At 42.0% G+C, this 115,343-nt stretch carries 92 protein-coding genes, 1 tRNA gene and 3 pseudogenes; 40 read left to right on the top strand and 56 right to left on the bottom strand.

Annotated elements, in window-relative coordinates:
- Positions 1-293 precede the first annotated feature (293 nt).
- Positions 294-788 carry a YqiA/YcfP family alpha/beta fold hydrolase gene (locus tag RJ01_RS06530; protein ID WP_034170441.1) on the top strand — a complete coding sequence of 165 codons (495 nt, stop codon included), beginning with the start codon at positions 294-296 and terminating at the stop codon, positions 786-788.
- A 39-nt stretch (positions 789-827) separates the two neighbouring features.
- On the opposite strand, the gene RJ01_RS06525 is transcribed toward RJ01_RS06530, so the two are convergent.
- A complete protein-coding gene (locus RJ01_RS06525) occupies positions 828-1,370 on the bottom strand; it encodes an adenine phosphoribosyltransferase (protein ID WP_034170440.1) in 543 nt (180 codons plus the stop codon).
- Positions 1,371-1,846: 476 nt separating this feature from the next.
- Here RJ01_RS06525 and rubA point away from each other — a divergent pair, with 476 nt between their 5' ends.
- The 6 genes from rubA to RJ01_RS06500 all read left to right on the top strand — a co-directional run bounded on the left by rubA (position 1,847) and on the right by RJ01_RS06500 (position 5,960).
- Positions 1,847-2,011 carry a rubredoxin RubA gene (gene rubA, locus RJ01_RS06520; RefSeq protein WP_034170439.1) on the top strand — a complete coding sequence of 55 codons (165 nt, stop codon included), beginning with the start codon at positions 1,847-1,849 and terminating at the stop codon, positions 2,009-2,011.
- An 88-nt stretch (positions 2,012-2,099) separates the two neighbouring features.
- A complete protein-coding gene (gene rubB, locus RJ01_RS06515) occupies positions 2,100-3,278 on the top strand; it encodes a rubredoxin reductase RubB (protein ID WP_034170438.1) in 1,179 nt (392 codons plus the stop codon).
- A gap of 57 nt (positions 3,279-3,335) precedes the next feature.
- Positions 3,336-4,274: an esterase EstB gene (gene estB, locus RJ01_RS06510; protein WP_034170437.1), complete on the top strand. Its 939-nt coding sequence runs from the start codon at positions 3,336-3,338 to the stop codon at positions 4,272-4,274.
- A 13-nt stretch (positions 4,275-4,287) separates the two neighbouring features.
- Positions 4,288-5,196, top strand: a complete 909-nt coding sequence (oxyR, locus tag RJ01_RS06505; protein WP_005234587.1) for a LysR family transcriptional regulator OxyR — start codon at positions 4,288-4,290, stop codon at positions 5,194-5,196.
- Between the two features lie 243 nt (positions 5,197-5,439).
- Entirely contained in the window at positions 5,440-5,598 is a 159-nt protein-coding gene (locus tag RJ01_RS16475; protein ID WP_201773386.1) for a hypothetical protein, read from the top strand.
- Positions 5,598-5,960: a response regulator transcription factor gene (locus RJ01_RS06500; RefSeq protein WP_201773385.1), complete on the top strand. Its 363-nt coding sequence runs from the start codon at positions 5,598-5,600 to the stop codon at positions 5,958-5,960. Before RJ01_RS16475 ends, RJ01_RS06500 begins: the two co-directional genes overlap by 1 nt.
- A gap of 114 nt (positions 5,961-6,074) precedes the next feature.
- Here the strand turns inward: RJ01_RS06500 and ppk1 are convergent, their stop codons facing one another.
- Positions 6,075-8,156, bottom strand: coding sequence for a polyphosphate kinase 1 (gene ppk1 / locus RJ01_RS06495; protein WP_034170436.1), 2,082 nt, complete (start codon positions 8,154-8,156; stop codon positions 6,075-6,077).
- A 111-nt stretch (positions 8,157-8,267) separates the two neighbouring features.
- Complete coding sequence (mtgA, locus tag RJ01_RS06490; protein ID WP_005234581.1) at positions 8,268-8,942, bottom strand: monofunctional biosynthetic peptidoglycan transglycosylase; 675 nt, start codon at positions 8,940-8,942, stop codon at positions 8,268-8,270.
- Positions 8,943-9,019: 77 nt separating this feature from the next.
- Between mtgA and RJ01_RS06485 the strand changes: the two genes are divergently transcribed.
- The gene (locus tag RJ01_RS06485) at positions 9,020-9,850 is read left to right on the top strand and encodes a rhomboid family intramembrane serine protease (RefSeq protein WP_034170435.1); all 831 of its coding nucleotides are present in this window, start codon (positions 9,020-9,022) and stop codon (positions 9,848-9,850) included.
- A gap of 3 nt (positions 9,851-9,853) precedes the next feature.
- Here the strand turns inward: RJ01_RS06485 and RJ01_RS06480 are convergent, their stop codons facing one another.
- Positions 9,854-12,349, bottom strand: a complete 2,496-nt coding sequence (locus RJ01_RS06480; protein WP_034170434.1) for an ABC transporter permease — start codon at positions 12,347-12,349, stop codon at positions 9,854-9,856.
- 1 nt (position 12,350) lies between these two features.
- Positions 12,351-13,076: an ABC transporter ATP-binding protein gene (locus RJ01_RS06475; RefSeq protein ID WP_034170433.1), complete on the bottom strand. Its 726-nt coding sequence runs from the start codon at positions 13,074-13,076 to the stop codon at positions 12,351-12,353.
- Between the two features lie 11 nt (positions 13,077-13,087).
- Between RJ01_RS06475 and RJ01_RS06470 the strand changes: the two genes are divergently transcribed.
- Complete coding sequence (locus RJ01_RS06470) at positions 13,088-13,717, top strand: arylesterase (protein WP_034170453.1); 630 nt, start codon at positions 13,088-13,090, stop codon at positions 13,715-13,717.
- Between the two features lie 34 nt (positions 13,718-13,751).
- On the opposite strand, the gene RJ01_RS06465 is transcribed toward RJ01_RS06470, so the two are convergent.
- Positions 13,752-14,366 carry a carbonic anhydrase gene (locus RJ01_RS06465; protein ID WP_004783034.1) on the bottom strand — a complete coding sequence of 205 codons (615 nt, stop codon included), beginning with the start codon at positions 14,364-14,366 and terminating at the stop codon, positions 13,752-13,754.
- Positions 14,367-14,675: 309 nt separating this feature from the next.
- Here RJ01_RS06465 and RJ01_RS06460 point away from each other — a divergent pair, with 309 nt between their 5' ends.
- Entirely contained in the window at positions 14,676-15,713 is a 1,038-nt protein-coding gene (locus RJ01_RS06460; protein ID WP_034170432.1) for an alpha/beta fold hydrolase, read from the top strand.
- A 14-nt stretch (positions 15,714-15,727) separates the two neighbouring features.
- Positions 15,728-16,735, top strand: a complete 1,008-nt coding sequence (locus tag RJ01_RS06455) for a hypothetical protein (RefSeq protein WP_034170431.1) — start codon at positions 15,728-15,730, stop codon at positions 16,733-16,735.
- Between the two features lie 38 nt (positions 16,736-16,773).
- Here the strand turns inward: RJ01_RS06455 and RJ01_RS06450 are convergent, their stop codons facing one another.
- Both RJ01_RS06450 and nfuA read right to left on the bottom strand, forming a co-directional pair.
- Positions 16,774-18,843 (bottom strand): TonB-dependent receptor domain-containing protein, encoded by a 2,070-nt coding sequence (locus tag RJ01_RS06450; RefSeq protein WP_034170430.1) that lies wholly within the window; start codon positions 18,841-18,843, stop codon positions 16,774-16,776.
- A 177-nt stretch (positions 18,844-19,020) separates the two neighbouring features.
- Positions 19,021-19,659, bottom strand: a complete 639-nt coding sequence (gene nfuA, locus RJ01_RS06445; protein WP_034170429.1) for a Fe-S biogenesis protein NfuA — start codon at positions 19,657-19,659, stop codon at positions 19,021-19,023.
- 158 nt (positions 19,660-19,817) lie between these two features.
- On the opposite strand from nfuA, the gene RJ01_RS06440 reads away from it, so the two are divergent.
- The 3 genes from RJ01_RS06440 (at position 19,818) to RJ01_RS06430 (ending at position 23,202) form a co-directional block, all read left to right on the top strand.
- Complete coding sequence (locus RJ01_RS06440) at positions 19,818-20,435, top strand: rhomboid family intramembrane serine protease (RefSeq protein WP_034170428.1); 618 nt, start codon at positions 19,818-19,820, stop codon at positions 20,433-20,435.
- Between the two features lie 113 nt (positions 20,436-20,548).
- Positions 20,549-21,493 carry an ABC transporter substrate-binding protein gene (locus tag RJ01_RS06435; RefSeq protein WP_034170427.1) on the top strand — a complete coding sequence of 315 codons (945 nt, stop codon included), beginning with the start codon at positions 20,549-20,551 and terminating at the stop codon, positions 21,491-21,493.
- 167 nt (positions 21,494-21,660) lie between these two features.
- The gene (locus RJ01_RS06430) at positions 21,661-23,202 is read left to right on the top strand and encodes a hypothetical protein (protein WP_034170426.1); all 1,542 of its coding nucleotides are present in this window, start codon (positions 21,661-21,663) and stop codon (positions 23,200-23,202) included.
- Positions 23,203-23,650: 448 nt separating this feature from the next.
- Here the strand turns inward: RJ01_RS06430 and RJ01_RS06425 are convergent, their stop codons facing one another.
- Entirely contained in the window at positions 23,651-25,270 is a 1,620-nt protein-coding gene (locus RJ01_RS06425; RefSeq protein WP_034170425.1) for an inorganic phosphate transporter, read from the bottom strand.
- Between the two features lie 516 nt (positions 25,271-25,786).
- On the opposite strand from RJ01_RS06425, the gene metH reads away from it, so the two are divergent.
- Positions 25,787-29,473, top strand: a complete 3,687-nt coding sequence (gene metH, locus RJ01_RS06420; protein ID WP_034170424.1) for a methionine synthase — start codon at positions 25,787-25,789, stop codon at positions 29,471-29,473.
- A gap of 71 nt (positions 29,474-29,544) precedes the next feature.
- Here the strand turns inward: metH and RJ01_RS06415 are convergent, their stop codons facing one another.
- Both RJ01_RS06415 and RJ01_RS06410 read right to left on the bottom strand, forming a co-directional pair.
- Positions 29,545-30,540 (bottom strand): AbiH family protein, encoded by a 996-nt coding sequence (locus RJ01_RS06415; RefSeq protein ID WP_034170423.1) that lies wholly within the window; start codon positions 30,538-30,540, stop codon positions 29,545-29,547.
- A 310-nt stretch (positions 30,541-30,850) separates the two neighbouring features.
- Positions 30,851-31,156, bottom strand: a pseudogene (locus RJ01_RS06410) (endonuclease domain-containing protein); the annotation flags it as partial.
- Positions 31,157-31,419: 263 nt separating this feature from the next.
- Here RJ01_RS06410 and dhaK point away from each other — a divergent pair.
- The gene (dhaK, locus tag RJ01_RS15785) at positions 31,420-33,150 is read left to right on the top strand and encodes a dihydroxyacetone kinase subunit DhaK (protein WP_162835332.1); all 1,731 of its coding nucleotides are present in this window, start codon (positions 31,420-31,422) and stop codon (positions 33,148-33,150) included.
- Between the two features lie 109 nt (positions 33,151-33,259).
- Here dhaK and RJ01_RS06400 read toward each other — a convergent pair whose 3' ends face one another.
- The 3 genes from RJ01_RS06400 to RJ01_RS06390 all read right to left on the bottom strand — a co-directional run bounded on the left by RJ01_RS06400 (position 33,260) and on the right by RJ01_RS06390 (position 36,303).
- The gene (locus RJ01_RS06400; protein WP_034170451.1) at positions 33,260-34,534 is read right to left on the bottom strand and encodes a glutaminase; all 1,275 of its coding nucleotides are present in this window, start codon (positions 34,532-34,534) and stop codon (positions 33,260-33,262) included.
- 267 nt (positions 34,535-34,801) lie between these two features.
- Positions 34,802-35,608, bottom strand: a complete 807-nt coding sequence (locus RJ01_RS06395; protein WP_034170422.1) for an SDR family oxidoreductase — start codon at positions 35,606-35,608, stop codon at positions 34,802-34,804.
- Positions 35,608-36,303: a hypothetical protein gene (locus tag RJ01_RS06390; RefSeq protein ID WP_034170421.1), complete on the bottom strand. Its 696-nt coding sequence runs from the start codon at positions 36,301-36,303 to the stop codon at positions 35,608-35,610. The genes RJ01_RS06395 and RJ01_RS06390 overlap by 1 nt, the downstream gene beginning before the upstream one ends.
- Before the next feature lie 175 nt (positions 36,304-36,478).
- Between RJ01_RS06390 and RJ01_RS06385 the strand changes: the two genes are divergently transcribed.
- Complete coding sequence (locus RJ01_RS06385; protein ID WP_034170420.1) at positions 36,479-39,373, top strand: valine--tRNA ligase; 2,895 nt, start codon at positions 36,479-36,481, stop codon at positions 39,371-39,373.
- 28 nt (positions 39,374-39,401) lie between these two features.
- On the opposite strand, the gene RJ01_RS06380 is transcribed toward RJ01_RS06385, so the two are convergent.
- The 5 genes and pseudogenes from RJ01_RS06380 to RJ01_RS06360 all read right to left on the bottom strand — a co-directional run bounded on the left by RJ01_RS06380 (position 39,402) and on the right by RJ01_RS06360 (position 43,364).
- Entirely contained in the window at positions 39,402-40,037 is a 636-nt protein-coding gene (locus tag RJ01_RS06380; protein ID WP_052209077.1) for an alpha-ketoglutarate-dependent dioxygenase AlkB, read from the bottom strand.
- The gene (locus tag RJ01_RS06375; protein WP_034170419.1) at positions 40,030-40,941 is read right to left on the bottom strand and encodes a hypothetical protein; all 912 of its coding nucleotides are present in this window, start codon (positions 40,939-40,941) and stop codon (positions 40,030-40,032) included. Before RJ01_RS06375 ends, RJ01_RS06380 begins: the two co-directional genes overlap by 8 nt.
- An 89-nt stretch (positions 40,942-41,030) precedes the next feature.
- Positions 41,031-41,231, bottom strand: a pseudogene (locus tag RJ01_RS06370) (endonuclease domain-containing protein); the annotation flags it as partial.
- A 259-nt stretch (positions 41,232-41,490) separates the two neighbouring features.
- Positions 41,491-42,534 carry a hypothetical protein gene (locus RJ01_RS06365; RefSeq protein ID WP_034170448.1) on the bottom strand — a complete coding sequence of 348 codons (1,044 nt, stop codon included), beginning with the start codon at positions 42,532-42,534 and terminating at the stop codon, positions 41,491-41,493.
- Between the two features lie 143 nt (positions 42,535-42,677).
- Complete coding sequence (locus RJ01_RS06360) at positions 42,678-43,364, bottom strand: carbonic anhydrase (protein WP_034170418.1); 687 nt, start codon at positions 43,362-43,364, stop codon at positions 42,678-42,680.
- Between the two features lie 478 nt (positions 43,365-43,842).
- On the opposite strand from RJ01_RS06360, the gene RJ01_RS06355 reads away from it, so the two are divergent.
- Positions 43,843-44,520: a DUF421 domain-containing protein gene (locus RJ01_RS06355; protein ID WP_034170417.1), complete on the top strand. Its 678-nt coding sequence runs from the start codon at positions 43,843-43,845 to the stop codon at positions 44,518-44,520.
- 1 nt (position 44,521) lies between these two features.
- Here RJ01_RS06355 and RJ01_RS06350 read toward each other — a convergent pair.
- The 3 genes and pseudogenes from RJ01_RS06350 to RJ01_RS06340 form a co-directional block, all read right to left on the bottom strand.
- Positions 44,522-45,223, bottom strand: a pseudogene (locus RJ01_RS06350) (HAD family hydrolase).
- A 137-nt stretch (positions 45,224-45,360) separates the two neighbouring features.
- Positions 45,361-46,488 (bottom strand): porin, encoded by a 1,128-nt coding sequence (locus tag RJ01_RS06345; RefSeq protein ID WP_034170416.1) that lies wholly within the window; start codon positions 46,486-46,488, stop codon positions 45,361-45,363.
- A gap of 136 nt (positions 46,489-46,624) precedes the next feature.
- Positions 46,625-47,866: an MFS transporter gene (locus tag RJ01_RS06340; protein ID WP_034170415.1), complete on the bottom strand. Its 1,242-nt coding sequence runs from the start codon at positions 47,864-47,866 to the stop codon at positions 46,625-46,627.
- A 133-nt stretch (positions 47,867-47,999) separates the two neighbouring features.
- On the opposite strand from RJ01_RS06340, the gene RJ01_RS06335 reads away from it, so the two are divergent.
- The 5 genes from RJ01_RS06335 to putP all read left to right on the top strand — a co-directional run bounded on the left by RJ01_RS06335 (position 48,000) and on the right by putP (position 52,773).
- Positions 48,000-48,629, top strand: coding sequence for a 1-acyl-sn-glycerol-3-phosphate acyltransferase (locus RJ01_RS06335; RefSeq protein WP_034170414.1), 630 nt, complete (start codon positions 48,000-48,002; stop codon positions 48,627-48,629).
- 62 nt (positions 48,630-48,691) lie between these two features.
- Positions 48,692-49,609, top strand: a complete 918-nt coding sequence (locus tag RJ01_RS06330; protein WP_034170413.1) for a patatin-like phospholipase family protein — start codon at positions 48,692-48,694, stop codon at positions 49,607-49,609.
- Positions 49,610-49,710: 101 nt separating this feature from the next.
- A complete protein-coding gene (locus RJ01_RS06325; RefSeq protein ID WP_004783073.1) occupies positions 49,711-50,193 on the top strand; it encodes an NfeD family protein in 483 nt (160 codons plus the stop codon).
- Positions 50,194-50,196: 3 nt separating this feature from the next.
- Positions 50,197-51,048: an SPFH domain-containing protein gene (locus RJ01_RS06320; protein ID WP_005234507.1), complete on the top strand. Its 852-nt coding sequence runs from the start codon at positions 50,197-50,199 to the stop codon at positions 51,046-51,048.
- A 213-nt stretch (positions 51,049-51,261) separates the two neighbouring features.
- On the top strand, positions 51,262-52,773 hold the full coding sequence (gene putP / locus RJ01_RS06315; RefSeq protein WP_034170412.1) for a sodium/proline symporter PutP: 1,512 nt from the start codon (positions 51,262-51,264) through the stop codon (positions 52,771-52,773).
- Between the two features lie 82 nt (positions 52,774-52,855).
- Here putP and RJ01_RS06310 read toward each other — a convergent pair whose 3' ends face one another.
- Positions 52,856-53,764: a polyprenyl synthetase family protein gene (locus RJ01_RS06310; protein ID WP_034170411.1), complete on the bottom strand. Its 909-nt coding sequence runs from the start codon at positions 53,762-53,764 to the stop codon at positions 52,856-52,858.
- A 224-nt stretch (positions 53,765-53,988) separates the two neighbouring features.
- Positions 53,989-55,179, bottom strand: coding sequence for a 2-methylaconitate cis-trans isomerase PrpF (prpF, locus tag RJ01_RS06305; RefSeq protein ID WP_034170410.1), 1,191 nt, complete (start codon positions 55,177-55,179; stop codon positions 53,989-53,991).
- A gap of 332 nt (positions 55,180-55,511) precedes the next feature.
- Here prpF and RJ01_RS06300 point away from each other — a divergent pair, with 332 nt between their 5' ends.
- The 4 genes from RJ01_RS06300 to RJ01_RS06285 all read left to right on the top strand — a co-directional run bounded on the left by RJ01_RS06300 (position 55,512) and on the right by RJ01_RS06285 (position 60,337).
- A complete protein-coding gene (locus tag RJ01_RS06300) occupies positions 55,512-56,864 on the top strand; it encodes an amino acid permease (RefSeq protein ID WP_034170409.1) in 1,353 nt (450 codons plus the stop codon).
- A gap of 91 nt (positions 56,865-56,955) precedes the next feature.
- Positions 56,956-57,031 (top strand) — tRNA-Arg (locus RJ01_RS06295).
- Positions 57,032-57,368: 337 nt separating this feature from the next.
- On the top strand, positions 57,369-58,799 hold the full coding sequence (locus tag RJ01_RS06290) for an outer membrane protein transport protein (protein ID WP_034170408.1): 1,431 nt from the start codon (positions 57,369-57,371) through the stop codon (positions 58,797-58,799).
- A 320-nt stretch (positions 58,800-59,119) separates the two neighbouring features.
- Positions 59,120-60,337, top strand: a complete 1,218-nt coding sequence (locus RJ01_RS06285) for an OmpP1/FadL family transporter (protein ID WP_034170407.1) — start codon at positions 59,120-59,122, stop codon at positions 60,335-60,337.
- Between the two features lie 69 nt (positions 60,338-60,406).
- On the opposite strand, the gene thrH is transcribed toward RJ01_RS06285, so the two are convergent.
- Positions 60,407-61,024, bottom strand: coding sequence for a bifunctional phosphoserine phosphatase/homoserine phosphotransferase ThrH (gene thrH, locus RJ01_RS06280; RefSeq protein ID WP_034170406.1), 618 nt, complete (start codon positions 61,022-61,024; stop codon positions 60,407-60,409).
- 209 nt (positions 61,025-61,233) lie between these two features.
- Between thrH and RJ01_RS06275 the strand changes: the two genes are divergently transcribed.
- Together RJ01_RS06275 and RJ01_RS06270 are read left to right on the top strand one after the other, a co-directional pair.
- The gene (locus tag RJ01_RS06275) at positions 61,234-61,968 is read left to right on the top strand and encodes a phosphoadenylyl-sulfate reductase (protein WP_034170405.1); all 735 of its coding nucleotides are present in this window, start codon (positions 61,234-61,236) and stop codon (positions 61,966-61,968) included.
- Positions 61,969-62,140: 172 nt separating this feature from the next.
- Positions 62,141-63,523: a wax ester/triacylglycerol synthase family O-acyltransferase gene (locus tag RJ01_RS06270; protein ID WP_005234485.1), complete on the top strand. Its 1,383-nt coding sequence runs from the start codon at positions 62,141-62,143 to the stop codon at positions 63,521-63,523.
- A 157-nt stretch (positions 63,524-63,680) separates the two neighbouring features.
- Here RJ01_RS06270 and RJ01_RS16310 read toward each other — a convergent pair whose 3' ends face one another.
- The 6 genes from RJ01_RS16310 to RJ01_RS06245 form a co-directional block, all read right to left on the bottom strand.
- Positions 63,681-63,854 (bottom strand): PA1571 family protein, encoded by a 174-nt coding sequence (locus tag RJ01_RS16310; protein WP_004783090.1) that lies wholly within the window; start codon positions 63,852-63,854, stop codon positions 63,681-63,683.
- 132 nt (positions 63,855-63,986) lie between these two features.
- A complete protein-coding gene (gene rng / locus RJ01_RS06265) occupies positions 63,987-65,441 on the bottom strand; it encodes a ribonuclease G (RefSeq protein WP_005234484.1) in 1,455 nt (484 codons plus the stop codon).
- Positions 65,442-65,480: 39 nt separating this feature from the next.
- Positions 65,481-66,047, bottom strand: a complete 567-nt coding sequence (locus tag RJ01_RS06260; protein ID WP_034170447.1) for a Maf family nucleotide pyrophosphatase — start codon at positions 66,045-66,047, stop codon at positions 65,481-65,483.
- Positions 66,035-66,526 carry a rod shape-determining protein MreD gene (gene mreD / locus RJ01_RS06255; protein ID WP_005234482.1) on the bottom strand — a complete coding sequence of 164 codons (492 nt, stop codon included), beginning with the start codon at positions 66,524-66,526 and terminating at the stop codon, positions 66,035-66,037. The genes RJ01_RS06260 and mreD overlap by 13 nt, the downstream gene beginning before the upstream one ends.
- A complete protein-coding gene (gene mreC / locus RJ01_RS06250) occupies positions 66,513-67,370 on the bottom strand; it encodes a rod shape-determining protein MreC (protein ID WP_034170404.1) in 858 nt (285 codons plus the stop codon). Before mreC ends, mreD begins: the two co-directional genes overlap by 14 nt.
- A gap of 16 nt (positions 67,371-67,386) precedes the next feature.
- Positions 67,387-68,433 carry a rod shape-determining protein gene (locus RJ01_RS06245; RefSeq protein WP_005234480.1) on the bottom strand — a complete coding sequence of 349 codons (1,047 nt, stop codon included), beginning with the start codon at positions 68,431-68,433 and terminating at the stop codon, positions 67,387-67,389.
- 133 nt (positions 68,434-68,566) lie between these two features.
- Between RJ01_RS06245 and gatC the strand changes: the two genes are divergently transcribed.
- The 5 genes from gatC (at position 68,567) to yddG (ending at position 74,612) form a co-directional block, all read left to right on the top strand.
- Positions 68,567-68,881, top strand: a complete 315-nt coding sequence (gene gatC, locus RJ01_RS06240; protein WP_005234479.1) for an Asp-tRNA(Asn)/Glu-tRNA(Gln) amidotransferase subunit GatC — start codon at positions 68,567-68,569, stop codon at positions 68,879-68,881.
- Between the two features lie 52 nt (positions 68,882-68,933).
- Entirely contained in the window at positions 68,934-70,412 is a 1,479-nt protein-coding gene (gatA, locus tag RJ01_RS06235; RefSeq protein WP_004783101.1) for an Asp-tRNA(Asn)/Glu-tRNA(Gln) amidotransferase subunit GatA, read from the top strand.
- On the top strand, positions 70,412-71,887 hold the full coding sequence (gatB, locus tag RJ01_RS06230) for an Asp-tRNA(Asn)/Glu-tRNA(Gln) amidotransferase subunit GatB (RefSeq protein WP_034170403.1): 1,476 nt from the start codon (positions 70,412-70,414) through the stop codon (positions 71,885-71,887). Before gatA ends, gatB begins: the two co-directional genes overlap by 1 nt.
- 60 nt (positions 71,888-71,947) lie before the next feature.
- Entirely contained in the window at positions 71,948-73,261 is a 1,314-nt protein-coding gene (locus RJ01_RS16285; RefSeq protein ID WP_034170402.1) for a HEPN domain-containing protein, read from the top strand.
- A 415-nt stretch (positions 73,262-73,676) separates the two neighbouring features.
- Positions 73,677-74,612 (top strand): aromatic amino acid DMT transporter YddG, encoded by a 936-nt coding sequence (gene yddG, locus RJ01_RS06220; protein WP_034170401.1) that lies wholly within the window; start codon positions 73,677-73,679, stop codon positions 74,610-74,612.
- 42 nt (positions 74,613-74,654) lie between these two features.
- Here yddG and RJ01_RS06215 read toward each other — a convergent pair whose 3' ends face one another.
- The 5 genes from RJ01_RS06215 to sbmA form a co-directional block, all read right to left on the bottom strand.
- Entirely contained in the window at positions 74,655-75,149 is a 495-nt protein-coding gene (locus RJ01_RS06215) for a hypothetical protein (RefSeq protein WP_034170400.1), read from the bottom strand.
- 154 nt (positions 75,150-75,303) lie between these two features.
- Positions 75,304-77,352: a M13 family metallopeptidase gene (locus RJ01_RS06210; RefSeq protein ID WP_034170399.1), complete on the bottom strand. Its 2,049-nt coding sequence runs from the start codon at positions 77,350-77,352 to the stop codon at positions 75,304-75,306.
- A 193-nt stretch (positions 77,353-77,545) separates the two neighbouring features.
- Positions 77,546-79,585: a M13 family metallopeptidase gene (locus RJ01_RS06205; RefSeq protein WP_052209075.1), complete on the bottom strand. Its 2,040-nt coding sequence runs from the start codon at positions 79,583-79,585 to the stop codon at positions 77,546-77,548.
- A gap of 412 nt (positions 79,586-79,997) precedes the next feature.
- Positions 79,998-80,981 (bottom strand): hypothetical protein, encoded by a 984-nt coding sequence (locus tag RJ01_RS06200; RefSeq protein WP_005234463.1) that lies wholly within the window; start codon positions 80,979-80,981, stop codon positions 79,998-80,000.
- Positions 80,982-81,598: 617 nt separating this feature from the next.
- Complete coding sequence (sbmA, locus tag RJ01_RS06195) at positions 81,599-82,792, bottom strand: peptide antibiotic transporter SbmA (protein WP_034170398.1); 1,194 nt, start codon at positions 82,790-82,792, stop codon at positions 81,599-81,601.
- A 514-nt stretch (positions 82,793-83,306) separates the two neighbouring features.
- On the opposite strand from sbmA, the gene RJ01_RS06190 reads away from it, so the two are divergent.
- From RJ01_RS06190 to RJ01_RS06180, 3 genes are all read left to right on the top strand, one after another.
- Complete coding sequence (locus RJ01_RS06190; protein ID WP_004783113.1) at positions 83,307-83,501, top strand: hypothetical protein; 195 nt, start codon at positions 83,307-83,309, stop codon at positions 83,499-83,501.
- Between the two features lie 568 nt (positions 83,502-84,069).
- A complete protein-coding gene (gene otsB / locus RJ01_RS06185) occupies positions 84,070-84,912 on the top strand; it encodes a trehalose-phosphatase (RefSeq protein WP_034170397.1) in 843 nt (280 codons plus the stop codon).
- Positions 84,905-86,338: a trehalose-6-phosphate synthase gene (locus RJ01_RS06180; protein ID WP_034170396.1), complete on the top strand. Its 1,434-nt coding sequence runs from the start codon at positions 84,905-84,907 to the stop codon at positions 86,336-86,338. The genes otsB and RJ01_RS06180 overlap by 8 nt, the downstream gene beginning before the upstream one ends.
- A gap of 30 nt (positions 86,339-86,368) precedes the next feature.
- Here the strand turns inward: RJ01_RS06180 and RJ01_RS06175 are convergent, their stop codons facing one another.
- The 7 genes from RJ01_RS06175 to katE all read right to left on the bottom strand — a co-directional run bounded on the left by RJ01_RS06175 (position 86,369) and on the right by katE (position 93,333).
- On the bottom strand, positions 86,369-87,616 hold the full coding sequence (locus RJ01_RS06175; protein ID WP_034170395.1) for an MFS transporter: 1,248 nt from the start codon (positions 87,614-87,616) through the stop codon (positions 86,369-86,371).
- 204 nt (positions 87,617-87,820) lie between these two features.
- Positions 87,821-88,534, bottom strand: coding sequence for a glycosyltransferase family 2 protein (locus tag RJ01_RS06170; RefSeq protein WP_034170394.1), 714 nt, complete (start codon positions 88,532-88,534; stop codon positions 87,821-87,823).
- The gene (locus RJ01_RS06165; RefSeq protein ID WP_034170393.1) at positions 88,531-89,145 is read right to left on the bottom strand and encodes a class I SAM-dependent methyltransferase; all 615 of its coding nucleotides are present in this window, start codon (positions 89,143-89,145) and stop codon (positions 88,531-88,533) included. The genes RJ01_RS06170 and RJ01_RS06165 overlap by 4 nt, the downstream gene beginning before the upstream one ends.
- Positions 89,135-89,920: a PIG-L deacetylase family protein gene (locus tag RJ01_RS06160; protein ID WP_034170392.1), complete on the bottom strand. Its 786-nt coding sequence runs from the start codon at positions 89,918-89,920 to the stop codon at positions 89,135-89,137. Before RJ01_RS06160 ends, RJ01_RS06165 begins: the two co-directional genes overlap by 11 nt.
- Positions 89,908-90,891 (bottom strand): acyl-CoA dehydrogenase, encoded by a 984-nt coding sequence (locus RJ01_RS06155; RefSeq protein WP_034170391.1) that lies wholly within the window; start codon positions 90,889-90,891, stop codon positions 89,908-89,910. Before RJ01_RS06155 ends, RJ01_RS06160 begins: the two co-directional genes overlap by 13 nt.
- 51 nt (positions 90,892-90,942) lie before the next feature.
- Positions 90,943-91,152, bottom strand: a complete 210-nt coding sequence (locus RJ01_RS06150; RefSeq protein WP_034170390.1) for a hypothetical protein — start codon at positions 91,150-91,152, stop codon at positions 90,943-90,945.
- Between the two features lie 57 nt (positions 91,153-91,209).
- Positions 91,210-93,333: a catalase HPII gene (gene katE / locus RJ01_RS06145; protein WP_034170389.1), complete on the bottom strand. Its 2,124-nt coding sequence runs from the start codon at positions 93,331-93,333 to the stop codon at positions 91,210-91,212.
- A gap of 666 nt (positions 93,334-93,999) precedes the next feature.
- Here katE and RJ01_RS06140 point away from each other — a divergent pair.
- The 3 genes from RJ01_RS06140 (at position 94,000) to RJ01_RS06130 (ending at position 99,291) form a co-directional block, all read left to right on the top strand.
- Positions 94,000-94,497, top strand: a complete 498-nt coding sequence (locus tag RJ01_RS06140; protein ID WP_004783133.1) for a Dps family protein — start codon at positions 94,000-94,002, stop codon at positions 94,495-94,497.
- 504 nt (positions 94,498-95,001) lie between these two features.
- Entirely contained in the window at positions 95,002-96,588 is a 1,587-nt protein-coding gene (locus RJ01_RS06135) for a sensor domain-containing diguanylate cyclase (RefSeq protein WP_034170388.1), read from the top strand.
- A gap of 150 nt (positions 96,589-96,738) precedes the next feature.
- Positions 96,739-99,291, top strand: coding sequence for an EAL domain-containing protein (locus RJ01_RS06130; protein ID WP_034170387.1), 2,553 nt, complete (start codon positions 96,739-96,741; stop codon positions 99,289-99,291).
- On the opposite strand, the gene RJ01_RS06125 is transcribed toward RJ01_RS06130, so the two are convergent.
- The 13 genes from RJ01_RS06125 to RJ01_RS06065 form a co-directional block, all read right to left on the bottom strand.
- Entirely contained in the window at positions 99,281-99,922 is a 642-nt protein-coding gene (locus RJ01_RS06125; RefSeq protein WP_005234447.1) for an ATP-binding cassette domain-containing protein, read from the bottom strand. The genes RJ01_RS06130 and RJ01_RS06125 overlap by 11 nt on opposite strands.
- Before the next feature lies 1 nt (position 99,923).
- Positions 99,924-100,607 carry a molybdate ABC transporter permease subunit gene (gene modB / locus RJ01_RS06120; RefSeq protein WP_034170386.1) on the bottom strand — a complete coding sequence of 228 codons (684 nt, stop codon included), beginning with the start codon at positions 100,605-100,607 and terminating at the stop codon, positions 99,924-99,926.
- 26 nt (positions 100,608-100,633) lie between these two features.
- Positions 100,634-101,395, bottom strand: a complete 762-nt coding sequence (modA, locus tag RJ01_RS06115; protein ID WP_034170385.1) for a molybdate ABC transporter substrate-binding protein — start codon at positions 101,393-101,395, stop codon at positions 100,634-100,636.
- Between the two features lie 14 nt (positions 101,396-101,409).
- Positions 101,410-102,639 carry a molybdopterin molybdotransferase MoeA gene (locus tag RJ01_RS06110; protein ID WP_034170384.1) on the bottom strand — a complete coding sequence of 410 codons (1,230 nt, stop codon included), beginning with the start codon at positions 102,637-102,639 and terminating at the stop codon, positions 101,410-101,412.
- A complete protein-coding gene (moaCB, locus tag RJ01_RS06105; protein WP_034170383.1) occupies positions 102,639-103,562 on the bottom strand; it encodes a bifunctional molybdenum cofactor biosynthesis protein MoaC/MoaB in 924 nt (307 codons plus the stop codon). The genes RJ01_RS06110 and moaCB overlap by 1 nt, the downstream gene beginning before the upstream one ends.
- 49 nt (positions 103,563-103,611) lie before the next feature.
- Positions 103,612-104,160, bottom strand: a complete 549-nt coding sequence (locus tag RJ01_RS06100; protein ID WP_034170382.1) for a molybdenum cofactor biosynthesis protein MoaE — start codon at positions 104,158-104,160, stop codon at positions 103,612-103,614.
- A 1-nt stretch (position 104,161) separates the two neighbouring features.
- A complete protein-coding gene (locus tag RJ01_RS06095) occupies positions 104,162-104,413 on the bottom strand; it encodes a MoaD/ThiS family protein (protein ID WP_034170381.1) in 252 nt (83 codons plus the stop codon).
- 1 nt (position 104,414) lies between these two features.
- Complete coding sequence (gene moaA, locus RJ01_RS06090; protein WP_034170380.1) at positions 104,415-105,467, bottom strand: GTP 3',8-cyclase MoaA; 1,053 nt, start codon at positions 105,465-105,467, stop codon at positions 104,415-104,417.
- Positions 105,468-105,602: 135 nt separating this feature from the next.
- On the bottom strand, positions 105,603-106,241 hold the full coding sequence (locus RJ01_RS06085; protein WP_034170379.1) for a molybdenum cofactor guanylyltransferase: 639 nt from the start codon (positions 106,239-106,241) through the stop codon (positions 105,603-105,605).
- Entirely contained in the window at positions 106,238-109,018 is a 2,781-nt protein-coding gene (locus RJ01_RS06080; protein WP_034170378.1) for a nitrate reductase, read from the bottom strand. Before RJ01_RS06080 ends, RJ01_RS06085 begins: the two co-directional genes overlap by 4 nt.
- Before the next feature lie 185 nt (positions 109,019-109,203).
- Entirely contained in the window at positions 109,204-110,814 is a 1,611-nt protein-coding gene (gene nirD / locus RJ01_RS06075; protein WP_034170377.1) for a nitrite reductase small subunit NirD, read from the bottom strand.
- A gap of 24 nt (positions 110,815-110,838) precedes the next feature.
- The gene (nirB, locus tag RJ01_RS06070; protein WP_034170376.1) at positions 110,839-113,385 is read right to left on the bottom strand and encodes a nitrite reductase large subunit NirB; all 2,547 of its coding nucleotides are present in this window, start codon (positions 113,383-113,385) and stop codon (positions 110,839-110,841) included.
- A 40-nt stretch (positions 113,386-113,425) separates the two neighbouring features.
- A complete protein-coding gene (locus RJ01_RS06065; RefSeq protein WP_005234426.1) occupies positions 113,426-114,766 on the bottom strand; it encodes an MFS transporter in 1,341 nt (446 codons plus the stop codon).
- Positions 114,767-115,343: the final 577 nt, after the last annotated feature.

Here is a 115,343-nt window from a genome sequence, read left to right as displayed (position 1 = left end):
TTTTCTTGAGAAAAATTTCTGGATATATGAAATTCTTAAAGGCAAAAGATTTGCATTATTTTCAGTTTCGAATTTTATGATTGGTTTTTTAAAAATATTGCCAAACTTTTATTAGATGAAAGTCCAAGATCCCAACCTTCTGCACAAATTATGCCTTTATATCCAGTATCAGCTTAGACCAATAGCTAACTGCTTCCTCAAAATAGACGTTTTACAATAATGACCATATTAGAAGGTGGTGTTTTAACACCCTGACCACGACTTTGCCATGTCCGATAAAAATGAGTAAAAATATGTCTAAAATATTGTTTTTTCATGGCTTGGATTCGTCAAAACAGTCCACGAAATTTCATGCAATTGATTCAATGCATAAATATTGTATAGATGTGGATTATCGCAATCTGAGCTACCAGTCGGTAGCCGATTTCTACCACGAAATGGTTGAAACCATTAAACCGGATATTCTGGTCGGACACAGTCTGGGCGGTTATTGGGCGCTAAAAATGTCACAAGCTCATCAGATCCCTTGTGTGATCGCGAATCCTAGCTTGCTACCGAATTTCCGCGATGATTATCCTGCGATTTGTGACAGTGATTTGCAGCATGATATTCCGCAAATGGCCTATCTGGAATTAGGTGATGAAATTCTGGATATGCATGCAACACAGGCACAGCTTGAAGACTATATGCAAATTCATGTCATTGAAGGTGGTCATCATCGTCTGGAATATCCCGAACAGATTAACGACCTGATTCAGGAAATTGAATATCATTTTATCCGGCAATAAAAACGCCCCAATAGTTGGGGCTTTTTTGATCATCCAGACTTAAGCAACTGCAGCTTCAGGCTGAGATTTATCGTCAAGTACTGACCAGATGTCCAAGCCTAATTCACCGTGTAAATCTGGCAGATCAAGGAAGATGCTCGCACCTAGAACCTGATGCTGACATTTTTCAGCCAACTCATGTACTGCTTTTAATGTACCGCCAGTTGCCAGAACATCATCCACAATAATCACTTTTTGTCCTTGAACTTCTGCAGACATTTCCAGACGGTCCAGACCATATTCAAGGCTATAACCTACACCTACCACTGGAGGCGGCAATTTACCTGCTTTACGAACCAGTAATAAGCCTTTGCCCGTAAGCTGCGCCAACAGGCTTGCCAGCACAAAACCACGTGCTTCCACTGCCACAAAGCTGTCTACTTCAGCTAGCTTTTCTTCAGGAATGCTGGCAATCAAAGCCTCAGTTAATGGCCCCAGATTATTCATGAATAATGGAGTCAAATCGAAGAAACAAATGCCTGGTTTTGGAAAATTCTGGACAGTACGAATGTGAGACCACAGAGTAGTAGACAAATTGCTCATGGGAGATCTTTAAACAAGGAAGGGAATAGCTGAATTTTAAACTAAATTAACAATGTGTAACAACAACGACTGTGCAATAATAAAGCAAAAAACAATAATAAGCAATTGATTTACATAACTAAATTTATTTTAAAAATATTTAATAAAGACTTTGCTGAGTCTAAGTTATCTGATTTTAATCATATTTTCTGCCCGACTTTGGTCTACAACTTAAAATCTAAGCCAGAAGAGTGTTTATAAAACTAAAAATACAACTCTTTGCCTAACCTTAAATATATTTCTAGTAATGAAATATCTAGAGACTGACCTTTCTGCTGTTAATTTCACTGATTAAACTTTTATTCGCTTTACTTTATGAATAGAACTGCGTAAAAATTTAGCCAAATATGTTTACTATTAAAAGTCATATTCTTTAGGGTCTTGCCATTTGTGGATTTTAAGCTGACAGCTACAGTTGGTCAGTTTTGGAGAGTTATATGAAAAAATATCAATGCATCGTTTGTGGATGGATTTATGACGAGGCAGAAGGTTGGCCTGAGGACGGAATCGTTCCTGGAACCAAATGGGAAGATATTCCTGATGACTGGACTTGTCCGGATTGTGGTGTTTCTAAAGTCGATTTTGAAATGATTGAAATCTAATCATGTTCTTTTAAAGACCATATTGAATGGTCTTTTTTATGTCCTTTATACCTGAAAAAAACTAATTTAAAAAAGCATGGAGAATCGTATGCATCCTATCGTCATCATTGGTTCGGGCATGGCGGGTTATGCTGTTGCACGTGAGTTTCGCAAACTCAACCCAGACCATGAACTTTTCATGATTTGTGCTGATGATGCGACTAATTATGCAAAACCTACGCTTTCTAATGCTTTAGCAGGAAACAAAGCACCAGAACATATCCCTTTGGGTGATGCAGAAAAAATGTCAACGCAGCTGAAAATGTGCATCGAAAAAAACACTTGGGTCAAAGCGATTCATCCTGAACAGCATCAGCTCACTTTAGAAAAAGACGGTCAGGAAAGCTCACAGGATTATTCTAAATTGGTGCTGGCTGTGGGTGCTAATCCAGTACGCCTGGCCATTGCTGGTGATGCGAGCGACGATATTCATATGGTGAATAACCTGACTGACTATAAAGCTTTCCGTCATAATCTGGCAGCCCGTGAAGATAAACGTGTGGTGATTCTAGGCGCAGGCCTGATCGGCTGTGAATTTGCCAATGACTTGCAGCATACTAATCATCAGGTCACCGTGATTGATCTAGCACCCCAGCCTTTAGGTCGCTTATTACCAGCTCATGTCGCAGATGCTTTCCAGCAAAATCTTGAAGAGACGGGCATTCATTTTGTACTGGGGACAACAGTCGAAAAAGTCTCTAAAGTTGAAAATGGTGATTATCTGGTCACACTTGCCAATGGCCAGTCGGTAGTTGCTGATGTGGTGCTGTCTGCTGTGGGCTTACAGCCGAATATTTCTGTCGCAAAAGAAGCCGATATTCACATTAGTCGCGGGATTCTGACAAATACAAAACTAGAAACCAATCAACCGGACATTTATGCAGTAGGCGACTGTGCGGAAGTAAATGGAATGCTTTTGCCCTATGTGATGCCAATCATGCAGCAGGCCCGAGCCCTATCTAAAACATTGAATGGTGAACATACAGCAGTCCACTATCCAGCGATGCCTGTAGCGGTCAAAACCCCAGCTGCGCCATTGACTGTCCTTCCTGCTCCGGTTGATGTCGAAGTAACTTGGGAAAATGAAGAGTTTGATGACGGTATGCTGGCCAAAGCCTTTGATGCCAGCGGTACTTTACGTGGTTTTGTCCTGCTTGGTGCCACTGCTGCCAAACAACGCCTGGCATTGACCAAGCAGGTTCCTGACTTGATTCCAGCTACAGTTTAGATGTTTAATACAAAGGACATTTTTTAAGCGAAATGTCCTTTAATCAGGAAATATATCATGCATAGTGCCCTGCAGTTCAATCATTCTCCGTATACCGCTTTCATGCGTGAAACCAAGGTCGATCTTGGCAATGGCATCGAATTGCACGTGGAAGTCGGAGGAAATCCTGAACACCCGACTATTCTGCTAATTATGGGGCTTGGGGCACAGATGCTGTACTGGCCGGACTTCTTCTGTAAATCCCTCATTGATCAGGGCTATCATCTGGTGCGTTTTGACAACCGGGATATTGGTTTATCTTCCAAGATTCACCATAAAGAGCCTCGCTTAAACACTTTAAAAATGATGAGCCGTTTTGTACTGGGTTTAGGCAATCAGGGCGCGCCTTATACACTGTATGATATGGCAGATGATGTACATCTTCTGATTGAAAAAATGGGACTGGGTCAGGTCTATGTGCTCGGTGCCTCTATGGGCGGCATGATTGCCCAGATTCTGGCCGCACGTTATCCTGATAAAGTTAAAAAAATGGGCTTACTGTTTACCAGTAATAACCAGCCACTGTTACCCCCGCCTTTTCCAAAGCAACTCTTTAGTTTAATTGACAAACCCGCTTCCACAGATGAAGATGGCATTGTTGATCATAGCTTGAAACTGTTTAACATTATTGGCTCGCCGGGTTATGTGAATCATCTGGAAGCGATTCAGACCGCCCGTAAGCTATATAAGCGAAGTTACCATCCAGCGGGTGTACTTCAACAGTTTTTAGCAATATTATGTACGGGTTCATTGCTGCAACTGGACAAGCAAATCCAACAAGAGACCCTGGTGGTTCATGGTGCTCGTGACAGATTGCTGCCTCCTAGTCATGGTAAGGCTGTTGCAAAAGCAATTTCAGGGGCTAAATTTGAATTAATTGATGGAATGGGGCATGATATCCCTCCGCATTTTATTCCATATCTTAGCGAATTATTTGCTGATCATTTTAAATCATAAACATTAGGACACTATGGCTGCATTACCATCCCTAAGACAGCTGTCATACCTCGTAACACTGTCTGAGACGCTGCATTTTACAGAAGCTGCTCGCCGCTCATTCGTTACCCAGTCAACTTTGTCTGGCGGCATTATGGAGCTGGAGCGTTTACTCGGTGGCGTTCTTGTTGAACGCGATCGCCAGAATGTACGTTTAACGCCGCTTGGTGAACAAGTGGTTGCACGTGCCCGTGTTCTACTGGCTGATGCTCAGGACTTAATGCGTTTAAGTCGTGAAATGAGTGAACCATTAACCGGTGATCTGCATCTTGGCGTTATTCCAACCATTGCCCCTTTCATCCTGTCGCAATTTCTGGATGAAGTGCATCAGCAGCTACCGAAAATCCAGCTACATTTACATGAAGCTCAAAGTGAGAAAATTGTAGAGAAACTGGAGCATGGTAATCTGGATATGGTAGTGCTAGCGCTGCCTTTCGATACCCGTAGCCTGAAAGTTGCTGAAATTGCCAAAGAGAATCTGTATCTGGTACATCACAAATCTGACCAGAATGCGGCTCAAGCCAAATCTCTGGAAGATCTGGATCTGTCTCGCCTGATGCTGCTTGAAGAAGGTCACTGCTTGCGTGATCATGCATTAAGTGCCTGTCCGATTGGTGAGCGCAAAAATGATCATCGCCTGAAAGCAAGTTCATTACCGACGTTGATCGAAATGGTGTCTGCTGATCTTGGTTTTACCCTGTTGCCAGAAATTGCACTGCATACCAATATGATCAAAGCCAATCCGGATCTGCGTATTAATCCAATCAATGCTGCACCAAGCCGTACTCTGGCGCTGGTCACTCGTAAGAGCACACCGCTACAAAGCGAATTCGATGTGTTATTACAAATTTTGCAAAAAATCACTGCCCACGATGCAGCTTAATTAAGTCCTAATAAAAAAGGAGCACTTAGATTGCTCCTTTTTTCTTGCCTGCGTCTTCTGATACAGTAAATTTTTATACATTTAGTCAATTAAAATGATCCAAAAACTAATCTTTAAACTTTAACTATTTATAATATATAAAAATTAAATCCATATTTCTTGGGATTGGCAGTTAGAATAATTTAAGCCAAAATACATATGTATATTAATTACTCTCAGGATAAGATTTCTTTGGTCTCATTTTTGCCCGCACCCGTATTATTGGTGCAACCTTATCCACCACCGCTCTCTTCCAATCTTGATCTTGCATTGCTACAGCTCGGTTATCAACCGGATATGCTGTCTCCTATACCGATCATCTGTCTGCTCAATCCCATATTGAACAGTATCTTCCCAATCTAGTGCTATATGAGATTCATGAGAAAGCCCAACTCAATCATCTGTATACGATTCAAACCCGGATCCAGATTCCTCATCTGATTGCAGTTTTAGCTGATGATTCACCTGAAATGATTAATTTATTCTTGTCATCTGGCGTGGAGCGATATCTGATTGCATCGCATCCTGTTTCAAAAATAGTAGCAAGCCTGAAAATCATCCTACGAGGTGGTGCCAATTTACATCTTGAATTAGCCCGTTATTTAGTGAGTCAGGAAACAACGATACATCTTTTAAATCAGACTGAAGTACAAATTTTAAAGTATTTCAGCCAAGACCTGACTTTGGCCGAAATTCAAAACAGATTAAGTCTGCACGATTACTAGATTTATGCTGCTATTCGTAAAATTTATCAAAAACTCGCGAATCCATTTATCCATTCTCAAAATTAACAAAATATAAAAAAGGCTGGATTATCAGCCTTTTTAGTTTGCATAGAGTTATTTAAAGGTTTCCAGCAAGGTACGCTGTGCATTATGCGGTTGTTCACCTTCTGCAACTTGGGCACGCACCCAGGTTCCATCTCCTTGTAACAACCAGGCCTGCTGATTGTCTTTCAGGTAATTTAATAAACCTTGCTGGTAAATGCGTTTCTTCAATGTTTCATCTTCAATCGGGAAACAGGCTTCTACACGATTAAACAGGTTACGATCCATCCAGTCCGCGCTTGAGCAATAAATGCGGGAATTGCCATTATTGCTAAAATAAAACACGCGTGTATGTTCAAGGAAACGGCCGACGATTGAACGTACCCGGATACTCTCTGAAAGTCCCGGCAAGCCTGGACGTAGACAGCAAATCGAGCGGATAATTAGGTCAATCTGTACGCCCGCTTGTGAAGCCTCATAAAGTTTATTGATTAGTTGCAGCTCAGTTAAAGCATTCACCTTCACGATAATCTGAGCTTTCTTGCCCGCTTTGGCATTGGTAATTTCATTATCAATATAGTTGATGAGCTGGGCATGCAAGGTAAATGGAGCATGGAGCAGCTTTTTCAGCTTGGCCATTTTCCCCATTCCCGTCAATTCCTGGAAGATACGATGCACATCTTCACACAGATCTTTGTCTGTGGTTAACAAGCCATAATCGGTATAAATCCGTGCATTGCCCGCATGATAATTTCCGGTTCCTAAATGCACATAACGCACCAACTTGTTATTTTCTCGGCGTACCACCAGAATCATTTTGGCATGGGTTTTATAGCCAACAATGCCATAGACCACGACAGCCCCCGCCTCTTGCAGTACGTTGGCAACTGCAATATTGGATTCTTCATCAAAACGTGCACGTAGCTCGATGACTGCAGTCACTTCCTTACCGTTACGGGCCGCTTCTGCCAGCACCTGCACGATCTCGGAATCTGGACCACTGCGGTACAGTGTCTGCTTGATCGCCAGCACCTGAGGGTCTCGTGCCGCTTCACGTAACAGCGTAATCACTGGAGCAAAAGATTCAAATGGATGATGTAGCAAAATATCCTGCTTCTGCATGGCACTGAAAACATTTTCAGATTTTTTTAGTACTTTAGGCAGAATTGGCGTATGTGAATCATAACGTAAATGTGGACGTTTGAAGTTGGACAGTAATCGCGCCAGATTAACTGGTCCTGCGACTTTATAGAGCTGGTCTTCATCCAGATCAAATTCTTCCAACAAATATTCATAAATATGCTGCGGACAATTTTCAGTCACTTCCAGACGGACTGCACGACCAAAACGGCGCGAACTTAGCTCGCCTTTTAAGGCTTTGGCCAGGTCTTCAACATCTTCATTTAAGGCCAGATCGGCATTCCGGGTAACACGGAATTGGTAACATCCCGTCGCGGTCATGCCCGGGAACAGGTCAGACACATGTTCATGAATGATGGCGGATAACATCACATGATGTTCTTTACCATCAGTCAGTTCATCCGGTAAACGCACCACACGCGGCAATGAACGTGGCGCAGGAACAACCGCAAGATCAATCTGACGGCCAAAGGCATCTTTCCCTTCTAGCGTCACAATAAAGTTTAAAGATTTGTTGACCAATCGTGGGAATGGATGTGCCGGATCAAGGCTAATGGGCGTTAAAACTGGCGCAACCTGCTCCTGAAAATATTTTTTCACCCAGGTCGATTGTGCCGGTGTTAGCTCTCCACGACGCAGAAAACAGATATCTTCCTCACGCAGTTTCGGCAAAATCTCTTCATTTAAAATACGGTACTGACGTTCAATGGCGGCATGCGCAGTTTCGGCAATCTGTTCTAATACTTGTTTTGGCGTCAAACCATCCGGACTGCGACTTTCATTGCCCAAATCCAGTTGTTCCATGACGCCAGCCACACGAATTTCAAAAAACTCATCCAGATTACGTGAAAAAATCAAAAGAAAGTTCATGCGTTCCAGCAAAGGATGCAGAGGATCGACCGCCTGTTCCAGCACTCGCAAATGGAAATCCAGAATAGACAGTTCACGATTAATGTAACGATCATTATAAGTATATTCGGTTGGTGCCGAAGTCGTACTGGCTGCCGTATTCATATCAAACCTACGCTATTTTCAAGTCTTACTTATTGCTTTTAGTATGCTTCAAATTAATGACATTTTCATAAAAAAAGCCCAAATATTTGGGCTTTATCTTGATATTTTTATTTAAGGGATTTCAGCATAGCGCATATAACGCTGAATCATACGTTTACGTGCTTTTAGGGCTGATGCATTACGATGATCTTCAAAATATTTTGGATTGGTGAGAATCGCTGCCAGGAAGATGGCCTGATCACGCGTCAGGCTCTCTGCAGTCTTACCGAAATAATGTTTGGCTGCAGCTTCTGCCCCGTAGATATTGTCTCCAAACTCAATCGAGTTAAGATACACTTCCAGAATACGCTCTTTAGACCACATACGTTCCATCATCCAGGTCGCAACAGCTTCCTGACCTTTACGCAGGAATGAACGCTTGTTGACGAGGAACAGGTTTTTAGCCAGCTGCTGGGAAATGGTTGACCCACCGGCTACGACACGGCCTTCATTCTTGTTACGGCTGAGCGCAGTCTGAATACCATCCCAGTCAAAGCCATGATGGTGCATGAATTTTCCATCTTCTGCAGTCACTACCGCCCGTTTCAGATTGGTACTGATTTCATCATAAGGGCGCCACTGATGTTGAATGGGCTTGGAGGACTCAGTCCAATAATCAATCCGCATCATCATGGTGGTATTCACCGGATTGGTTCGCCACCAGGCTAAACTTGCAAAAATCCACAGTTGAACAAGTAAAATCACACTGACAATCACGAGAAGGGTGCGGGTCAGAAAGGCTTTCATGTCAGCGCGTTACTCCTGAAAATTCAATTTTTCGTGTTAAGCTTATTCGAAATATACAATCACAGCAAAAAAATAGCATGCCTGAAAATTCTCCCCCAACAACACATCGCAAACTTGAAATGCAGCTCTGGTGGATGACCGCACTCTTGATCTGCATCAATGTCGGCCTGTTTGGCTGGCAGGTTCTGAATGGTATGGATATCACACAGCCCAGTTCTCCAGATGCCATTCGCTGGGGAGCAGATTATGCACCTTTAACGTATTTAGCGGAACCCATACGCCTGTTTAGTAGCATGTTTTTTCATTTTGGCTTAATTCACCTGATGTTAAATATGTGGGCACTGTATATTTTTGGTAGTGTCGCTGAACAAATTTTTGGCCGGGTCTATTTTACAGGTCTTTATATTTGTGCCGGCCTGATGGGCAGTTTACTCAGTGGTTATATGAGCATCCAGGACAGCTATGCCTTAATCGAAGGCGGTGTAGCCAATCCTGGCTTATTGCCGGGTGTTAGTGCGGGTGCTTCGGGTGCAGTCATGGGTCTCGGTGCCTCACTGACTGTTCTGTCTTTACTGCCGATGTTGCCCCGTCAGCCTTTTATTCTGGATAAAAAGACACTGGTAATGATCATGGGCCTTAACCTGGCGATTGGCTTTATGATTAGCGGAATTAACAATGCCGCACATATTGGCGGCATGATCATGGGGGCCGGACTAACAGCGCTCTGGTATCTCGGTCAGAAAATGCAGCGTGGCCGTTTGGTCAGTCTGGTTGCCTTACTGCTCGGCGTCGCTGCCTGTGTCGTGCTGTATCAATATAATCTGGCCCTGCTTGAACCGATCCGCCCACTCTGGCAGGAAATTTTACAAATGCTACAACAGCAGTTGGCGGATCAGCCCGCAAGATAAATCTTATTGATTCATCTCACGCAGGCTTTGCAAGGGCGGAATCTCGGAAAGATAACTCAGACGATAACGCCCGATCAGGGTACACAAAACTGTCATAAACACAGGCAGGATAATCCAGATTTCCCAATGGGGCTGAATGATCAGATCCATCTTATAGCTGGCAATGGCGCTGATCACTTCTGCAAACAGACATGAAACAATCCCTGCGAACAGTCCGATAAAACCGATTTCCAGACTCATCATGGTTTTCAGCTTCTGTTTGGAACTACCAAAAGACCGGAGCAAAGCCACTTCACGTTTACGTTCATCCATAAGCAGGTTTAAGCAGGCCATCAGTACCAGAAAACCGGATACGCTGACCAGCACAGCCAGAATGGTAATGATCTGCACCAGTACATTCACAATCCGTTTGATTTCTTCCAGAATCAGGCTGACATCAATAAATACCGTATTGGAAAACTGCTGAACCAGATTCACCAGTTTATCTTTATCTATTTCCGGTACATAGAAGCTGCCCAGATAACTGCCAGCATTAGCATCCATGGTATTTGGTGCAAAGATAAAGAAGAAGTTTGGACTAAAACTTTCCCACTCTACCGTTCTGAGATTCACCACTTTGGCATCAAGTATGCCTTCAGGCAAGCTAAAACTGAGCTTATCCCCCAGTTTGATGCCCAGCTCTTGTGCAGTATTGGCTTCGACCGAAACTTCACCCGGCTGTTTCAATCCTGCCTCCCCCTGCACAATGACATTATCCTGAGGATAGCGGTCCGATTGAGTCAGATTCAGTTCACGTCTTAAGGTATTACTCTGCTTGACCAGTTCAGCAGCAAAAGGATGATCATTTTTCGCCACCAGACGCCCGCGAATATTGGGATACAAGGGTGTACTTTTCCAGCCATTCTGTTCTAACTGAGCTTTTAAGTCAGGCATGTCAAAAGGCGGCAGACCATAGACAAACTGGTTGGGTGTCCCTTCCGGCAACTGTTGCTGCCAGCGATCAAGCAGGTCGGTACGTAGCACAGCCAGCACACTGATCAAGCTGAGTCCAAGAGCTAAAGCAGTAATTTGTAAAGCGGTCTGATACGGTGTCCGCACATAGGCAGACAGGTTGGATTTCAGATTACGCAGCAGTTTTAAGATACTCCAGACCGTAAAATACAGTACGGCACAAAGCAGGATAATGGCCCCAATCACCCAAGCTGTCAGCACGATATTTTCCGTTAAAATCACACTAAAAATAATCAGACTTAAGGTTCCGGTCAGTAACATCCACAACATCGAATGGACGGATTTTTCCTGTTGACGAATGACCCGAATCGGAGGGGTATTCAAGAGCTGAAACAGACTTGGCATGACAAAGCCCAATAACACCACAGCACTGGTCAGCATGGCAATTGGCAATGGTCCCAGCAGCATGGCCGTAGCAGAAAACTCAAGCTGCAAGTTTGGAATCAGCTGTAGCATAAGTTGCAATAAGCCATAACCCAATGCTACACCTATTACGCTACCAATCAGCATGGCGATTAAAAGCACTAAACCTAGCAAAGCCAGATAAACCGCTAGAATCTGATTTTTGGTCGCGCCAATACAGCGCATCAGGGCAATATGATCCTGATTCTGCTGCACATAACGCTGCGCAGTTAAAGCAATGGCAATCCCGCATAACAAAATGGTGAGAATATTGGCCAGTTGCAAAAAAGTATCCAGATTGGCAATTGGTTTCATTAAACGGGTATTGCCTTCGCTGGCATTACGTAAGCGCAGACTGCCCTGCTGTTCCAGTTCTTGTTCCTCAACCCCAGCATCTGCTTCATCTGAAGTTCCATTTTCAGATTTTATCTTCTGCTTGAACCAGGTTTCATATTGCCGGGTATCGGCTGGATTACCCGCCATTAATAAACGGTAATCAATCCGGCTACCGACCTGAATCGCATTGGTGCGCGCCACTTCTGACTGAGCAATAATTACAGTCGGCGAAAAGCCAGAAAAACCGAGCTCCTGATTCGAATCCTGCTCGATTTTTGCAGTAACCTTAAATTTGGCATCGGCGATATTCAGTTCATCACCCAGTTTGACCTTCAGCAGATCCATGGCCCGTGAACTCAGCCAGATTTTCCCCGCTTGGATTTTATCTGCTGCAGGCTGAACCCGTAGCTCTCCTCGTAAAGGAAAAGCCTGATCAATAGCCTTAACATTGACCATGACAAACTGATCATTGGTATAAGCCATCGTACTGAAAAATGTGACTTCAGATTGCTGTAAATCGAGCTGCCTGGCCTGATCACGCCATTCCTGAGCTAGCGGCTCATTATCAGAAAGTACCAAATCTCCCGCCAGCATTTCAGCTGCCTGTAAAGCAACGGCGTTCTGAATCTGTTCATTACTGAACTTTAGTGCCGTTGTGGCACTAATCGCTAAGGTCAGCGCGATGATTAGCAGATAAATCCCTGTCGTATTAAAACTTTGTCTGAGTAAAGGACGAAAAAGATGCTGCATATCAGCCTCCACTCGCATGTTCAATCAGCTGACCATTGACCAGTTCAAAATGACGCTGGCATTGTTGGGCCAGATCAGGATCATGGGTAACCAGAACCAGCGTGGTGCCTAATTCGCGATTTAACTGAAAGAGCAGCTGTTCAATTTCCTGAGCGGTTTCCCCATCCAGATTACCTGTCGGTTCATCAGCAAATATGATTTTGGGTTCACTGACCAATGCGCGGGCAATAGCGACACGTTGCTGCTCCCCACCCGACAGTACTTTTGGTGTTTGCTGAGCCTGACGGTCTAATCCGACCTTTTGTAGCAATGCCAGCGCCTTTTGTTCGGCATCACTATATTTAAAATCTAGCTGTAAACGTAAAGGCAGCATGACATTTTCAAGCGCAGTAAGATGAGGTAAAAGCTGGAAAGACTGAAATACAAAGCCAATATTTTTTAGCCGGACTAAAGCACGCTGTTCTTCATTTAAGTTCGATACCAGCTCTCCACAAACCGTTAACTGCCCGGAACTAGCCTGATCCAAAGTGGCCAAAATGCCCAGTAAAGTCGACTTTCCTGAACCGGAACGCCCAGTAATGGCGACCTGTTCTCCAGTCAAAATTTCCAGCGAAAGATCTTCAAAAATAGTCAGTTGTTTTTGTGAAAGTTGTATCTTTTGTGTCAATTTCTGGGCAGAAATAATCGCTTGTGGCATGATGGTCGAATCGTTGCTGCTTTGAATCATACGTGTCCTATATGAAAGATCTAAATCAGAAAAATCGTGTATTGCCTTGCCTGGTATTCTTTGGACTATGCCTGATTCCTTTTAGTCTGTCGGCAAAGACCATTATGATTGTGGGTGACAGTATAAGTGCTGGTTATGGCATGCAACCACAGCAAGGTTGGGTACATTTATTACAAAAGCGTTTGGACCAACACTATCCGAAACAGCATAAATTGGTCAATGCAAGTGTGAGCGGTGAAACCACCAGTGGTGCCTTGGCAAGGCTGCCGAAACTGCTACAGACGCACCGTCCAGATATTGTGGTGATTGAGCTTGGCGGGAATGATGGCCTGCGTGGGCAGCCACCCCAAATGATTCAAAAGAATTTAGCAGCTCTGGTACAACAAAGTCAGAAAGCCAAGGCGAATGTGGTTGTTTTTGGAATGAAAATGCCACCAAATTATGGCCAGGCATATAGTAAGGCTTTTGAAAATAACTATAAGGTGGTCAGTCAGCAGTATAAGGTCAAACTACTACCCTTCTTTATGCAAGGCGTCGCTGGCAATAAAAGTCTGATGCAACAGGATCAGATTCATCCCAACACCAAAGCCCAGACTATTTTATTAAATAATGCTTATCCTTATATTAAAGGCGCCCTCTAAGGCGCCTTTAACTGAATCAAATCTTAAAATTTTCTTAGAAGTCAAAGAAAGTTACTTCACCGGTTTCAAGTGAATATTCTGCACCAATCACCTGTAACTTACCTTTAGCAATCAGGCTTTCTAGAACTGCAGAACCATGACGTAATTGATTTACTGAAGCAAATACATTGGAACGGACTGCATGTTTAGATAGTTTATTCAGGTCATCTTTCAGTTCAGTCTGCATTAGAATTTCAACTGATGGACGTACACGGTTCACGATTGACATCAGATTTGCAGATGGCGGCGTTGCTGGATTGGTTAATGCTTCAATTGTTGAATGAATAGCGCCACAATGTGTATGACCCAAGACAATTACAATCGGACAGCCAAAACTTTCTGCTGCGAATTCGACACTGCCGACTTGAGACGGTGCAACAATATTACCTGCTACCCGAATGACAAACAGATCACCTAGCCCTTGGTCAAAGACCATTTCTGCGGGTACACGTGAATCTGAACATCCTAAAACAATAGCAAATGGTTCCTGACTTTCTGCCATCTCAGCACGTTGCTGATGCGATAATAATTTTAAATGCTGCGTTTCACCATTGACAAAGCGCTGGTTACCCTTTTTAAGACGATCTATAGCTTCCTGAGCTGTGAGCATTCTTTTTTACCATCGATGTTTTTAGTGGGAATATCTTACTGCTAGATTTTTTGAATGTCACTTGCAAAAAAAATTAGCTGTAAAATTTTTAGCGCTTTGATGATTTCTTGTTCTGATAATTTTTCTGTGAAGTTCATCACGTTTTTTGGGCAGTTTTTCTGCTCAAGCTAATAATTAACAGATGTACAATATTAAGGAATGCTTTAAAATAAGTGAAAGATTACGATTTGATTCATCTATAAATTGCAAATCGATAACACGGAAGTATTTTGAGCGTTTTTGCTCAGTTTTTTTCAGGGGACAGTGCTAATGAAGAAAATAATAAAATTGCGCTCAAAAATTATCTATTCCACTTTAGTCGCTCTGGGTCTTAGCCTATCTAGCCTGAGCCATAGCCAATATCTGTTTACACCGCCGAAAGCCAAGTCTGCCGAAGTTTTACAGCTGTATCTGAGCCAGCAACGCATCCAGGCGGGTCTACAATCTAAAACTCTAAAAGTCGGTGATGTGACCTGGAGTTATAGCGAAGGCGGTGCAAAAAACAAACCCTCGATTATCCTGATTCATGGTCTGGCAGGCACACGCGACAACTGGAATCGTGTCGCCCAGTTTTTGACCCCGTATTATCATGTCATCATTCCAGATTTGCCGAGCAATGGCGATACCCGGGTTCCAGCAGATTTTGATTTGTCTGTACCCAATGTCACTTCGCAATTACGTACCTTTGTCGAAACCCTGAAGATTGAAAAAAATCTGCATGTCGCTGGCCATTCTCTAGGCGGCTCAATTGCGACAGTCTATGCGTCACAATACCCTTTCGATACCCAAAGCCTGTTTCTAGTGAATAGTGCCGGCATCTATAAAATGGGAAATACGCCTTATACCAAAGACCCGCATGCACTCAAAGACCTGATTGTCAGTAAACCTGGTGATCTGGAAGATGTCTCCAAACAGCTAATGCAGAATCCGCCAGCGATGCCTTATCAGCTTAGACATGCACAAGAAAAATTGCTGATTTCGCGTTCTGAGCAAACCAGCAAATCGATTGATCAGGTAGTAATGCTTAACCGACTGTATACGCCTGATACCTTTGCCCGTCTGACCCGTACAGTGGAAGCGCCTACCTTAATTCTATGGGGAAAACAGGACCGGATTATTAATGTCGAAGTGGTGAAAGAGTTATATTCTTTATTAAAACGTGCTGAAACTCCGGTGATTTTAAATAATGTTGGTCATATGCCGATTCTGGAAGCAGAAAAACAGGTCGCCCAACATTATTTGCCTTTCCTGGCCAAGACACAGACCCTAAAAAATCCACTAGCTGATAAACTCATTCCTTTTAATTAAGTTTCAGAGAAGTTATGCAGAAACATCCGATGATTGAGCAGTTGATTGATGCTCAACTTGATTTTCTTGATCAGGTATTTTCTCAATCTGAAACCATTCAAAGCGAGTTTCACGAGTTTTATCTCTGGTTGCGCAAGCAGACGCTTAAAGATCTGTGGAGCTGTGAACTGATCAATCAGCTAATACAAAAGCAGATTCTGGATACTGCTGCCAGTTCTTTTCTGATTGAGCAGATTGCCGAACATATCCGGTTCGCACTGGTTCATCCAGCCAATGATACGACCAAAATTGCAGATGTCATTCCGGTACTGACCATTGATAAAATTGCACAATATGTGGCCAGCAAAAGTGGTCATCGTCAGCGCCTGATCAAAGCGGTGGTGAATAATCCTGCTTTTTCAGCCATGATTACGCAACTGATCCAGCATTCGATTCAGGATTATCTGGATAATTCTGTGATTGCCAAGAGTGTTCCGGGCGTTTCCCGCTTCATGAAAATGGGAAAATCTGTTCTGGAAAATGTTACGGATTCCAGTCTGGACAATACAGTTGCCCGTTATTTGCAAAAAAATATTTTAAAACTTAGCCAAATGAGTGAGCATGTGCTGAACCAGCACTTTGATGATGACAAGCTATACCATTTTCAGGCCAATCTTTGGCATAAGATCAAAGACATGCCGCTGTCCGTGCTCAAGAACTATATTGAAACCCAGGATCTGAACCAGACGGTGAGTTTGGGGCACGAAATCTGGGATCATATGCGCCAGACGGAATATATACAGCAGCAACTGCATGACGGGATTTATACCTGGTATGTACGCAATCAGGAACATACATTTGATCAGTTATTACGAGATCTGAATATTGATGAATCGTTGATTCAATATGAGCTGAATGAATTGCTAACACCGATAATTCAGCAGATGATTCATCAGGGCTATTTGCGTGAACGTGCCCGTGCCTATCTAGAAAAATTCTATTATGCTGAAAATACCTTAAAAATTTTAAAGATTGAAGACTAAAAAAAGCCGCTCGAGAGTGGCTTTTTCATATCTATGAATTAGAATTTGATATTCATACCCACGGTGTATCTACGACCATCAAGTACAATGTCATAATCGCCATTGGTAATTTCTTTATTGGCAATGTTATAAATACCAGCAGTCAAACTTAAGTTATCTGTCGCTTTAAAGACTGCACCGGCATCAAAAGTACCATATCCCGGTGTCCCATTATCCATAGAAGTACGGCTTAAATAATCACTGGTTTTGCCACGGTAATTATAGTCCAGCCAGGTCGTCCAGGTATCTGAAACATCATAATTCAGACCGACATTCAGCATATGTTTTGGCATTTTATTCAAAGGCTGGCCTTTAAATTCGCCACTTTTTTGCTCAGTTTTTGTATAAGTATAACTTGTACTCGCGTGAAGATTATCCAGTACATCATAGTCTAATGTGAATTCAGCACCTTTCATTTCTGCATCGGAAACGTTTTTCATTTGGCTAACAAATCGATATGGCTTGCCATTTGCCGAACATTTCCATTCTTCTACAGGAGAACTATTTGTTGTTCCTGGCGTGTCACATAAACGATCTTCAACAATTTTATCTTTAAAATCAGATTTAAAGACCATTAAACTGCTTGTTAAGCCAAGTTCAGGAGCCGAATAGTTAAATCCGAATTCATAGCTCGTGCTTTTTTCTGGAGACAAATCAGGGTTACCAATGATGACAGCACTGCCTTTTCCTGTTCTGCTACCAAAACCTTCTGAAATTTGGCTAATCGTTGGTTGCTTATAGCCTGTACTTACACCACCTTTCAAAGTTATAGCATCTGTTAAATGATAAACACCATAGACACGCGGTGTAATTTCACCACCAAAGTATTCATCTTTATTGTAGCGGGCGCCCACAGTTAAAGCGAAATCATCGGTAATGCTCCACTCATTTTCTGCATATAAAGCAAATAACCAACGGTCGAGTGAAGTGACCCCAGTAATATCGGCTAGACCATTTGTGGTATCAGTGATTTTTTCTTTTTGATATTGACCACCCACTGTTAATGCATGGTTACCCAAAAAGAATGAGCCTTGTGTATTAAAGACTTTTAATTCTTCATTTTTTTCGTCAGCAACGGCACCACTATAAACTTTTTTAGTTGTTTCATCTTGATAGTATGAATCAAGGGTAAAATTATCGTAACGTGCTTTATGCGTTAAGGTATATAGATTTTTCTCATTTTCATTGATAGAGGCTTGAGTGGCAACATCCACACTTTTACCCAGTGTTGTGGTGTACTGCTGCCCTGTAAAATCATATCTCAAACCAATATCGTTATGTTCATCGACATTCCAAACCAGTTCAGTACCGAGCTTTCTAACTTTCTTCTCAGACTCACTTGAACCAGATTTTTGCCCTTCTCCACCGACAAAGTCACTTTCGTCATTCCCCTGAAAGTTACCATCTATACTTAAAGATAATTTATCTTGAATTAATGGGCCTGTGACATACATGCTGACGCCATAACTATCATTTGCATAATCATTATCAGACTTCGTATATTCAGGAGAAATACTTCCATGCCAATTACTAGCAGACGCTTTTTTAGTAATAATGTTAATTACCCCCCCCATAGCATCTGAACCATAAAGTGATGACATTGGACCACGTACGACTTCGATCCGTTCAATCATGTCAATTGGTGGTAAATATGCACCAATTTTCCCACCATCTGTACCATTACCATTCACTGCTCTACCGGCACTAATTGGTCTGCCATCAACAAGGTATTTCGTGTAGGTTGCACCCATACCTCGGATTGTAATCTCTTTATTATTGCCACCGCCTTGTACAGAAACACCTGGCATATTTTTTACAGCATCAATTACATCTGTATATGATTTTTTTTGTAATTCTTCAGCGGTAATGACTGAAATAGAAGCAGGTGCATCTGCAATATTTTGTTCAAAACCGCCCGCTGTGGTTACCACAATGGTCTGCAATTTAGTAGCTTCAGTCTGTAATGCTGCTTTTTGTTCTTCAGTTACCTGGTCTTGTGCTTGTACTGAAACAGCTAATGCTGAAAGCACTGCAAAGGCCAAAGTCGATTTCATAAACGGCTTACTCATATTCGAAGGTGCCCCAAAAGTTGATTTATGAAGAAATATTGCTGGAATTGTGACGCATTGTAACAAAAGTAATTACAAATACAATCACTATTGATAATTATTATCACTATCAAATACAAATAAAAAAATACCCCGATCATTCGAGGTATTTCTTACAAGCTAAATTTTATTAGAGACTTATTTGAAATAAGCACCTTCAGCTTGGGTATGGTCAGTCTGGTCAACGACACGTGCCAACTCAGGAATGTGCTGTTTCAAGGTTGTTTCAACGCCTTGTTTTAAAGTCACATCAATTGCTGAACAGCCTTGGCAACCACCACCAAATTTAAGAATCGCAGTTAAGCCATGCTCAGGATCTTCAACCACTTCAACCAGTGCACAGTTACCACCATGACCTGCCAGACCCGGGTTGATCTCTGACTGAAGCACGTATGTAATACGTTCTTCTACAGAGGCATCAGGACCCACACGTGGCACTTTAGAATTTGGTGCACGGAAAGTCAGCTGACCACCAAAACGGTCTTTATTGTAGTCAATAACTGCATCTAGCAAGTATGGAATTGACGGAGAGTCTATATAGGCCGGAAAATCTGGATATTCCTGCTTATAGTCTGTAGGTACAACCTCATCAGGTGCACTATAAGCCATGCAACATTCAGCGCGCGGTGTACCCGGATTTTCTACAAACACACGTACGCCAATACCTGGTGTATCCTGTTTGTCCAATAGATCCTTTAAATACTCTTGTGCTGTCGGTGTAATCAAAAGATTTGGAATTTCTTCTGCAACCGGAGTGTTGCTGTTCTCAGTCGACATAACAATAATTTCCTCAAGCTGAAGCTGCTATTTTAACTGAAGATGCGGGGTAATTATAAAAATTCAACCAAAATTGTCGGATTTATTATAAAAGTCGCACTTTAGATTTGTTTTAATGGCATGATTATTGTCAAATAGATAGAACCAGAATTACTTATATGCTTGATTTACCTTTTAATCATACCGTCACTATTATTCTGATCACCTGTATTGTTTCTTTTATTGCTTTTTCAAAAGAAAAGGTAATGAATCGTCTGATTTTCTGGCCGCCTGCCATGCAACGTGGTCAATATGACCGTTTCATTACCCATGGTTTTATCCATGCAGATGGCACGCATTTATTGTTCAATATGATCACGCTATTCTTTTTCGGCAGCATTATTGAAAGTTTTTATCGCCAGTATTTATATGATCTGGGCTTTATTCTGTTTTATCTTGGTGGTCTGGTTGCAGCGATTTTGCCAAGTTATCTGAAACATAAAAATGATGCGCGCTGGGCCAGCTTGGGTGCTTCCGGTGCAGTATCCGCGGTTCTGTTCGCTTATATTCTGTTTGAACCATGGAAGCTGATTTTCGTGTTCTTTATTCCAGTCCCTGCGATTATTTTTGCTGTTTTATATGTGGCCTATAGTATCTGGTCGGGCAAGCGCGGCAACAGCAATATCAATCACAGTGCCCATCTATGGGGTGCGGCTTATGGTGTGGTGATGACGATTATTCTGGAACCACGACTTATTTCGCATTTCCTGAATAAACTGACTCAAATCCCCTTCTAAAGTTTTGAATAATTAAGGGATAGCCATTATCCCTTTTTTAATTACTCACATATGAAAATGATTTTCATTTCTATAAATTATGCTAATCTTGTCGCGAATTTAGAGGAATAAACATGAAATTTAAGACTTTAGCACTTGTCACAATATTAGGACTGACAACTTCTTTTACAGTTTCTGCACAGGTCACTTTCGACTATAAAGACCAAAATATTCAACTTAAAAAAGCTCCGAAAAAGATTGCAGTATATGACCTATCTGCACTGGATACCTTGAATGCACTAGGGCTTGAAGCTCAGCTGGTGCCTGCAGCAAGCTTTGCAGGCAATTTAAGCAAATACCAGCAGGGCAAATTCACCAAAGCTGGTTCACTGTTCGAACCGGATCTCAATGTACTAAAAACTGCTAAACCTGACCTGATTATTGTCGGTGGCCGTTCGGCTTCTAAAGCAGAGGCTGTTAAAGGTATTGCTCCGACTTTAGATCTTTCTCCAGATACTAGCCAATATATTGCCGATCTGACGGAACGTGCCCATGTCTTGGCACGTGCATTTGGTAAAGAGAACATTGCTACTGAAAAGCTTAGTAAAATCGCAACGCTGCAGCAACAACTGAAAAAGCAGACTGAAGGCAAAACTGCACTGATGCTGTTTGCAGTCGGTGAAAATTTTATGCCACATGCAGAAAATGACCGTTTTGGCTTTGTTTATGAATTAGCAGGTTTTAAACCGGTATTGGACCCCTCTGAACAGTCAAATGCACCCCGTCCAGAAGTAGACTCTCCGGAAGCATTGAAAGCAGCGGAGAAAAATGTTCAGCGTATTACAACAGCCGTTGAGAAGAATCCGGATTACATCATTGTCCTGGATCGTGGTGCAGTGAATACCCAGAAATACACCGCTCAGGATAATATTCAGAAACACCCTGCCCTAAAAAATGCCAAAGCCTTGGCAGAGAAAAAAGTGATCTATGTGAATGCTGATGCTTGGTACATCACTGGTGCGGGTTTGGACAATACCGCTTTCATGTTGGAAGGACTGATCAAAGGCACAGCGAATTAATTTTTAATCCATTACTAAAAAGGAAGTTTCGAGCTTCCTTTTTCCTTGAAACATCTCGTAATAAATTAACGCTCAAGACTGGAATTTAATGCCAACCCAAGAAGCAACTTAGCAGCGATAATGTATACATCTGTATATTAATTGCTGTAAGTCGCGAGATATTTTGCATGTCCACTTCCCTAGACGGTCTTCAATTTCCCATTTCTGCTTCACAACAAAAACCAAGCACATCGAAAATCGGCCGTAACATTATTTCTGAAGCCTTAGGCGCAGTCGATCCTGTACATGCTACTGCAGCACAACAGGAAAAGAACTGGCGTAAGCAATATCCACTACACTTTAAACATCTGGTTGAAGGTGGATTAGGCTCTGCGGGTGCAGCATTGAGTATTGCCAAGCAAGGTCTGGAAACCGCACATGCTAGCTTTGAGTTTTATCGTGATGGCCAGAAGCATCTACTAAAAGATGTGATGTCTCTGCCTGCGCAGAACCTGAATACTTTCCAGCTGAAAGGCCAGTCTGAAAAAGCTCCAGAATGGTATGTGCCTTACCATGGCAAAAAGCTGCAAGGACAAGCATTACTGGATCAAATCCAGTCTTGGGAAGATCGTGGTATCGTCGAACCTAGTCATGCCAATGCGCTACGTGAATGTATTGCCCATCCGGAATGGTTTGACCTATCCGATCGTACCACTGTTCTATTTGGTGCCGCTTCTGAAGCAGGTCCACTGACCTGGTTGTCGAAATGGAAAGCCAATATCGTCGCAATTGACCTGCCGAATACCCGTGTCTGGGGCAAAATTCTGGATACAGTAAGTCAAGGCAACGCCACTTTATATGCACCATCAGTTGAAGCGCTTACTGCTGATACTTCACTGGAAGTTTTAAAAGAAAAACTAGGGGCTAACCTGCTCACCCAGATTCCTGAAATTGCCCAATGGCTGATTCAGTTCAAACAGGATCTGGATCTCGCGGCAATTGCTTATCTGGACGGTGAAAAGCACGTCCGTGTTTCTATGGCGATGGATGCCATTATGAAATATGTTAGCGAGCAGAAAGCCAATACCAGCCTGATGTATATGTGTACCCCGACCGATGTGTATGCAGTTCCAGAAGAAGTGGTTCAGGCTTCACAAAGCAAATACCAGCAGTTGTCGAAACTGGAAAGTACGTTAACCAAAGGCATTTCACTGATTTCACGGAAGCATTTCTTCCAGAAGAATGAGCAGGATCTGTTTAAGGTTGGTGATAAGTCTTACGGTGTTTGCGACTGCCTAGTGGTTGAGCAAGGTCCAAACTATGCACTGGCTAAGCGCATCCAGCAATGGCGTGCAATATTGGCTCGTGCCAACGGGCAGCAAGTGAGCATCAATATCGCCCCTTCAACCACAACTTACTCTGTGACCAAGAACCCACTGCTGAAAGCTGCGTTTAATGGTGCCAGCCTGTTTGATGTAGAAGCGTTTGCACCTGAAACCACTAATGCGATTATGGCAGCCCTGTGGATTCATGACTTACGCAACTCTGAGTCTGTTGCAAATCCTGATGTACAACTCAATCACCCACTTGAATTGATGATGTCAGGCGCGAATCATGGCGGTTTATGGCGTGTGGCTTATCTGGCACGTACTGCTCTACCATTTGCCGCGCTTTATGGTTTTGCAACGGATAAACTGCCGAAGGGATTGTTGGGTAAGTTGAAGAAGTAATTTTTTCTGAAATAAAGATGAAATCAATTTTATTGGTCAGGCGACATGGATGTCGCCGTTAGGCTGTCTTGCGTATCTTTCACAAGCAGTGCTTGTAAAGATACTCAGGAAGTATCATCAGCCTAACAAAAGATTTTTGTTACCTTGCGAAGTGCACTTCTCATCTTTCAAAAGTAAGACTAAGAAATACTCATTTTTTACATTTAGTTGAAATTAGCTATTAATCTCTCTATTGAAAGTACTTTTAGCCTTCTGATTACCCTCACCCCCTTGCGCAGCAATGCTACTCATCCCATAGGGAGAGGGAACATCCCTTATATTTCTAAAAGCCATGAGATAATAAGAAGTCTCTCATTTTCAGAAAGAAAATCGCTATTTCTTAAGGCTAAAACTTTTATAGCACCCATAAAAAAACGCTGCCTAAGCAGCGTTTTTTACATCGAATTTCTTAGAACACTTTCAATAGAATCCAGTACAAACCACCTGATAAACAGATCGTTGCTGGCAAGGTGAATACCCAAGCAGACAGAATCGATTTCACCATTTTGAAGTTCAAGCCAGACTTATTTGCCACCATGGTACCTGCAACCGCAGAGTTCAGAACGTGAGTGGTAGAAACCGGCATGCCAAAGCCATCAGCAGCCGCAATTGTAGACATGGCTACCAGCTCCGCAGACATCCCCTGACCATAAGTCATGTGCTCTTTACCAATACGCTCACCTACAGTCACTACAATACGTTTCCAGCCTACCATGGTACCTAGACCAAGTGCTAAAGCAACTGCTACTTTTACCCAAGTCGGGATGTATTGCAGGAATGAATCCAGGTTATCACGATATTCGTCAACTGTTTTTTCCTGTGCAGCAGTCATCGCAGGTAAAGCTTCTGCTTTATCCAGACGTTTAAACGCTGTGGTGCTTAAGTACATGTCATTACGGAATTCTGAAACTTGCGCCTCAGGCACATCTTTAATGTTCGTGTATGAACCGACTTTATCACCCAAGTGATCCGTTAAGCTTGCCAATGCTGGTACAACTTCAGCATTTAACTCTTTAGTTTGAATGTATGTGGTAATGATGGCACGAGCCTTCTCATCCGGAATATCTTCATGCTGCGGATAAATCGCATCAGCCGTTTGCGCAGACAACTGGCCAAAAGACTGGATATGAGCTGCATCCAGATTTTTGTTCAGTGAATATGCCAAAGGTACACAGCCGATCAGGATCAGCATGATCAGACCCATACCTTTTTGACCATCGTTTGAACCGTGCGCGAAGCTTACACCTGTACAGGTAAAGATCAGAATGGCACGAATCAGCGGTGGCGGTGGCTTGTTCCCTTCAGGTGGCTTGAACAGTTCAAGCTGCTTTCTGAAGATCTTTTTCACCAGCAGAAATAGCACTCCAGCAAAAGCAAAACCGATCAAAGGTGAGAACAGCAATGCTTTACCAACTTTCAGCACCTGCTCCATATCCACACCAGAAGCACCACCACCTGAATTTAGCAGGTAGTTCATGATGCCTACACCCAGAATCGAACCGATCAGGGTATGTGAACTGGAAGCAGGAATGCCAAGAAACCAGGTGCCCAGATTCCAGAGAATCGCAGCGATCAGCATGGCAAAGACCATGGCAAAACCGGCACCTGTGCCGACATTCATGATCAGTTCGACAGGCAATAATGCAATGATTCCGTATGCAACAGCACCACTGGCCACCATTACCCCAAGGAAATTACAGAAACCTGCCCACATGACTGCAACCGGTGCAGACAATGCATTGGTATAAATCACGGTCGCAACCGCATTGGCCGTGTCGTGGAAACCGTTAACGAATTCAAAGCCCAGCGCAATGAATAACGCCGTGCCTAAAAGAATCATTGAATACAGACCGATCGGTGGGACATGAGCTAAATCTGAAGTCAATTGGAAGCCGATATAGATCAGCGTGGAGATAATTAGAGTCAGAAACACCGGCATAAAAAATTTCGGTGTTGGCACATGAACATTGGCCGGCTTATCAGAAGGCGACTGTTGTGCTGAACCTAAGGGAGTTTGATTAGAATTCATGCAAGCAGGAATAGAGGATTCAAGAATCCCCATATTGTTCAGTTAAATTGTGACAATTATATGACAAAGTGCTGTCATATAAACCAGTTTTTTAGACTTTCTCGTTGCCGTTTATCCTGTAACCACATGCTCTAAATTTTAAAAATATACAAATATAATCAATTATTTATTAGAAATAAAACGCTTGAATCGCCCAGCTTTATTCATGTTTTGCAATATATCTGATCATTCCTACCCGGCTGTCATATTTCCGAGCCTGTCATATTTGATTAAAGATTAGCTTTGTTATATGACACTCTGATGAAAGCTGCTTACATTTTATTTTCCAGTCGCACGCTTTTATCAAGAACTTTAATTTCCAGATTTCCATCTGTTTTCAACTTTCTATACCGGCTTGAGTTTCTTTATCAAATTTTCATATCAAGCATATCCAGCATTCTGTATAAGCGTTACAGAAAACTGCGCACTAATCTGTTAAGATTATTGCCGTTTTTGATGCTTACTGAGAAAGTTTGAATGTCCACACTTGCCACCCTAAAAGAACTTCTTGCCAAGAGAATTTTAATTATCGATGGTGCGATGGGTACCATGATCCAACGCCATAAATTGGAAGAAGCCGATTATCGTGGTGAGCGTTTTGCTGATTGGGCATACGACCTTAAAGGCAATAACGACTTACTTGTGCTGACTCAGCCACAGATTATTCAAGGCATTCATGAAGCATATCTTGAAGCTGGTGCCGATATTATTGAAACCAATACCTTTAATGGTACTCGTGTTTCAATGTCTGATTATCACATGGAAGATCTGGTTCCTGAGATCAACCGTGAAGCAGCGCGTCTGGCTAAAGAAGCCTGTGCAAAATACTCAACCCCGGAAAAACCACGTTTTGTGGCAGGTGTGATTGGGCCGACATCACGAACCACTTCTATTTCTCCAAATGTAAATGACCCTGCCTTCCGTAATATCACTTTTGACGAATTGAAAGTGAATTACATCGAATCAACCAAGGCCTTGATTGAGGGTGGTGTCGATATCATCCTGATCGAGACTGTGTTCGATACTTTAAATGCCAAAGCTGCGATCTTTGCAGTGAAGGAAGTGTTTGAAGAACTGGGCACTGAATTGCCAATCATGATTTCAGGTACGATTACCGATGCATCTGGCCGTACATTAACGGGTCAAACTGCGGAAGCGTTCTGGAACTCGATGCGTCATGCAGAACCGATTTCAATTGGTTTCAACTGTGCCCTAGGTGCAGATGCCATGCGTCCACATGTCAAAACTGTATCTGACGTTGCTGATACTTTTGTTTCTGCGCATCCAAATGCCGGCTTGCCAAATGCGTTCGGTGGTTATGATGAAACTCCGGAAGAGACCGCAGCATTGATTAAAGAATTTGCGGAAAGTGGTCTGATCAATATTACTGGTGGTTGTTGTGGCACGACACCTGATCATATCCGCGCAATTGCCCAAGCCGTTGAAGGGATTGCGCCGCGTCAGGTTCCTGAAATTGAACCAGCGTGCCGTTTAAGTGGTTTGGAACCATTTAACATTACCAAAGATTCATTATTTGTGAACGTCGGTGAACGTACCAACGTAACCGGTTCGAAAAAATTCCTGCGTCTGATCAAAGAAGAAAACTTTGCTGAAGCGCTAGATGTTGCCCGTCAACAGGTTGAAGCCGGTGCACAGATCATCGACATCAACATGGATGAAGGCATGCTCGATTCAGAAGGTGCGATGGTGCACTTCCTGAATCTGGTGGCATCTGAACCTGATATTTCTCGTGTGCCAATCATGATTGACTCCTCTAAATGGGAAATCATTGAAGCTGGTCTGAAATGCGTCCAAGGTAAAGCGGTTGTTAACTCGATTTCCCTGAAAGAAGGTCATGACGAGTTTGTAGAACGTGCCCGCCTCTGCCGTCAGTACGGTGCTGCGGTGATCGTGATGGCATTTGATGAAAATGGTCAGGCTGATACTGCGGAACGCAAAAAAGAAATCTGTAAGCGTTCTTATGACGTGCTGGTGAATGAGGTTGGCTTCCCGTCTGAAGATATCATCTTTGACCCGAACGTGTTTGCGGTAGCAACCGGTATCGAAGAACATAACAACTACGCAGTTGATTTTATCGAAGCGACTGGCTGGATCAAACAGAACCTGCCAAATGCGATGATCTCTGGTGGTATCTCAAACGTATCCTTCTCCTTCCGTGGGAATGAGCCGGTACGTGAAGCGATCCATGCGGTATTCCTGTACTACGGTATCCAGCAAGGCTTAACCATGGGTATCGTGAATGCTGGTCAGCTGGCAATTTACGATGACATCGACAAAGAACTGAAAGCAGCCGTTGAAGATGTAATCCTAAACCGTAACCAAGGTGAAAGCGGCAACGAAGCCACTGAAAAATTACTTGAAATTGCTGAGAAATACCGTGGTCAAGGTGGCGCGCAAAAAGCTGAAGAAAACCTTGAATGGCGTAATGAACCGGTTGAAAAGCGTCTTGAATATGCATTGGTTAAAGGTATTACCACTTATATCGACCAAGATACTGAAGAAGCTCGTCTGAAAGCCGTTCGTCCCCTCGATGTGATCGAAGGCCCATTAATGGCCGGTATGAACGTGGTCGGTGACCTGTTCGGTGCCGGTAAAATGTTCCTGCCACAGGTAGTGAAATCTGCACGTGTGATGAAACAGGCCGTGGCTTGGTTGAACCCGTACATCGAAGCAGAAAAAACCCAAGGCGAAGCCAAAGGTAAAATCCTGATGGCGACCGTAAAAGGTGACGTACATGACATCGGTAAGAACATCGTTGGCGTGGTACTGGGCTGTAACGGTTATGACGTGGTCGATCTTGGTGTCATGGTGCCATGTGAAAAAATTCTACAAACTGCGATTGATGAAAAAGTTGACATCATTGGTTTGTCTGGCCTGATCACCCCTTCACTAGACGAGATGGTGTTTGTTGCCAAAGAAATGCAGCGTAAAGGCTTTAACATTCCATTGATGATTGGTGGCGCGACGACTTCTAAAGCACATACTGCTGTGAAAATTGCCCCTCAATACCAGAATGATGGCGTGTACTACACAGCTGATGCATCTCGTGCTGTAGGTGTGGCAACTCAACTGCTATCTGCAGAAATGAAGCCAAAACTGGCAGCAGACTATACAGCGGATTATGAAAAAATCCGTACCCGTCTTGCCAACAAACAGCCAAAAGCTGCGAAGCTGTCTTATGCTGAATCGGTTGAAAATGGTTTTAAAATTGACTTCGACAAGAATGCACCATTTAAACCGAACTTCATTGGTTCACAGACGTTCATCAATTATCCTTTAGAAACTTTGGTGGAATACTTTGACTGGACACCGTTCTTCATTTCTTGGAGTCTTGCGGGCAAATTCCCGAAAATCCTTGAAGATGAAGTCGTTGGTGAAGCAGCACGTGACCTGTATGCACAAGCGCAAGCGATGTTGAAAGATATTATCGACAATAAACGTTTCGATGCGCGTGCAACGTTCAGCATCTACCCTGCAAATCGTACCGGTTCAGATACGGTTGCTGTGACTGATGAAGCTGGCAATGTAACGCATACCTTCGAGCACTTACGTCAGCAGTCTGACAAAGTCACTGGTAAAACGAATTACTCTTTGGCTGACTTTATTGCACCGAAAGATGTAGCTCAGGATTACCTTGGCGGCTTTACCGTTTCGATCTTCGGTGCGGAAGAGCTGTCTCAGGAATATAAAGCCAAAGGTGATGACTATAATGCGATTATGGTTCAAGCCTTAGGTGACCGTTTTGCCGAAGCTTTTGCTGAGCATCTGCACCAGCGGATCCGTAAAGAGTTCTGGGGCTATCAGGCTGACGAAACTCTGGACAATGATGAATTGATCAAAGAGAAGTATGTCGGCATCCGTCCTGCACCGGGCTATCCTGCTTGTCCTGAACATTCTGAAAAAGCACCATTGTTCGACTGGTTAGGTACGACTGAGAAGATGGGGACTTACCTGACTTCTAGCTTTGCAATGTGGCCACCTTCATCAGTGAGCGGTTTCTATTATGCAAACCCTGAAACTGAATACTTTAACGTGGGTAAAATCTCTGGCGATCAGTTGGAAGATTATGCGAAGCGTAAAGGTTGGACGTTGGATGAAGCGAAGCGTTGGTTAGCGCCAAATCTGGATGATTCGGTGGTTTAAGAAACCTCTAATTTAGAGTAGAAAAAAATCCCCTCAAATGAGGGGATTTTTTATATCTAAGACTATAATAATTATGATGCTATTGATTGTTCATTTTTTGTTAACTGGAAAATTTCAGCATTAATTTTTATATACAGATTCTGACCAAATTTTTCTTTATCTTCCTCATTTAAATCGGACATATCTAAAAAAAGTTTTTTTACTGCTCTTTGTACCCTTAGGACTTTATGACCTAATCTTCTATTCTGTTCCTCAGTTCTAAAGAATATAATCACTTTAATCCCACGTCTCAAATTAGTCGCTATTAGTTGCCACCAATATTTATCAGTCTCCCCCAAAGAACAGCCAAAAATACAGATCAAATCTGCATGATTAATTAATTGTTCACTTTTTTTATCCACGTTATGTCGTAGACTTGAGTTAGATTCTATTTTTATTAGTGCCTCAATAAAGTCAGTGTCATTATAAAATTTCGTATTACCAACTTGGCTTAGATCATTAACACCTAGAATTGTTCTTTCATTAGTAAAACCATGAATATGAAGCAACTCCTTTAAATAATATTTTGAATAGCCATCAGTTTCTATAGGAGTATTAAAATTATGTTTTTCAATAATTTTTTTAACGGATTTCGTATAGTTAAAATTTATAATATTTATTTTTTTATCTTCTACTCTCCACTTTTTTTTATATGTAAAAAATTCATTAATATCTGCTTCTGTAAGAAATAGCTCAGGATAACAAAGATTCTTTAAAAAAATATCCAGTCGTAAGCTAGAAAAATCATACGTTGCAGACTCTTCATCCAAGTAATCACAAAGGTTATTTACTATATCATCATAGACCTCATCAAAATCTGAGACACTCTGAAATTCAGTTGTATACTTTCCTAAAGCAAGTTCTAAATCAGACCAGTTGACTACATTATCAAAAATATTTGATTTAAGCTTTTCAACCAATGTACTTTTAGACTCTTTTTTAAGATAATTTTCATAAAAATCATTATATCGGGTCTTCATCCCTAGATTTATATCAAAACCATTTCCTAGCAAATATACAATATTCACAGTAGCCCCAACTTTATGTAAAAATTAAAATTATGCTTATATTTAGATGAGCAAATTCCATTAAGATTATTATAAATTTTACCCTAAAAGATATCTTTATATAAACCATTTAACGTCATATTGGAAAAACCATATTGAGCGCTTGAATCCCTCCTAGCCTCCCTTTAAAAAGGGAGGAACAACACAAATCCAGAACTATCATAAAATTCGTGTGAAGTCCACCTTTGCAAAAGGGGGGGATTTAGGGGGATTCTTTAGAGAGCTCTTTCAAACAATGTCGATAAATCACTTCCATAACATCATCAATCTACCCCATCACCTGCCCATTATCAAACTTCAAAACCTTTAACCCAAGCTGAGCCAAAGCTTCATCACGAATTTGATCGGCTTCTAAACCCTCATCCGTAAAGTGCTGACTACCATCACATTCAATGACCAGGTTGGCAGCGGGACAGTAAAAATCCACAATGTAATTTAAAATTGGCTTCTGCCTATAAAACTGCAAACCTAAAATTTGCTTATTCCGAAGTCGTGACCATAATAACTTTTCAGCATCTGTCAGGTTGTTGCGTAAATCACGCGAGGCTTGCTTTAAGTTTTTATTGTAGGGTTTCATTTTTATTCTCTTTTATTTTTAATCTCCCCTCGCCCTTCTTTTTCAAAGAGGGGGACTCCACAGAAACAAATAAATTACGTGACAGCCCCTCCCTTTGAAAAAGGGAGGTTGGGAGGGATTTAATTTATCAAATATGCGCCCCTTTTCTAACCCATCAATCCCAAACTATTCATTTTTACACTTTTAAGTCTGCAAAATTCATCACTTTCATGAATAATAAACCAATAAATTTATCTCCCAAATCAATGACTCTTGGTGTTCCAATGAAGAAACTCATGAACGGTGCTGAAAACATAGTTGTCGAAATGTGCAAAGGCTTTGTCCTGGCACATCCAGAACTGGCATTTAATGAATCTTATAAAATCATTTCTCGAAAAGAAAAACACCAAAATGTCGCCCTGATCAGTGGTGGTGGTAGCGGTCATGAACCTGCTCATGCCGGTTTTGTCGGTCAAGGCATGCTGGACGCTGCCGTATGTGGTGACGTGTTCGCCTCACCTTCACAAATTCAGGTTTATAAAGCCTTGCAGCAAGTTGCGACTGACAAAGGCGTCCTGATGATTATCAAAAACTATTCTGGCGATATGATGAATTTCCAGAATGGCGCAGCCTTAGCAACTGAAGATGGCATCAAGGTTGATTACGTAAGAGTCGCAGATGACATCGCAGTAAAAGATAGCCTATATACAGTTGGTCGTCGCGGTGTTGCTGGTACAATCTTCGTGCATAAGATTGCCGGTGCTGCTGCCTCTAAAGGTTATGAGCTGGCACGTGTTAAAGAACTGGCACAAAAAGCGGCAGACAATGTAATGAGCCTTGGTTTTGCCTTTACCTCTTGTACCGTTCCAGCCAAAGGCACTCCAACATTTACTTTGGTTGATGATGAGATGGAGTACGGTGTTGGCATCCATGGTGAACCGGGGATCCGTCGTGAAAAAATCCTGCCGTCTAAAGAACTGGCGCAACGTATTGTCGATGACCTATTTCTGGATCGTCCTGACCTAACTGAAGTGGCTGTTCTGGTAAATGGCTTTGGCACAACGCCACTGCAAGAATTGTATGTGTTCAATAACGATGTATGTGAACATCTGGCTAGCAAAGGCATCAAAATCTATCGTACCTTTGTCGGCAACTACATGACCAGTATCGACATGGCCGGTGCATCAGTTTCCCTACTAGCTGTGGATGATGAACTAAAAACTTATCTGGATGCAGAAGCCAATACACCTGCTTTTAAAATGGATGGTTCACCTGTACTGCCATTTGAGTTTGCAGCCAAAGGTCAAACGGCTACCCGTACAGTGAATACAGATGTTGAAACACATCCTGAACATGCTGTGATTGCCAATGAACAGTTCACTATCGAGAACATGCGCTATGTTGTGGATGTGATGAGTGCCTGCATCATTAAAAATGAAGTGCCTTTCTGTGAACTGGATGCCCATGCAGGTGACGGTGACTTTGGTATGAGTGTTGCCAAAGGCTTTAAACAACTCAAACGCCAGTGGCATGAACTGGTTCAGGCTGAACAGATGGATGATTTCCTGCTGAATTGCTCCATGATCATCATGGAACATTGTGGTGGCGCTTCAGGTCCAATCTGGGGTTCTGCTTTCCGTGCAGCTAGCAAATCTATTAAAGGCAAAACTACATTAACAGTGGCTGACTTTGCCGACATGCTACAAGCTGCGGTAAAAGGTATTCAAACGACTGGTGAACGTTCATTTGGCCGTGGTGCCGTTGTAGGTGACAAAACCCTGATTGATGCTTTGGTGCCATGTGCAGATTCTTGGTCTGCCAATACTGACAAGACTTTTAAAGAAAACTTTGTTCTAGGTGCTCAAGCTGCAGTTCACGGTGCGGAATCAACTAAGGAAATCGTGGCGCGTATGGGCCGTGCCGGGACTGTGGGTGATCGTAGTCTGGGTTATCCGGATGCTGGTGCGCATGGTTTAGGTGTGATCTTTACTGATATTGCTGAGCATATTAAATAATTAAAAATCCCTCCTAACCTCCCTTTAGAAAAGAGAGGAACCACGCGAATTTAATATTGTTATTTGATCCATATGAAGTCCCCCTTTGTAAAAGGGGGACTTCATTCCTTTATTTAAATCTCTCCAAAAACTTCTCCAACTCCTCCGTCACCACCACCCTTTTTCTACCCTTTAATTGATCTTTATCCAGCAAACCTTCTGAGTCTACAACCAGCACTTTATGTCCATCCTGTTTTAAACGATCGACACCTTCAAACAGCATTCGTGCACCCACATCATGTATCAAAGTGAGATTGGTCAAATCGAGAATAATGGTGCTTTTACCTTCTGGTTCATCCTGCAAGATCCGTAGCAGCATTTCAGACTCGGTAAACTGCAATACGCCACGCAGTTCATAAACCACGACGTTATTCTTTTTCCCCACCGTATAACGGCTTTGCAGAATGGTCTGTGCTGACGGCGTACCTTCCATAAGGTGCAATCCCATATCGTGCGACAGATTTTCAAAGATTCTGACACCACGTACACTGTTACCATGCTCATCAATTTTTGGGGAAAAGACCGCAATCCCAACTTGCCCTGGCAATACTCCAATAATGCCACCTGCCACGCCACTCTTGGCCGGAATACCGACTGTGGTCAGCCAGTCACCTGCAGCATCGTACATACCGCAGGTCAGCATGACACTAAGTAATTGCCGGACTAAAGCCCGATCCAGCATACGTTTTCCTGTGTTGGGATGCACACCACCATTAGCCAAGATACTGGTGATCACTGCCAGATCTTTGACGGTAACCTTAATCGCACACTGCTTGATATAGCCATGCACGATTTCTTTGGGATCTTCATCGAGCACACCGACAGTACGTAACATGTAGCCAATAGACATATTCCGAAAAGCCGTTTTAATCTCAGAGTTATAGACCTGCTCATCAAAGGACAATTCACGTCCAGCCAATCCACTGAGAAAACGGCGTAACTGTTCAGCACGTGATACCGTTTTCTTGGCAGGAATCAAAGAATGTGTGGTAATCGCACCAGAATTAATCATAGGGTTTTTAGGGATATTGCGTTCTTTTTCCAACGAAATCTGATTGAAAGCCTCACCTGACGGTTCTACGCCGACTTTTTCAAGTACCTTTGCCAGTCCAATTTCTTTAATGGCTAGCGCATAAGCAAAAGGCTTGGAAAGCGACTGCATGGTAAATTCAACATCATCATCTCCAGCAGAATAGATGGTTCCATCTACGGTCGATAGCGCAAGTCCGAGCTTGTCAGGATTAACCGACGCGAGTTCAGGAATGTAATCTGCCAATTCGCCTTTTTTATTGTCATGGCAAGCAGAAAGCACATGATTCAAATAATCCGGTACCGGCGTTTTCATGGCAAATGCTCCCATCTCAATCTTTTATATCATTTTTATTAAAACTGAATACTGAAGGCGGTTTTGCTACTTTTATGCAGTTTTATGTTGTGAAAATGGGATATGGGCAAAAGAGATAGAAAAAATAGAAGACTTAACTAGACTAAATTAAGGAATCTTAAAATAGATAAATCATAAAGATGAGCACATTATTTTCAGATTACAGGTCTATTTCTATGAGGCAATAAACCTGTAACCGATGACAACCAGCTTGATCTTGCAAGCAGATTATTTTACTTTAGTTTTGCGAATCATCTTATACAACACTTTTGGTGATAGACGTGAAACTAAAACACCCAGTTTTTCTTTAGAGCCACCCACCACGATATATTCTTCACCACGTTTCAATGCTTCTACAGTCTGACGGGCAAAATCGGCCGGTTCCAGCCCATTTTCAATCACTTCATCTTGCTTGGCCTGAGGTTTACCTTCCCCATTTAAGGCATTAAAAGACACATTGGTTTTAATAAAGCCCGGGAAAATCACGGATACCTGAATACCCTGATCTGCCATTTCAGCGCGCAGGCTGTTCGCCCACATATGAATTGCACCTTTGGCTGCTGAATAAGACGCCCGATATTGAGTTCCAAGTAGACCGGCTACACTAGAAATAAAGGCAATCCGGCCAGATTTCTGTTTTAAAAACGTCGGTAAAACCGTTTTGGTCAAAAACACCTGAGAGAAATAATCGACTTCCATAATGGCGCGTTCAGTCTGCATAGTGGTTTCCTGAATCAGGGCACGCTGACTGAGTCCGGCATTATTGATCAGCCAGTCGATACGTCCCTTTTCACTCAGTACCTGTTCATAAGCCGTACGTACCTGACTTTCATCAGTAATATCAGCCACGATTGCGATGTGCTGATCAGGATTCACCAGTCCTGAACGAACTTTTTCCAGTTCTTCCAAACGTCGTGCGGTCAATACTATCTGCGCACCTTGGGCAGCACATTCTTCAGCCAGTGCCTTACCAATTCCTGAAGATGCTCCGGTAATCCAGACGACTTTTCCCTGTAAATTTTCTAGTTTTGCCATTAAATCCTGTCACCCTCTTTATATGAATGTGTTCTTGGCTGCATTTCATCTTCCAGAAATGCCAGCAACTGCTCAAAATAATAACTCATGGTATCCGCATCATAGAGGCTACCAAGTTTATCAAAACGTTTATAACCCAGTTGTGTGGTCAGGCGAATCACACCATTCAATGTTTTATCCACCACCACATTAAATTTGAGCATCTTTTTCGGTTCACGCACCAGATGCGTCACACCCTGATCCACCACCTGAATAAAAGCTTTCAATGCCGGTGATACATACTGATTATTGCCACCTTTCATTTGTTCTACGCAGCCTAGCAGTTCCGTGATCAGCATGCGTTCTACAGGATAACGAACAAAATATCCATCCTCATTTTCATGGGTCATCTTGTACAGATAGTTCACCATGGGAATTAGCCGGTCATTACCAAAAAACGAAACCGACCACGGCATATATTTGCGAGTCGTTTCTAAAATCTGTTGAATGACTTTTTCAGATTCCTGATCTGGGGAGCTAGAGAGCTGCACCACACGACCAAAAATCTGGTCAATAATTTCACAGGCAATATCGGCCAGATTTTCACCGAGCAGTTTGGCCAGGCTTTCCTGCTCGCCGGCGTTAAATCGGGAATGTAGGTCTTTAAAGCGTTGATGGGTATCGGGGTGAATCTTGAGAGAAATGCTATAGCTCATCTTGTTATCCTTTTTTTAATCATCTGCGATGAGTCGCGTTTTTATCAACCTATCATACGTTGAGTTCAGGCAGCTGCCAATTGGCGAAAGTTTGCTTTTGGTTAAGCTGCCGCATGCCTTGATTTTTTTGCTACAATAGATGCAATTTTTTATCCACTTTTGATCTGTTTAGACTATGACTGATTCAGCGCAAAATATTGCTACGACCTACGATCCGACCGAGATCGAGAAAAAATGGTACCAAACCTGGGAAGAGCGCGGTTACTTCAAGCCGTCTCAAAAAGGTGAATCATTCTGTATCATGATTCCGCCGCCAAACGTCACTGGTAGCTTGCATATGGGTCATGGTTTTAACAATGCCATCATGGATGCCTTGACTCGTTATAATCGTATGTCAGGCAAAAATACCTTATGGCAGCCAGGTACTGACCATGCGGGTATTGCAACCCAGATGGTTGTTGAGCGTCAGTTAGGTGCTCAAGGCGTAAGCCGTCATGATCTGGGCCGTGAAAAGTTCATCGAAAAAGTTTGGGAATGGAAAGAACAGTCTGGCGGTAACATTACCCGTCAAATCCGTCGTCTGGGATCTTCAGTAGACTGGTCACGTGAACGCTTTACCATGGATGAAGGTTTATCCAATGCCGTTAAAGAAGTGTTCGTGAAACTGCATGAAGAAGGCCTGATTTACCGCGGTAAACGTCTGGTGAACTGGGATCCTAAATTGCAAACTGCCCTGTCCGACCTTGAGGTAGAATCTGATAAAGAAGAACAAAGCTCATTGTGGCACTTCAAATATTTCTTTGAAGATAAATCGCTTCGCACTCAAGATGGCAAAGACCATATTGTCGTTGCCACCACTCGTCCAGAAACATTACTCGGTGATACTGCGGTTGCGGTCAACCCTGAAGATGAGCGTTATGCACATCTTGTCGGCAAAAATATTGTATTGCCAATTACTGGCCGTACAGTTGCCATCGTTGCTGACGAATATGTTGAAAAAGAATTCGGTACAGGCTGTGTGAAAATTACGCCTGCGCACGACTTCAATGACTATGAAGTGGGTAAACGCTGTGGTCTGGCACTGATCAACATCTTCAACAAAAATGCCGAAGTTCTGGCTGAGTTTGAATATATCGAAAAAGCCGGTGAGCAGATTTCTAAAACTATTCCTGCACCTGCAGACTATATCGGTTTAGAACGTTTTGAAGCACGTAAAAAACTGGTTGAGCAAGCGGAAGCTGAAGGCTGGTTAGATCAGATCCAACCATACACCCTGAAACCACCGCGCGGTGACCGTTCAGGCGTGATCGTTGAGCCATTACTGACTGACCAATGGTATGTAAAAATTGCTCCACTGGCTGAACCTGCGATTGAAGCGGTTAAAGATGGTCGCATCAAATTCGTTCCTGAACAGTACAGCAATATGTACATGGCATGGATGAACAACATCCAAGACTGGTGTATCTCGCGTCAATTGTGGTGGGGTCACCGTATCCCTGCTTGGTACGATGCTGAAGGCAACGTATATGTTGGTCGTGACGAAGCTGAAGTTCGTGCGAAAAACAACCTCCCTGCCGATGTTCAATTGAACCAAGACGAAGATGTACTCGATACCTGGTTCTCTTCTGGTTTGTGGACATTTTCAACTTTAGGTTGGACTGGCGACGAAGCGAAAGACAAAGACAACTATTTCTTGAATACTTTCCACCCGACTGATGTATTGGTCACTGGTTTTGACATCATCTTCTTCTGGGTTGCCCGGATGATCATGCTGACCATGCACTTCATGAAAAATGAAGATGGCACACCACAAGTACCATTCAAAACTGTGTATGTACACGGTCTGGTACGTGATGGCGAAGGTCAGAAGATGTCTAAGTCTAAGGGTAACGTACTTGACCCATTAGACCTGATTGACGGTGTCGATCTTGAGACTCTGGTACAAAAACGTACTTATGGTTTGATGAATCCTAAACAAGCTGCGAAGATTGAGAAATCAACTCGTAAAGAATTCCCAGAAGGTATTCAGGCTTACGGTACGGATGCGGTTCGTTTCACTTTCTGTGCGCTTGCCAACACTGGCCGTGATATCAAATTCGACATGAAACGTGTTGAAGGTTACCGTAACTTCGCCAACAAAATCTGGAACGGTACCCGTTTCGTGATGATGAACGTCGAAGGTCAAACTGTTGGTCAAACTGCACGTCCTGATCTGTGGGAATTGCCTGAACAATGGATCGTAAGCCGTCTGCAAAAAGCAGAACAAGCGGTTCAGCAAGCATTCGCGACTTACCGTCTTGATCTTGCTGCTCAAGCGATCTACGAATTTATCTGGAATGAATACTGCGACTGGTATGTAGAGCTGACCAAACCTGTTCTGAATGATGAGTCTGTTTCTGAAGAGCGTAAAGCCGAAGTGCGTCGTGTATTGCTTGCGGTGATGGAAGCTTCTTTACGTCTTGCTCACCCAATCATGCCGTACTTGACGGAAGAAATTTGGCAGACCCTTGCACCAATGATTGGCTTGGGTGGTGAAACCATTATGTTGGCAAACTACCCTGTTGCAGATAAAGCTAAAATCAACGAACAAGCCGAAGCAGATATGCAATGGCTACAAGGTTTGATTGGTGCTGTGCGTAACATTCGTGGTGAGATGGGCTTAGGCAATGCGCGTTTGTTGCCTGTTCTTCTTCAAAATACCACTGAAGCTGAAAAAGCACAGATTACACGTATTGAAGCGTTGTTTAAAGCATTGGCAAAAGTCGAAAGCATTACCTTCCTAGCGGATGGCGAACAACCACCATTGTCTTCTTCTTCTGTAGTCGGTCACGTGTCCGTATACGTTCCAATGAAGGGCTTGATTGATCCTAAAGCGGAATTGGGTCGTCTACAAAAAGACTTAGACAAGGTTCAAAAGCAACATGATCAAATTGCCACTAAACTTGGCAATGAAGGTTTTGTCGCGAAAGCACCTGCTGCTGTGGTTGAAGGCGAGAAAGTAAAACTTGCTGAGTTTGCTGACCAGTTAGCGAAAATCAAAGCGAATATGGAGCAAATTGCAGCGCTTTAATGCTGTAGTTTGATTTAAAGAAATCCCCTCACTTGAGGGGATTTTTTATATATCTACAAGTTAAAGATAATCTACGAGCACGCATAAACTTTTCCCCATGAAATACAAAACTTTTTGTATTGGGTATTGTATGCCTCCAATCATACCGACTTTCCTTTGTTAGACACAGTAAACTATTTTTTTTCAAGTAAACATCTAACTGCTCTTTGTTTTTCTTATGCTCTAACTTCATTAAACAGTCTGATAATAATGAAATTATAAAAATATTGTCATCAAAACTTTTTTCTGAATCTATATGCCAAGTTATACCTTGACCAATTTCATATTCATTAACAATAATTTGATTAGGTCTATTTTTTAGTCCCAACTCATTTAGTTCATAAGTTAATGTATCTAACAATCCCGTAAAAGGCTGTTCTATTTCAAATACTTCACTTGAAACATCTAAATTTCTACTTTTATAATCATAGCGATAACCATAATGCTGAACACGACGGTTTAATTCTGATGACCATGGCTGATTTTCAATATAATTAATTAATTCACAAGACTCTTCTTTAGAAATAAAATCAGGAAGATAAATAAGTCCATTTTCTTTTTCACAAAAAACATTTTCACCTATTTGAGAAGGTGTTTTTTCTGGTTCATCAAATAAGTCATACACGTTTGATTTCCCTTACACAGCAATGCACGTTTGAATCACCAACCCAAGACATATTCTCTTGGTTATTTGACAAGCGATTCAACCTATACTTATTGACGTTCACCCAAGTATCAGTCATTACTTCAATAGTATATTTTCCACTTTCAACCAATTGGTTCAAAAAGTCTTGATACTTGATATAGCGACCTGGACGGATATTTATGTGTACTAAATAAAATGCCGATAAATTAAATTCATTGAATAATTCATTTATTTTAGTTTCAAAATCATCAAAAGAATTTTCAATTCCATTCTGGCTAAATAGATAACTGAAAACCATAATAACATGATTAATATTTCCCCGAGTTTGGCTACCAAAACTTTCAATTTGGTTTCCATTTATTGTCACATTATTATTCGGATACACTTCATTCAACAAATTTTGGTTAATTGACAGAACATCTTCAACTATGTCATGACCTCGATAATTTAATACAAAATCTTGATTTTCGTGCAAGTTCCTCAATGCAACGGGTAACGCCCCTATACCACAACCAATATCTACAAATAATCCATTTTCCCTAGTTCTATATGCACCATAACCTAGAACTTTAAAAGCCTCCTCGATAGCATTAACTCTTTGAAATAAATAATTATAACCGTAAGTCAAAGCTAAAAAATTTGAGTTACATCGAGTTTGCCCTTTACACATTATCGTATATAAATGCTGGTCTAATGCACTTAAAACCTCATCATCTCTGAGATTTGGATCTCTTAAAGAATTTAAAGCCGTAATTGCTGCAGATAACTCCCAATTATCTTCATCATCATTAGTTAAACAATTAATATGTTCATTGTTGGTTAAAGCTTGTCGTAAAGGCTGAACTATTACTTGATTTAATTGATCTAAATTTACAAGTTTCAATTTATTTACCCCCATCTATTTATATTAAAAACAGTAAATTGGGGAATTATTTGTATTTTCAAGACTATCATTAATCAAAATTCAATTTTACCATCCAACTCAATCACCAAACCAATTTCATGACAGTAAAAATCCACAATATAAGGCTTAATCACATGCTGACGTCTAAATTTTAAATCCATAAAATGCCTAGCACGTAAAATTTGCCACATGAGTGCTTCTGGATTGGTGGCAGTGTGGCGCATGGATTTGGCAAAGGTTAATAGTTGGGGATCGAATTTTTTGTTCATGTTGAATTTAATTTTATTTTTGATGATTATAGCAGATAGCCCTCTCCTCCTTGCAAAGCAGTGCTTCTCACCCCATAGGGAGAAGGAACTTTCATTGTGACTTTAATTATTGTTATTTAATTCCAATATTGAAATTCTAGCTTAAATTTATTCTGTAATGGATTTCCCCTCTCCTGAGCAAGTTTTAAAGCACTGCTTTAAAACGAAGCGCAAGTGATGAGCAGCACTGCTGCGCAAGGGAAAGGTAATTCTAATTAAGTTAAAGCATCCCATGCCTTAAAAACATCTCCAAGCCACTCACCTTTTTGATATACATCAGGCGTTCTTTTTCCACTTTAATCTGCTGTTTAATGGCTGAAGTATCTTCATCAATCTGCTTATACAGGTCAGCAATCTGGACCTTACCCTTCGCCTTTTTTACTGCAATTCTGGTTTTCGATGACCAGACCAATCTATGGATCAATGTATCGATCTGATCTTGTAATTTCTGGCTCTGTGCATCTAAAGCCAGTTGATAAAACTTGAGTTGCTCTGCGCTTAAACCTTTTTGTGAAACATCCTGATCTTGTTCAATCTGTAGTTGCATTCTCAGTAACGTAAACAGATCCTGCTCTGCATACGCCTCATTGGCACGTTGCAACAATTCTGTCTTTTTAATCTTTTTTACATCATTCGCTTCACGATCTGGATGAATCGCGGCAGCAATCTTTAAGTATACCGATTTCACTGACTGCTCTGCCATTGCGGCTGCCTGTTCCTGCTTTTCCTGCTGGCGTTTTAGTTTGGCCTGCTCGCGGATTTGCTGAAAATGATCAGAAGCCCATTCTTCAAATCCCTCAGCATCTGCCGGATCTGGGACATTTTCATTCTTAAAGAATCTTTCTAGTTCATTGGTCTTTTTTTGGTTTTTTCTGAATTGAGCATGTTCAGCGCGTTGCTGATAATAGGCGAAGATTTCATTCACCTTATTGATTTCTTGCGCTGACATTGCCTGAGAATCTTGCAGATAATCTGCCAGGTATTGAATCTTCTCATTCAGCACTATCAACTCGGCCTTGGTAAAATCTGTTTCCTGTAAATGCGTCCAGAGCTGTTCGAGCTGCTCAAACAGAACACCATGCAATTCATGATAGACCGGCATGAAGGTTTTATGCGTATATTGCTGTAGGTCTTCTTCAGCCTGTTGCCATTGTTTTAACTCCAACTTCTGCTGTTCGATTTTATCAATCAGACGATCCAGCTTCTTCTGCTGTGGCGAAAGCGCTGTGAATGGCTGGATCATAGTTTTTAAGTCAAAGAGCATGGCAGCAGAAAGACCCAAGGAAATCTTATCTATATTAATTCTTTCAGCATTCACCACAAAGTTCTTTTCATCTTAGGCTATTGAAATTTGTATCAGAATTAAAAAAAGCAGAACTAAGTCTGCTTTTTTCACGCGGCTCTTTATTATTCCAGTACCACACGGCCATTTAAGGACTGCACTGGGCGGTTATTTGGATGTCCCATTAACTTGGAAAATTCTGAAATCTGTTGCTTTGAGGCCTGCTGGATCTCTTTCAGAATTAACCAGCGCACACCTTCGGAACATGGTGGTGTGGTCAGCGAACCACTAAAGCGATAATAATCCAGATTCTTAGGCAACATCTCATTTACAGGTTGCGGAGTCTTTAAGACGACTTTTTCACCTTGCTTTTTCGGCAAGCGATTCCACATACGTTTAAGCATCGGATTTTCTGTACCCTGCTCAAACATCATCGCCACTACAGCAAGTTCCCCTTGAGTATTGGCATGGACAAAATGAATCTCTAGAGGATAGCTCTTGCCCTTAATCAGGTTCTCACTTGGGCTATGCAGATGAAACTGTTTCAGCACAAAAGTTTCACCATCCAGCTGCAATTCTCCGCCTTGAGCAAAGTCTACCTGAACGGTATGACCTTTATTTTCGATTGCGTGAATCATGGTGTTATAGCTAAACTTGAGCGGTTCCAATTCAGCTTTGACTGTTCGCTCAATATTGATCGGTGACTGGTTCAGTCCATTACAGGCTGAATATTTCTGGTTTAGAGTCGACCATTGCTCAGGCTGCGTATAGTTCCAGTCTGCATCTGCAAATACTGCTGTACTTAAGCCCATAACCGTTAAAAGCGTGAATATCTTTTTCACAATACATCCTTTCTTGGAAGTCGAAATCAATTTTTTTAATTTAAAAAACAGATTTTTAGCTTGATCTAATCGCTATATTTTTCAGGGCACAACATACAGAAATTTATAAGTATCAAGTTATTTGATTACAAATCATTAAATAGTTCTCATTATTCCAAGGAAATTGCTCAGATTTTATCTTGATATATTTCAGCAGGATATTACTTATGCTGATTAAAAGTCACACAGAGTAAAATGTGAACTGGTTCAAATTTAATCTATTGAATAATCAATCAATATTTACATGAAATATCTATCTTATTTTCTCAAAATCGCTATATCTTTTACTTATATCGATCACATTCAAAAAACATAATTTATTTTTATTCAAAAACTTACACAATTACAGCAGTAGAATAACAGCCGAGATTGCTAGACTCGGAACAAAGAGTGATCTGGAATAATAACAATGGACTGGGCCACCATATTTATAAATGATACGACCTGGGAATTTGCCACAGAGATTTTGCTGCGCTGTGTAGTGATGTACGCGATGATTATCCTGTTTCTACGGCTGACAGGTAAACGTGGGGTACGACAACTTTCGATCTTTGAAGTCACCATCATTCTTGCCTTGGGTTCCATTGCCGGCGATCCGATGTTTACAGAAGATCTTCCTCTGATCCAGGCGGCTTTGATCATGTCGGTGATCATTTTCCTGTATCGTCTGACCACCTGGCTCATGATGAAATTTCAATGGTTTGAAGACCTGCTTGAAGGCAAACCGATTCATATTGTGGAAGATGGTTTACTGGTCATTGATGAAATTAAAAAAGGCAAAATGTCTCATGATGAATTCTTTGCTGAGATGCGTCAGCAAGGCATTGAACATTTGGGTCAGGTGCGCTTAGGTTTACTGGAAACAGATGGTAAATTCAGTATTCTATATTTCCATCCAGATGATGTTCGGCATGGGCTCCCGCTTTTCCCTAAATCCTGCTGCATAGTCAAAGAAGTCAAGCCAGAAGAGCTTTATGCCTGTATCTATTGCGGTCAAGTCCAGCATTTAGAAGAAGCAGCACAGACTTGTCCGCGCTGCCATTCTCACCAATGGGCAAAAGCCATGAATAGCCACCGGATTACTTAAATTAAAGCTGCTTAAGCCGCTGCAAATGGTCAAAGATTTCTGGTAGTTGCTGAATCTTGTATTGAATATACTCGGCATCCGGATGAAAACCTTGCATCCATAAAGCATGCATACCTGCGGCTGTTGCACCTTGAACATCATTAACAGGATGATCGCCAATATATAGACACTTCTCTGGCTGCACGCCTAAACGCTCTGCGGTAATCTGGAAAATTTCCGGTTGCGGTTTATTAAAGCCGACCAATCCTGAACTGATAATCTCATCGAAATAATCTGCAATACCTAAACCGCGAATGGTATTTAATCGGGTATCATGTCCGCCATTGGATACAATGGCCAAGCGATAACCTTCAGTTTTAAGCTGTTTTAATACTTGCCCTGCTTGCGGCATCTCTACGGCGAAACGTCCAAACTGGCTAAACCAGAACTGCGCTAGCTCCTTTAGATCTGGTGGAGTTAACCAAGATAATTCCTGCAACAGTGCATATGCAGCTGAAGCGCCAATACTGCCATGAGTCAGCAATTCCTTTTTCGGATAACCGCCATTGTCTATGCGTCGCACAATCTCAATAATTTTCTAAAGTTCAACCTGTGCTAGTGCCGAAGCATAATATTCTGCCAGATAACGGCTATAGGCCTGTGTCGTCAGGTCACGGTGCGTCAAGGTATTGTCGAGATCGAATAGAACTGCTTGAATGATCATAATTTAAAAAGGAATAGAGGATTTTCTGTCATGGTAACAGCTGTGAACTTTCAGGATTAGACCTAAAATTGCTAAGTTTTGTTGTTTCAGGCATAAAAAAAGCGATGCCGAAGCACCGCTTTTATTTTGTTCTAAAATTAGAACTTGTATTCGACGCCTGTACCAACCACTGGTTGTTTAGTTTCTAATGAACCTTGTTCAAGTGTTAGATAACCTGCATAGCCATAAGCTTTGACTTGTTTAGAGAAAGCATAGTCTGCACCAACAATAATTTGTTGTGCTTCATAATCAGCTTTAGCAGTAGTAAATTCAGTCGTGTTCTGGCTATATTGACCTTTTACTGTCCAGTTTTTTGCATTTGGCAGGTTGTATTCTGCACCAATTAACCAGCCTTGTGCATCATCAATAGATGCAGCTGCAGCATCATTACCTGCAACACCTTCAACTTCTGAAGTTTGGTATAAAGCACGTAGAGACAGACCACCATCAAGGTTTACACGACCAATCGCACGAATAGTGTTCGCTGCAGCAAATGCACTACCTGCTACCCCACCTGTTACTTCCGGAGCAGAAGCATTTACAAAACCACGACCTGCAAAGTTTGATGGAATCGCTTTGTCATAACCAAGACCTAAAACTACAGGTTTGCTGTCATAGACTACAGATGCTGACCATGCATCGCCTAAACCACGGCCTGCAACTTTAGAACCACCATTGGATTTAGATACACCACTCGCTTCACCAGTTGCTAATAGTGCAGTCGCTTTAAGTTTACCTTCACCTACCGCAAGAGCTGGAGCTTCATAAACTACAACGTTATCAATACGGTTTTCACCAGTAAAAATACCTGCGACATCGGCTTTATTATCAATATAGTTATTAAAAGTATCTACAACCGCAGAAAGCTGTTTTACAGGCGTATCAATTTTACCTACTTTTAAAGCACCCAGTTTTTCATCTTTTAAACCAACAAAGATATTACGCGGTACAAAAGTATCATTACCCTCGCCACCCTGACCATCATCTGTATAGAAGGTTAATTCAGCTTGATAAAGTGCGCTTAAACGGTCAGTCAGTTTTTCATCACCTTTAATACCGATGAATGAATTATTGCTATTTAATTCTACAACGTCACGGTTCTTATCTACATTGTCTTCAGGTAGGTAATCTGCAGTTACATCAATTTCACCATAGAAAGTTGGTGCTGCAAATGTAGTCCCCGCTAAAAGGCTGAGTGCGATTGCTGTTGCTAACTTAGTTTTCATTAAAAAATCCTTTAACTTATTTTGTTACAAATAATACACACGACGCCTATATTACAAAATTATTAAAAAAATATTTATATATTCTTTTTAATACTTTAGGTGGAGAGTCAATTAACTTACTTATTCATAAGAGATTTTAAATATTTTTCGCTACGTTCATCCATCGGAAAATAGGAATCAGGCAAAAAATCGCGATAATTACGATCAAATTTAGATAGTTTTGGTAACCTAAAGCATCCCCTAGTAGCCCGCTCAGGCTATAAAGTCCCCCGCTTACAGTAGCCATCAAGGCGACCTGAAAGGTGAAATCAGTTCCCGCCAGATGCTTGCGACTGTATTGCATTACCAAGGTCAGCATAACCACTAAGAGCATGGCCGATACCATATCTTCAGCAGCATTGATAAGATAAATGATCCAGTTTTCTACTTTGTTCTGGGCTTCATATCGTGCAGCCAGCCAAGCATAAGCGATTAGACTAAGTATTTTCAGAATAGAGAAAATCATTAAACTCCAACTGCGCGACCAGTATTTCAAACACCAGCCTGCTAGCCCTGCGCCAATCAACGCTGCAAAAGCGCCGAGCATGGTGACATAAATACCAATCTGACCAAAACTCAGTCCCAAATCGACCATCAAAGGTTTTAATAATGGCCCAGACAGACCATCCGCCACTTTAAAGGTTAGTAAAACCAGCAGCCATGTCGCCAAGGTAGAATCAGCTAAAAAATATTGAAAATAAGCTTTAATTCTAGTCCGAGCAGGTAATTTCTCAGGTGATGAAGAAATCATCTTTTGATGATCTGGTTCTTTAAACCATAACACCGGTAAAGTATTCAGAAAGACCAGAACTGCCAGCAGTAAAAAGGTCATCTGCCAATGCAAAAAGTCCAGTAACCACAGGATTGCCCCGCCTCCAACAATAAAGCCCAAGCGGGAACCAATCACCTGAAAGGTATTACCCCAGTGTTGCTGTTCATTTTTTAAAATATTAACTGCCAGTCCATCCGTGGCAATATCCTGAGTAGCACCGATCCCATTCATCACTAACAACGTGATAAAAAAGATCAGCAGGTACAGCGGCTGGTTTAAGGCTTGGATCGGCAAGAAGGACAGTCCAATCAGTACAGAGACGGAAAGCCATTGCAAAGGGATAATCCAGCTTCGATAATGACCTCTAGCTTTTGATCCATGTCGATCAACTAAAGGTGCCCAGAAGATTTTAATCGACCATGGCAGCATGAGCAGGCCAAATCCACCAATATGCGTCAGAGATACGCCTTCAGCTCGCAGAATGACCGGCAAGGCATGGGTCATAAACCCGACCGGAAGCCCCTGTGCCCAATATAGGGAAAACAATAAAATATAAGTATTCCGCATATTCAGCGCAGGTCCTTAAGGTAAAAATGCTAAAAGCATCCATCATCGCTATACATTTTGCCAATGATCCAGATTTTACAACAGTCTAGTATGATCAAAAATAAAGAAAAATACGTTTCAGGATGAGACATCGATGAGTACAACACGCTTTCCCATACTCCCTCCATTGGTTCCCTCCCGCGGAGGTAAACTGAGCCAGCCCCTGTTTAAACAGCTATTTTTGGCTCAGGGCTGGCAGCTTAAAGGCGAATTCCCTAACCTGCCTAAAGCAGTGGCAATTATTTCCCCGCATACCTCAAATATCGATGCCTGGTTAGGCTTTAATGCCCTGCTTGGTCTGGGTATTCAGATTACGATTTTTGGTAAAGACAGCCTGTTTCGTACTCCACTTAAACGCATTCTGGAATGGATCGGTGTAGTTCCTGTAGTACGCGATACCCCTCAAGGACATACCCGACAGATTGTTGATGTCATTAACAAGACTGATCGGATCTGGGTAGGTATGGCACCTGAAGGTTCGCGTAAGGCACCGGAAAAAATCCGTAGCGGTTTTTATCATATTGCCAAAGCTGCCAATCTGCCGATTGTGATGTTTTCTTTTGACTATGACATTAAAACCATTCATATCCTGGGCGTATACCATTTAACCGGTGATTATGAATATGATCTGGAGCAGATCTATGCCCATTATGAAGGCAAGATCTCGGCAAAAAATCCGGACTGGATTGCCAAGCCTTTACAAAAACTGGTGAAAAAACGCTAGGCAAAATGTCTTTTTTTTGCTCTGATAACCGTAATTTGCTTATTTAATCCTCTATTTTTAGAATGAAATTAATTCGTTATGCTCTGATTGGCTGCTTGGGCTTAAGCCTTGCAGCATGTGATAAAGCTACTAAAACCCCAGCACCCTCTACCCCTCTTCAGGCTCGTGAACCTGTGGTAGCTATTGCTCTCGGTGGTGGCGGTGCCAAAGGCTTTGCCCATATCGGGGTACTTAAAGTCCTCGAATCGCATGGCATCAAACCGAAGATTGTTACTGGAACCAGTGCCGGGAGTTTCGTAGGCAGTCTATATGCCAGCGGCAAATCTCCTTATCAGTTGCAGCAAATTGCCCTGAACTTTAAGGAATCCGATATTCGTGATTTAACCCTGAACCGCCAAGGAATTATTGCCGGACAGAAACTGCAGGATTTCGTCAATAAAAATGTGGCGAATAAACCAATTGAACAGTTCCCGATTCGCTTCGCGGCGGTGGCAACCCGCCTGGACAATGGCCGTAAAGCTGACTTTATCAAAGGCAATGCCGGACAAGCCGTGCGTGCCTCTTGCAGTATTCCAAATGTCTTTGTACCTGCTGTGATTGGCGGTACAAAATATGTCGATGGCGGTCTGGTTAGCCCGATTCCGGTAAAAACGGCCAAAGATATGGGAGCTGATATTGTTATTGCCGTAGATATTTCTGCACGTCCGGACAGCAATAAAGCGCTCAACATGTGGGGCGTACTGGATCAGACGATTAATATCATGGGTCAGCAAAGCATCAATGAAGAACTCAGTCAGGCCAATATTGTAATCCAGCCTAAAGTAGGCCATATCGGCACACTGGATTTAAAAGCCAGTAATGAAACCATTCTCGAAGGTGAAAAAGCTGCGCAATTAAAAATCCGTTCAATTGAAAAAGCCATCAGTGATTTTAGGCAATCTCCGGCTGCATTCAAGCCTGCACGACCGGCAAAATTTTAATCAGAACTTTTTTATATTCATCTGCTGCCGCATCTGCTACATTGGAATTAAATCATATAAAGATGATGATTAATTAAATACTTAGCACTATAGGTCACGATATGGAATTAGTTCTTGAACCTTGGCACTGGTTTGTATTGGGAATACTTCTTATTCTTTCAGAATTACTACTGCCCGCTTTTGCTGCCCTCTGGTTCGGGATTGGTGCCATTATGGTTGGCATTCTGTACTGGATGTTCCCGATGATGGGACTGACCACCCAGATCCTGACCTGGATCATCCTGTCTGTTCTTTGTACCTTGCTCTGGTTCAAGTTTATCAAGCCGCTTTCTATCGACAAGACCAAAGCCGGCCTGTCGCGCGAAGCCACTATTGGCCAAATTGGCATGGTGATCCAGACCGATCTTGAACAGGATCAGATCCGGGTCCGTTTTCCGCTGCCTGTTTTAGGCTCGGATGAATGGGATTGCCGCGCTCTGGATAAAGTTCAGGTTGGAGATCGTGTCCGTGTTGTCGATATTCTGGGAAATGACCTGGTTGTACAGCCCCACAGCACTCAATATCAAAACGAAAAAGGTGAATAAATTATGTCTGCTGGCACTATCATTGTTATTGCGTTCTTGGCCTTTGTTGCGATTACCATTTTTAAAGGTGTACGGATTGTTCCACAAGGCTATAAATGGATCGTGCAACGTCTAGGTAAATATCACACCACACTCAATCCTGGCCTGAATTTTGTCATTCCTTATGTAGATGAAGTGGCTTATAAAGTCACCACCAAAGATATCGTTCTGGATATTCCTTCTCAGGAAGTGATTACCCGTGATAACGCTGTCTTGCTGATGAATGCGGTAGCTTATATCAACCTGACAACTCCAGAAAAAGCGGTATACGGGATTGAGAACTACTCATGGGCAATTCAGAACCTGGTACAAACGTCACTACGTTCAATCGTGGGTGAAATGGATCTGGATGATGCTTTATCTTCACGTGATCATATCAAGGCGCGTTTAAAGTCCAGCATTTCTGATGATATTTCAGACTGGGGTATCACCTTAAAGACGGTTGAAATTCAGGACATTAAACCTTCTGTGACTATGCAGACGGCGATGGAAGAACAGGCAGCGGCAGAGCGTCAACGTCGTGCAACTGTCACTAAAGCAGACGGTGAAAAACAGGCCGCCATTCTGGAAGCTGATGGTCGTCTGGAAGCCTCACGTCGTGATGCAGAAGCGCAAGTCGTACTGGCAGAATCTTCACAGCGTGCGATTGATATGGTGAGTCAAGCGATTGGCGATAAGGAAATTCCTGTGGCTTATCTGTTGGGTGAACAATATGTCAAAGCCATGCAGGATATGGCCAAGTCTCCAAATGCCAAGACTGTGGTCTTGCCTGCCGATGTGCTGAATACCATTCGCGGTGTGATGGGACGTCACTAAATTTCAGAGATACTTCACAATAGGCAGCCAATTGGTTGCCTATTTTCTTTCAAAATAAGAAAATCTCAGCAAAGATTGTGAATTTATGGTTAAATTTCGCGTTTATTTTTGAAATCCTTTGGATTCGATGTTGCTTGGCTTTCGGATTAAAGTCTTTCGCATCTGACAAAATCCTTGTTTCGATCTACTGTCCAACTTAAAAATGGATACCGTATGAGCTCCCTAAATCCAACCTTAATTACCTTTCTTTTTTATATTGTCGGCATGGTCGTAATTGGCCTGATGGCATACCGTGCGACAAACAACTTTTCTGATTACATCTTAGGGGGCCGACGTTTAGGTAGTTTCGTAACTGCACTTTCTGCAGGGGCTTCCGACATGAGTGGCTGGCTGCTGATGGGCTTGCCGGGCGCAATTTATCTTTCAGGCCTGTCTGAAATGTGGATTGCGATTGGTCTGATTATCGGTGCTTGGCTGAACTGGCTGCTAGTTGCGGGCCGTTTACGGGTTCATACCGAAGTCCAGCACAATGCCCTGACCCTACCGGACTATTTCTCGAACCGTTTTAACGATCAGAAAAAAGTACTGCGTGTGGTTTCTGCATTTGTCATTCTGATTTTCTTTGCAATTTATTGTGCTTCAGGCATGGTGGCAGGTGCACGTCTATTCGAAAGCATGTTCGATATGTCTTATAGTACGGCACTCTGGATCAGTGCAATTGCAACGATCAGTTATGTATTTATCGGCGGTTTCCTGGCGGTCAGCTGGACCGATACCATTCAGGCAACCCTGATGATCTTTGCCCTGCTCCTTACGCCAATCGTAACCATTCTAACTTTTTCAGATATGTCGCAAGTTACGCTCGCTTTAGAAGCCGCACGTCCACAGGCCATGAACCTGCTCGGTGATCTGAGTACGATTGCGATCCTGTCCCTAATGGCATGGGGTTTGGGTTATTTTGGTCAGCCGCATATTTTAGTACGTTTTATGGCCGCCGATTCAGTGAAGTCGATTCCGAATGCACGTCGTATCGGGATGACCTGGATGATACTTTGTCTAGGTGGCGCAGTAGCTGCAGGTTTCTTTGGTATTGCCTACTTTCAGCAACATCCGGAACTCGCTGCTGTGGTGAATGCCAATCCTGAAACCGTATTTATGGAACTGACTAAAATCCTGTTCAATCCATGGATTGCCGGTGTGGTTCTGGCGGCCATTCTCGCTGCTGTGATGAGTACATTGAGTTGTCAGTTACTGGTTTGTTCAAGTACATTGACTGAAGACTTCTATAAATCATTTCTGCGTAAAAATGCCTCACAAAAAGAACTGGTTTGGGTCGGTCGTTTAATGGTGCTTCTCATTGCTTTATTGGCAATCTGGATGGCTGGTAATCCTGAATCTAAAGTGCTGGGGCTGGTAGCGTATGCTTGGGCTGGTTTTGGGGCTGCTTTTGGTCCACTGATTATTCTGTCTTTGTTCTGGAAGCGCATGACCTTGAATGGCGCCTTGGCAGGCATGATCGTTGGCGCATGTATAGTTATTCTGTGGAAGAATAGTGTTGGTGGAACAGGTCTTGGTTTTATTCCAGCCGGCATCTATGAAATTATTCCAGGCTTTATCTGTTCATGGATTGCGATTGTAGTTGTGAGTCTACTCGGCAAAGCACCAACAGCTGAAATTACAACACGCTTTGAACAGGCAGAACGTCTCTATAACGAAAGCAAATAATTCAATATAAAAAAAGAGGACTTTAAGTCCTCTTTTTTTATGCTTGTTTTAAGCTGATCTCAGGAAGATTAGTTTATTCAAATCAGCTCTTACGTGTCAGCAGGAACTGGGTAATCTGCATCAGGTCATCGGCTTGCCCTTCAAAATGATTCAGTGCAGTCATCGCCTGATCATGTAACTGCTGTGCATAGTCTTGGGCTTGCTCTAAACCCATCAATGCAGGATAAGTTGACTTCTCCACTTGTTCATCCTTGCCCGCCGTTTTACCCAGCACTTCTGTATCAGAAATAATATCCAAAATATCGTCCTGTACCTGGAAAGCTAGACCAATCGCTTGCCCGAATTCACGCAGTTTTGGAATGGCCAGATCAGTCCCTTCAAAGATCGTCACCGCTGCCATCATAATCGCTGCACTGATCAAGGCTCCGGTTTTATTTCGGTGAATGGTTTCCAATGCTTCCTGATCAATTTTTTTGCCTTCAGCCTGTAAATCCAGTACCTGACCATTGACCATTTTCGAGGAAGCAGTCGCCAGAATCTGTATCTGCTTCAAGACAATTGCTGGCTCTACTGCAGGCCCCTGGTCAAACAGACGACTACCCAGAATTTCAAACGCCATGGATTGCAAAATATCACCCGCCAGAAGAGCCGTATCTTCACCAAAAGCAGCATGACAAGTTGGCTGACCACGACGTAACAAGTCATTGTCCATACATGGCAGATCATCATGTGCCAGTGAATAGCAATGAATAAACTCGATCGCAACTGCGGCACGGCGTACCGCAGCACTATTCTGATTTGGTTTTAACGCGGCAGTGGCATAACAGAGTGCTGGACGTACCCGCTTTCCTCCTAGCATTACGGCATGATGCACTGCCGACTTTAACGGTTCCGGAATGGAAAAGGCTTCCAAAGCAGTCATTAAATCGTGTTGAATCCGTTGTTGTGCTTGAGTTAGTGCATGGGTTGATACGTCAGTGATAGATGACACATTCGCCTCGAATACGTAGCCAGAATAATAAAATGACAGTTTATAAGTGCCTGTCTGTTATCAGGCATTGTACCTAGAATTGCTTTGAATTTTCAGTCTTAAATCCAAATGTTGTTTCATAATTCTGTATTGAGACTGAAAATTTGAGGTAGAAAATCTGCATCAATAAAAAACCACCAGAGAACTGATGGTTTTACTTAGGCTAATTTTCTCAAGAAATAATTTTAAGAAAGAACATCTTCAGGAACACGCACCCAACCTTCCATTAGCACACGAGCACTACGACTCATAATGGCTTTTTTCACTTTCCATTCTCCATTTTCCTGCACTGCTTGCGCACCCACTCTTAAGGTACCGGAAGGATGACCAAAGCGGACTGATTCACGTTCACCACCACCCGCAACACGATTGACCAAGGTTCCCGGAATTGCTGCCGCTGTCCCAATCGCTACAGCCGCTGTCCCCATCATGGCATGATGCAATTTACCCATCGATAAGGCACGGACCAGAATATCGCTATCTGCCTCAGTGACTTCCTTACCACTAGAGGACCTATAAGTCTTTGGCGGAGCCACAAAGGCGATCTTTGGCGTATGCTGACATGTAACAGCTTCACTAATGTCCTGAATCAGACCCATCTGTTGAGCAGCATAAGCTCGGATGGTTTCAAACTTCACCAAGGCAGCTGCATCATTGTTGATATGGTCCTGTAACTCGGTACCGTTATAGCCCAGGTCTTCTGCTTTTAAAAAAACTGTCGGGATCCCGGCATTAATCATCGTCACTTCAAAGCGGCCAATATTCGGTACTTCCAGCGTATCGGTTAAATTTCCAGTCGGAAACATTGAACCGCCCTCGGCATCATCATCAGCAGGATCCAGAAATTCAATCTGCACTTCGGCTGCTGGAAAAGTTACGCCATCCAGCTCAAAATCACCTAGTTCCTGAACCTGACCATTCTGCATCGGTACATGGGCAATAATGGCTTTCTGAATATTCGCCTGCCAGATTCGCACCGTACACAGCCCATTTTCAGGAATACGTGCAGGATCGACTAGACCATTGGAGATCGCAAATGCCCCAACTGCTGCAGTCAGATTGCCACAATTACCACTCCAGTCCACAAAAGGTCGATCAATCGATACCTGACCAAACAGATAATCTACATCATGATTTTCTTGCTGACTTTTAGACAAAATCACAGTTTTGCTGGTACTTGAACTGGCACCGCCCATCCCATCAATCTGCTTGCCATATGGATCCGGGCTGCCGATCACTCTTAATAACAACTGGTCTCGAATTCGGCCTGCCTGTTGTGCAGCAACAGGTAAATCGTCCATTTTAAAGAACACCCCTTTACTGGTGCCTCCGCGCATATAAGTGGCTGGGATTTTGATTTGAGCAGCGAAACTCATGAATACTTTCTTCCTCTGGCTTGTCTTTATTCTGATCAAAATTATTGAATATTTGTGAGACGAGTATAATCGGTTTAAAGCCAAGTAGTTGCCTTGCCCGACCTAAGTATAAAAAAACAGCATTTGTGTTGAGTTAAAAAAAACAGCAAACTCATCAGTTACATTTTCAATAAAATTAATATATTGATTCACATATCTTTTATTCTATTTATTTTTATAATTTTTTTTATAAATACGATAATAATATTTCATCCAGACGGGTGCTCTAGGCTTCTTATCTTTGTTCCATTACAATCTTTATACCTATTTCTTACATTGTCGGGCTGAACACTTTGAATAACGAGTCTTCACAACTTCAGCGTGGCTTAAAGAACCGTCATATTCAGTTGATCGCCATGGGCGGTGCAATTGGCACAGGCTTATTCTTAGGTTCCGCACAGGTGATCCAATCTGCGGGTCCTTCTATTATTCTTGGCTATGCCATTGGTGGCTTAATTGCATTCTTAATCATGCGTCAATTGGGTGAGATGATTGTTCATGAACCTGTAGCAGGTTCATTCAGCCATTTTGCTTATAAATACTGGGGCAAATTCCCTGGTTTCCTTGCGGGTTGGAACTACTGGATCTTATATATCTTGGTAGCTATGACCGAATTAACCGCCGTTGCAAAATATATTAATTACTGGTGGCCGCATATTCCTGCCTGGACCTCAGTCCTGTTTTTCTTCATCGTAATTACGCTGGTCAATCTCGGCAATGTGAAATTTTACGGTGAATCAGAATTCTGGCTGTCCATTGTGAAAGTGACTGCAGTCATTTCCATGATTGTCTTTGGTCTCTATTTGATCCTGACCGCTGATGCATCTTCAGGGGCTTCTTTCAGTAACCTCTGGACTGCGGGTGGTTTCTTCCCGAATGGCTTTGAAGGCTTATTCTATATGCTGGCCTTCCTGATGTTTGCCTTCGGTGGTATTGAACTGATCGGGATGGCGGCAGCAGAAGCTGAAAATCCAGAAAAAACCATTCCAAAAGCGATTAATCAGGTCGTATTCCGTATTCTGGTGTTCTATGTAGGTGCATTGACGATTCTGTTGTCTTTGGTGCCTTGGAACCAGCTGGAACTGGGTGGCTTGGATAAAAGCCCGTTTGTGATGATCTTCAGCCAGCTGGGGATTAACTGGGCAGCACATCTGCTAAACTTTATCATCCTGACAGCGGCACTCTCTGTTTATAACAGTGGTATGTATGCCAATAGCCGTATGCTTTATGGTCTGGCACAGCAAGGTAATGCCCCTAAAATCTTCAAGACCGTGAACAAACAAGGGGTGCCAATTCCTGCAGTTCTGTTCTCTGCCCTGCTGATTTTCGGCTGTGTACTTCTAAATTACTTTGTTCCTGAAGATGCTTTAAGTCACCTGATTTATGTGGTGGTAGGTGCACTGGTACTGAACTGGGCCATGATTAGCCTGACTCACTTCAAGTTTATGCAAAGCATGAAGCAGTTAGGACAAAAGACCAGTTTCCCTGCATTGTGGTCACCTGCAAGTAATATTCTGGTTTTAGCTTTCATTGCGATCATTCTTTACATCATGTGGACACAAGGTTTTAAAGAATCAGTGCTGATGCTTCCGATCTGGGTAGTGATCATGTTTATTCTGTTTAAGGCACTGCGCCCTAAGAATTAATCAAAAAATCTTTTAATCGATGATTTTTAAAGTTATTGCTTCGGCAATAACTTTTTTTTTGCATTTTTTACAGTACAATAGCCTTCTTTTCGCGCCCTTAGCTTAACTGGATAGAGCAGTTGCCTCCTAAGCGACCGACGTGGGTTCGAGTCCCGCAGGGCGCACCATCCTTTCAAAATGTGATCTATACTTCAAAAAATTAGCGTTAATCTTCATATTTTTAGAATATTTTTTATACAAAAAATCATTTTTTCCTCATTATTTTATTTCTTTTACTTTCAAATACTTATTTCAAAATGAGGCTATTTTTTGGTATAAAAACTCTATTTTGATGCTTTTTTAGACTAATTAGTTTTTTCTAGAGCATTTACTCTTATTTTAATTGTGCTATTTTTGTCACATGGAGTAACAAATGATTGCGGATAAATACCCGAAATCTCCAAGAATTTAATAAGTGCAAACAACAACGCTAGATATAAATTTGTACCTCAAGGAAAGACGTAAATGAAATTAAAAACATTAACTACTGCAATGATTCTTGCAACTGTGCCTATGACAGGCGCATTTGCAGCAGCACTAGATCGTTCAGGCCAATCAATGGCGGCCTTCCTGCAACCTGGTAACTATTTTGAAGCAGGTATTTCAGTCCTAGATCCAGATGTATCTGGTAAAGAAGCTGGTACAAGTGAAACACGCCGTAATATTGAAGATATGGCTGGTGATTACTATTTCCCAAGCGCGGCCTTAAAATTTCAACCTACTGAAAAATTCTCAGTCGGTATTTTATATGACCAACCATATGGCGCTGATGCAGAATACCAAGGTACCAATGTCTTTACTTCAAACCCAGGTACAGACACTATCTTATCAACTGGTGCAATAAATAATATTGTACGTACTAGAGCAATTGCAGCTCTTGAAGCTCAAGGACAGCCAGTAAATGACCAAACAATAGCATTTGCTTCTCAACAAGTTAGAGATAGTGCAGCATTTCAACAGTTAACTGGAGCACTTGCTGCAGGTAATAATTTCTTAGGCGAAGGGAATACTAAAGTTGAAGTAGATACTCAAAACCTATCTTTAGTTTTTGGTTACCAACCGACTGAAAACTGGAATATCTACGGTGGTGGTGTCTATCAAACCGTTAAAGGGAATCTAAGCTTACGCGGTCAAGCATATAGCCTTTTCAATGGTTATGATGCGACATTTAAAGAAACAAGTGGTACAGGCTGGTTAGCAGGTTTAGCCTTCCAAATCCCAGATATTGCTTTAAAAGCTTCTGTAACTTATCGTTCAGAAATTGACCATGATGTTTCAGCTTCTGAAGACTTATCACTTTTAAACTTCCCTTTACTAACAACTGTATTAGGTGGTCTAGGTGTTTCTCCTGCTCAGCTTGCTACTCTAGATGATTCAGGTAAAACTAAAATTACTACACCTCAATCTGTAAACTTGGATTTCCAAACAGGTGTAATGGCAAATACTGTAGCTTTCGCTAATGTACGCTGGGTAGACTGGTCAAACTTTTCTATTCGTCCTTACCAATTTGGCAATGTAAGTGAAGCTGTAGGCCCTCTAATAGATCGTCCAGATGGCTTTAATCTTGTTGAATATGAAGATGACCAAATTTCAGCAACTGTAGGTGTAGGCCGTAAATTTAATGACCTATGGGCTGGTAACGTATCAGTAGGTTGGGATTCTGGTGCAGGCAACCCTGTATCTACACTTGGTCCAACTGAAGGTTACTGGAATGTTGGCCTAGGTCTTCAATACAGCCCAACCCCAGCCACTTTCATTGCTGGTGGTGTAAAATACTTCATGTTAGGTGATGCAAAAGCACAAACTGGTGCACAAGCTGGTAGTCCTGAGTATGTTGCTGAATTTGAAGATAACGATGCATGGGCATATGGTCTGAAAATCGGCTATCGCTTCTAATTCATGTTAGTTAATAAAAACCACCTTCGGGTGGTTTTTACTGTCTCATCTATATTTTTATACACCCGCATACTATTCGATGCTTTTATCACCAATCAAATTTTTCCTGAGTTCAACTTTCTATATATTTTAATAAAAATCATTATTTGTTTATTTTCATCAAGTTAATTAAAAAATATAGTATAAATACTCTAAGCAATCATTTTTTATAACCGCCATAGTTCATTTCTTGGACAAAGTGGAGCATTTACTCTTTTTAAATTTGTGTTACTTTTCCACAACTTTTATTAATATTTATGCAACATTGTCAAGGATGAGCCATGAAGCTTAAGCCAATCTCTATCGCTATTCTTCTTTCTAGCCTGCCTACTTCTCTCGTGTTCGCTGCCGGGTTAGACCGTTCAGGCCAGTCTATTCAGGCTTTTTTTCAACCTGGTAACTATGCAGAAGCAGGAATTTCTGTTCTTGATCCAACTGTGAAAGGGAAATCTAAAGTATCTGTTTTTGAAGGTGAAAAAATTAACGACATGGGGGAAGATTACTATTTCCCCTTTGCTGCAATTAAAGTTCAAGCAACAGACAAAATTTCTCTAGGCTTGATCTATGATCAACCTTTTGGAGCAGATGCAACATACGCTGAAACTGCTGGTTCTTTTGGTAATGGTGTAGAAGGTACATCAGTTGATGTTGACACACATAATTTAACTACCCTTATTGGTTATCAACCTACAGAAAACTGGAATTTCTATGCTGGTCCAGTGTGGCAAACTGTTGAGGCTGATATTAAATTACGGGGGGGTGCTTATTCTTTATTAAGTGGCTATAACATTCAGCTTAAACAAGAAGAAGCCTTTGGATGGCTTGCTGGATTTGCTTATCAAATTCCTGAAATTGCATTAAAAGCTTCTGTTACCTATCGTTCAGAAATTAAGCATAAAGCAAAATCTTCTGAACAGTCTGATTTAGCTCTTTTAGGACAACAACTTCCTGATGCAGGTCATCCTTTAAGTCCAGCTAAACCATTATTGGCGACTTTAGGTGAAAGAGAAAGCACTGTTGAGGCGGTTACACCTCAGTCGGTAAATATTGATCTACAGTCAGGTATCGCTCAAAATACTATTGCTTTTGCAAATCTTCGTTGGGTTCATTGGGACCAATTTGCTGTGACACCATCTTTACTCGCTCAAGCTTCAGCCTTGGCAAAAGGAAAAGCACAAAATCTGATCGATTACTCTGATGATCAATGGTCAGCAACAGTCGGTGTAGGTCGCAAATTCAATAATAAATGGTCAGGTTCAGCTTCTGTAGGTTATGACTCAGGTGCAGGAAACCCGGTAACCACCTTGGGTCCAACTGAAGGTTATTGGAGTGTCGGTCTAGGCGGCCAATACAGCCCTACAGAAGACTATTTTATCCAGGCTGGGGTTAAATACTTCTGGCTAGGAGATGCACAAGCACAAACAGGCGGCACTATTGTAGGTGATTTTGAAGACAACCATGCCATGGGTTATGGCTTAAAAATCGGCTACCGTTTCTAATTGCGTTAAAAAATTAGTATTCAACAAGAAAGGGCGCTTAAAGCGCCTTTTTTTATTTACCTAAATTATTTAAGCTGGAATGTCACGTACTGAAGCATTACGAATCGCTTCTTTTAACGCATCATAACCACGAATTGGCGGGAATTGCGGGAATTCAGCAATCACATTTTCAGGCGCATCAAATAGGAAACCATAATCTGCTTCACCTAGCATCGTAGTATCGTTATAAGAATCCCCTGCTGCAATCACACGGAAGTTCAAACCATGCAGTGCTTTAACAGCCTGACGTTTTTGATCTGGCTGACGAAGTTTATAGGCTGAGATCATGCCCGCTTCATCCGTTTCCAGTTTATGACAGAAAATCGTTGGCCAGCCTAATTGCTTCATTAAAGGATGAGCAAATTCATAGAAAGTATCAGACAGAATAATCAGCTGAAAATGAGTACTTACCCATTCTACAAATTCTTTAGCGCCTTCAAATGGTCCCATATCCGCAATCACGGCTTGGATATCATTTAGGCCCAAACCATGCTGTTTTAAAATATTCAAACGCTGGGTCATCAACACATCATAGTCAGGAATATCACGTGTCGTTGCTTCGAGCTCTTTAATACCTGTTTTTTTAGCAAAATTGATCCAGATTTCTGGAACCAAAACGCCCTCTAGATCTAGACATACGACTTCCATGAAGCATCCCCCTCAATTGTATTGAAAAAATTTTGCCCTATCATAGCTGAAGAAAAAGATTTTGCACTGTTCTTTTTTAAATCTGTTTTTTTCATAAGTATTTATTTTTTAGTGATAAGTAGCTTTGGGCATTTCTATTAAAATAGAATAAATCTGAAATAAATTCATATAGGCCACGTCATTTCCAAGCCTATGTTGCCAGGACTCATATGACCAAAATCCCCACTATTGCTATGGTAGATGCGTTCGCATCTGAATATGCGGATAAATCACCAAGTGAAATTTTAGCGCTTGCTCTCGACCAGGAAGGTGAAATTGCTATTTCATTTTCTGGTGCAGAAGATGTTGTACTGATTGATATGGCATCGCATTTAGGTAAACCTTTTCGGGTATTTAGCCTGGATACAGGGCGTCTGCATGCTGAGACTTATCAATTTATTGAAAAGGTTCGCCAGCACTATAATATTGATATCGAAATCTGCTTCCCGGAAACAGAGGCGATTCAACAACTAACGACTGAGAAAGGCCTGTTCAGTTTCTACCGTGACGGCCATCAGGAATGTTGTGGAATCCGCAAGGTACAGCCTTTACGCAAAAAACTGGCAACTTTAGATGGCTGGATTACTGGTCAGCGTAAAGACCAAAGCCCGGGAACACGGAATGACATTCCGGTGGTTCAATCTGATGAAGGTTTTTCTGGTCCAGGCAAACAGCTGATTAAATATAATCCCCTTGCTAACTGGTCTAGCGCGGATGTGTGGAATTATATCCGTATGATGGAAATTTCATACAATCCATTGCATGAAAAAGGTTTCATCTCGATTGGTTGTGAACCTTGTACCCGCCCTGTGCTGCCAAATCAGCATGAACGCGAAGGACGCTGGTGGTGGGAAGAAGCCACCCATAAAGAATGTGGCTTGCATGCCGGCAACTTGAAAAAATAATCTTAAAAAACCATCCGTTCGTCGGGTGGTTTTTTTGTGAACCAATCGGCTACAGAAAAATCAGTACCTTTATGCGACAAAATCGCTATACTTTGTAATGTGATACCAATAATTCTAACAAGGTTGCTTATACATGAGCAGCTGAAGAAAATGCAGTGAGGCAATCTACGCTATGCGTCCATTACATCCGATTGACTTTATTTTTTTGTCTTTAGAGAAACGGCAGCAGCCTATGCATGTAGGCGGGTTATTTTTGTTTCAAATTCCTGACAATGCACCAGCCTCTTTTATCCAGGATCTGGTGACTGATATTCGTAATTCCAAATCCTCACCGATTCCTCCATTTAATAACTATTTAAACGGTTTATTCTGGGATGAAGATGAAGAATTTGATTTAGATCATCATTTTCGTCATATTGCCTTACCGAAACCTGGGCGTATCCGCGAGCTGCTGACTTATATTTCCCAAGAACATAGTGCACTGATTGACCGCGCTAAACCGCTTTGGACCTGTCATATTATTGAAGGCATTGAAGGCAACCGTTTTGCCATGTACTTCAAGATTCACCATGCGATGGTAGATGGTATTGCAGGCATGCGTCTGGTAGAAAAATCACTTTCTCATGATCCACATGCGAAAAGTATTGTGCCACCTTGGTGTGTAGAAGGCCCACGAGCAAAACGTCTGAAAGCGCCGAAAGTCAGCCGCATGAAGAATGTGCTACAGGCGATTAAAGGACAGCTGGAATGTACACCACGAGTGGCTTATGAATTATCGCAAACCGTACTGAAAGATATGGGGCGTAATCCAGATTATGTATCCAGCTTTCAGGCGCCAAGTTCGATTTTAAATCAGCGTGTTAGTACCTCACGTCGTTTCGCAGCCCAATCTTTTGAGTTCTCACGTCTGCGTCATATTTCCAAAGCTTTAGGTGTAACCATTAATGATATTGTGCTGGCGATCTGTTCAGGTGCCTTACGCGAATATTTACTCACACAAAATGCTTTGCCGAAAAAACCATTGATTGCGATGGTGCCGGCTTCCGTACGTAGCGATGATTCCGATGTTTCCAACCGTATTACCATGATTCTGGCGAATCTCGGCACGCATAAGGATGATCCTTTAGAACGCTTAAAAACGGTACGTCGCAGTGTACTCAGTGCTAAAGAGCGCTTTAAGCGCATGAATGCCAATCAAATTTTGAACTATAGTGCCTTTGTCTATGGTCTTGCAGGATTCAATATTGCATCTGGCTTAATGCCAAAACGTCAGGCATTTAACGTGATCATTTCAAATGTCCCTGGTCCTCAGGAACCCCTATACTGGAATGGCGCACGTTTAGAAGCCTTATATCCGGCTTCAATTGTACTGGATGGACAAGCACTGAATATCACGATGACCAGTTATATGGACAAGCTTGAAGTAGGTCTTACCGCTTGCCGTAATGCTCTACCAAAAATGCAGAATCTGTTGACTCATCTTGAAGAAGAAATTCAGCGCTTCGAACGGATTGTGGATGGTGAACCCGTCCCAAAGTTGAAAGCGGTCAGTTAGCCGCGGACGAATAAAATCTGGCAATGGACTGCTAAAAAGTGTGTGAGCACTTTTGCCAATTATTTATTGAAAAACAAAGGGGCAATTTAAGCCCCTTGATTTTATTCCTTTTACAGTTTGAATGAAATTCATATAACTGCAATCTATTTTGGTTTAATTAACTTTTAATAGTACGACACTGTTTTAATAACTGATGGCAAACAGAGCGAATCATAGAAGCTGTAATCTGAACTTCATTCCCGCGTTCATCCACAATATATCCTGCATGCACAGCCTTTGGTTCTAATACGTGTTTCAAGCTTTTATTGATTACAACTTTACTCATACTCATCATAGACTCCTTTTGCTAAGCCTAGAACTGGGAGAAAGGCTTTGGCTAATTTGATGTTTCTAGTATTGTAAATATCAGTAGAGATGTAAAATTTCAGATGTAACAAGTGTTTAACGATATTCTGTTACAATTTCAGCTGAGAATGATATCGTATTGCTCTTGCGTGTATAAATTTTCGACCTGGAATTTAATTACACGATTAATAAAGTGTTCCAGATCCGCCACAGCTGGGGCTTCTGCAGTCAACAGCCGATCAATCACTGCCGGATGGGCAACGACAGTAAAGCCACTTTGTGATTCATAAGCGCGAGCATAGCGCAGGATTTCTCGAAAGATTTCGTAACACACTGATTCTGCTGTTTTCACATATCCACGTCCCTGACAGGTCGGACAGGACTCGCATAACAAGTGTTCCAAAGACTCACGGGTACGCTTACGCGTCATCTCCACCAGCCCCAGTTCAGACACCTGGGTGATCTTGGTTTTGGCATGATCACGTTCCAGCATTTTCACAAACTGGTTCATCACCTCTTCACGATGCTGCGCTTCCTGCATGTCAATGAAGTCGATGATAATAATACCGCCCAGATTACGCAGACGCAGCTGACGTGCAATGACCTGTGTGGCTTCCATATTGGTTTTAAACACCGTATCTTCCAGCGAGCGACCGCCCACATAAGAACCGGTATTGACGTCAATTGTGGTCATGGCTTCAGTCTGGTCAATCATCAGATAACCACCGGACTTCAGTGCTACACGGGTTTGTAGAGCCTTTTGCAGATCTTCTTCGACATTGTACAAATCGAAAATTGGTCGCTCGCCCGGATAATGCAGTAAACGGTCTTTCATGTTCGGCACGAACTCATCCACAAACTCTTTCAGCTTGCCGTGAATTTCACGTGAATCGATATAGATCTTTTCGGTTTCTTCATTGGCCAAGTCACGAATGACACGCTGTGGCAAAGGCAGCTCTTCAAAAATTAATGAAGGCACTGCGATGACTTTTTGTTTGCGCTGGATGTATTCCCATAGTTTAGCTAAGTAAGCCATATCCTGAGCAATGGCTTCCTCTTCAATGCCATCCGCAGCAGTACGGACAATCACGGAACCTGGCAGCTTGTGTTCTGCCTGAATACGCTCAATGATCGAGCGTAAACGATTGCGTTCATCTTCGGATTCAATCCGCTGCGATACACCAATATGATTGCCATATGGCATCAGGACCAAATAACGTGAAGGAATAGAAAGATCAGTAGATAGACGTGCGCCCTTGGTGCCGAGCATGTCTTTCATCACCTGAACGGTGAGAATCAGACCCGGCTGCAACAGCTCGAATACATTCGGCGTTGGCTGGTTACGTGGCCAGACCATGTCATTGATATGCAAAAATGCCGTTCTGGACAGGCCAATATCAACAAAAGCGGCCTGCATGCCTGGCAAGACCCGGACCACTTTCCCTTTATAGATATTCCCGACCAATCCGCGCTTGGCCGTACGCTCGACAAACAGTTCATTCACCGTGCCGTTTTCAATCAACGCCACCCGACATTCCATCGGTGTGACGTTAATCAACAACTCGTCAGACATAACAACACTCAAAACATTATAAGAATTCTTTTTCAGCAGTTAATTTAGTGCCTTAACCGTCTGCAATAACTGTACTGTTTCATATAGTGGCAAGCCCACTACATTCGAATAACTACCTTCTATTCTTGGAATATAACGCGCTGCAATTCCCTGTATTGCATAGGCGCCTGCTTTCCCAAGCGGCTCACCTGTTGCCCAGTAACTTTCCATATCATGGCTATTTAGTGGCTGAAATTCAACCTGTGTACGAACTACTATACTGTATTTTTCTTCTTTTGTGCGGACGCACACTCCAGTATACACATCATGCCATCTCCCTGAAATTTTTTCCCACATTTTAAAGGCATGCTGTTTGGATTCAGGTTTCCCCAAAATCTCATTATTCACACCTAAACTGGTATCCGCAGCAATAATAATGGCATCCGGGAACAGCTTGGCCACCGCTTCCGCTTTGACTTGCGCCAGACGTTCGACATAGGCTGCAATGGACTCATTTTCCAGTACAGATTCGTCTACATCTGGGCTACAGATCTCAAAGTTCAGCCCGAGTTGCTGCAAAAGTTCACGGCGTCGGGGTGAGCTGGAAGCGAGGATTAAATGCGCCATTTTCTCAAAAAGTAATAAAGCACTGGCCATATGATGACACTAGTCAGCATGGGAATCCAATGTCGTGCAAATGAGAATTGTACGCCGGTCGAAATCTGGGCAAAGAAGATAATCATCAAATGTGCCAGAATCGCAATTGCCGTAATTACCCATAAATTAGCAAAGGTCAGAATACGGCGCTCACGGGTCAGGAAACGTGCCACAAAAGCAATGATGATAAAGCTAAGTGCATTTAGACCTAAAGGCGCATCAAGCAGTAAATCAATGAATATCCCGGTAGCAAATGCAAACCAGATTCCACACCAGGTCGGCTGACACAACACCCAGAACAGCATGATCATCAGCATAAACTGCGGGCGCCAGCCAGAGAGCGAATAAGATAAAGGATAGACCACCAGAACCGAGGCAAAAATTACCGAAATCATGATCGGCAACAAGGGATCCCGATGGGTTCTTGGTTTCAGTTTAGCGATCGACATGTGGCTGCTCCATCGCTAAAGAATCGGAAAATAACACCACTACATGATGACCACCAGCCAGCTGCGCTGCCGGAACCACATCAATCTGGGCAAATTCACCTGAATTATGACGTTGTACTTTAGAGACGGTGCCGACCAGATAGCCTGCCGGGAAATGCTGTCCCAAACCCGAGCTATAGACTTTTTCACCGACTTTGATGTTGGCACTGGTCGGTACATATTCCATTTTCAGGCGTCCCAGATCCCCGGTTCCCGAGACAATGGCACGCATGCCAGTATGTTCCAGACGTACCGACAAGGAGTGTTTTTTATCAGAGAGTAGCATAACCCGGCTACTATGCGGATAGACATCAATAATTTGTCCCATAATCCCCATGTCATCCAGTACGGTCTGACCGACTTTCAGCTTGTTATTGGAACCACGGTTGATCACGATGATATGGCGTAGCGGATCAGCATCGGTACCAATCACCTCAGCAATTTCCATACGTCCATCAAGAATCAGAGAGGTATCTAAAAGACCGCGCAAACGGGTATTTTCTGCAGAAAGCTCTGCAATTTTTTGTAGGCGAACTTGCGCCTGCAATAGCTCAGCCCGCATCGCGGTATTTTCACGACGCAGTTGTGCTTCAGATTTGGTTTGTTGATTCAGCCATTCTCGCGACAGTACCGGATAGCTAGCCACGGCATAAATGGGATTATAGGCCGCGTACAAGACATCCCTTGCAGGTTGAACAACATGTGGCATGCGCCAGTCAAAGAACAGCACCACCAGACATGTTATCAGTGCAATGATAAAAGAGCGAAAAGATGGCGGTTGTCGAGAAAACAGATGTGCTTGCACCCGCCGAATCCTTGTCTTAGCCTACAAATAACATGTCATGATTTGGATTGTCGAAGAATTCGAGTACCTTACCACCACCACGAGTCACGCAAGACAGTGGATCTTCAGCAACCACAACAGGCAGACCTGTTTCTTTAGCAAGCAGCTTGTCCAGGTTACGCAGCAATGCACCACCACCGGTCAACACGATCCCGCGTTCAGCGATGTCAGAAGACAGTTCAGGAGGTGTTTGTTCCAATGCAGATTTCACAGCAGACACGATGTTTTGTAGTGGATCAGAGATCGCTTGAGTGACTTCATCCGAGTTCACCACAATCGCGCGAGGCACACCTTCAGCCAAGTTACGGCCACGAACTTCAATTTCCAGCGGTTTTGCACCTTCATCTGGAAGTGCCATGCCAACTTCTTTTTTGATCACTTCAGCTGTGGTTTCACCGATCACGCAACCATGTGCCTTACGTACGTAGTTGATGATCTGTTCATCAAATACATCACCGCCAATACGCAGCGAGTCTGCATATACACAGCCCTGCAATGAAATGACTGCAATCTCAGTTGTACCGCCGCCCACATCGACAACCATCGAACCACATGCCTGCTCAACCGGCATGCCTGCACCAATTGCAGCAGCCATCGGTTCTTCAATCAGACGTACTTCACGTGCACCCGCATTATAAACTGCTTCACGGATCGCACGGCGTTCAACCAGTGTCGATTTACATGGCACGCAAACCACCACGCGTGGCGCTGGCGGAAATAAACGTTTTTCGTGTACCTTACCAATGAACTGATTTAACATGGTTTCGGTCACTTCGAAATCCGCAATCACGCCGTCTTTCATCGGACGGATTGCAGAAATATTTGCTGGGGTACGACCAAGCATTTGTTTCGCGTCAAGACCTACGGCAGCAACAATTTTATGTGAACCACTGTGACGGATGGCTACAACCGTCGGTTCATTTAATATAATGCCTCGTCCTGGCGCATAAATAAGTGTATTTGCAGTACCTAAATCAATAGCGAGATCTGGCGAAAACAAGCCTATTAGTCGTTTTAGAATCACGGGGACGTTCTCAGTTAAACTTTATATGGACGCAAGGTGGCCACTTTAACTAAATGTGATGATTTGGACAAGTCAATCGCTTATCATAACGCATGATAATTTGAATTTTTTTTAATACTGATTAGGTAATATTATGTCTACATCGGATGCACAGTCTTCTGCAGATTTAAATGCAGAAACAGTTTCAGCTATTGCCAACCTCGCAAGGTTATCTCTTAATGATACGCAATCTGCTGAATATGCTCAAAGTTTAAATAAAATTTTAGGCATGATGGAAACGCTGAAAGGCATCGATACTGACGGTGTTGAACCACTGAAAAGCCCTTTCGACCACCCACAGCCTTTACGTGAAGATGTCGTGTCGGAAAGCAATCATCGTGAGGAATACCAAGCAGTTGCACCTGCTGTACAGGACGGTTTGTATCTCGTCCCACGCGTGATTGAGTAATTACTACCCAGTTCATTCTTTTTATTAAATTAAACGTAAAGAATTATTTCTCATGACAGATTTACACCGCTTATCCATTCGTGAACTGACTGAAGGTTTGGCAAATGCTCAATTTTCATCCCGCGAATTGACTCAACACTATTTAAAACGCATCGAAAAAATTGATGCACAGGTCAAGGCTTATGTGACCGTGACTGCTGAACAAGCATTGGCTCAAGCTGATGCTGCCGATGCTGCAATCAAAGCCGGCAATGCCACTGCCCTGACTGGCGTGCCCATTGCGCATAAAGATATCTTCTGTACCCAAGGCATTAAAACCACTGCCGGTTCTAAAATGCTGGACAATTTTATCTCTCCTTACGACGCGACCGTTGTAGCGAAAGGTAAAGCTGCGGGCTTAGTCACACTTGGTAAAGTGAACATGGATGAATTTGCCATGGGTTCAACTTCCGAGTCTTCTTATTTTGGCGCGACCAAAAACCCTTGGGCACTAGATCACGTTCCAGGCGGTTCTTCAGGTGGTTCTGCTGCGGTTGTGGCTGCTGATCTAGCACCTTTTGCAACCGGTACGGATACCGGTGGTTCAATCCGTCAACCAGCATCTTTTTGTGGTCTGACTGGTCTAAAACCGACTTATGGCCGTGTATCACGTTTTGGTATGATCGCGTATGCATCATCTTTGGACCAAGGCGGCCCAATGGCACGTTCGGCTGAAGACTGTGCTTACCTGATGAATGTGATGGCCGGTCACGATGCTAAAGATTCAACATCAATGGACAAAGATGTTGATGACTACGTTGCTAACCTGAACGGTACTTCTGTAAAAGGTCTGCGCATTGGTATTCCAAAACAGTACTTCAATGTTGAAGGTCTGGATGCAGACGTGAAAGCACGCGTTGAAGAATCACTGAAGAAACTGGAAGAAATGGGCGCAACCCTGGTTGAGATTGATCTCAACATGACTGAAGCTTATGTTCCAACTTACTACCTGATCGCACCTGCAGAAGCATCTTCGAACCTGTCTCGTTATGACGGTGTGCGTTATGGCTACCGTTGTGAAGAGCCAAAAGATCTTCTCGATCTTTACAAACGTTCTCGTTCAGAAGGTTTTGGTGCTGAAGTTCAGCGTCGTATCCTGATTGGTACCTATGCCCTGTCTGCCGGTTATTACGATGCTTATTATGTGAAAGCACAAAAAGTACGTCGTTTAATTCAACAAGATTTCTTAAAAGCATTTGAATCTGTAGACGTCATCGCTGCGCCTTCTGCACCGACTACTGCATATCGTATCGGTGCAAACCTGTCTCCGGTTGAAATGTACTTGGGTGACATCTACACCATCGCGGTGAACCTTGCAGGTCTTCCTGCGATTAACGCGCCTGTTGGTTTTGATAAAGACAACTTGCCAGTTGGCTTACAGCTAATTGGTAACTACTGGTCAGAATCTCAATTGTTGTCTGTGGTACACCAGTATCAACAAGCAACTGATTGGCATACTAAACGCGCTGCAATTGCTGAGGAGAATGCATAATGGCTAAAAACGCTGCTAAACCAAAATCTAACCTGATTGATGGTTGGGAAGTCGTTATTGGTATCGAGATTCACACTCAGCTTGCGACTAAATCTAAAATCTTCTCTGGTTCATCAACTGAATTTGGTAATGATCCAAATACTCAGGCGAGCCTTGTAGACCTTGCGATGCCGGGTGTATTGCCAGTACTGAACAAAGAAGTCGTTGATCTTGCGATTCGCTTTGGTCTGGGCATCGATGCGTATATCGATCAGGCTTCTGTATTTGCACGTAAAAACTACTTCTACCCGGATTCTCCAAAAGGCTACCAGATCAGCCAGATGGATAACCCGATTGTAGGCTTGGGTCATATCGACATCCAGCTTGAAGATGGCACGGTAAAACGCATTGGCGTGACTCGTGCGCACCTTGAGGAAGATGCAGGTAAATCGATTCATGACCAGTTTGAAGGCATGTCAGGCATCGACTTGAACCGTGCCGGTACGCCGCTTCTAGAAATCGTATCTGAACCGGATATACGTTCTGTTGAAGAAGCCGTGGCTTACATCAAGGCGATTCATACACTGGTACGCTGGTTAGGTATTTCTGACGGCAACATGGCAGAAGGTTCGTTCCGTGCCGACTGTAACGTGTCTTTACGTCGTCCGGGTCAACCGTTCGGTACACGTTGTGAATTGAAAAACTTGAACTCATTCCGTTTCATTGAGCAAGCGATCAATGTTGAGATTGAACGTCAAATGGAAATTCTGGAATGGGATGGCACTATCGACCAAGAAACTCGTCTGTTCGACCCTGTGAAGATGGAAACCCGTTCAATGCGTTCTAAAGAAGAAGCGAATGATTACCGCTACTTCCCTGATCCAGACTTGTTGCCTGTGGTGATTCCAGATGCGCAAATCGAAGCGATTAAAGCGCAAATGCCTGAGCTTCCTGCTGCTCGTCGTGCGCGTTTCGTGGCTGACTTTGGTGTTACTGAATACGATGCTCACGTGCTTACTCTTACTCGTGAAATGTCAGAATTTTACGAAGAAGTCGTTAAGGCTGCTGGTGGCGCTGCACAAGGTAAGATTGCTGCAAACTGGGTGATGGGCGAATTCTCAGGTGCTCTAAACAAAGCTGGTCTAGACCTTGCTGATTCTCCTGTGTCGAGTGAGAAATTGGGTGGTATGATCGCGCGTATTGTGGACAATACAATTAACGGTAAGATCGCGAAGCAAGTATTCGGCTTTATGTGGGACGAAGGTAAATCTGCGGACGAAATTATTGCGGAAAAAGGCTTGAAGCAGGAAACTGATACAGGCGCAATTGAAGCGATTATTAAAGACGTACTTGCTGCGAACGAGAAGATGGTTGAAGAGTATAAATCTGGTAAAGAGAAAGCCTTTAATGGTCTTGTTGGTCAAGTGATGAAAGCGGCTAAAGGGAAAGCTAACCCTGCGCAAGTAAATGAATTAATGAAGAAATTGATTGGTTAATAATTGACTAATTGGTTGTTTTCATGAGATAAAAACCTCGCTTAATGCGGGGTTTTTTTTATGAATTTTAACAAATTAAAATTAGATAAAAAAAGAAGTATTGAAGAGTACTTTAATTTCTTTATTGAAAATTGCTTAGATATAGAAACAGCAATGAAAGGAATCAACGATGGAAACGCTGTATTTATTGGTAATATTAGTTTCGGATTCTCTCCAGAAATAAATAGTGCTTGGCGAGAATTCTTGACCAATATTCTCAAAGTCAAAAAATTAACCAATTATGTGTCATACAAAACTATCGATAAAGAAATCAAAGCACTATTCAAAGAATATTTGCTCAATAATAAAATAAATTTATTTGAAAAATTTCAACAAACTATAGCTAATCTTGAACAATATAAAAACGAAATAAAATTTCATTACTTTTATGTAAAGGGATTTAAATCAGCCCAAATATATCACTTTGAAAATATTAAAATTGGAAATTTTGAAGATATCTGCCCTCTTTCTAATACATCCTTTTCCGCCAAGATTAGATCTAATTTTGAAGAAATATATAAATATAAGTTAAAAAATAATACCTTCAGTTCACTTGATGATTATTATAAAAATGATTTAGATAGATTAGTTAGCAACTTGGAGGGAAATACTGTTTTAGAAATATCCAATTATGGTGATGATGAAAGCTCATTAAATCAAAGTATCACTGATGCTGAATCATTTATAGATGAATTAATATTTCTAACAAAAAATAGTACCAATCTAGATTTTAATATTAGTCTAAATTTAAGAAAACAGGAAAATACTTTTCCATTAATAGTGAATTATGAAAACTCTAGATTAAGTTCTTCAACTGAAAAAATTGAACATTTGGTTTTACTTAACCTAAAGGAAGAAACCAATGCACCAATTCAAATTGGACGAATTTTTAAAAAATTAAACTTCCCACTATACACAAAAGACAATCACAACAAGTTAATTGAAAAATTAAAAATAGCTATAAGTTGGTATTCTTCATCATTAAAAACCCTAAATCATAGAGAAAGCTTTCTTTTTTGTGCGATAGGTATGGAAGCATTATTAACGAACGGTAGAGACTCTATAACTAAAACTTTATCTGAGAATACAGCTTTCCTGATTGCTAGCAGAGATAAAGAAAGTCGAAAGTATATCTATAATCAAATGTCATATTTATACTCCCAAAGAAGTGGCATTGCCCATGGTGGAAGTGCAAATATTGAATTAAAAGATCTAGTTCTATTACGCTATTATTTATCAGTCTGTATTACTACTATCATAAGCATGATTCAAAATAATATAATTAATAATGATTCTGAATTATATAAATATCTTGAGGATCTAAAATTTGGATAAATTAATGACCATCAAGAAAGAAGCCTCTATCGCCAAATGCGAAGGCTTAGGACGCATTCAACTTTTTCAATCCCTCTCCTTACGAAGTTTCACTTCTCACCTTTAAAAAAGGAGACTTGCTAAGCGAGCAATTTGATACGCGGTGTTCCCTCTCCTTTTTTAAAGGAGAGGGCTAGGGAGAGGATTATCATTTAAATTTCAAAATTTTAATCATACAATCAAAAAAACACTTCACACCAAAAACAACATGACTATCAAAAAGGTCTCCTCCATCGCCAAATTCGAAGACTTAGGACAAATCCAAATTCTCTAATCCCTCTAAATTCAACATCTATCACAAACAAAGCAAGCGAACTATATTGAAAAATCCATAATTCTCTTACAATCAGCAAATACTCTCCCAAATCTCTCTACCATGTCTAAAAACCTCGCCACACTGATTGGATTAAGTGCCATTTTGCAATGGTCATCCATTGTCGGATTACTGAAAAAAATCAGTGCAAGCATTGGGCCGGATTTAGCAGTGCTGATGATGTATAGCTTAAGCACCTTGCTCTTACTGGCTGTTTTTGGCTTGCCCAAACTCAAAACCATACCCAAATTTTATCTGCTGAGTGCAGCTGCATTATTTCTGGTGTATGAAATCTGCTTTGCCTATGCCGTAGCACTTGCACAAACTGCACAGCAAGCCATTGAAATTAGTTTAGTGAATTATCTGTGGCCCAGTATGACCATCGCCATGCTGATTTTATTTCATGAACTAAAATTTCACAGCTTAGTAGTGGTAGGGCTCAGTATTAGTGTGGCAGGTATTTTTTATATCCAGACGGGCAACGGCGATATTCATTTAGCAACCGTCATTCACAATATACAAGCCAATCCGACCAGTTATATATTGGCATTTATTGGGGCGAGTTTATGGTCGCTATATTGTGTATTTACCAAAAAATACAGCCAAGGACATAACCCGATCGTGTTCTTTTTCGCGATGGTAAGTGTGGTTCTCTGGAGCAAAACGCTGCTGTTAGATCTCGAACAACTACCACAACTTCTTAATATTGACTTGAATATCATGCTGTATATGTTGCTGGTGTCAGTCGTAACTGGCTTGGGTTATGCAGCCTGGAATATCGGGATTAACCAGGGCAATATCGCGATGCTGGTCGCATTGTCTTATTTTAGCCCGATTTTTTCGTCTGTCATTTCCATGTGGGTACTGAATACCAGTCTATCCCACACCTTTTGGATCGGCACGATGATGGTTACCTTAGGTTCATTTATTTGCTGGCTGTCGACCAACTGGGATGAAATTCGAGGTCGACTGTTTCCAGGCAAGCTTTATAAAACTTAAACCACGTTTTTGCGGTTTAAGTTTTATTGCATCTGCAATTAATTAACGGGTGAGGCCTAATCTATTCCACACGTCAGGTGTCAAAAACGTCGTGACCAATTTGCTCATATCGATATATTTGAGTACGCCACTTAGCTGACTTTTGATTTCGGGATTTTTCAGTATTTCCTCACCTGTAACCCGCCCAAGCTTCTGGAAACTTTCGCCCACTGCTTGTACTCCTTCAGCCTGAATGACCGCTTTGGTTTGGGTTGGACATTGCTCAACCAGAATCCGCTGTAAAACCGTCGCTAAATTTCTGTCGAGCGTTTCCTTTTGAGTTGCGGTTACATTGCTAAAAGCTTTCAGATCAGGATGATTACCCAATGCCACAAAGGTCCATTGCAAGACTGTGGTTTTATCGGTGGCCGTCGTGGATTTCATTAAACAGTCACTAAGCTGATCAACTGTTGGACCAGCTGTCGCAATCTGAGTAGCACCCAGTAATGCTGTAGTCATGAAGACTGCCCGAAGACCAGATAAAACTTTAAAACCCATAATCTTTCCTTTTTCACCCGTTCAAACTGCTTGAACAATGCAGTTTCTTTGTAGCATGTAAAAGGTTGGAAAACCTGTAAAACTCTGTAACCTGAGAGATAAAAAAAATCCCGACATCAGTCAGGATTTTTGGAATCGAATGAGGAAATCAGACTTACCAGATTTTTACCCGTTTATCTTCTTCCAGATACATCGGATCTTCTTGCTTGACGCTAAAGGCTTCATAGAAAGGTTTCTGGTTAAGTAAAGTGGCACGACCACGAATGGCTGCTGGTGAATGCGGGTCTGTTTTTAATAGCTGCAATGCCAGTTCTGGACGAACTTTGGCACGCCATGCCTGCGTCCAGCCAATATAGAAACGCTGATCTCCAGTATATCCATCAATCACCGGTGCAGGTTTGCCATTAAGAGACAATTTATAAGCTTCATAGGCAATTGCCAGACCTGAGTTATCGGCAATATTTTCACCTAAGGTCAGTTCACCATTGACATGATAGCCCGGTATCGCTTCATAGGCATTGTATTGCTCAACCAGAGCTTTGGTTTTTTCCTTGAATTTTTTATCGTCTTCTTCAGTCCACCAGTTTTTCATGTTGCCATCTGCATCAAAGCGGCTGCCCTGATCATCAAAGCCATGACTAATTTCATGTCCAATTACTGCCCCGATTGCTCCATAGTTCACGGCATCATCGGCATTCATATCAAAGAATGGCGGCTGTAAAATCGCAGCAGGGAAAACAATTTCATTGCCCATCGGGTTGTAGTAAGCATTTACCGTTTGCGGCAGCATATGCCATTCTTCACGGTCAACCGGTTTGCCCAGTTTATCCAGCGCGATGTCATAATTGAAACCGTTGGTACGACGCAGATTTCCAATCAGGTCACCATCTTTAATTTCCAGCTTGCTGTAGTCACGCCATTTATTTGGATAGCCAATTTTCACTCTAAAGTTTTTCAGCTTACGGTATGCCTGTGCTTTGGTTTCCGCGCCCATCCAGTCCAGTTTTTCCAGATTCTGTTCAAATGCCAGCAACAGGTTTTCTACCAGTTTTTCCATGCGCTGTTTCTGTTCAGGCTGGAAATGTTTTGCGACATAGACTTGTGCCAGACTTTCACCGAGTACCGCATTGGTCATATCAACCCCACGTTTCCAGCGTGCCCGTTGCTCGGTCACACCGCGTAAGGTTTTGCTGTACATTTCAAAGTTTGCATCAGCAAATTCCTGACTTAAGTAAGGTGCAGCACCATCAATCAGATGGAATTTGAAATAGGTTTGCCATACATCGAGGGGTGTGCTGCTTAAAATCTTGTTTAAATCTTCAAAATAACTTTTTTGCGCCACAATTACGGTTTTGGTTTTTTTGTCTAAACCCGTCGCTTTAAAATAGGTTTTCCAGTCAAATTCTGGCACCAGGCTTTTGACGTCTTTTAATGTATAGACGTTATACATTTTTTCGAGATTACGGTTCTGCACGTTATCCCACTGAATTTTGGCAATTTCAGTTTCTAACTTCAGAATAGATTGTGCATGTGCAGCCGCTTCTGCCTCTGTTTCACCCGATAGCGTCAACAGCTTAGCAATGTGTTTAACATAAGTTTCACGGGCACTTTTCAGTTTTTCATCGTCTTTTAAATAGTAATCACGATCCGGTAAACCTAAACCACTTTGACCCAAAAACACCGCCATTTGATCAGACTTTTTCAAGTCAGGCATCACGCCAAACTCAAAAGGCGTGCTGACACGGTTTTTTGCATAGTCTGCAAGCAACAAAGTAAAATCTTTCTTGCTTTTCATGGCCTCAATTTTGGCGATATCTGCTTTTAGCGGCTGGATACCTTTTGCATTTAAAGTTTCCGTGTCCATAAAGCTGGCATACAAACTCCCCACTTTCTGCTCATTGCTGCCATATTCCGATTTGGTTTTCGCCAGCTCTTCTACAATGTCATGTAATTGCTGGGTCGAATTTTCACGCAAAATTGTGAATGCACCCCAGTTTGGCATATCAGCTGGAATTTCCTCATGCTCTAACCAGTGCCCGTTTACATGCTGATAGAAGTCCTGTTGTGGTGCGATTTTTTTATCAAAATGTTGAAGATGAATCCCCGAGCCAAGTGCTGCAATAGCGGTTTGATCTGAAGCATAATTTGCAGAGGAAACGGCTAATAAAGCACTTACCAATGCGGTTTTTAGAAAAATTTTCAAAGCTTGCTATCCTCGCGCTTCACTGCGCAGTTAAATTTATCAATACGTGTTGACCTAATAATCAAACACTTAAATCTTTACAAGCAGCATATATGCCAATTTTTAAACTGGTCTTGGCTCTGCCTGCTGGTCGTTTAGATAAAAAAATAGGCCTGTCTCTTTTCAGATAAATAGACCTGTTTTTTAAAACCTGTTACCAGATGGAGATTCGTTTTTCAGATGATAAATACATCTTGTCCCCTTCTTTAATCTCAAAAGCTTCATAGAAACTTTGCTGATTACGGACAGCGCCATTGCCACGTACATGACCTGGTGCATGGCTGGCAAGGTTTAGACTATTTAACAGATATTCAGGATTACTTTTACTACGCCAGACTTGTGCCCAGCCTATATAAAAACGCTGATCTCCACTAAAGCCATCAATGACAGGTGCTGGCTGACCCTTGAGCGATAACTTGTAAGCCATATGAGCGATCCCTAAGCCCAAGTTGTCAGAGATATTTTCACTTTTATTTAATTCCGCATTCACCTTATGCCCTGGGAGAGCTTCGTATTGTTTATATTGCTCGACTAAGGCTTTGGTGCGTTCATTGAATTTTTTACGGTCGCGCTCGTTCCAGGTTTCTTCACCCTTGCCTTTGGCATCGAACCGACTTCCTCTATCGTCAAAACCGTGGCTAATTTCATGTGCGATAACAGCCCCTATGGTACCATAATTCACTGCAGGATCATGACTATCATCATAATAAAATGGCGCCTGCCAGATGGCCGCAGGTAATACGATTTCATTGAGCTTGACGTTATAGTAAGCATTGGCTGTTTGTGGCGACATGTGCCAGGCTTCTGGATCAATCGGCTCTCCCACCTGATCCAGTTCACGCTGGTAATTGAACAGCCGGGTCCGCTGGATATTACCAATCAGATCATCTTTACGAATCTCTAGGGCTGAATAATCCCGCCATGTTTTCGGATAGCCGATTTTAATATTGATGCTGTCCAGTTTATGCCGTACTTGTTTTTTGGTATCCGAACCCATCCAGTCCGCCTGATCCAGTTTCAGATGAAAGGCTTTACGGACGTTTTCTATCATTTCCAGCATGGCCGGGCGCTGGCTTTCATTAAAGTGCTTTTCTACATAAAGCTTGCCAAGCACATTACCTAAAATATCGTTAGTGAGTTCCAGAGCGGACTCTTTCCGTGGAGAACGTGCTTGTACACCCTCTAGCGCTTTGTCATAAAATTCAAAATGATGATTTTGAAAAACTTCTGTTAAAAATGGTGAATAACTATTGATCATGTTGAATTTCAAATAGGTTTGCCAGGTTTCAATTGGAACCACCTTCCATAACTGATCCAGCTGACGCAAATAATTAATCTGCGAGATCGCAACCTCTTTTCTTGCACCTTTTAAGCCCAGTTCTGAGAAATAATTCATCCAGTCAAAAGAAGGCATATAGTTAATGATATTTTTAGTCTCAACGAGATAGGTTCTCACCTCATCATTGCGTAGCTCCACAGCGGACCAGCTAATTTTTGCCAGTGCCTTTTCCAAAGCCAGGATAGTGCGAGCATCTTCAATCGGCTTAGGCTGACCGGCAAAATTCAGGGTATTGGCGATATAAAGCAGATAAGTATTGCGAATTTCCTGTTGTCGAGGCTGCTCACTCAGGTAAAAATCACGATCAGGCATCCCCAAGCCACCTTGCCCTACATACATCATAGCCTTGGAAGAAGCTTTACGGTCCTGATAAAAACGGGTAGAGAAGGGCAAATTCAGATTGATTTTTTCTGCATAGGCAAAAAACTCTGCCAGATCTTTTTTGGTCTTGATACTTTCAATCCGCTGTAGGTCTTGTTGCAATGCCTCAAGCCCAAGTTGTTCCAGCCGATCGGTATCCATATAACTGGCATAGAGATCTGCGACCTTTTGTTCATTGCTACCTTGCGGATACTGTTCTTTAGCCAGCTCATTAAAAATGTCAAATAACTGCTGGGTTGATTTCATACTCACTTCAGCAAATGCACCCGACAATGCCTGATCTTCTGGAATCTTTACGGTTTTCAGCCAGTTTCCATTCACGAATTGATAAAAATCCTGCTTTGGATCAACCGTCCGATCAATCGCATTCAGATCAATTGCCGATTTTAATGAAGTTGTACTCACTGCATAACTCACAGACGAATGTAGAAATGCACCCACAAGAATCAAATGACTTAAAATACGTTTTCTCAAGCGATAAATCTCATTATTGTGTATGTTAAAAATCAATTAGTTTTTCTTGCTCAGTCCATAAGCACAAAACTGATAATTTTTAAGCAAAAGATATACCAATAATTTCTAGAATATGCCGTTGAATTAGCTTGTATTTAACAGGAGATATAGAAGAGAAAATCTGAGATGGCGATGGGAGATTCACTGTGAAATAAGGTTCGATTTGCAACCTAATACTAATTAATAGTTATTCCTATCAATAGGATAACTATTTATCTTCTATCATTGGTATTCGAAAGAAAAATATTACTTTTAAGTTCGCCTATGCTTAAGAAATACTTTTTTCAATATCACCAATCCTTAAAGTAGATGACTTTTCATGTGCATCTACTCTGCTAAATAAATGATCAAACTGCATGTGAAAATAATAGACTTATTTTAACTGTCTCAACTTATTCTTCGCCCCAGTATGGTTATAGTTGGTGGCCAGATTCTGCAGTACTCGTTTGGCCTGAACCTTGGAATTTGGAATACGGTTAGCATAGACTGGAATACTGCTTAAACAGCGTGCCACTAACATACCTGATTCAGTATAGACACGTGTTCCTTCTGTACCCTGTAATTTGCCATAGTTATAGGCACGCTGGGCATTATTGCAGGCATTGTTCAGGTTCTTACCGCTATTGATATCACGACGTGCAGCTACATACAATTTCATCTGTTGCTGTTGTGGCGTTTCGATACTAGTTGTACGAGCAGCAGGGACAGCAACCACTGTCGGTTCAACAGCAGGTATTTTTATTTCTTTCTTATCGGCTTCTTTTTTATCTAATTCCTTTTTCTCATCTTTGACTGAGGTTTTGGCTGCATTCTTCTCGACAATTTTATTAGACTTAGTCGTAGTCTTATGGCCCTGATAGAAATGACGCGCTTCAGCTGGGCTTTGAAGTTTGCTCAGGATCCGGACTACACGGGTAGTATTATTCTTATCTAGCTGACGTTCAGCAATCGGCTCAATAGAAACAATCCAGTTTTGCCCTTGAGGCATTGTACATTGATAGGCACCAATGCCTTGGGTGACATAACGGTTTTTGCTTAAACGGTTCTTCTGGGCAGAATCTTTTACTGAAGCTAACTGGCTTTTGTATAACAGAGAAAACTTGCCGCCCTGTTCATGACAGTACTGGCTTAAAGTGGTTCGTGGATAGAGGGATTGTGGCTCTAAATGCTGCTTGGATTTTTCCCATGAATAAACATATTCTTTTGCCGAACCGTCAGCTTGATTCAGGTTTCTTTTAACGATCAGTTCTTGAGGACTTGCATAAGGATGCTGCATATCTGATTTCATTTGCTGAATACTGTTACATCCAGCCAGACTTGCTACACATATTGTTGGAATTATTAATTTTAGCTTCACTGCTTATCTCCCCCAGGCCTCTATAACATATAGCAAATATGCTAAAACAACAATCTCAACAGATTGATAAATATAAAAATATAGCGAGACCTATCACTAAAAATGAGGAATAGAGTGCCTAATTCATCTAGCTTAAAACCAAATAAATTGATCAAATTAACATTCTTCAATATCAATAAATACGTTGGATTACTCATCAATTGAAAGATGAAGCAGTAGAAAAAAGATATTAAAAAAACCGAAGAAACGGATCAGTTCTCCGGTTACTCATTCAACAAAAATTAGAGATATTATTATCATGTATGATAACGGCAATTATGCTCTCTATCGCTGTCTGAATGAGATTATAATTTGAATAATTTCCTTTACGTACACTAATTGTTTTTATACGCCATATTATTGGAAATTAAATACCACCCTGGCTGGCCTTTAAAATTCTAGACAAAAAAAATAGCTTGAATACCCTAATACTGGGATGTTTGGGTACCACTCATCCTATTTTTTTGTACTTCTGCAGATCGTAATTTTCAACTTGATGTTGAATAAAAATTAATCAATAAAAAAGCCAAACCTGTGCTGGTCTGGCTTTTAAAATTGTCTATGAATGTAAGAAAAAATTAATCGAGATGGGATTCAAATGCTTTCAAACGTTTATAGATGGAGAGCAATTCAATAATCGTAGGCCAGGATAAAATCAGATACTGGAAAGACTCACGAACCTTACCGAAAACATTCAGGATCTGCATCATCAAACCGAGTGTAATCGCACCCGCGGCAATACTTGGAAACAAAATAAATAATCCGTAAATATTGTCCAGTTGTAGATACCAGATACGAACCATATTGAAATAGGCATAGTGGAAATACAAACGGAAATAATTCTTACGTACCCGGCTAAACAGTTCTTGCAAGGTAAGCGGGTGAGCACGATCAGCATAATCTTCACCATAAACCAGCTCTTTACGATAAGCCGCTTCAACTTTCTGATTATTGAATTCCAGTCCAGGGAGTTTCATTCCGACAATCATTAAAATCACAGTTCCCATAACTGCCCAACCGATCGACGCCCACATTAATGCATGCGGTATTTCACCGACAATCGGCAGTACTTTTACATGACTCGATAATTCATACAGGATTGGCAGGAAAGCCATTAATAGCATCAGAGATTCAATAAGTGAGACACTCAGCTGTTCCGTAGTTTTGGAAAAACGCATGGTATCTTCCTGAATACGCTGTGACGCCCCTTCAATATGACGTAACTTTTCCCAATGCGCCGTATAGTAGTCATTCATCGCTGTACGCCAGCGGAATACATAATGACTGACAAAGAACAGGTTAAACACCGCCAGCGTGACATAGACCATGGCAATATAAATAAAGGTCAATGCACCTTGATATAATAGGCTGACATCTCCGCCCCCTTGGGTAAGCATATTCTGGATCTGGTCATAGAACGGGCTATACCATTCATTTAAGACGACATTAACCTGCACCCCAAACCAGATATTGAACAGGATAAAGGCCGAGCCCCACACGGACCAGCGCTGCCAGGGATGTTTCGCTTTAAAATACCAGAAGGTAGCGAATATCGCGGTACTTACAAAAAACCAGAGATAGAACCAGAGAAATTTTGGCGCCCAGAAACGGCTGATTCCTATCGGCATTTTAAGATCATGATAACCTTCAGTCATACCTAAATAGACACCCCAGCCTGATCCACCACTATGCCAAAGGCCAAGATTGATCAGAAACCACAGTACCAGACTACTAAAAAACCACACTGGTTGTGGAAAAAATGACTTAAACATTGGGGCTTAATTCTCCTTATAGATGTACGGGTCATCCAAATGACGCACAGTTTATTCTTATTTTCAGACTTTCAACGAACTGCAGCATAAATTTGCAATTCAATGTAAAAAATTACATACAAACACAAAATCGCTAAAGCCAAATTAATATCAGATTATATGATTCTTGCTTTAATAGTAGCGCATAACGTATGCAATAGAATGAAGGAGATCATGACTGGCCTGTCAAAAAGTGACAAGTAGATATTGCGCTAGATTGACTATTTGACGCCGTTTGTCTTTTTCTCTTCTTTTCGTCGGTAAATGGACTAAAAATGTTCGAGTTTAAGAAACACAAATCGTTTGAAAGTTAAATCTTAATCTTTAGCTCTTTAATTTACTGGATTAAGCGCTTTTTAAGAAAAAACTGATCGACTTGTTGACTTATGTCTCGGTTTTTCAAAAATTAGTTAAATTTGCAAAAATCATGTTAAGATTAAAAAACAGCGAAGTATCAATATTTGGGAATAAAAATATGGAAAGTTCTGTGATTGAATTACTTAAGCCAGTGACCTTGGAAAAGGAAAACTGTCACCCGATTATTTTTGAAGCTGGTACTGTTTTAAAAGTTGTGATGCAAACGCCTACCAGCCTTTTAGTTAGTAATGATGATGACTTTAACTTTACTATTCCATTGAAAGATGAGAACGATGTTTGGAGAGAGCTATAAGCACTCTGCTCTCCTCTTTATGGGGTTATGTCTACACCTAGTCTCTCAACGATATAACCCTAACTCTTCTATGTAGCACCAAGATTTTATAATTTATACTTCCTTTCAAAACCGGCTTTAATAAAAAATTAATAGGCTGCGCTATATTTCTATTTTATATTAAATGTGTTTTCAAATATTTCTAATTTAATGCCTATTATTTAATAGAAAGCTGATGAATTAATTTCTAAAAATATAAATCAAAACCATTTTTCACATTAAATAATCAAAAGAGTCTTATTTATAGCACTCAAAATTACTCAATCACTTAATATGCACAACCTTAAATATCATTATTAATATATTAAAAATCACTGAAAAATTATTTTACAAATATACAAAGAATATCAATCTTTCCTACTGAATATTTCCAAATTTTACAAAGTAACTTTACATGTCAAAAGTGTTTCTTTTCTGCGCCTAACGCCATTTTGAAAAATAGAATATGTTATAAAAATAATTAGATTAAAAATCACACAGTTTAACTCTAATTTTTAATCTACTTTATATCATGTACTTAGGTGGATTTATGTCAGACATACATAGGGAACAAAATTTAGAAGATTCATCTAGCTCATCTTATATATCGCCAAAGATGATTTTAAATGATTGCAACCTGAATATGGACTCAAATCAGGTTGTTTTATTTCTTGATATTGACGGAACAATCTCTGAATTTCACCCAGATCCAGATAAAAGTATAATTCATCCTGAAATTATAAATATATTGAAAAATTTACAACAATATATTCAGCTGATATTAGTTACTGGTCGTTCGATTTTACAAGCACAAAAACTTATTCACCCTCTGCAATGGAATATCGCTGGATCACATGGTCTGGAATTAATCTATCAAGCTGATTTAAAGACATTAATCTCTTTAAATAAGCCGCAGCTACAAGCCCTAAAACAATATATTCAGGAACAGGCAGTTCAAATCCCTGATTTGCGGATCGAGGTTAAAGATTATTCTGTTGCGCTACATTTTCGTGAACATCCTCAACTAGAAGATCGCGTACATGCTTTTGCGCTGGAATGTCTCAACCAGTTTTCCGACTTTGAGTTAAAAGCTGGCAAGTATGTTTTTGAACTGGTGCCCAAAGGCGCCAATAAAGGTTCAGCGATTCAACAGATTATTCAGCAATACCATCTCACTGATCATTATCACATGTTTATTGGTGATGACCTGACCGATGAAGCCGGATTCAAGGTCATCAATGCCCTTCACGGCTGCTCAATCAAAGTAGGCCTTGGCCAGACCCTGGCACGGTACAGACTGGAAAATGTCTCTCAAGTTCAGGCCTTCCTGAAAGAATTTTTAAATGTAATTGAAGTACAAGAACAACAACGATTGGAGAAATCACATGTCTAAACTCATTGTGTTATCAAACCGTGTGAATCTACCTAACCCAGAAAGTATGAAGGCTGGTGGATTGGCTGTTGCATTGCAGGATGCATTGCAAGATATAGGCGGTATCTGGGTTGGATGGAATGGCTCCAGAGTTGACCAGAACAAGGAACAGAAATTTCAGATTCTGAAACATCAGAATGTGGAATATCATACCAGTGCACTGAGCGAAGCCCAGTACCAGGGTTATTATTGTGGTTTCTCTAATAATGCCTTATGGCCATTAATGCATGACCAGCATCAACGTGTTGAATATCAGCCACAGGATTTTAAAACCTATAAAGATGTCAATTTGCGTTTTGCCAAACACCTGAAACAGGTGGCTTCACCGCATGACATCATCTGGATTCATGATTATCATTTCCTGAGTGTGGCGCATTACTGTCGTAAATTAGGCATGCGCAACCGGATTGGATTCTTCCTGCACATTCCTTTCCCGGAACTGAAACTTTGGCAAACGCTGCCTCCTTATCAGGAACTGGCCCGACACCTGGCAGATTTTGATGTCATCGGTCTGCAAACTCCACGCGATCAGGCCAACTGTATTGATTTCCTGGAACAGGTATTAAATATCCAGCATCGCAATGATGAAATCCTGAGTTATCAGTCTAAACGGATTTATGTGAAGGCTTATCCAATCGGTGTACATCCGGCACAAATTCAGAAGCAGGCTGCTGAGAGTCAAGTCACTGACCTGCCCTTTGATCTGGGTAAAGCACATGCCCATAAGACTATTATTTCGGTTGACCGGATTGACTACAGTAAAGGGCTACTGGAGAAAATTCATGCATTCCAGGAGTTGCTGGATGAACAACCTGAATTTAAAAATCAGTTCCAGCAATTACAGATTGCCTGCCCATGCCGACTGGATGTGAACAGCTATAGAAAACTCTATGAACAGTTCCAGGCTGCGGTGCAGAATTTAAACCATCAGCATGGCAATGCAAACTGGCTGCCTTTTGACTGTAGCTATGACACTTTGGGTCATGAAGCCCTAATGCAGCTCTACCGTAAGGCAGATATTTGCTGGGTGAATTCAATCCGTGACGGGATGAATCTGGTGGCCAAAGAATATATTGCTGCGCAAGACCCGCTAGATCCTGGCGTATTAATTCTGTCTAAATATGCCGGGGCTGCCGAGCAAATGAAAGAAGCCTTACTGGTCGATCCTTATGATCAGGACAGTATGGCCAAAGCCTTGAAAAGAGCCTTGCGTATGCCTAAGTCGGAACGTTTGGAACGTTACCGCTATTTACAGCAAGGCTTGAAGAATTTCGATATCATTCGCTGGCGTGATCAGTTCCTGTCTGATCTGAAAAAATCACAAAGCTTGCGAATTTATCGACCAGTGGCCAAAGGCATTTCGACCCAGTTCAATATGCATGCCTAAGGTCTGAAAGCCCATAAAAAAACACCAGCTTTATGCTGGTGTTTTGTGGTCTAGGCCGGCAATAAGACCTTCTGCTTTTTCTGATTCTTTGTGACCGGCAGTCAGATGGTTCAGGACTACAATGCTCATTAAAGCAACTGCGATGACTGTAAACACTAAACGTAAGCCGATAATTTCACTACCGAAACCTACCAGCGCTGGCCCGATCAATGAACCGGTATAAGCAAATACCGATACATAAGATAATGCTACATGAGAAGCCATAGATTTTTGGCGGCCTGCACGAGAGAACATTAACGGAACGATGTTGGCGCTACCTAGACCCAAGATCGCATAACCAGTTAAAACGACTTGCCATACTGGTGCAAAGATCACCATAAATAGGCCTGCTGCAGCCAGCAAAGCACTTAGTAAGATAGTAGTTTTTTCACCCAAGCTTTGAATGATGAGATGACCGCTAAAACGTCCAAGCACCATCAAGCCAGCAAAGAAACTATAAGCCAGACCGGTATGCGCTGCAGGTACGTTAAACTGGGTTGCCAGATAAATACCGCTCCAGTCCATCGCTGCACCTTCAGACAGGAAGGATACAAAACAGATCAGGCCAATACCTAAAATTGCGAATGTTGGTAGCGCTTTTTTCGCAGGTTTTGCTGTAGTTGTATTAGTTTCTTCTGTAGTTGATGACTGACCACCCAAGCAAAATGGAATTGCCAGCATCGCAATCGCAAGCAACATTACACTTACAACCAGTGCGCCAGTTAAAGGTGCCAGACCAAATCCCATTAACGTGGTCATGCCCAATACACCAACCAGACCACCCAAGCTACATACGCCATGGAAACCCGACATCAAGCTTTTATCCATGAGTTTTTCAATCTGGGCAGCCTGAATATTTACGGTTACCCCCAAAGCACCAGCACTGGCGCCAAAGAAAAACAGGGTAATTGCCATCATCAAGCTGGTAGGACTAATCGCTAGCGCTGGCAAGATGAACAGAAATGCAGCCAGAATAACAGCCAGTACTGTACGGCAACCAAACTTGCTCGCCATACGACCTGCCAATGGCATGGCCAGCATTGAGCCAACTCCGGCACATAGCAAAAGTAAACCAAAGTCAGCATGGTTCAGCAATAAGCGCTGCTGCGCATAAGGAATTAATGGTGCCCAGGCAGCTGTACTAAAACCTAGACTAAAAAAACACAGTGCAGTGGCGATTTTCTGCCAGAGATACGGTGATGGAGACTGAAGACGAGAAATTAGCTGTGAATTTAACATTGTCATTCCAAAAGAAAGAGCTCAGGCATCCATTACCGATCATCCATAGAAAAACCCCGCGGACTTATAGCTGAAAAATATAAGTAGCAGGGCTTAATTTGTGTGAATTATAAACAGAATTTTTCTAAATGAAATAGCTTTTAGAAATGAATTTTTAAATTTTTTACAAGTAATTGATTGTATAAAATTTATAATTTTATAGTTTTATTTGTATATGCTGATCGGTTTTTTCATTGCTTCCTGTAACTCAAGATTTTGTAAAAAACAGGCGAAACCTTCAGCAACTTTTGACTGTAGCCGACTACTGGTTGTTACCCTTAATTGATTGGACCAGGTAATATTGACTCCTGCCTGTTGTAAACGGCGAACAAAGTCGACATCTTCATGACAATCTAACTGGTTAAACCCATCAAAATTATTATATATACTTGTTTTAAAACATAAGTTTGCACCATGAATATGCCGATGATCCATTTTGTCCTGATAGTGACCTAAATATTTCAATCGGGCTTCCAGGCTAAAATTTTTCCATTCGTCCACTTCAACGACCCCACAAATTGCGTCAGTGGGTTGGTGCTGCCACATGACCTTGAACCAGTCCTCCTGAACATATGAATCCGCATCGGTACAACAGATCCAGTCGCATCCTTGTTCAATTACTTTTTGAATTCCTAAATGACGGGTCTTACCCACCGAACGAAAGTCACAACTAATGACTTCTACCCCCAGTTGCACGGTTTTGATCGCGGTTTGATCGGTACAACTGTCTAAGACAACTAAAATCTTAATCTCGGGAATATTTCCAGATGAACCAAGGTATTGATAAAATTCAAATTGTGCTTTTTTTAAGGCCAGCAGGCAACGTTCTATATAGGCTTCTTCATTACAGGCAGGAATGACCACACCAATTTTATTCATTTAAGGCCCTCTTGCTCTGCCACAGACTGTGGGCTATTTATCCAGACATCAACCAGAAAATCAGGTTCCTGAAGTTGTGAACATTTTTTATAAGGCAGGTGAGTATTTAGATGGTCATGAGTATCATCACCAGTAAAGCTAAAACCTGAAATCGGTGCCCGCCAGTGACAAGCCAGAATACAGCCTTCTGCATCAAGGGCGTGCTGCAACCAGTGGGTCAATTTCTCTAAAGCGGCCTGATCCAGATAATATAAAACTTCACTCAGCACAATTAGCTGAAACTTACGCTCTGGCAAGTCTTCCGGAACAACGCCTTGGATAAAATTGACATGAGAATAATCTTGCAGACGTTGTTGCGCTAGCTGGATCGCTGTCGTATTGGCATCCAGACAGATGAGTTCTCCGGTATGAGGAGCTAGTTCCTGACTTAGCATGCCATTACTGCAACCAATTTCTATGGCAGATTCAAAATGCAGTTTGGGCAAGAGCGCTTTACAAATTTGACGTTTACGCTGTTCATACCAGCGCTGTTCATAATGCCATGGATCTCCTTGGTTCAGGGCATACAGAGCATCAAAATAGGCATGATCATAGGTTGATTTACTGTTCATACAGATAAACCTCCCATGGCTGTAAAACACGCTCTAATGCATGCTCAGGAACAATCGGTGCCTGTTCTGTCGTCGGATCATTCTCAAGCTGACTCTTAAAACATCGTGCAGCTCGGGCTTTACATTTTAATTCTTCATCTGTCAGCCTGAGTTTGTGCGCAACAGTCCACGGAATTCTGGTATCTCCTGGTGTAGCCCAGTGCCATGCCCAGATTAGAACCTGAATATATGGTAACTGTAGCTCAGTGGCGAGTTGCTGGACGACCTGCCCGGTTATTTCATGATCTGGATGTCCATCATGAACAAAAGTCGTGACCAATACATCATTAGGCTGCAAATACGAATGCAATTGCTGTTTGAGCAAATCTCGCTGCTCAGCCACTTTTCCATCCTGAATATCCAAAGCAATCCGAAGAACCGACTGTTCTAAGGACAATTCTTCCAGAGCCTGACGCGTTTCTGCTGGACGAATCTGGTTCAGTTCTTCTGGCGTATACAGACTCGAACCAGGATGACTGGCCGTACCATTGGTCACTGCAAACAGTACAATCTTATAGCCGAGTTTATCCAGACGTTGCATCAGTCCGCCACATCCCAGAATTTCATCATCCGGATGCGGTGCCACAATACAGACTCTGGCATCTGCAGGAATTACATTGGAAATATTAAATTCTGGTATCTGTTGCAGTATTTCGCAGTTACGCCATTCTTCCACCCGTGTCCCCTCCCCATGGATCACACGATCTTCGACAATCTCATGTTTTAAAGTGCCCATAGTTCTTCCTCCTGTGCGCTTAGTTCTCCAATACGCTCAAGATCAAAGGCAGCATGGCTTTGACGGATAAATACCGGCAGATCTGCTGCGAGCTGGGCAAAATAAGAATTGGTACAATAAGGCGATGCGCCAAGTGCTTTTCCGACCTGGTTCAGTACATTTAATGCAGTGGCTTCAACCTGCGCACGCAAAGCCTGAATCTGAAGTTGATGAGGAAATTTAGGTTGCTGGTCAATCAATTCTGCAACCCGATAAAACAAAGCCTGAGTAGCTAAAAGATCACGGCTGATTTCACCCAGATACATGGCTTTATACATATGCGGTTTTCTTAACTGTTCCTGCTGCAGATATTCAGCAAGAGCTACTGTCGCACCATACCAGCAAGCAGCAACGCCTGCTGCTCCATGCCAGAATCCTACCCGATCCAGATATGCATGTGGATCAGCGACTTTTTTGACAGGAACCTGATTAAATTCTAGTTGTGCAGTGGATGTATGCTGCATTCCCACAGCTTGCCAGACAGTATAATCATGCTGAATACCAGGCTGCTGCATATCTATAATTAGCAATTGAGAGTGATTTTGTTCATCCCGATAAGTCAGTAAGCCTGTCTCTACCCAGCTAGAAGCGGAACACCAGGTCTTAATGCCAGTCAGCTTATCTTCATTCAGCTGCAATGGTTGAGGCCCGCCTTCTGCTGCCCAGACTGCCCAAAGCTGATGAGGATGTGCCGGAATATTTAATTCATGCAGAATCGCAATTGCATCCAGATGCGACTCAAATATTTTGCCCAGACTTAAATTGGTTGCCGAGATCTGGCTTAAAATTTGCCAGCGTTTTAAAGTTTCCCCTGATGCAGGAAAAGGAACCTGATCCGAAAGTTGCACCAGTTCCTTCAAAGTCGTTTGAATATTTTCTTTAGGTTCTAATGATGAATTTTTAAATCTTTCTAATATTGAACTGAGGTCCATAAAAGTGCTTCCTCAAAAATATCGATATTGTGGTCATTTGATGAAAGCCAGTTAAGGAAAAAGTCTTTTCATCTGTTTTAAACGGGTCATCAGTCCTAGTACCTTACGGCGTGCCATAATTTCTTCTTCACTAAAAGGCAATTTTTCTCTAAGTTGACTCATAGGTAAATGGTTATGTTCGATCAGATAAATATCCTGTTCCCTGCTCCATTGCGCATTTTGTATCTGTGCCAGTAATTTTTTAGGATCTGGTCTCGCCATAAAAGTTTTATTCCTTGAAATAGAGAATAGAAGCCGAAGCTTCTATTCTCATGGTATTTATGCAGGAATTGTTTCTGAGATCAATTCACGCGCCCAAACACGATGATTCATGATCAAGGTCTTAAAGGTGTCTTGCACTGTTTCGAACTGCGAATTCGCCAAAGTACCTTCATCACTGATCAGTTTTAGATCTTCAATCAGCTGACCTTTATCTCCCAGGAAGACAATCGGTTTCAGGTGCTTATAAGCTTCAAGCAGATAGTGAGTCGCGATACCATCTTTCAGCACCATGTCATAGTTATCACCATCGACAATAACCACAGCATCATAGGCAATCGACGGTTCAGCTTTCTGCATACCATCAGATGGGATCACTGTACCTTGCTGGCTCAGAACTGGTCCTGGACGAGGTGTTAACACATCAGCCACAGCACTCTCTGATTCAGCCCAAGCCTGTACAGCTTTAATACTGGCTTCATTGGCTTTGTCATGTGCCAGAATTGCGATTTTACGTGCCTTAATATCGGCAGGTTTAAACGCTTCAAAAGACAGACGCTTAGAAATCAGAACATCAGGCAGTTTTGCGGCTTTTTTCTCAGCTGGGATTTCAATACCTAATTGATCCGCGACCTGTTGAGCCAGCGTCAAGTCAATATTGCACAGCACTTCAAGCACTTCACGTTCACGGATATTTTGGCGCTGTACTTTACTCAGTTCGAAGACATAGGCATCAATAATATGCTTCTGCTCATGTGGTGCCTGGCTTTGATAGAATAAACGGGCATGAGTGAAGTGATCATTAAAAGACTCACTACGCTGGCGGATTTTATGACCGTCAATACGTTCCTGATAGCTTTCGAAGCCACCTGCCTGAGTCGCACCTGGTGCTTCAGCTGGCCAGTTATCATCAATCGAGTTTGGTTCGTAGTTGGCCTGTCCGGTGTGAATAAGACGTTGATGCAGGCCATCACGCTGATTGTTATGGAATGGACAAACCGGCTTATTGATTGGAATCTGATGGAAGTTTGGACCACCCAAGCGGCTCAGCTGAGTATCAGTATAAGAGAACAGTCGTGCCTGTAGTAGCGGGTCGTTGGTAAAGTCAATGCCTGGTACAACATGCCCTGGACAGAAGGCTACCTGCTCAGTTTCACCAAAGAAATAATCAACATTACGGTTCAACACCATACGGCCAATTGGAGTCACTGGAACCAGTTCTTCCGGAATGATTTTGGTTGCATCCAGTAAGTCAAAATCAAATTTCATTTCATCTTCTTCAGGAACGATCTGTACACCTAATTCCCATTCCGGGTAATTACCTGAAGCAATTGCTTCATATAGATCACGACGATGGAAATCCGGATCCTTACCTGCCAGTTTTTGCGCTTCATCCCATACCAGCTGTGTCAGACCTTGTTTAGGCGTCCAGTGGAACTTCACAAAAACAGCTTTATTTTCAGCATTAATTAAACGGAAGGTATGCACACCAAAACCTTGAATAGATCGTAAATTACGTGGAATTGCACGATCCGACATTGCCCACATCACCGCATGTGCAGATTCAGGTACAAGAGAGACAAAGTCCCAGAAAGTATCATGTGCTGACGCACCTGATGGAATCTCGGTTTGTGGTTCAGGTTTCAGCGCATGGACAAAATCAGGAAACTTGATGCCATCCTGAATAAAGAACACTGGCGCATCATTAGCCACCAGGTCGAAGTTACCTTCATCCGTATAAAACTTGGTCGCAAAACCACGAATATCACGTACCGTATCTGCTGAACCGCGAGGACCTTGTACTGTAGAGAATCGAACAAAGACTGGAGTCTGAGCACCGGTATTGATTAAAAACCCGGCTTTAGTCCATTTTTCATTGCCTGGATAAGCTTCAAAAAAACCATGTGCCCCAACACCACGTGCATGCACAATTCGCTCTGGAATACGCTCATGGTCAAAATGGGTAATCTTTTCACGGAGAATAAAATCCTCCATTAAAGTTGCTCCACGAACGCCCGCTTTTAAACTGTTCTGGTTATCCGAAATCTTGACACCTTGGTTGGTAGTCAGTGCCTGTTCGGTTGAGTCGCTACGATATGCATCAAGCTGCTCACTTTTTTTATTGGTATTCTGCTTATCTAAACCATTTTTACCTGTGGCTGGACTGTTCGCCTTAATTTTCATGACATTTTCCTTGCTGATCTTGAGTTTAGTGAAGTCTTTTTTGCCTATCTCAAATTCGCTTGAGTTTTATTCAACATCTTGCCGTTCTTACAGAAAAATAAAGTTCCACTTTTATCTGTATGTGGTGAGCTGTTGCTGAGTATGAAGATCTTTTTATTGATTTCGTCTGTATCCCTAACATAACGAGATTTGACGAATACATTGCTGAGTCTTTGTAGTGGCTTGTTTAATAAAGGCACAGTTCTGTTATTTTTCTTAACTACACAGTTTTTTTTTTACCGAGTAAAGATCACAAAGTTCGAAAAATTTAAAGCTGATAGTTTTTACTAAAAGATAAAATCATGAAACAAAGGCTTAATCATCTAAAAGTGAAAACAAGTTTTTAAAAAAACTGATCCAGACATTTGAGTTTTATAAGGTAAAATTAATTTCTTTATACAGTTACAATCCTGTCACCAGGCTATACAGAACGCCTAAACTTATATCTTTGCCCGTCCTATAAACTATATAACTCAGAAGTACTTAAGTTATTTCCACATATAAATAGTGGCAAAAATCTATTTCATATAAAAGGTCATACTGCCAAGATTTCTTATCTTTTCAGCCATGACTGGCAAACTTCTATTTTAAAAGATATCTCTCTACAAAATTGTTAAGGAGTAAAACATGGGCTCTTCAGAAAAAAATGCTAAAGCTATGAAAATTGATATTGGTATTTCTTACGAAGACCGTGCCAAAATCGTCGAAGGTCTATCTAAATTATTGGCAGACAGCTATACCCTCTATTTAATGACCCACAACTTTCACTGGAATGTCACCGGACCACAGTTCAATAGTCTGCACAGTATGTTTATGACCCAATATACCGAACAGTGGAATGCTCTTGATCTGATTGCAGAACGTATCCGAGCCTTAGGCTTTGCCGCACCCGGCACTTACCAGCAATTTGTTAAGCTGACTGCTATTAAAGAAGTAGAAGGTGTACCAGACGCCCAAGAAATGTTGCGTTTATTGGTAAATGCTCATGAAACGGTAGCTCGTACCGCACGCAATCTTTTTGAAGTTGTTGATGAAGTCAACGATCAACCGACTGCAGATTTAATCACGCAACGTCTTGATGTGCATGAAAAAACAGCCTGGATGTTACGAAGTACTTTAGAGTAATTAATTTTTCTCATTAAGAAAACAACTGTAAAATCAGAAAATTAGCTTTTCCTAAAATAAATAAGTGTTCAAATTTAATTGATATCCTTTTGAGCACTTATTTATCCCACTTTTCACCCTATAGTGAAGGCTTTGAAAAATAAATATTTACCTTTTAAAAGATTATTTTTAATCAATAAATCTTTATTTATTATCTATTTAATTATATTAGGCTAGATAGAAAATTTAGCTTTTAAGTAAAATTTTCTTATATTATAAAAATATAATTTTTACTAAATCAGTATTTTATTATTTTTTTGATCTTAGGCTTTTTCCATATCTTTTAAATATATTGAAAAAATGGACCAAACCATTTCTGCTTACAAAATAAGCAACAGATTAAGCTTCAAAAATGCTTACAAACTGAATATTATTCATCTAAAATAGAGAACCACATCACATAATATAATTATTGAAATATATTGTATACATTTTGTATTTCTGAAGGATTTAAGGGATTAAGTTATGAGTGTTCAAAAGTTGCTCATTTCACTCAAACTTAATTTACGTAAATTGATTTTAATCCTTTTACTTGTGAGTCTGGTGATTCTTTTTTCAATTACATTGATTGTGAGCAATGTAATTCACCGACAGCAACTGATTAATAATTCTCTTGCAACTAATTATGAGTATGCAGCTAAAGTTGCTTCTATTTCTGATTTATATTTTAAAAATATATTTAATGATTTAAGCCTCAGTGCCAATATTATTAATAATGGCTTTCATAATGAGCAGTTATTAAAAACTGAATTAAACAGATTGATTCAACAATCTAATTCTTTTAGCAGTGTTTTGATCAGCGATGCAGATGGTCATGTCATCGAATATGCGCCTGAAACCTTGAAATTAGATAAAGTTGCGATTATCCGGTCTTTGGGCTTTAGCAAATCACTCGAATCAAAGAAGCCTTATATTTCCTCACCATATTATTCATTAAAAGGTAATCTAGTCGTCCTGGTTAGTTTTCCCATCTTTGATCAGAATAATAAATACCAAGGCTTTATTGCAGGGTTTATCTATTTACATGAAGAATCCTTATTAAAGACACTTTTAAGCGAAAATTATGGTTATAAAAATAGCTATTTATATGTTTTTGATAAAGAAGATAAAATTATTTATCATCCAGAAAGAGAGAAAATTGGAAAAACATTCCAACACAATACCGGTTTAGCTTATATGGAGTCTCATAGCTCAGGAAAAATAAAATTAAACAACGATATGGGAGTTAGCGAACTAGTAAGTTTTGCAAAAATTCCTACGACTAACTGGACCGTGGTGTTTCAGCAGCCTACAGAAGATTTATTCGCCCAAGCCCGTCTTCTTGCCTACAAAGTGATTGGCACAATTTTTGTTATCTATATTATTATCTTTTTAATCATCTGGCGTATTTCAAAATTTATTACCTCTCCATTAAATGATCTTGCCAAAATGGCAAGTCATTTGAATGATCCAGGTATCACTGAAAAGATTAATCATATTAAGCCTTGGTATTTTGAAGTTTTTAAATTCAAGAAGTCCCTATTATCTAGCGTAAACGTTTTTAATCAGGAAATCGAAGAACTTAAACAGGACACTTTAACCGATCCTTTAACCGGCTTTTATAATCGCCGTGGCTTTGAACTATTTTTAAATGATTTGATTAGCAATAAAATTTATTTTGCTGTGGTGGTTTTAGATATTGACTATTTCAAGAAAATTAATGATCGTCATGGGCATGATATGGGTGATGTGGTATTAACCAAAGTTGCCGGATTCATTCGGGAAAGTTTTCGTGAACAGGATATTTGCTGTCGGGTCGGCGGTGAAGAGTTTATTATTCTTGCGCCAGTTAAAGAGATTTCACAAGCCACTAAAATTGCTGAAAGATTAAGGCACAAACTGGCATCGATTTATTTACTAGAAGTTGGTGTAGTGACTGCCTCACTTGGTATTGCACACTGGCCTTTAACTTCTTCTGATATTAAAGAAGTTTTAAAACAAGCAGATACAAATTTATATCAAGCCAAACATTTAGGGAGAAATCGTGTGGTGACAGGTGAAAAAAGTGCCTAGTAATAATATTTTTATACAGTTATTAAGTAGATAATTTAAATATATTATTTTGTTATTGTGTTATAGCGTTTAGATCTTTAATTCCAAAAAACAGTATAATTTCTCTAATACTTCTAGGTTTATATAGAGGTTTATACTTAAGGATACAATATGACTTCTTTTTATAATGGAGGCACCAGCCAAGAGATTTTTAATCTGATTGGTCAAGCTGCTGCCTTAGAGGATATCATAGATGCGATTACCGCATGGTTAGGGGATAAAATTCCGGATGCGTTGGTATCTGTCATGTTGTATTCGGAACAGGAACAAACGCTTAATTTAATAAAAGAACCAGCCTATTTTTCCAGAGAATATATAGCCGCTTTAAAGGATCTAAAAATCGGTCCGAATGTAGGCGCTTGTGGTGCAGCTGCATATCATCGTCGTTTAGTGGTCTGTGAGGATTTACTCAATGATCCAAACTGGGTCGCATATAAAGATCTGGTTAAACAAAATGGTTTAAGAGCCTGCTGGTCCGTACCAATTGCCCATGGGAGTGGCAAACTTTTTGGCTCTTTTGGTACGTATTATCGTTCGATCAAGTCTCCTACTCCCAATGAAATTGACCTGCTGCAATATGCAGCTTCGCTGATCGCCTTAACCTTTGAGCTGTATGAAGAACGCAAAAAACGAAATCAACTCAAAGATAAATATCAGTCATTTTTCTCTTTTCATCCCGATGCAATTTTTGAGCACAATCTGGATGGCAATATTGTAGATGCCAATCTGGCCACCAAGTTTTTTAACGAAGTTGGTGTTAAATCGCATATCGGAACTAAAATTGATCATTTTATTGAACCTGAACATCGCCCTCTTGCCTTAGAAGCCTTTGAGCAGGCCAAGCATGGCTTGACTGGACATCTTGAAGTTCAGGCACATAACTCGGCAGGACAGAAATACTGGCTCGATTTAACTTTTTTGCCAATTAAAGTGAATGAGGAAATTGTCGGTATCTTTAGCGTGGCACGCGACATTACTGAACGCTATCAAAACAATGAAATGCTGCGCTTAATGAAACGTAGTGTCGATGCAAATCCGCATGGCATTATTTTAACTTCGGCAGAAAATGACCAGCCTATTGAATATGTTAATCCGGCCTTTGAGCAGATTACCGGTTATAGTCTGGAAGAACTCAAAGGGAAAAATTGCCGCATCTTGCAGGGACCCGATACTTCAGCGGAAAGCGTCCAGCAAATCAGCGAAGCCATTCAGAATAAATCTGAAATCAAGATTGTCCTGAAAAATTATCGTAAGGATGGACACTGGTTCTGGAACAAGCTGAATCTCGGCCCGGTCTTTGATGAAAATCATAAATGCACTCATTTTATTGCTATTCAACAGGATGTGAGTCAGCATGTTGCCCAGCAAGAACTAATCGCTTATCAGGAATCACATGACCATTTAACCGGCTTTATTAACAATAAGCTGTTTGAAAAAGTGATACAGGAAAAACTGCATTTAGCTCAGACAGGTTCTGCAAATCTGGTGCTTTTATATCTGGATCTGGATGATTTTGAACCTTTGAATCAAAGCCTCGGTCATGATATTGGCGATAAAATTTTAAAACTGGTGGGCAATCGTCTGAGTCAAAATCTGCAGCCTGAAGATGTGATTTCCAGATTTTCAGGAGATGAGTTTGCAATTTTATTAACTCAAATGACTGATCTCAAGCAAGTCGCTGTACGTGCCGAAGAAATCATCGCCGGATTATCTCAACCTTTCCATGTGGATGGCTATGATATTCACCTGAGTGCCAGTATTGGTGTCGCTGATGCTGATCCAGACATTAAATGTGTTAAGCAGTTTATCAATGCTGCTAAAGATGCCATGCGTGACGCCAATGCCGAAGGGGGTAATACCTGGCACTGGTATAATTTCACGAAAGAGCCTTTACCGAAGGTAGATTATGTACAGCTTCGTCATGAACTGATGGTCGCGCTGCATGAACAGCAATTTAAACTGTTTTATCAGCCAATTCTGGACAGTGAAACGGGTAAGGTCAAATGTCTGGAAGCTTTGATCCGCTGGCAACATCCAGAAAAAGGCTTTATTTCTCCTGCCGATTTTATTCCTTTTGCAGAAAGGACCGGTCAAATCGTCTCGATCGGCGAATGGGTACTCAGACAGGCTTGTGAGGAAGTCAAAGCCTGGAATATGCAGCATGAGACTCAAATTTCGGTTGCCATCAATCTATCTCCTTTACAGTTTAAAAGAAGCGGATTCCTAAGCGATCTACAGCAATTATTAGCAGAAATTGAATTCCCACATGAGTTACTAAAACTGGAAGTAACTGAAAGTATGTTGATTGCTAGCGGTGATAAGTCGATTGAGATCTTAAAAAATGTCCGGGCTTTGGGTATTAAAGTGTCGGTAGATGACTTTGGCACTGGTTATTCGAGTTTAAGTTATTTACGTAGCTTACCGATTGATGAGATCAAATTGGATCGCAGCTTTGTCCAGCATTTACCCGGCAATCTACGAGATGAGGCAATTATTGAAGCTATGATTACCCTAGCACATAAGCTGGATCTGGAAGTTGTTGCGGAAGGAATTGAAAATCCTGAACAGGCTGAGTGTTTAAAATCGCATCATTGTGATTATCTGCAAGGTTTTTATTATGCAAAACCTGCCCGGCTCAATCAGCTGGAGTTAATCAGTTCCTGATTAATATGCCCTGTTTGAACTGTACAGTTTCAGCTTCTAAGTAAGCTAACTCTTCTAAATGATGGGTCACATAAATCATGGGTAGATTTAACTCATCTTTCATCCGTTTTAGAAAAGGTAAAATCTGTTGTTTTAACTGCTGATCCAGGCCTGTTAAAGGTTCATCCAGCAATAAAAGATTCGGTGAAGACAGTAATGCTCGGCCAATAGAAACGCGCTGCGCTTCTCCACCTGAGAGCTGGTGTGCTCTACGATATATTAAAGGTTTTAATTCTAATAATTCTACGATGTCTTCAAACTGGAATTTTCGATTTTCTCTAGATACCAGTTTTTCTGCATAGCATAGGTTCTGCTGCACGTTCATATGTGGAAACAGCAAAGCATTCTGGAAAACTAATGCAATCTTGCGCTGATGCATTGGAATATTAATTTTCTTTTCTGTATTGATTAAGTCCTGCTGATTAAACTGAATATATCCTTGGTCAGGTTTTAATAGTCCGACAATATTTTTGAGTAAAGTACTTTTTCCACTTCCAGATGTACCGACAATCCCTAATAGTTGCTGCGACATTTCCAGTTTAATATTCAACCCGAAATCGGCTTGTTGATATTGAAAATCACATTTCAACATTTCAGCCTCCCAATTTCCGTTGATAGTTTTGCAAAATAAAATAATTGGCAATTAAGGCAGTAAATGCCAAGAAAATAGACAATGTCACCAGACGCATCGCCATTTCTTCACCATTTGGTTGTTGCAGTAAGGAGTAAATTGCGATGGGAATAGTGCGGGTTTCATCCGGAATATTTCCCACAAAAGTAATGGTGGCGCCAAACTCACCCAGACTGCGGCTAAAACACAAGATGCTGCCCATCAGCATACCGGGAATCGCCAGAGGTAAATTGATACTCCAAAATACTTTCCACGGTGCTGCGCCCAATGAACCTGCGATGTGTTCGAGTTGCTGATTCATAAGCTGAAAAGACAGACGAATCGGTTGCACCATCAATGGGAATGCGACAATCATCGAGGCCAATACCGCCCCTTTCCAGTTAAATGCCAGTTGCAGTCCGAGTGTATTGAAATATTGGCCAATCATGCCTTGATTGCCAAACAGCACCAGAAGCAGATAACCCAAGACCACAGGTGGCAGCACCATAGGTAATTGCAAACATGCTTCGACCACAAACTTAAGCCGAAATTCATATCTGGCCAAAACCCAAGCCAATGCTACTGCAAAAGGTAAGCAGAATAAGGTTGCAAAGCTGGCCACTTTGGCAGACAGATATAGCGCACTTAGTTCTTCTAGACTTAACATCTTGCAGTTATTTCTCCAGTCATTGTCTAGGGATTCAGCCTAAATCCATATTTTTGAAAGATGACTTTGGCCTGTGTACTTTTTTGTATAAATTGTTCAAATTGAATGGCATCCGCATTTTTTTCGCCCTGTTTGGTCAACGCAATCGGATAAATAATCGGATGATGCGAATCTGCCGGGAAGGTACCAATAATTTTCACTTTTTGGCTGATTAAGGCATCAGTTTTATAGACAATGCCCACATCACACTCACCACGTTCAACAAAAGCCAAGGCTGAACGAACATCATCAGTGCCCACAATCCGCCCCTTTAACTGATCTAGCCAGTTCAGTTTGGTCAGACTTTGCTTGGCATATTTCCCGGCAGGCACTGACTCCATCTGTCCAGTACACAATCGTCCTTGAAAGGCTTTGGCGAAATTAAAACTGGATTGGGGTTTAAAATGAATAGTCAGATGTTTGGGACTAATGGCCACCAACTGATTTAACAGGATGGGATGAACTGAACTGGAATTTATCAGTTTCTTTTGTACCAGATAATTCATCCAATCCTGATCAGCTGAAAAGTATAGATCACTACTGGCCCCTGCTTCGACCTGTTTCGCCAAGGCTGATGAAGCACCAAATACCGCTACAACATCTGTTTTAGGATGTTGCTTTTCATAAATTTTTTCAATATCGCTGATGGCATTGGTCAGACTGGCTGCGGCATAAATTTTGACAGTATCTGCATGTGCAGCTGAAAATATAGAGGCTAGGCAGACCGAGAAAAACAGGGATTTTTTCATGATTGTTCTGTTCCTTAATGAATAAATAAACCGCGCACAATCTGTCCTTCAGATAAAACTGCTCCCGCAGGAATGCGAACCAGACAATTGGCCTGCATGAGATTGCTCAGCATATGTGATTGCTGTTTGGGCAGACTTTTAACTCGTAAAACCGACTGCTCAAAACTGGCGGACATTCTTAAAAAGCGCTCTCTGGCATCCATTTTTAGATCATGGGTGAGTACAGCATTAAACCAGTTCGGCTGAGATTTGTGTCCTTGAAAGGCATTTAATAAAGTTGCGGTGTATATCTGCATGCCCACATACACTGCTGCGGGATTTCCCGGTAAGCCCAGCAGATAACAATGTGAACTATCATCGCGCTGTAACTGGGCAAAGAACATCGGCTTGCCCGGCTTCTGTTTTACTTTCCAGAATATCTGTTCGAAACCTAAATTTAGTGCTACAGGCCGAATGAAATCATAATCTCCGACAGATACCCCACCCGTGGTTAAAATCAGGTCATGGCTTGCTGATAATTCTTGAATGAGATTCCGTACTGCCGCCTCAGTATCTGCAACATGAAAAATTTCAACCTGCTGCCCGACTTGCTGAAACCAAGCTTCAATTAAGGGACCGTTGGCATCAAAGATTTTACCCGCTACAAAGTCTTCTATACTTTCAGCAACTTCATCACCTGTAATAACTACAGCCACTTTAGGATATTGAAGAACCTCAACATTATTGATCCCCGCCATGCTTAGAGAGGCAATTGCACCGACTGACAGTTGCTGACCTTTATTGGCTAATAATTGCCCGACTGAAATTTCTTCGCCCACATCGCGAATATCGGCATGAACTTTAAGCTGTTCCGTAATTTTGATTCTGGATAAATCGATCGCTTGAACGATTTCCTGACGTGCGACCGTAGTAGTCCCGAGGGGAAGTTTAGCGCCGGTAAAAATCCTGACGGTCTGACTATCCTGAAGTTGCAGTTCACCCTGTTGTCCCGCCCGAATTTCACCAATCAAGTGGAATTCTCGTTCTGGTTCAATTGCAGATTGGGTACACAGTGCATAACCATCTACGGCACTTTGCGAAAATAACGGTAGATTAATCTCAGAATAAATATCTTCTGCCAGATAACGATTTAAGGCCTGATTCAACTTCAATCGTTCAGTTGCTAACACTTGAGTATGCTGCAAAATTAATTCTAAAGCCTGATCTACTGTAATCAGACCATGTTCTGCTCCGCATCCAGACATTATTGATAACCGCCTTGATGTGGAATATTTTTTTGCACATCAAATAAATGTACCAACGCTGGTAGTACAGCAATTAAAGATTCTTTTGCCCCTTGTCGGCTGCCCGGTAAAGTCATTACCAAACTGTTATCAATATAGCCAGCAACGCCGCGACTTAAAGCCGCATAAGGCGTGCGTTTCTGCCCGAAACTGCGTGAAGCTTCCATGAGTCCAGGAATTTCCCGTTTCAGTAAAGGCTGTAAAGTTTCAACCGTTAGATCTTTAGGACCTAGGCCTGTTCCACCCACAGTCAGGATCAATGGATAGTCATTTTTTTGCTGTTCAACTAGTGCCAATAACTGTTCAGGGTCGTCTGGAATTACCTGATAGGCAATATTTTCAAAATTGGCTTCTTGTAATATTTCTAGGACATTTTGCCCTGCTGTATCCGGTTTTTTACCGGCAGCGACTGTATCTGAAAGCACAATGATGGATGCTGGCAAGGCTTCTTTTAAGACACGGGTAAAATGCGATTTACCGCCTTTTTTCTTTTGTAATTTACATTGATCCAGACATAGATCTTCCGGTTCACAATGTGGTTTGAGCATATCGTAAAGGGTCAATCCAGCCAGACTAACGGCAGTCAAAGCTTCCATTTCCACACCAGTTGGACCAATAGTCTCTACTGTGGCAATAATTTCGACATGCGCATCACACAGCTCATACTCCACATCTGCACGATAAATTGGTAAGGGATGACAAAGTGGAATCAGTTCATCGGTTCGTTTAGCCCCCAAAATCCCGGCGATGCGAGCTGTCTTTAGTGCATCACCCTTTTCCGTATTGCCATTCCGTAATAATTCAATGCAATGTGGCGGTGCATGCAGAATCCCTGTAGCTACTGCAGTCCGATAACTTTCTGCTTTCATCCCGACATTTTTCATTGCATGATCCTATAGTTCATTTCTTCTTTAAACGTGTGTATGTTCTGACTTATATTGGCCATTGATAGATGAATGGCGTATTCTCTTTGGCATGATGGCAATGTTGATACGTCTCATCTGAATGTTTTGGATGATGATGCATGTGAGCAGTTTCTACATCTTTACGGATACAACATCCCTCAACATATTGACTGCTGCCATCCATATAAAACTCTTCTTTCCAGACTGGTACTTCATGTTTAACCCGCTCCACTGCTTCCTCACAAGCGGCAAAAGCCTCACGTCGATGTGCAGCATAAGCAATCGCGATAATGGCTTTTTCACCAATATCTAATGCCCCAATTCGATGAATCACCCGCACACAGGACACGCCGTATTTGGCCTGGATTTCCTGTTCAATCTGGCGAATCATTTTTTCTGCAACAGGTGCATAGGCCGTATATTTCAGTGCCTTGACCGCTTTACCTTCATGGTGATTGCGTACCGTTCCGATAAATACGCCGACTCCACCACATTCAGGAAAAGACTGGATCGGATCAAGACTTTCTAGATTTAAAGCAGTATCCTGAATCCTAGAAAATTGCTTGAATTCGCTCATTTCAGCCTCCTGCTACAGGTGATAACAGCACCAAAGTACTGTCAGCATGAAGAGGTGTCTGACGTGAAATGATGTCTTCACCGATGGCACAGGCACAGCGTTCAATCATGCCAAATGCATCTGGATAATCTTGTCCCACCTGATTCAAAACCTCAGATACGGTACTTTGAGATTTACAAATAATTTCGAGATCTTGCGGTAACTGTCGTTCTACCGCACCGAAGGCTTCAATTCTGATTCTGATCTGTGACATCTTAACCTCCTATCATGTGCATACTAATTTTGCGGCTGTTTTGATTCATACTTTGATTTTTCAAGCGCTGCTCTATAGCATGAAAGCCCTGTTCTTTGTTCCAGATATATCTGGATAAAGCGCCATACAAATTCAACTCACTTAGAGCGGTAGATGAATTTAATGATTTGATTTCATTTTTAAGATTCAAGCCTTGAGGTGCAAACAGGCAGTTATAAAATTCACCTTGTGCAGTCAATCGCAAGCGGTCGCAGCTGCCACAAAATGAGTTGGTAATAGTTGAGATAATTCCAATCGGATGGCCATCAATTAAATACTGGCGTGCGGGTTCCGAAGCTGATTGGGAAGAATTATTAGTTTTTTGAGTGAGCTTAAATTCAGTCGCCAAAGTTTCTAAAATGTATTGTTCACTGACTACATGCTCAGTAGACCAATTGTGATCACCATCAAGTGGCATAAATTCGATAAAGCGCAGGACAATATTTTGCTGAACTGACCAGCGCGCTAATGGCAGGATCTGATTATCATTGATACCCTGCATCAATACGGTATTGATCTTAATCGGTAATCCAGCGGCTTGTGCTGCCTGAATTCCTTCCAGCACAGGTGCCAAATCTTTTTGAGTTAGCTGCTTAAACTGATCAGCATCCAGACTGTCCAGGCTGATATTCAGGTCATCCAGTCCTGCCTGCTTTAAGGCTTGTGCATATTGTTTTAAGTAATGCGCATTGGTGGTCATGGAAATACGTTGTAATCCCAGCTTTTTCAACGCTTGCAGTTGTTCAACAAAATGCACTACGCCCTGACGCATTAAAGGCTCACCACCGGTAATGCGGATATACTGGATACCATGACGCACCATAAAATCGCAAAACTGATACAGCTCTTCAAAACTGAGTAGATCGTGTTTTTTCATCCATTCTGGATGTTCAGGCATACAATAAACACATTTAAAATTGCAGCGATCGGTCACTGAAATCCTTAGCTTGCGCTTGCCACGACCGAATTGATCGACAAACAAGGCATCATTTTTAAGCTGTGTCATCATATTCATGTTGAACATCCATCTTCAGGCATTGGGTGGGTTGTTGCACATATGCAGTGCGCGAAACTCAAATCGCCCAATCTTGTAATAATTAGATTTGCAATAAGTGTTCCAACTTTGTGCCAAAAACAAAATATTCAGTTTTTAGTGCAGAAATTTGAGCTGTTGATACTGTTGCAGTTCATCCAGCGAGTTAATACTGTGAAAAAATAGCGCACGATTTTTAAAACGTGCTACTTGTGCGTGCAAATCAGCAAAACAGTGTTTAAGGCTGCGCTGTTCCTGTTCAAGATGTAATTTCAGGCTTGCCAGACTGCTGCGTTTGACCAGACAAAATGGATAAAGTGGCTTGCCGTTAATTTCCACATAGGCCACTTCAGCCAGGCTGTTTTTGGCTAGAGCCTGGTGTAACTTAATCAATACTTTGGAAGGAATATAAGTTAGGTCACAAGGGACAAATAGCACATAATCCGACTGCACATGCGACCAGGCACTTTTCATACCCATTAACGGCCCATGAAAGCCCGGCTCATCATCTTGATAATAATGAACACTGGGAATAAGTTTGTGGTAAATGGAATAGTCGCGATGGCTATTAATCCAGACCTGTGCAACATTCGATTTCAGCCGTTGGTGAATCTTGATCAGCTGAATCTGGTCATCGAATTTCTGCAACAGTTTATTGATGCCATTCATGCGTCTTGCCTGTCCACCCGCCAGAATTACCAGATCAGTACGTGGATAGGCTGTTTTATTATTTTCTCTCTCGGCTCCTTTTTTCATTCTACCGTCTCCAATTGACATGTTTTAATCAGGCCACGGATTTCAGGTAAACACGAACCACAATTCCCTCCGGCTTTTAAACATGCGGTCACCTGTTTTTCATCCGTAATATTTTTAGTTTTAATGGTTTCAATGATGCGGTTTTTACCGACTTTAAAACAGCTACACACCAGTGGACCTTCATTATTTGCCATCGACATCGGCTGTCCGGCAAGTAGGGCTTTACGGTGCATAGCACTTAAACGTTCACGTTTAAACAGACTTGCCACCCAGTCGCGGTCCGGCAATAAGGCCTTCGGTGCAATATATAGACTGGCAATCACATGACCATCCTGAAGTATCACGCTATGACTGATGTGGGCGGTCTGATCTTCAAGATTCAGCCATTCAAAACTTTCGTCCTGAAATGGCAATAATTCTTTTAAATGCTCAGTGGTGTAGCTAAATTTCTTCCGGTCTGCCAGTTCATAACGTATTGCCTTGCTGGTAGTGATTTTAGTCCACCACACGGTGGTTTCAATCGACGGCTGTACGATTTTTTCAAAGCCTTGACGCACATAAAATACGCCTTGCCACTGGCTATAAAATGGATAGATGATAACCGGAGTATGTTTGAATTCTGGCTCACCCGAAATAGCATCCACTACCGGATTCACCACCTTGCCAATCCGGGCATCGGATGCGACCTGATCATTCCAGTGAATCGGGGCAAAGACCTGTCCACGGCGGATATTGTCACTAATAGTCGCACGCAAGACACAATTGCCCCACTGCGATTTCACCTCAACCAATTCACCATCCTGAATCCCGTATTTTAGTGCATCATTCGGGTGAATTTCACAGTAAGGTTCGGCACGGTGCGTACTCAAATTCGCCGATAAACCGGTACGACTCATGGTATGCCATTGGTCACGAATCCGGCCAGTATTCAAAATTAAAGGATATTCACTAGAGGTTTGATGAACCGGATTGACCGCTGAAATTGCAATGAATTTGGCTTTGCCATCTGCATGGCTATACTGGCCTTCGCTATAGAGTTGAGCTACTGAATCTTCTGCCTGATCTTTTCTCCATACTGGCCACTGTACCGGTTTCAGTTCATCATATTCAGCTAGGCTTAAATCGGTTAGGCCTTTTAAATTAAAATAGCGGAAATATGGCGTTTCAGAACGCTGACTTAAATCAGAGTTTTGCTCAGCAGATAATTGGGCATGCTCCAAAAAAATGTCATGGCTATTATTAAAATCAAAACCTGTGAAACCCATCTTCTGAGCCACTTGACTGATCGCCCACCAGTCAGCTTTGGCTTGCATCGGTGCATCTAAAAAAGCACGCTGTCTGGAAATACGACGTTCTGAATTGGTCACGGTGCCATCTTTTTCCCCCCAACCTAAAGCAGGTAACAAGATATCAGCATATTGTGTGGTATCCGTATCCCGACAGATATCAGACACTACCACGAATTCACATTTGTCCAGGGCGCGTTTGACCTGATCTGCATCTGGCAAGCTGACGACCGGATTGGTGGCCATAATCCAGATGGCTTTAATCTTACCGCTTTCAACGGCCTGAAATAAATCGACTGCTTTGAGACCAACCTGCGTCGCAATGGTTGGGCTTTGCCAGAAGCTTTGTACCAGCTGCTGATGTCCCGGATTTTCTAAATCCAGATGTGCAGCCAGCATATTGGCTAGGCCACCGACTTCGCGGCCACCCATGGCATTTGGCTGACCGGTCATGGAAAATGCCACTGCACCGAGCTTGCCAATTTTACCGGTGAGTAAATGACAGTTAATAATACTGTTGGCTTTATCGACGCCACGTGATGACTGGTTTACGCCCATGGAGAACAAGGTCATTACTTTTTCAGTCTGGGCAAATTTTTCAAAGAATTGAGTGAGTTTAACTGCTGAAATACCGGTACGTGCAGCCACATCCTCAATCGAAGCTTCAGTAGAACTACTCGTTAAAGCCTGTTCCAGACCCTGGGTATGAACAGCAACAAATGCTTGATCAACGTAACCATGCTGATGTAAGTACTGTAATAAACCATTAAACAGCGCCACATCCTGACCCGGCAGAATTGGCAGATGCAAATCTGCTGCTTCGCAGGTACTGGTAAAGCGTGGATCAACCACGACTACAAACAGGTCACGTTGTTCCTTGGCTTTCATAATGCGCTGATACAGCACTGGATGGCACCAAGCGGTATTGGAACCGACCAGTACCACCATATCGGTATGTTCAAAATCTTCGTAGCTGGCTGGAACCAGATCTTCACCAAAAGCTCGTTTATGTGCAGCAACAGCTGAAGACATACACAGGCGTGAATTGGTATCAATATTCGCCGTACCGAGATAGCCTTTGACGAATTTGTTCACCACGTAATAATCTTCGGTCAGCAATTGACCTGAGACATAAAACGCAATACTGTCTCGGCCATATTGATCGATGCATTGCTGGAATTTATTGGCAATGGAAGAAACTGCAGTATCCCAACTGGTAACTTCACGCTGATCTTTACGACCCAGCATTGGCTGCAGTAAACGGGTTCCCAGTCCTAAAGTATCTGCCAGATTACTGCCTTTGATGCATAACTTGCCGTAATTAGAAGGATGGTTGGCATCGCCTTCAACAGTCACTTTCGGGCCTGATGTGGTCGGCGTTACATGTGCAGTCACACCACAACCCACGCCACAATATGGGCAAGTGGTCTGTGTGGTTTTAGTTTTTAATTCTGTGGAGCTATGCAGTTCCACTACTGGGATACTATTCATTGCTGCTGTGCTCCTTAATCATCTAAATTCACTTATCTCGCCAAATCTAAAATGTCTAGCTTTTACAGGTTTGATTTAAATTTTTTCTTGGTCTCAAAAGCTTTAATCCTCCCCAACCCTCCTTTGTTAAAGGAGGGAGATTCCCCTCTTTTTAAAGAGGGGTTAGGGAAGATTTATGTGATGGATTACCCTGCTTTCTTTAATGCAAAATCCCGACCAAACAGCAGTTTATTTCGAATCGAAGTGATCGGTGTCTGATCTGCAATCAGTTCGGCATACCAGGCACCGTCTTCAGTATCACCAAACAGCACTGCACCAATGACTTTATCTTTTTGAATAATAATGCGTTTATAGATCTGACGTTTCTCGTCATTCAGCACGATATCTTCAAAATCATCTTTTGGTTCGAAGTCACCTGCCGAGAACACGTCACAACCACTCACTTTCAGCTGAGTCGGAACGGTTGGCGATTTAAAGGTCAGGCTTCCATGCTCGGCCAGATGTGATGCACAAATGAACGCCTGGCCCCACAGTGGTTCAACCAGACCAAAGGTTTGACCACGGTGCTCGATACATTCACCCACCGCATAAATACTTGGGTCAAAAGTCTGCATAGTGTCATTCACCAGCACACCGCGGTTACAACGCAGACCGGCACTTTGCGCCAATGCGATATTTGGACGAATACCCACAGCAAACACCACCAGATCGGCATCCAGCACAGTCCCCTCTTTGAGTTTCACTTGGGTCACATGACCGTCTTCACCAATCAGACATTCGGTATTCGCTTCAGTCAGAATATTGATACCTTTCTGCTCAATCGCTGTTTTCAGCATCTGGCTGGCTTTACTGTCCAGCTGGCGATCCATGATGCGATCCATCAGATGCAATACTGTGACATTCATGCCTTGCTGTTTCAGGCCATAAGCCGCCTCTAGACCCAGCAGACCTCCACCAATCACCACCGCATTTTTCTTGGTTTTACAGTAGTCCAGCATGGTATTTACATCATAGATGTCGCGAAAGCTAAGTACGCCTTTTAAGTCGCTACCTGGAATTGGCGGAACGAATGGCTTGGAACCTGTCGCCAGAATCAAACGGTCATAACTGATCACTTCGCCTTTTTCGGTATAAACCTGCTTACGCGGACGATCAATACGAACCGCCGGATCACCTGCAATCAGACGAATACCTTTGTCGGCATACCATGCATGCGGATGCAGCATGATGTCATCAATGGTTTTCTCGCCAGAAAGCACTGGCGACAGCATGATGCGGTTGTAGTTGCCCCAAGGCTCTTCACCAATCACGGTAATTTCATAACGGTCTGGTGCCATATCCAGCAGGTCTTCCAGACAACGCATGCCTGCCAGACCATTACCGACCAGTACCAGTTTCATTTTTTCCGGTGAAACACCGTTGTTGGTAATATAGGTTTTTTGTGGCACTGGGCTAATGAATACCTTGCCATTTTCAATTTTGTTTGGAAATACCAGCAGTTTTTGATCTTTATCTTCCAGACAGCGCCCAGTCGCCAGACTGAAATGCTGCTTGTAAATTGGTGAAGCGACAACACGCTCGCCTTGCAGATCACCAATGATGCCGCGCGACATCACAAATGCTTTACTAAATGGATCCTGATTGCTTAAAGCGTAAATACGCTTTTCATTACCCACACGAAACAAAGCAATTTGCTGATCTTCTACCAATGCCGCTACGCCAGTATTTGGTGTAATGTCATCCAGTGCACATACTTGAACCCAATTCAGTTCATTCATATCTTTAAACATTGTCATATTCTTGCTCCTTTATTCTTTGAATCAGGCTTCAACTACCGGAATACGGCTGGCATTGCGTTCAGCTTCAGTTTTTGGACGGATCTGACCACGCACTTCAGTAAATTGAACGTGCGGATCGTTTTGCTGTTCAGCCTTGGCATTGATAAAGGTTTTAAAGCGTTTACGCACTTCAGGATCTTCAATCGCAGTACGCCATTCATCCTGATAAGTACCCACCACATGCTCCATGCGACGTTCTAATTCCGCTGCTAGACCCAGTGAATCATTTACCACGATATCTTTCAGGTAATCTAAGCCGCCTTCGAGATTGTCGCGCCATACTGAAGTACGTTGCAGACGGTCCGCAGTCTGGATATAGAACATGAAGAAACGGTCGATATAGCGGACTAAAGTTTGTGTATCCAGATCTGATGCCAGCAGTTCAGCATGACGCGGTTTCATACCGCCGTTACCGCAGACATAGAGGTTCCAGCCTTTTTCAGTGGCAATGACACCCACGTCTTTACTTTGCGCTTCGGCACATTCACGGGTACAACCAGACACGGCCATTTTTAGTTTGTGTGGAGAACGCAGACCTTTGTAACGATTTTCCAGGAAGATTGCCAAACCAACAGAATCATCTACGCCATAACGGCACCAAGTGCTACCGACACAAGATTTCACTGTACGTAGTGATTTACCGTAAGCATGGCCTGATTCAAAACCGGCATTGATCAGTTTTTCCCAGATTTCAGGTAGTTGATGGAGTTGCGCACCAAACATATCGACACGCTGGCCCCCAGTCAGTTTTGTATACAGACCGTATTCTTTAGCAATTTGACCAATTGCAATCAGGCCTTCTGGTGTCACTTCACCGCCCGCCATACGTGGCACAACTGAGTACGAACCGTCTTTCTGGATATTACCCAAGTAATAGTCATTACTGTCTTGTAAACCGGCGTGACTTGGCTTCAGTACAAAGTCGTTCCAGCAAGATGCCAATATATTTGCCACAGTCGGTTTACAGATATCACAGCCCATACCATGACCATGTTGATGGATCAGGTCATCAAAAGTTTTGATCTCGTTAACACGTACCAGGTGATACAGCTCTTGGCGTGAATAAGCGAAGTGTTCGCAGAGATGGTTGTTTACGGTAACGCCTTGACGTTGTAATTCAGACTTCAGGACTTGCGTCACCAGCGGTGCACAGCCACCACAAGCCGTTGCGGCTTTGGTGCATTTTTTCAGAGCACCGAGAGAAGTTGAACCATCGGCAATCGCAGAACAGATATCCGCTTTAGATACGTTATTACATGAACAAATCGTCGCGCTGTCTGGAAGCAGATCTACACCGCTGCCACCAGTTTTCGCTGCTGCCTGGTCAAAGCCTGGCATGATCAGGCTTTCCGGATTTTCTGGAATTTCCAGACCATTCAGCATCATTTGCAGCAGGTCGTTATATTCTTTAGCACAACCCACCAGCACTGCACCGAGCAGTTTGGTTTTTTCTGCATTGACTACAATTTTCTTGTAGATCTGTGCCGCTTCATCGGCATAGAAGTAGCTCAGTGAACCTGGTGTCATGGCATGTGCATCGCCAACTGATGCAACATCAACTCCCATCAGTTTCAACTTGGTGCTCATGTCTGCGCCAGCAAATGCTGCACATTCTTCTTGCAGTACATGTTTCGCAGCAATACGTGCCATGTCATAGCCTGGCGCAACCAGACCAAAAATCTTGTTATTCCACAGCGCACATTCACCAATCGCGTAAATGTCTAGGTTCGAAGTCTGGCAATAATCATTGATCATGATCCCGCCGCGCTCACCAATCGCCAGGCCGCTTTGACGTGCCAGTTCGTCACGTGGACGGATCCCCGCAGAGAACAGGATGATGTCGGTTTCTAGTTCAGCGCCATCACCAAACTTCATCACGTGCTTGGCATTGACACCATCTTCAATAGACGAGGTGGCTTTTTGGGTATGGACTTTAACGCCCAGATCTTCAATTTTGCTGCGCAATACTTTGCCACCAAGATCATCAATCTGTACTGCCATCAGGCGTGGTGCGAATTCGACCACATGCGTTTCCAGATTCAGGTCACGCAGCGCTTTTGCCGCTTCCAGGCCCAGCAAACCACCACCGATCACAACACCGTTTTTGGCATTCAGGCTCGCTGCCCGGATTGCATCCAGATCTTCAATGGTACGGTAAACAAAGCAGTTTTCACGGTCGTTGCCTGGAATTGGTGGAACAAAAGCATAGGAGCCGGTAGCTAAAACCAGTTTGTCATAAGCAATCACATCGCCATGATTAGTGGTGACTGTTTTATTAACAGTATCGATTGCAGTCGCTTTGGTACTCAAACGCAAATCAATTCCATACGCATCTGCAAAGTCATTACGGCAAAGGGTTAAATCCTTGGCTGATTTTCCAGTGAAATATTCAGTTAAATGTACACGGTCATAAGCCAGACGCGGCTCTTCTGCCAGAATCGTGATTTCAACCTCATCACCTGCATGCTCAAGCACAGATTCAATAAATTTGTGTCCTACCATGCCATGGCCAATCATTACCAGTTTCATATTCCTTCTCCTAAATTTTCTAAATCTTGTATCTTGTGTTTTAAGCCAGGTTGTTTCGTTCAAGGACAGCTTCTTCATACAGCTTTTGCTCTTTGGCTTTATGCTCAACCGAGAAGCGAATCATCAGAACAAAACTTGCTGCAATCACGACCAGGCCGCCAAGTGCCATCAGACAGGTTTGAATATCCAGCATGCCTTTAAGTAAGAATCCTGCTGCGACCGCACCCACGTTACCGCCTGCACCGATAATGCCAGCCACACCTCCTAAAGCATCCCGGTCAATAAATGGCACCAGCGCATACGTTGCACCACATGCCATGTGGGTAAATAATGCGAAGACAGTCATTGTGATAATGGCCAGCATGGCACTGTTCATTTGCGAGAATAAAATCAGGAATAAGCCTTCCATCAAGATCATGGCAAACAGCACTTTGGTACGTCCGTCCAGGCCTTTTTTGATGGCGACTTTATCTGAAACAATGCCACCCAGTGCACGGGCAAACAGTGCTAGCAGACCGAAGATCCCGGCCGTCATACCTGCTTCTTTTAAACCAAAGCTGAAGTTTTCTACGTAGTACATGGCTACGATGTTATGAATGAAGATTTCGATACCGAAACAGGCCGCATAAGCGCCAAATAAAATCCAGACACGGTAGTTACGGGCCGCATGCATCAGAATTGCCATGCCACCTTTTTTCTCGCTACCAACCTGAATTCCTGCTGCACGCAGTTCTTTAAAGTTGCCTTGTGGACAGTCTTGGGTAAATTTCCAGTACAATGCACCAACGATCAGCATCATCAGGCCTGGAACAATTAAGGCAATTCTCCAGCCCATCGCCTGTTCAACACCGAACAGCACCAGCGCAGCCAGAAGTAATGGCATCAAGGCTTGAGTCGCACCGCCACCGGCATTTCCCCAACCTGCTGATGCAGCATTTGCAGTACCCACGACATTCGGCGCAAACATGATGCTGGTGTGATATTGGGTAATGACGAAACTTGCACCAATGGCGCCAATCAGTAAGCGGAAAAACAGAAAGGATTCATAGCTATTCGCAGAGGCCACACCAAAGACCGGGATACTGCCGAGTACGAGTAAGGCGGTATAGGTTTTCCGTGGACCATATTTGTCACATAGCGGACCGACAATCAGTCGAACCAGAATGGTGATCGCGACTGCTGCAATATTGATATTGGCGATTTGATCTTTGGTTAAGCTGAATTCACCCGCGATCACAGGCATCAGCGGTGCACAGGCGAACCAGGCAAAGAAGCAGACAAAAAACGCGAGCCAACTCATATGGAAGGCTCTCATTGCTGCGCTGCTGAAATTCAAAAGACTTATTTTTGTTGCTTTCTTTTCATATAAATTTGAAGACATCACCATCTCCTTCCAGAACTGAACGTATAGGCTTATCTGCTATGCGAATCGCTGCACACCAGATGCGATCAGAACGGACGTCATTGGCCGTCTTACAAATTTCTTTAGAGTCGTCTTTGACTCAAATTCTATTAAGCACAAAGCGTGCCAATAAAATAATTCTATAAATAAGTATTTGTATTTATATTATTTATCTAAAAGTACTTTTATATTTTTTCTAAATTATAGTGACTTCGAACCAAGCTCTCTCTTATTTTTCTCAGCATATTTATATCTGGATTTTAAAATTGCCACTTCACTGCACTATTTGGCACAGCTTTAGTGCAAGGAAGAACATAATCAAACTAGATATTTTTAATTAAAGAAAAATTTGTAGTTAAAATTTAAATTTTTTAAATGAGTTAGCTAATTAAGCATCTAAATGTGTCTAATACAATTAAATTTGGAAAATTTTAATTTCAAATTATCTACTTCAATTAAATTTTGGATATATCTAGATTAATAAAAATTTATTCCATATTTTTTAAATAATTACGTACTAGCAACATTAGGGTGTGTTGACACTTTTAGCTTAAAA

It is taken from the genome of Acinetobacter sp. YZS-X1-1, assembly GCF_000804305.1.
Lineage (GTDB): Bacteria > Pseudomonadota > Gammaproteobacteria > Pseudomonadales > Moraxellaceae > Acinetobacter > Acinetobacter variabilis.
This window is presented reverse-complemented; position numbering and strand designations above follow the sequence as displayed.

Bases quoted from the DNA above. Each gene is read 5' to 3' on its own strand.
- modA (WP_034170385.1), bottom strand. From the start codon at position 101,395: ATGAAAAAATCCCTGTTTTTCTCGGTCTGCCTAGCCTCTATATTTTCA.
- moaA (WP_034170380.1), bottom strand. From the start codon at position 105,467: ATGAATATGATGACACAGCTTAAAAATGATGCCTTGTTTGTCGATCAA.
- RJ01_RS06440 (WP_034170428.1), top strand. From the start codon at position 19,818: ATGCTTGATTTACCTTTTAATCATACCGTCACTATTATTCTGATCACC.
- RJ01_RS06160 (WP_034170392.1), bottom strand. From the start codon at position 89,920: ATGGGCACTTTAAAACATGAGATTGTCGAAGATCGTGTGATCCATGGG.
- RJ01_RS06275 (WP_034170405.1), top strand. From the start codon at position 61,234: ATGACCAAAATCCCCACTATTGCTATGGTAGATGCGTTCGCATCTGAA.
- dhaK (WP_162835332.1), top strand. From the start codon at position 31,420: ATGAAGAAACTCATGAACGGTGCTGAAAACATAGTTGTCGAAATGTGC.
- nfuA (WP_034170429.1), bottom strand. From the start codon at position 19,659: ATGTCGACTGAGAACAGCAACACTCCGGTTGCAGAAGAAATTCCAAAT.
- RJ01_RS06330 (WP_034170413.1), top strand. From the start codon at position 48,692: ATGAAATTAATTCGTTATGCTCTGATTGGCTGCTTGGGCTTAAGCCTT.
- rubA (WP_034170439.1), top strand. From the start codon at position 1,847: ATGAAAAAATATCAATGCATCGTTTGTGGATGGATTTATGACGAGGCA.
- katE (WP_034170389.1), bottom strand. From the start codon at position 93,333: ATGAAAATTAAGGCGAACAGTCCAGCCACAGGTAAAAATGGTTTAGAT.
- gatC (WP_005234479.1), top strand. From the start codon at position 68,567: ATGTCTACATCGGATGCACAGTCTTCTGCAGATTTAAATGCAGAAACA.
- RJ01_RS06395 (WP_034170422.1), bottom strand. From the start codon at position 35,608: ATGGCAAAACTAGAAAATTTACAGGGAAAAGTCGTCTGGATTACCGGA.
- RJ01_RS06325 (WP_004783073.1), top strand. From the start codon at position 49,711: ATGGAATTAGTTCTTGAACCTTGGCACTGGTTTGTATTGGGAATACTT.
- RJ01_RS06150 (WP_034170390.1), bottom strand. From the start codon at position 91,152: ATGGCGAGACCAGATCCTAAAAAATTACTGGCACAGATACAAAATGCG.
- RJ01_RS06110 (WP_034170384.1), bottom strand. From the start codon at position 102,639: ATGTCTGGATGCGGAGCAGAACATGGTCTGATTACAGTAGATCAGGCT.
- RJ01_RS06140 (WP_004783133.1), top strand. From the start codon at position 94,000: ATGGGCTCTTCAGAAAAAAATGCTAAAGCTATGAAAATTGATATTGGT.
- RJ01_RS06095 (WP_034170381.1), bottom strand. From the start codon at position 104,413: ATGTCACAGATCAGAATCAGAATTGAAGCCTTCGGTGCGGTAGAACGA.
- RJ01_RS06480 (WP_034170434.1), bottom strand. From the start codon at position 12,349: ATGCAGCATCTTTTTCGTCCTTTACTCAGACAAAGTTTTAATACGACA.
- RJ01_RS06475 (WP_034170433.1), bottom strand. From the start codon at position 13,076: ATGATTCAAAGCAGCAACGATTCGACCATCATGCCACAAGCGATTATT.
- RJ01_RS06470 (WP_034170453.1), top strand. From the start codon at position 13,088: ATGAAAGATCTAAATCAGAAAAATCGTGTATTGCCTTGCCTGGTATTC.
- RJ01_RS06260 (WP_034170447.1), bottom strand. From the start codon at position 66,047: ATGGCGCATTTAATCCTCGCTTCCAGCTCACCCCGACGCCGTGAACTT.
- RJ01_RS06390 (WP_034170421.1), bottom strand. From the start codon at position 36,303: ATGAGCTATAGCATTTCTCTCAAGATTCACCCCGATACCCATCAACGC.
- RJ01_RS16310 (WP_004783090.1), bottom strand. From the start codon at position 63,854: ATGAGTATGAGTAAAGTTGTAATCAATAAAAGCTTGAAACACGTATTA.
- RJ01_RS06345 (WP_034170416.1), bottom strand. From the start codon at position 46,488: ATGAAAACTAAGTTAGCAACAGCAATCGCACTCAGCCTTTTAGCGGGG.
- RJ01_RS06320 (WP_005234507.1), top strand. From the start codon at position 50,197: ATGTCTGCTGGCACTATCATTGTTATTGCGTTCTTGGCCTTTGTTGCG.
- RJ01_RS06450 (WP_034170430.1), bottom strand. From the start codon at position 18,843: ATGAGTAAGCCGTTTATGAAATCGACTTTGGCCTTTGCAGTGCTTTCA.
- RJ01_RS06175 (WP_034170395.1), bottom strand. From the start codon at position 87,616: ATGTTAAATTCACAGCTAATTTCTCGTCTTCAGTCTCCATCACCGTAT.
- RJ01_RS06435 (WP_034170427.1), top strand. From the start codon at position 20,549: ATGAAATTTAAGACTTTAGCACTTGTCACAATATTAGGACTGACAACT.
- ppk1 (WP_034170436.1), bottom strand. From the start codon at position 8,156: ATGAATACGGCAGCCAGTACGACTTCGGCACCAACCGAATATACTTAT.
- thrH (WP_034170406.1), bottom strand. From the start codon at position 61,024: ATGGAAGTCGTATGTCTAGATCTAGAGGGCGTTTTGGTTCCAGAAATC.
- RJ01_RS06525 (WP_034170440.1), bottom strand. From the start codon at position 1,370: ATGAGCAATTTGTCTACTACTCTGTGGTCTCACATTCGTACTGTCCAG.
- RJ01_RS06165 (WP_034170393.1), bottom strand. From the start codon at position 89,145: ATGAACAGTAAATCAACCTATGATCATGCCTATTTTGATGCTCTGTAT.
- RJ01_RS06460 (WP_034170432.1), top strand. From the start codon at position 14,676: ATGAAGAAAATAATAAAATTGCGCTCAAAAATTATCTATTCCACTTTA.
- RJ01_RS06190 (WP_004783113.1), top strand. From the start codon at position 83,307: ATGGAAAGTTCTGTGATTGAATTACTTAAGCCAGTGACCTTGGAAAAG.
- nirB (WP_034170376.1), bottom strand. From the start codon at position 113,385: ATGAAACTGGTAATGATTGGCCATGGCATGGTAGGACACAAATTTATT.
- mtgA (WP_005234581.1), bottom strand. From the start codon at position 8,942: ATGAAAGCCTTTCTGACCCGCACCCTTCTCGTGATTGTCAGTGTGATT.
- RJ01_RS06085 (WP_034170379.1), bottom strand. From the start codon at position 106,241: ATGAAAAAAGGAGCCGAGAGAGAAAATAATAAAACAGCCTATCCACGT.
- yddG (WP_034170401.1), top strand. From the start codon at position 73,677: ATGTCTAAAAACCTCGCCACACTGATTGGATTAAGTGCCATTTTGCAA.
- RJ01_RS06100 (WP_034170382.1), bottom strand. From the start codon at position 104,160: ATGAGCGAATTCAAGCAATTTTCTAGGATTCAGGATACTGCTTTAAAT.
- putP (WP_034170412.1), top strand. From the start codon at position 51,262: ATGAGCTCCCTAAATCCAACCTTAATTACCTTTCTTTTTTATATTGTC.
- RJ01_RS06135 (WP_034170388.1), top strand. From the start codon at position 95,002: ATGAGTGTTCAAAAGTTGCTCATTTCACTCAAACTTAATTTACGTAAA.
- RJ01_RS06455 (WP_034170431.1), top strand. From the start codon at position 15,728: ATGCAGAAACATCCGATGATTGAGCAGTTGATTGATGCTCAACTTGAT.
- sbmA (WP_034170398.1), bottom strand. From the start codon at position 82,792: ATGTTTAAGTCATTTTTTCCACAACCAGTGTGGTTTTTTAGTAGTCTG.
- rubB (WP_034170438.1), top strand. From the start codon at position 2,100: ATGCATCCTATCGTCATCATTGGTTCGGGCATGGCGGGTTATGCTGTT.
- RJ01_RS06290 (WP_034170408.1), top strand. From the start codon at position 57,369: ATGAAATTAAAAACATTAACTACTGCAATGATTCTTGCAACTGTGCCT.
- estB (WP_034170437.1), top strand. From the start codon at position 3,336: ATGCATAGTGCCCTGCAGTTCAATCATTCTCCGTATACCGCTTTCATG.
- RJ01_RS06125 (WP_005234447.1), bottom strand. From the start codon at position 99,922: ATGTTGAAATGTGATTTTCAATATCAACAAGCCGATTTCGGGTTGAAT.
- nirD (WP_034170377.1), bottom strand. From the start codon at position 110,814: ATGACAATGTTTAAAGATATGAATGAACTGAATTGGGTTCAAGTATGT.
- RJ01_RS06270 (WP_005234485.1), top strand. From the start codon at position 62,141: ATGCGTCCATTACATCCGATTGACTTTATTTTTTTGTCTTTAGAGAAA.
- moaCB (WP_034170383.1), bottom strand. From the start codon at position 103,562: ATGAAAAATGTCGGGATGAAAGCAGAAAGTTATCGGACTGCAGTAGCT.
- gatB (WP_034170403.1), top strand. From the start codon at position 70,412: ATGGCTAAAAACGCTGCTAAACCAAAATCTAACCTGATTGATGGTTGG.
- RJ01_RS06130 (WP_034170387.1), top strand. From the start codon at position 96,739: ATGACTTCTTTTTATAATGGAGGCACCAGCCAAGAGATTTTTAATCTG.
- modB (WP_034170386.1), bottom strand. From the start codon at position 100,607: ATGTTAAGTCTAGAAGAACTAAGTGCGCTATATCTGTCTGCCAAAGTG.
- RJ01_RS06065 (WP_005234426.1), bottom strand. From the start codon at position 114,766: ATGTCTTCAAATTTATATGAAAAGAAAGCAACAAAAATAAGTCTTTTG.
- RJ01_RS06170 (WP_034170394.1), bottom strand. From the start codon at position 88,534: ATGAATAAAATTGGTGTGGTCATTCCTGCCTGTAATGAAGAAGCCTAT.
- RJ01_RS16285 (WP_034170402.1), top strand. From the start codon at position 71,948: ATGAATTTTAACAAATTAAAATTAGATAAAAAAAGAAGTATTGAAGAG.
- RJ01_RS06215 (WP_034170400.1), bottom strand. From the start codon at position 75,149: ATGGGTTTTAAAGTTTTATCTGGTCTTCGGGCAGTCTTCATGACTACA.
- RJ01_RS06355 (WP_034170417.1), top strand. From the start codon at position 43,843: ATGGACTGGGCCACCATATTTATAAATGATACGACCTGGGAATTTGCC.
- RJ01_RS06365 (WP_034170448.1), bottom strand. From the start codon at position 42,534: ATGCTCTTTGACTTAAAAACTATGATCCAGCCATTCACAGCGCTTTCG.
- RJ01_RS06465 (WP_004783034.1), bottom strand. From the start codon at position 14,366: ATGCTCACAGCTCAGGAAGCTATAGATCGTCTTAAAAAGGGTAACCAG.
- otsB (WP_034170397.1), top strand. From the start codon at position 84,070: ATGTCAGACATACATAGGGAACAAAATTTAGAAGATTCATCTAGCTCA.
- RJ01_RS06335 (WP_034170414.1), top strand. From the start codon at position 48,000: ATGAGTACAACACGCTTTCCCATACTCCCTCCATTGGTTCCCTCCCGC.
- RJ01_RS06425 (WP_034170425.1), bottom strand. From the start codon at position 25,270: ATGAATTCTAATCAAACTCCCTTAGGTTCAGCACAACAGTCGCCTTCT.
- mreD (WP_005234482.1), bottom strand. From the start codon at position 66,526: ATGTCGATCGCTAAACTGAAACCAAGAACCCATCGGGATCCCTTGTTG.
- RJ01_RS06530 (WP_034170441.1), top strand. From the start codon at position 294: ATGTCTAAAATATTGTTTTTTCATGGCTTGGATTCGTCAAAACAGTCC.
- oxyR (WP_005234587.1), top strand. From the start codon at position 4,288: ATGGCTGCATTACCATCCCTAAGACAGCTGTCATACCTCGTAACACTG.
- RJ01_RS06180 (WP_034170396.1), top strand. From the start codon at position 84,905: ATGTCTAAACTCATTGTGTTATCAAACCGTGTGAATCTACCTAACCCA.
- RJ01_RS06400 (WP_034170451.1), bottom strand. From the start codon at position 34,534: ATGAAAACGCCGGTACCGGATTATTTGAATCATGTGCTTTCTGCTTGC.
- RJ01_RS06155 (WP_034170391.1), bottom strand. From the start codon at position 90,891: ATGGACCTCAGTTCAATATTAGAAAGATTTAAAAATTCATCATTAGAA.
- prpF (WP_034170410.1), bottom strand. From the start codon at position 55,179: ATGAGTTTCGCTGCTCAAATCAAAATCCCAGCCACTTATATGCGCGGA.
- gatA (WP_004783101.1), top strand. From the start codon at position 68,934: ATGACAGATTTACACCGCTTATCCATTCGTGAACTGACTGAAGGTTTG.
- RJ01_RS06430 (WP_034170426.1), top strand. From the start codon at position 21,661: ATGTCCACTTCCCTAGACGGTCTTCAATTTCCCATTTCTGCTTCACAA.
- RJ01_RS06080 (WP_034170378.1), bottom strand. From the start codon at position 109,018: ATGAATAGTATCCCAGTAGTGGAACTGCATAGCTCCACAGAATTAAAA.
- rng (WP_005234484.1), bottom strand. From the start codon at position 65,441: ATGTCTGACGAGTTGTTGATTAACGTCACACCGATGGAATGTCGGGTG.
- RJ01_RS06385 (WP_034170420.1), top strand. From the start codon at position 36,479: ATGACTGATTCAGCGCAAAATATTGCTACGACCTACGATCCGACCGAG.
- RJ01_RS06285 (WP_034170407.1), top strand. From the start codon at position 59,120: ATGAAGCTTAAGCCAATCTCTATCGCTATTCTTCTTTCTAGCCTGCCT.
- RJ01_RS06485 (WP_034170435.1), top strand. From the start codon at position 9,020: ATGCCTGAAAATTCTCCCCCAACAACACATCGCAAACTTGAAATGCAG.
- RJ01_RS06360 (WP_034170418.1), bottom strand. From the start codon at position 43,364: ATGGGCTTAAGTACAGCAGTATTTGCAGATGCAGACTGGAACTATACG.
- RJ01_RS06340 (WP_034170415.1), bottom strand. From the start codon at position 47,866: ATGCGGAATACTTATATTTTATTGTTTTCCCTATATTGGGCACAGGGG.
- metH (WP_034170424.1), top strand. From the start codon at position 25,787: ATGTCCACACTTGCCACCCTAAAAGAACTTCTTGCCAAGAGAATTTTA.